We start from the raw sequence: 112,361 nt of genomic DNA, 5'->3' as shown, positions 1-112,361 counted from the left end.
CGCAGCAGGGCTCAAGCGAAAGCTGACACCCATGCGGTTGAACGCGTTCATGGCTGCGATCGCCGCCGTAAGGTCGACCAGGTCTTTCGGAGTGAACGCGGACGATGTCGCGGCATAAGCTTCATCGGAAACATGCCTTTCACCAACCAGGGTCACTTCTTCCGTCCAGGCCAGGGCGGAACGTTCCTGGTCGGAGAACAGATGCGCGGCCTCATGCCAGACGGGCACCAGAACGAGCTTTTCTACTGACATACCTCCCTTGATCAGATCTCGTGAATGGATATCGATGCAGTGCGCGCATCCATTGATTTGCGATGCCCGCAAGAACACGAGATGTATGAGCTGAGGTGGCAGGTTCGTTCCGGTGGTGACGAAATGGTGCAGACCACCCAGTGCTTTGGCTGCACCGGGTGAAGCCTCAAACCAATCAAGACGAGTCATAGAGCAGTACCCTTTGTGGATGGGGGATCAGTAAGGTCTGCTCAATTAAGACAACTAAGAGGATCAGGGTATTGATCCAATTAAGGGCTTAATGAGTGGTCCACTTTGCGGCGTGGCCGTTGTGGCTTTTGATGCGGTGGGTGTGGAGTGGCTGATCTGCTGTTCAGCGTCCATCGCTCAGGCTTTAGCCTGAAGAGCGTTGCGATGCTCGGGTTTCTGGCTATATGAAAGCCTTGCAAACTGGTTCGTGGCCGCTCAGCTCTGTGAACGGCGCCCGCAAAAAATACGATGGCTCCCGCGCTCCGGCGTGGTAACGATCATGAAACGACTGCTTTTGGCCGATTGCAGCCAGCCACGACGGGCCGCTCTCGGCCAAGAGCGGAAGATCCGTCCTGTAAACCAATCTGTCCCTTTTCTCTTTTCTGCCTAAGTGTGAAAATCTGGCCGTTCCCCCTCGACTTTACGTTGCAACAGCGTGCTGATCGAGCGGCATCGCTCTAATTTCTGCTGCTTGCTTTCAGTCTCTATTCTGTCTTCACCGCTACTGGATAATTTCATGGCCGAGCAAAAAATTATTTCCTTCGGTTAATCTAAGTTTCGCATTTCAGTATCTAATATTTTAAGGGTGTGATATGCATGTAGATATCGGAGATGTCGGCGAAGATGTGTTCCAGAAATGGTGTAGTTCTGTAGGTCTAAATGCACACAAGGCTCAGCGCGATAGATATGGGTGGGACTATTACGTAGAAATGGCGGTATCTCGAACTACCGGTAGCGCATATGATCTCCACAAAGGAAATGGCGCATTTAAGGTTCAGGTAAAATCCACGAAGAGTCGATCCACTTCAGTTCAGGTTGAGCTGTCCAACCTGTTGGCGCTGGCTACTGATCCTTTGCCAACATTCTATTTACTTCTCCAATTTGACTCGGCCTTAGAGAATGAACCGCATTCCGCCTACTTGGTGTGCTTGGACAATCGCTGGGTAGAGAAAATCCTCAGGCGGGTACGAGAGGTCACAATTCAAGATGCTGATGCGAAACTCAATAGAAAGAAAATTTCCGTTTCTTTTGGGAAGTGTGACCTAATTTCACCAGTAAATGCTCATGGTTTCATGGCGAAGATTTTAGAGCTGGTTGATGGGGATTTCTCTGCTTTCTCTAAGCAGAAGCAAGGCTATTTGTCGGAGGTTGGTTTTGAAGATGGCGCAGCAGAAATTCGCATACAACTTGAAACAAAAGAGCAGCAGGAGCAGTTTATTCTTGGCACCCTTGGGTACCGTGAACCAATAAGCGTGGCTTCTTTCCAAGCATGGGAAAAAAGATTCGGTATACGTGACCTACTGCCTACTATAGATTCTACTCAAGGGACGATTGAACTGATCGTTGGTGATCAGCGGGCGGTGCGTATAATGCTGGCTGGTCAGGGTATGGAGCCGCTATTTTTTAATATGCAGTTATACATCTCCCCGATACCCAGTGCGGGTCAGTATCTGCCATTTCGTCTTCGTGGGCGTTATTTTGATGTATTAATTGATCCTGCTAAGAAGAATATCAAAGTAACCCCTGAAATTGAGCCATGACGAAATGTACTCTATTCAGGAATTTCATTCGGCGGTTTGCTTCTTGAATCACATGAGCACCTCTGGGGATAAGGTTGAATTAGCAGTTGAGCATGGCAATGATTTCTTACCCATGGTCTCTCTGAATTGCATGTCAATAGAAAAGATTTTTACTTGGGAGGAAGAGGCTCTTACGAGACTGTGTGCGATTTTAAAGGCTAGCAGTACTGACCCTAATATAAAAATCACCCATCGCTGGCTTCATCAGAACAGAGAACGTATAAAAGAGTCTGCAATGTTGGTGGGCGGAGGAGTCGTATTAAGATCTGAAGGTGCTGGGTTTTCTAAGTTTTTAGATTTTTCAGTTGTTAAGTGCGTGTTCGCAATGGCTCTGGCCTTCCCCGATCAATGTTTAGTTCTTTTTTTCTCAGCAGATGGCGAGTTTAGACTTGAAGAGAAGGAGTACTTCTACAGTAATAATGTCCAGCTGGATCGCGCCGCATTAGGACCACGCTCCGATACTTGGTATAAAATGATTGTAGATAGCCAGCGAGATGTCTATGAAGACTTGGGTGGTGATGTTCTTATTATAGATAATTTGCCGAGCTGGAATAGTCCTGTTTGATGTTGTTCACCTCGACCATAAAGTAATCGCACATCAAATACTTTGGGCGTGATGCTATAGTTATGAGCGTCGTAAACTAGAAGCCCCCGCGTCGCAGGGCTTTGTGATTCTGAAGCTGGCTAGCGTCAGGACTTACGCCACTTTTTGAAGCCGCCGTATCCGAGCAGACTTCAGCTCCTACGGCAACAGGTCCTCCGCCCCCATCTCACCACGAGGCAAGAGGCAGATTTATTTAGTGGCCAGACCGCCCGCCTTGGCCGAAAGCAGCCGCTCCCTTACGCCTTAATTCCGCGCTCTTCCGCTACGGGATAGCCTGCCCGCCACAGAGCGTAATCTGCGACAATCCCGCCTTTGCCCTGATTGCCCCGATCCAGATGACTGACCTCGCCACGCTGCAGAAGAAACTCGACCACGTCATGATCGCCGAGCGCCATCGCTTGCGCCGGCAGTTGCATGAGCTGCAGAAGCAGCCCGACGAGGCGAAGCTGGCGCAGTGGCTGGAGCGTTTTCAGGCGTCCAGCGACAAGGTGGCGGCGCGGCGCAGCAGCATCCCGGCGATGCGCTACGACGATGCGCTGCCGATTGCCGCCAAGCGCGACGAGATCAAGGCCGCGCTGGAAAAGAGCCAGGTGGTGGTGATTGCCGGTGAGACGGGGTCGGGCAAGACCACGCAGTTGCCGAAGATCTGCCTGGAGATTGGCCGGGGTGTGCATGGGCTGATCGGCCATACCCAGCCGCGCCGCTTGGCGGCGCGCAGTGTGGCGACTCGGGTAGCGGAAGAGATCGGCACACCGTTGGGCGAGCTGGTCGGCTATCAGGTGCGTTTCGAGGATCAGAGCAAGGACGGCACACTGATCAAGCTGATGACCGATGGCATCCTGCTCGCCGAAACCCAGCACGACCGCTTTCTGGAAAAGTACGACACCATCATCGTCGACGAGGCGCACGAACGCAGCCTCAATATCGACTTCCTGCTCGGCTACCTGAAGACCCTGCTGCCGCGTCGCCCGGATCTGAAGCTGATCATCACGTCGGCGACCATCGATCTGGAGCGTTTCTCCAAGCACTTCAATGACGCGCCGATCATCGAGGTGTCCGGCCGCACCTACCCGGTGGAAACCTGGTACCGCCCGCTGGCGGCCGAGGTGGACGAGGAGGGCGAGCGCCTGCTCGATGACCTGTCCATCGACCAGGGCATTCTCGCTGCGCTGGACGAGATCACCGAGCACGAGCGCAGCGTGGGCAAGCGCCCCGGCGATGTGCTGGTGTTCCTGCCCGGTGAGCGCGAGATTCGTGAGGCGGCCGAGGTGCTGCGCAAGGCCAACCTGCGCCACACCGAGGTGCTGCCGCTGTATGCGCGGTTGACGCCGGCCGAGCAGCAGAAGATTTTCGCGCCCATGCCGGGGCGCAAGATCGTGCTGGCCACCAACGTCGCCGAAACCTCGCTGACCGTGCCGGGCATCCGCTACGTGATCGACAGCGGCACCGCGCGCATCAGCCGCTACAGCTACCGCGCCAAGGTGCAGCGGCTGCCCATCGAGCCGGTGTCGCAGGCCAGCGCCAACCAGCGCAAGGGCCGATGCGGGCGGGTCGAGCCGGGCATCTGCATTCGTTTGTACAGCGAGGAGGATTTTCTCGGTCGCCCTGAGTTCACCGACCCGGAGATTCTGCGTACCAATCTCGCGGCGGTGATCCTGCAGATGCTGCACCTGCGCCTGGGCAGCATCGAGGACTTCCCCTTTATCGAGCCGCCAGACGGCAAGGCCATCAGCGACGGCTTCAACCTGTTGCAGGAGCTGTCGGCGGTCAACCGCGAAAGCCAGCTTACGCCCATCGGCCGGCAACTGGCGCGCCTGCCTATCGACCCACGCCTGGGGCGCATGGTGCTGGAAGGCGCCAAGCAGGGCAGCCTGGAGGAGATCCTGATCGTCGCTGCCGCGCTGTCGGTGCAGGACCCGCGCGAGCGACCGATGGATCGCCAGCAGGCCGCCGACCAGGCGCATGCGCAGTGGAAGGATGTGGACTCGGACTTCGCCGCGCTGATCAACCTGTGGCGCGGCTTCGAGGAGAAACGCCAGGAGCTGGGCAGCAACCCGCTGCGTACCTGGTGCAAGAAGAACTTCCTCAACTACATGCGCCTGCGCGAATGGCGCGACGCGCACCGGCAACTGGTGCTGATCGCCCGTGAGCTGCAATTGCAGGGCGGGCGCGGCTCGGGTGGGGGCGATCAAGGTGCGCAGAAGGATCGCCGGCAAGCCGGCTCCTACGAGGCGGCGGTTGCTCCGACCAAGGACACCCGCGTCAACGCCATCGCCCGCCAGCAGGCCGAGGCCAGCGAGGCGGCGGTGCGGGCGAAGAACTATGCCGCCGTGCACAAGGCGATTCTTGCCGGCCTGCTCAGCCAGATCGGCCAGAAGACCGAGGAGGGCGACTACCTCGGCGCGCGCCAGCGGCGTTTCTGGATTCATCCATCGAGCGTGATCGGGCGCAAGAAGCCCAACTGGGTGATGGCCGCCGAGCTGGTGGAAACCACCAAGCTGTTCGCCCGTATGGTGGCCAAGATCGAGCCGGACTGGATCGAGCCGCTGGCGGCGCATCTGGTGAAGAAGAACCATCTGGAACCGCATTGGGAGAAGAAGCGCGGCCAGGTGGTGGCGTACGAGCAGGTCACCCTGTACGGCATGATCATCGTCGGCCGCCGCCCGGTGCATTACGGCCCCATCGACCCGCCGGTGGCGCGCGAGATGTTCATTCGCGAGGGGCTGGTGCGAGGCGAGATCAACAGCCGCGTGCGCTGCCTGACCGCCAACCGCCAGTTGCTCGAACGCCTCGACGAGCTGGAGGCCAAGTCGCGCCGCCGCGATATTCTCGCCGACGAGGAAACCCTGTTCGGCTACTACGAGGCGCGCATCCCGCAGGATATCTACCAGGCCGCGAGTTTCGAGAGCTGGTACAAGAAGGGCAGCGCGGCCGATCCGCAGCTGTTGATCATGCGCGAGGAGGATGCCCTGGCCCGCGATGCCAAGGAGGTCACCGCCGCGCAGTACCCGGACACCTTGCGCATCGGCGAGCTGCAACTGCCGCTGTCCTATCACTTCGAGCCCAACCACCCGCGTGACGGCGTGACCCTGCGTGTGCCGGCGCCGCTGTTGCCGCAACTGCAGCCCGAGCGCCTGGAGTGGTTGGTGCCGGGTCTGCTGGAGGCCAAGTGCGTGGCGCTGGTGCGCGGCCTGCCCAAGGCGCTGCGCAAGAACTTCGTGCCGGTGCCGGACTTCGTTGGCGCCGCGCTGGACAAGCTGGTGTTCGGCCAGGGCTCGCTGCCGCAGGCCCTTGGTGCCGAGCTGCTGCGCATGACCGGCGCGCGGGTGTCCGACGAGGCCTGGGCGGAAGCGGCTGAAAGCATCGAAAACCACCTGAAGATGAATATCGAGGTGGTGGACGCGCGTGGCAAGTTCCTCGGCGAAGGTCGCGACCTGGCCGAGCTGACCGCGCGTTTCGCCGAGGCCAGCCAGGCTGCCTTGGCCATCCCGCAGCAGAGTGACAAGCCGAAAGCGGTGGAGGCCAAGGCCTTTGCCGAAGTGGCCGAGAAGGCGCAGCAGAAGATTGCCGGGCTTTCCATGACCGTCTACCCGGCGCTGGTGGAAGAAGCGGGCGTGGTCAAGGAAGGGCGCTTCCCGACCCAGGCCGAGGCCGACTTCCAGCACCGTCGCGCCCTGCAACGCCTGCTGCTGCAGCAACTGGCTGATCAAGCGAAGTTCCTGCGCGGCAAGCTGCCGGGGCTGACCGAGCTGGGCCTGCTCTATCGCGATATCGGCCGCATCGAGGCGCTGGTCGAGGACATTCTGCTGGCCAGCCTGGATGCCTGCATCCTCGAAGGCGAAGCGACGCTGCCGCGTGATGGCGCGGCCCTGGCGCAACTGGCCGAGCGCAAGCGCGGTGACTGGACGGCGCATGCCGAGCGCGTCGCCCGCCAGGTGCTGGAAATCCTCAAGCTCAACCATGGCCTGCAGAAGCGCTTCAAGGGCAAGATCGATCTGGCCCAGGCCATGGCGCTTAACGACATCAAGCAGCAACTGGCCAATCTGGTGTATGCCGGCTTCGTGCGCGAGACGCCGGGCGAGTGGCTCAAGGAAATCCCGCGTTACCTCAAGGCCATCGAGCAGCGCCTGGACAAGGTCGGCGCGCAGGTGCAGCGCGACCGCGTCTGGGCCGGCGAGCTGACCGGCTATTGGGAGCAGTACCAGGCGCGCACGGCCAAGCATGCCCAGGAAGGCAAACGCGACCCGCAGCTGACTCTGTACCGCTGGATGCTGGAGGAATACCGCGTGTCACTGTTCGCCCAGCAACTGGGGACGAAGATGGCGGTATCGGACAAGCGCCTCGCCAAGCAGTGGAGCCTGGTGGAGGCCTGAGCCGCTTTGCGCTAGGGTCAGAAACAACCGCAACCAAGGAGGCGCCTCATGCGTTTACCGCGCATGCGCAACGTGATGGCCTGGACGCTTGTACTGCTGTTGCTGATCGCGGTGGCCCTGCTGGGCGTTCGCATTGCCGGGCTGTCTTCATTGCCCGATTTGCAGCCCTGGCACCGCCTGGTGCCGCAGGAACTGGAGGCGGATGAACTGGACCAGGCTGACTGGCAGGCCTATCTGGCAGCCGAGGCCGCGATACACCAGCGCCTGCAACGCGAGCTGATCGAGCCGGTGACGGCGGCCGGCGTGGCACCATTCAGCCGCTATTCCAGTGACAGCCCCGTCTACCCCGGCAAGCTGCCGCGGGACTGGAATCGCTCCTTCATCCTACCGCCAGTCGGTGCGCCACGCGGCGTGGTGGTGTTGCTGCACGGCCTGACCGATTCGCCCTATAGCCTGCGCCATATCGCCAGCCACCTGAGCGAGCAGGGCCTGCTCGCCGTGGTACCGCGCATGCCCGGCCACGGCACCGTGCCGGGTGCGCTGACCGCGGCACGCTGGGAGCAGTGGCTGGCCGCCACCCGCCTGGCGGTGCGCGAAGCCCGGCGCCAGGTGCCGGACGGGCCGCTGTACCTGATCGGCTATTCCAACGGCGGCGCCCTGGCGCTGCGCTACAGCCTGGCCGCGCTGGAGGACGAGCGCCTGGCCATGCCGCAGCGTCTGGTGCTGATTTCGCCGATGGTCGGGGTCACCCGCTATGCCCGTTATGCCGGCTTGGCAGCCTTGCCGGCAGTGTTGCCGGCGTTCGCCAAATCGGCCTGGATGAACGTGCTGCCGGAATTCAATCCGTTCAAGTACAACTCCTTTCCGGTGCATGCCGCGCGGCAGACCTACGAGCTGACGCATGAGGTGCAGCGCGCCTTCGATGCCGCCGAGGCCGATGGACGTTTGCAGCGGCTGCCGCCGGTGCTGGCCTTCCAGTCGCTGGCCGACAGCACGGTAAGCACGCCGGCAGTGGTGCGCGACCTGTTCGAACGCCTGCCGGCCAACGGCAGCGAACTGGTGGTCTTCGACATCAATCGTTCGCAGGCGGTCAGCTCGCTGCTGCGGGCCGACATGAGCAGCTTGCTGGAACAGTTGCTGCCGCCGGCCGAGCGCGACTACGACCTGACCGTGGTGGGCGTGGCACCCGAACGGGGGCGTGCGGTCGAGGCCCGGCGTACCGCGGCGGGCAGCTTGCAGGCGATCAGCCAGCCTCTGGGCGTGGACTACCCGAGCCAGCTGTTCTCGCTGTCGCACGTAGCACTGCCGTTTCCGCCCAGCGATCCCTTGTACGGCAGCGATCCGGCGCCTGGCGAAGACTACGGCGTGGCGCTGGGCACCCTGGCGCCGCGCGGTGAGCACGGCGTGCTGGTGGTGGGGCTGGGCAGCCTGCAGCGGGTGACGTCCAATCCCTTCTACGACTACCTGCGTGAGCGCATCGACGAAGACCTGTAGGTGGCTCGGTGCGCACGGCGCACCCCACGGTTGCCTTGTGTAGGGTGCGCCGTGCGCACCAGCCTGGTGGGAATTTCAGGTTACAACCGGAAACGCCCCACCAGTCCATCGAGCTGCGTCGAGAGCGCCTGCAGGTCGCTGCTGGCCTGGTTCAGCTGATCGGCGATATGGGTGGTACCGACGGTCAGTTCGTTGATGTCGACGATATTGCGGTTGATGTCCTCGACCACGCTGGACTGCTCCTCGGTGGCGGTGGCGATCTGAATGTTCTGATCGCTGATCTGGCCGATATGGCCGTTGATCTGCTCCAGCGCGGCTGAGGCCTTGCCGACGTACTCCACCACCAGCGCGCTTTGCCGTTGCTCCTTGGCCATGGCCCGCGCATTTCGCCGCAAGGTGGAGCTAGCCCCAGCGAATGGCTGCGTCAGATCGCTCAATAGGCGAAATGGGCGATGGCTTGCCTGACCTTGTCCAGCCCATCTTCCAGTTGCGCCAGGGTGACCGAGCCAAGGGCCAGGCGCAGCGCATGGGGCACCTGCTCCGAAGTGCTGAACGGCTCAGCGGTGGAGACCGCCACCTGCTCGCGCAGCAGGCGCGCCACGACCTGATCGGCGCGCACCTCGGCCGGTAATGGCAGCCAGAGGAAGTAGCCGGCCTCATGGCCGATCGGTTGCAGGCCGGCCAGCACGCGCCGAGCCAGCGCTTGCCGACAGCGGGCGTCCTCGCGCTTCTGCGCTTGCAGGCGTGCCAGTGTGCCGTCTTCGATCCAGGCGCAGACCAGCGCCGTCATGATGCCCGGGGTGTTCCAGGTGCTGGCGCGGATGCTGCGCTCCAGTGCGGCGACCCAGACGGCAGGCGCAGTCAGGTAGCCAACCCGCAAGCCGGTGGCGATGTTCTTCGAGAAGCCCGACACATGCACCGTGCGTTCGGGCGCCAGGGCGGCCAGTGGCGCTGGTGCCGAGCTGGCCAGGAAGGCGTAGGCGGCATCCTCGATGATCAGCAGGTCGTGCTCGCGGGCGATGTCGACCAGGCGCTCGCGCTGTCGCTGATCGAGTACCCAGCCCAGCGGGTTGTGCAGGGTCGGCATGCTGTAGATCGCCCGTACCCGGCGCGTTCTGCACAGTGCTGCCAGGGCAGCGAAATCGGGACCGCTGGCATCGCAAGGTATTGCCAGCAATTCCACGCCGCGCGCGGCGGCGGCCGCCTTGAAGCCGGGGTAGGTGAGGGTGTCGACCGCGACCACGTCACCGGGCTTGAGCAGGGTCTGCAGGGTCAGCGCCAGGCCGTGCTGGGCGCCATTGACGATCAGCACCTGTTGCGCCGTGACCGGGAGTCCCTGATCCGTCAGGTGCCTGGCCAGCAATGCCCGCTCATGGGGGCGCCCGGCATGGGGCTGGTAGCGCAGCAGCGCCTCCAGATCACCGGACAATGCCAGCTGGCGCAGGGCCTGGCGCAGCAGGTCGGCCTGGCCCGGCAACGTGGGGTAGTTGAAGTTGAGGTCGAGCATGCCGCCCTCTGTCGCCGGCTGGTCGATACCGTGGCCAGGCGCCAGGCTGGTCTCGCGCACGAAGGTGCCGCGCCCGGTTTCGCCACTGACCAGGCCCATGGCGTGCAGCTCGGCGTAGACCCGTGATGCGGTGACCAGGGCGATGCCGCGCTGCGCGGCCAGTTCGCGGTGCGTGGGCAGGCGTGTGCCGGGCGCGAGCGCGCCGCAGCGGATGTCGGCGGCCAACTGATCGACCAGTTGCTTGTAGCGCGCACGGGGCATGGGTTGTATCCATGACAATTATTTGATTGTCATGATCATTGCCCCGAAGCTGCGTGGCAACCCGTTTCATCACAGGAGCTGCCATGCACATCGCCATTCTGACCTTCGAGGGGTTCAACGAGCTCGACTCGCTGATCGCCTTCGCCATTCTCAGCCGCATTCGCCGGCCCGACTGGCGCGTCAGCATCGCCAGCCCAGCTGCGCGCGTGACATCCATGAACGGGTTGGTGATCGATAGCCAGATCGACCTGCAGCAGGCCTGCGCGGCCGATGCGGTGATCGTCGGCAGTGGCATGCGCACCCGTGAGGTGGTGGCGGATGCAGCGCTGATGGCGCAGCTGCGCCTCGACCCGGCGCGGCAACTGCTGGCGGCGCAGTGTTCCGGCACGCTGGTGCTGGCCCGGCTCGGCCTGCTCGACGGCGTCGCCGCCTGCACCGATCTGACCAGCAAACCCTGGGTGGAGGCAGCGGGCGTGGCAGTGCTCGATCAGCCACTGTTCGCCCGTGGCAATGTCGCCACGGCAGGCGGCTGCCTGGCGTCGATCTATCTCGCCGCCTGGGTCATTGCCCGTCTGGTCGGCCTCGACGAGGCGCGCCAGGCGCTGCACTACGTGGCGCCAGTGGGTGAGAAGGCGCAGTACCTGGCGGCGGCGATGGCGGCGATCGGTCCTTATCTTCAGGGCCGTACAGAGGCGTGACGGGTTCGTGCATCGCGGCAAGCTGTCGTACCATCGCCGACTGACTCCGCCACGAGCCTTCGCGCATGTTCGAAATCCAGCCCATCGACCCCGCTTTCTATCGCCAGCAGACGCGCCGCAGCACGGCGGTGATTGCCGCCATCTTCGTGGCGCTGGCCATGCTCTGCGCCACGGCGAGCACGCAGGTGTTCGGCACGCCGGGTGGCGACAACTTCAAGTGGAATCTGCTGGGTGTGCTGGCCGGCCTGGCGTTGACCATCGCCCTGGTGCGCCTGCAGCTATGGCCGCGGCCGTTCATGGCGCCGGCCGTCTACGGCTGGCGCCTCAAGCGCAGCCTGATGCGCGTGACCAACGTGATGCATCACGTCAAGGCGGGCGTGGCTCAGGGCGATGAAACGGCGATGAAGCTGCTGCGCTTCTACCACCTGGGGGTGACCCAGATGCATCAGCTCGACGGCAACTCCAGCGAGCTGAGCCAGATGGTGCGCGAGATCGACGCGCACCGCGATGTCATGCAGCAGCAGGGGCTGGAGCTGGAGCAGACGCGTCTCGATCTGCAGTGGCTGGAGCGGGTCAAGGCGTTCAAGGCATAAGCCGTGGGCGGGCGCTGTGGTCTGATCAGCCCGCCCTGCAACTGATCGGGCCGCTCAGGGGCCTGCTTCGCGCGTAGGCAGCCGACTGCTGGCCAGCAGCCCTGCCAGGGCAAGGCTGGCCAGTACCATCAGCAAGGCCTCGGCGCTGAAGGCATCCAGGATCATCGCTGCGCCTATCGGTCCCGCTGCCTGCGCAACGAGCATGGGCCTGGCGAGCAGGCCCATGCGCGCGCCATAACCGGTGGGGCCGAACAGCACCAGCGGCAAGGTCCCGCGCGTGATGGTCAGGATGCCGTTGCCTGCGCCATACAGGGCGATGGCGACGAACGCCAGCCAGGCCTGAGCCGGTACCAGCAGCAGGATGCCAACCAGGCAGAGCAGAACACCCAGGCGCGTGGCCCAGGTTGGGTGAAGGCCCTGACCCCAGGTGAATTCCGCGATGCGCCCGGCAACCTGCGCCGGCCCCATGATCATTCCGATGGCCAGGGCTGAAGCAGTGGCCATGCCGAGCAACTTGAGCATATCCAGCAGATGCACCGACACGGTCGACGCCACCAATGATTGCAGGGTCAGCAGCAGCGCGAGCAGGAGGAATAGCTGGCGGTAGGCGAGCGGTTGGCCGGCTTCTGCGTTCGCCTGCGTGCGGCTGCTGGCTGGGGCAGGGGCGGTTGGAGCCTTCGGCACGAAAAGCAGGTAAATCGGCAGGCCCACTGCCAAATGGGCACCGGCCAGCACGAAGCATGCGTCTCGCCAGCCCAGTTGATGTTCCAGATAGGCGAGCAAGGGCCACCCCAGGGTGCTGGCGAACCCGCCCAGCAGCGTCAGGCCACTGATGGAGGAGCGTGCCGCGCTGCCCAGCAGGCTGCCCAGCGTGGCGAAGGCGGCGTCGTACAGGCCCGCCGCCATGGCCAGACCGATGATGGTCCAGGCCAGGTAGTACACCGGCAGATGCTGGGCCGCGCCCATGAGGGCGAGACCCAGAGCCATGAGAATCGAGCTTGCCGCCAGCGTCGAGCGGCCGCCGTGACGGTCGATCATGCGGCCGACCCGGGGCGAACAGGCTCCGGCAACCAGCAGGCCGAGGGAAAGCCCCATCACCACTCGGGTGATCGACCAGCCCGTTGCCTGCGTAATGGGGCTGGCCAGCACGGCAGGCAGGTAATAGGTCGAACTCCAGGCCAGTATCTGGCCAATCCCCATGGCGCCGACCAGGCGAAAGCGGCTGACCGAAGGCATTGGAGCGGTCTGTGGCATGGTCGCGGCATCCCGTTAGCGGTGGTTCGGCAGGGCGCAAAGCGCAGCAGGGGGAGTGGTGCGCTACGGCAACGCCCGTTCATACCAATGCCGGCTCTTGTTGACCAGGCGCACCAGCCAGAGCATCACCGGCACCTCGATCAGCACGCCGACGACCGTGGCCAGCGCCGCGCCGGAATCGAAACCATAAAGCACGATGGCCACCGCCACGGCCAGCTCGAAGAAGTTGGAGGCGCCAATCATGGTCGACGGGCCTGCCACGTCATGACGTACTTTCAGCGAGCGATTTAGGGCGTAACCCAGGGCTGCGATGAACAGCGTCTGCAGCAGGATCGGCAGGGCGAGGATGCCGATGACCAGCGGTTGCGCGACGATGGCCTGGCCCTGAAAGGAGAACAGCAGTACCAAGGTGCCGAGCAGGGCGAGGATGGAGAAGGGGGCGATCCTGGCCAGGGCCGCCTCGAAGACATGCTTGCCGCGCTTGAGCAACTGCGCGCGCACCGCCTGGGCGATGGCCAGGGGGATGACGATGTACATCACCACCGACAGCAGCAGGGTGTCCCATGGCACCGGGATCGACGACACGCCGAGCAGCAAGGCGACGATGGGGGCGAAGGCGAACACCATCACCAGGTCGTTGAGGGCCACCTGGCTGAGGGTGAAGTTGGCGTTGCCGCCACACAGGTTGCTCCACACGAACACCATCGCCGTACAGGGTGCGGCACCGAGCAGGATCAGCCCGGCCATGTAGCTGTCGAGCTGATCGGCCGGCAGCCAGTCGGCGAACAGGATCTTGATGAACAGCCAGCCGATCAGGGCCATGGAGAAGGGCTTGACCACCCAGTTGACGAACAGGGTGACGCCGATACCGGCTTTCTGCCCGCGCACTTCATGCAGCGAGGCGAAATCGATCTTCATCAGCATGGGGATGATCATCACCCAGATCAGCACGCCGACCGGGATGTTCACCTGCGCCACTTCCAGCGCGCCGACCGCCTGTGCGGCTTGCGGGGCGACGAGACCCAGCGCGGTACCCGCGGCGATGCAGAGAAAGACCCACAGGCTCAGGTAACGCTCGAAGAAGCCCAGGGGCGCGCCCGTGGAACCTGCTGGGGTGTTGTCACACGCATTTGTCATCTTCGCTGTCCATTCTCGTCGTTGGCGAACGGCCTCAGCATATTCGCTTTACTGAATATATGGAAATCAATATATTCGCTCGTGTGCATCTTCGACGGATAACCGCATGAGCCAGAAAAAGCGTGTCCTGTTCCTCTGCGTGGCCAACTCGTCGCGTTCGCAGATGGCCGAGGCGTTGCTGCGCCACACCGACCCGGAACACTTCGAGGCATTCAGCGCAGGCACCGCGCCCACCGAGGTTGACCCGCGCACCCGTCATGCGCTGGAGCACCTCGGAGTATCCACCGAAGGGCTGTTCAGCAAGTCGGTCGAGCAGGTCGCCGGCGAGCCGTTCGACTATGTGATCACCCTGTGCGACAAGTCCGCGCTGGAGTGCCTGGCGCTGCCCGGCACCGGTGAATACATCGCCTGGAACTTCGAGGACCCGGCCACCAGCGCGCAAAAGGATGCCTACCGCAAGACGCTGCACGAGATCCACGAACGGATAAAGATGTTCGTGCTGATCAAGAGCAAGCCGGCCAGTGCCGACCCCGAGGCCATGACCCCCACCGACGTGTTCAAGTGCCTGGCCGACGAGACGCGTACGCGCATCGCCCTGCTGGTTACCCTGGAGCAGGAACTGTGCGTCTGCGAGCTGACCGCGGCGCTGCAGCTGGCGCAACCGAAGATCTCCCGACACCTGGCCCTGCTGCGCAGCTGCGGGCTGCTGGAGGACCGGCGCAACGGCCAATGGGTCTACTACCGCCTGCATCCGCAGTTGCCCGAGTGGGTCAGGGAGGTGCTCAAGCGCACCCTCGACAGCAATGCCGAATGGCTGCGCCCGGACGTGCAGCGTCTGTGGCAGATGCGTGACCGACCGGGGCGCAAGCCGCTCTGCGATTGAGCCATGCGGCACCTCATGGCCAGCGCCAGTGCGCCTCGACCCGCCCCGGGCGTGATGCCGACACTGCCGCCCGTTTAACCCCTTGCAGCGGATGGAAACCATGCACGACGACCTGCCCAACATCGACCGGCAACTACTCGATCTACCGAATTCGGACAAGCTCAGCGTCGAGTCGGCCTCGACCCATGCGCCGCGCATCCTGCTGCTGTACGGCTCCACCCGCGAGAAGTCCTTCAGCCGCCTGCTGACCGAGGAGGCCGCGCGCCTGTTGCAGCGCTTCGGCGCCGAGACGCGCATCTACGACCCGCGCGGCCTGCCGCTGCCGGACGATGCGCCGGACAGCCATGCCAAGGTGCAGGAGCTGCGCGAGCTGATGCAGTGGTCGGAGGGCCAGGTGTGGTGCTCGCCCGAACGCCACGGCGCGATGACTGCCGTGTTCAAGGCGCAGATCGACTGGGTGCCGCTGGCCATGGGCGCGGTCCGCCCGACCCAGGGCAAGACCCTGGCGGTGATGCAGGTCTGCGGCGGCTCGCAGTCGTTCAACGTGGTCAATCAGCTGCGCGTGCTGGGGCGCTGGATGCGCATGTTCACCATCCCCAACCAGTCCTCGGTGCCCAAGGCCTTCATGGAGTTCGACGCGGAGGGCCGGATGAAACCGTCCTCGTTCTACGACCGCCTGGTGGACGTGATGGAGGAACTGGTCAAGTTCACCCTGCTGCTGCGCGACCGCTCCGACTACCTGGTCGATCGCTACTCCGAGCGCAAGGAGTCGGCCGAAGAACTGTCCAAGCGCGTCAATCAGCGCGCCCTCTGAGCGAAGGAACTGCCCGCCATGACTCATCCCTACGATGTACTGCACGTGCCCGGCCTGGCCGGCGCGCTGATTTTCACGCCTTGCCCCGGCACCCGGGAAACCTCGCTGGAACAGGCGCTGCTGGCGCTCAAGCAGGCCGGTGCGGAAGGGCTGATCACCCTGATGCCGCGCAGCGAGCTGGCCGCCAATGGTGCCGAACGTATCGCCCAGCAGTGCCAGGCCCTGGACCTGGCCTGGTATCACCTGCCGGTGGCCGACGAACAGGTGCCGCTGGAGGATTTCGGCGAGGGCTGGCGGGCATCGCGCCAGGCGATTCTCGAACACCTGCGTGGCGGCCGCGCGCTGGCCATCCACTGCAAGGGCGGCTCCGGGCGCACCGGCCTGATCGCCGCACGCATCCTCATCGAGGCCGGCATCGCGCGCAGCCAGGCCATTGCCCTGGTGCAGGCATTGCGACCCAAGGCCATCCAGCATCCCGCGCATCTCAACTGGATCAACCAGTTCGACGCGACCCACTGATAGAGGCATCGACATGAGCATCAAAGTAGGCATCAACGGTTTTGGCCGCATCGGCCGTCTGGCCCTGCGCGCCGCCTGGAACTGGCCCGAGCTGGAGTTCGTGCAGATCAACGACCCGGCTGGCGACGCCGCCACCCATGCGCACCTGCTCAATTTCGACTCGGTGCACGGCCGCTGGCAGCATGAGGCGGGCAGCGAGGGCGATTGCCTGGTGATCGATGGCAAGCGCATCAAGGTGACCGCCAACAAGGCCATCGCCGACACCGACTGGAGCGGCTGCGACCTGGTGCTCGAGGCCAGCGGCAAGATGAAGACGGTCGCCGTGCTGCAGGACTATCTGCAGCAGGGCGTGGGGCGCGTGGTGGTCTGCGCGCCGGTCAAGGAGCAGGGCGCGCTGAACGTGGTGATGGGCGTCAACCAGCACCTGTTCGACCCGGCGCAGCACCGCATCGTCACCGCCGCGTCCTGCACCACCAACTGCCTGGCACCGGTGGTCAAGGTGATCCACGAGGCGTTGGGCATTCGTCACGGCTCGATCACCACCATCCACGACCTGACCAACACCCAGAGCATCCTCGATACGCCGCACAAGGATCTGCGCCGCGCCCGCGCCTCGGGTATGAGCCTGATTCCCACCACCACCGGTTCTGCCACGGCTATTGCCGAGATCTTCCCGGAGCTGCGCGGCAAGCTCAACGGCCATGCCGTGCGCGTGCCGCTGGCCAACGCCTCGCTGACCGACTGCGTGTTCGAGGTCGAGCGTGCCACCACCGCCGAGGAGGTCAACGCGCTGCTCAGGGCGGCCGCCGAAGGGCCGCTGCACGGCATCCTGGGTTATGAAGAGCGCCCGCTGGTGTCCATCGACTACCGCACCGATCCGCGCTCGTCCATCGTCGATGCCCTGTCGACCCTGGTGGTGGCCGGCACCCAGGTGAAGATCTACGCCTGGTACGACAACGAGTGGGGCTATGCCAACCGCGCGGTGGAGCTGGCGCGCCTGGTCGGCCAGGCCGGCTGATTCGTAGGGTACGCCGTGCGCACCAGCCAGCGCAGCGCATGGGAAGGACAGGCTTGTGAGGCGTCCTTCCTGCTGCCTGGGATGAATCATCGGCTTGCCCGCATGCTCGTTAGGAAGCGCCATGGTGCGCGCGGCGCACCCTACGCTTGAGGCCAGCCCTCCGGCCGCTATAACGCCCGATCAGGAAATTACGCCATGCACGCCCTCGCACGACTCTCTCCGGAGATCCGTCAGTACCTCTTGGTAACCGGCAACTACTGGGCCTTTACTCTTACCGACGGCGCCCTGCGCATGCTGGTGGTGCTGCACTTTCACAGCCTCGGCTACACGCCGCTGCAGATTGCCGCGCTGTTTCTGTTCTACGAGATATTCGGCGTGGTCACCAACCTGGTGGGCGGTTACCTGGGCGCGCGGCTGGGGCTCAATCGCACCATGAACATCGGCCTGGGCATGCAGGTGCTGGCGCTGCTGATGCTCACCGTGCCGGCCGCCTGGTTGACGGTGCCCTGGGTCATGGGGGCGCAGGCGCTGTCCGGTATCGCCAAGGATCTGAACAAGATGAGCGCCAAGAGCTCGATCAAGCTCCTGGTGCCGGACACTCAGCAGGGCACGCTGTACAAGTGGGTGGCCATCCTCACCGGCTCGAAGAATGCGCTCAAGGGCGTGGGCTTCTTCCTCGGTGGCGCGCTGCTCGCCGTGCTTGGCTTTACCGGTGCGGTGCTGGCCATGGCCGCCGCGCTGGCGCTGATCTGGCTGGCCAGCCTGGTGCTGCTGAAGAAGGATCTGGGCAAAGCCAAGGCCAAGCCGAAGTTTCGCGACATGCTCTCCAAAAGCCGGGCGATCAACATCCTCTCGGCTGCCCGGCTGTTTCTCTTCGGTGCGCGCGACGTCTGGTTCGTGGTGGCGCTGCCGGTGTACCTGAGCTCCGTATTCGGCTGGGACTTCTGGCTGGTCGGCGGCTTTCTCGCCAGCTGGGTGATCGGTTACGGCATCGTGCAATCGGTTGCCCCGCGTATCACCGGCAAGCGAAGCGGACATGTGCCGGACGGCCGCGCCGCGTTCCTCTGGGCGGCATCGCTGGCGGGGCTGCCGGCGCTGATCGCCCTGGGGCTGGGCGCCGGCTGGTCGGCGCAGGTGGTATTGCTAGGCGGCCTGCTGCTGTTCGGCGTGCTGTTCGCGGTGAATTCCTCGCTGCACAGCTACCTGATCGTCAGCTACGCCAAGGAAGACGGCGTATCGCTGGACGTAGGCTTCTACTACATGTCCAACGCGCTGGGGCGGCTGATCGGCACGCTGCTCTCGGGCTGGGTGTTCCAGGCCTATGGGCTGGCGGCCTGCTTGTGGGTCTCCAGCGCCTTCGTGCTCGCCGCCGCGCTGATCTCCATCGCCTTGCCCAGGCACGGCATGCAGCCGGCGCGCTGACCCGGGCTTTCACGAGATTGACGGCGTGCCAGCGCCGTCGAACTCAGAGCGCTTTGAGCGAAAGCGCTCCGGCGAACCGGCGGCTTCGCCCCTTTACCCAGCGGGCCGCATACAATGGTGGCTCGATTTTCCACGCCACCCGATGGCTGCAGCAGACAAGGGATTCGCCTCCATGGCCTCACTGGATAAACAGAAAAAGCGCGCTCAACGGGCCAAGACCAAGGCCAGGCAGAACCGCATGGGCAAACCCAAGGCCCATGCCGTGCATCCGGTTCTGGCCAACCCGCTGATCGACGAGCCCTTCGACGATGTGGCCATCGACCTCAGCACCTTCGATTTCCAGGACATCGCCGAGAACGGTTTCGACCCGGCGGATTTCGACGATCTGTTCCAGACCATGAAGTTCGCGGAAGGCATCAGTCTGCTGGCGCTGTGCGTGGTGTTCCTGCAGTACCCGGTGCTGGAGCTGGTGGTCTCCGAGGAGTCGGAGGACGCCGCCACCGATTTCATGATGGGCCTGCTGATCGTCTATCGCTCGATCTACCACGATGAGGACGAGGAAGCGGCCGTGGCCTGGGTGGGCAGCGACGCCTTCCAGCAGGCCTACAACGAGGCGTCGGTCATCCTGCAGAAGAAGAACGCCCGCGCTTAGCGTTTTTCCGCCCGACGTGCGCCGGGCGGTTTGCAAGCCTGATGCTGCATGCCCTTGAACGTCTGGGCAGGCTCCCGATCGAACGACATATCCCCTGACATTTCCTGTAGCTGCCGCACCCCGCTTAAAGGTTATTGAAAGGTTGGCGGCTTAGCCTCCGCGCGCGCCTTTCGTGCGATCTACAAGAAAAAAGAGGAGAAATCGGTTTGTTGACTCTGATCGGCCTGCTGACCATTTGCAGCCTGGTGGTGCTGCTGCTCATCGGGCGCATGTCGCCTGTTCTGCCGTTGATCGTGGTGCCGCTGCTCGGCGCCCTGGCCGCGGGTTTCGGCCCGGAGGCGATTTCCGGATTCTTCACCGATGGCATCGGCCGGGTAACCGCGATCGCCACCATGTTCGTCTTCGCCATCACCTTCTTCGGCGTGTTGCAGGACACCGGACTGTTCCGCCCGCTGATCGGCGGCATGGTGCGCCTGACCCGCGGCAACGTCATCGCCGTGACCGTGGCCACGGCCATCATCGGCATGCTGGCGCATCTCGACGGTGCCGGCGCCACCACCTTCCTGCTGACCATTCCTGCGCTGCTGCCGCTGTACAAGCAGCTGCGCATGAGCCCCTACCTGATGCTTCTGCTGCTGGCGCTCGGTGCCGGCATCTTCAACATGTTGCCCTGGGCCGGGCCCTTGGGCCGTGCTTCGGCGGTGACCGGCATCGAAGTCACCGAACTGTGGCGGCCGCTGATCACCATCCAGGGCGTCGGCGTGGTGCTGCTGATCGCCCTGGCGGCGCTGCTGGGGTGGCGCGAGCAGCGCCGTATCGCCGCAGGCAAGGCCGGCGACGAAGGCGTGCTGGTGGAAACCACCAGCGACCTGCACGAGCCGAGCGCCGAGGAGCGCGAGCTGGAGCGTCCGCGTTTGCTCTGGGCCAATGCCGCGTTGTTCCTCGCGGTGCTGGTGTCGCTGTTCTCCGGCGTGCTGCCGGCCGGCTACATCTTCATGATCGGCCTGTGCCTGGCGCTGCTGATCAACTATCCGGGCGGCAAGGCACAGATGCAGCGCATCTCGGCCCATGCACCGGCTGCCTTGAGCATGGGCATGATCATCCTGGCGGCGGGCTCGATGCTCGGCATCTTTACCGGCACCGGCATGCTCACCTCCATCGCCAAGGACCTGGCCGGTGTGCTGCCCGCGCCGCTGGTGGGGCAGATGCATATCGTGCTCGGCCTGTTCGGCCTGCCGATGGAGCTGATGCTGAGCACCGACGCCTACTACTTCGGCCTGCTGCCGGTGACGCTGGAAGTGGTCGGTGGCCAGGGCGTGGAGCCGGCCAGCGTGGTCTATGCGCTGACCATCGGCAACATCATCGGTACCTTCATCAGCCCCTTCTCGCCGGCGCTATGGCTGGCGCTGGGCCTGGCCGGGCTGGACCTGGGTCGGCACATCCGCTACTCGCTGTGGTGGATGTGGGGCTTCTCGCTGGTGCTGTTCGGCGCGGCCTGGGGGCTGGGTTTGTTCTAACCTGCATGCGCGCGAATAAACACGCCGCGCTCCTTTCGAGGGGCGCGGCGTTTTTTATGAGGGAGCACTGCCGGAGAGGGCTGGCCCCGGCCTCGGTTGGGGGTGGGCGTTACTTGGAGCAATTGCCCTTGCTGGCCATCTCCAGTTTCGATACGGCTTGCTTGCCTTCTTGCTCGTTGACCAGTTCCAGATTGGCACCGCCGACGAACACTCCCATTTTGATGTACTGCTTGACGAAGTAATTCTTGCCGCTTTCGGTCTTGACCAGCAGATCGTTCGGAGAGAACTCGGATTCGGTAGAAATCTTGTGTTCGACATCACCCTTGACCTGTTCGTAGAAGAACACGTTGGGTGCTGATTCGCCGATGCATTTATCGTTGAGCCAAATGTCCTTCTTCAGCGCAGTGCCTGCACCCGAGGTGCGGTAGATATAGAGTCCGGCGCTACCGGCCGGTGGCGTGGGGTACTGCTTGGCTGCGGCAGAAGCGTTCTTGTCTTCCATGGGGACCGATGCACAGCCGACGAGCAGCGAGGATGCGAAGGCAGCAAAGGCCAGTTTCTTCAACATGATGACTCCGGAGTCTGTGGAATGAGAACGGCACAGCAGGAAGGCTCGACGGCATGGGTTGTTGGGCGTCGAGATTCCGGTCACGGAAGAGGAGTGGCACGAGGAGAGGGGCTTGCCCGCATGCATCGCTGCGCATGATCGAATTCCGTTTCTTTGATGGCGTATTGCTATGCCGGCCGAGACAATATCCATTTGTTTCGCTTCGGGCAAGGATGCCTTGTCATTTCAGCCGATAGCGCGCCAGGTCGTCCCGGGTCAGCAGCTGCAGGCGGCCAGGCGCCACCTTGTAGATGTCCTCGGCCAGGGAGATATCGACGCCCATGTCGCGAAAGTACTTGGCCGGGCTGAAATGCTCGCGGCCGTGGGCGGCCTGCGCCTGGGCCGAGTCGCCGGCAGGGAAGGGCGGGCGGCGCAGGGCCACGTGGCCGTTGACGGTGCGCTTGGTGCCGGCGGCCAGCAGGTAGATGCAGCTGCCCTGGCAGATGCCACCGGAAGGCACCAGCGCCTCGAAGCCGGTTTCCCGCAGCAGGCGGCCCATGCGAATGGCCTCCGGCGCGCTGCCGCCGATGCTGTCGAGCAGCACGATCTTGCGCTTGTGCTTGCCGGGATGGGCGCGCAGGCCCTGCAGCAACTTTTCGTAGTCGCCGGGCACTATCTCTTCGGAAATCTTCGCCGCCAGCAGGCCGTCGTGAAACTCGACCTCAACCCTGGCCTGGGCATGGAGCGGGGCGAGCAGGGCAGTGCCGATCAGGGCGAAGCGCAGAAGCTGGGCAATCATCGAATGGGTTCATGACGGTGGCTCGGGAGGCAGAAGATACCTGTCGCAGCACCGTCATGCATCCCTCAGTTCCGCACGTTGCGCTGCTGCACCTTCCAGGCCCAGGCGAACAGCGCCAGGCCAGCGATGGCGGTGATGGCGCCGATATAGCCGGTGACGGTCCAGCTCATACCGGCGCTGATGGCCAGGCCGCCGAGCCAGGGACCGAGGGCATTGGCGAGGTTGAACGCGGCGTGGTTGGAGGCGGCCGCCAGCGTCTGCGCGCCGGTGGCGACGTCCATCAGGTGGGTCTGCAATGCGGGGCCGAGGGCGATCATGGTGCCGATGGCGAAGATCGCCGGCAGGATGGTCCAGAGGCTGTGCGCGGCGAAGGGGAAGACCAGCAGCACCAGGGTGCTCCACGCCAGGATCCAGGCCACGGCACGCAGGCGCAGGCGATCGAACAGCCAGCCGCCGGCGCTGTTGCCGACGATGCAGCCGGCACCGAACACGCCCATGGCCAGGGGAATCCAGCCGGGGCCGACCTGGGTGACGTGCAGCAGTGTGGGCGCCATGTAGCTGAACACGCAGAACATGCCGGCGAAACCGATGGCGCCGATGCCCAGGGCCAGCCAGATCGGCGCACGGTTGAAGGCGCGCAGCTCGCCCTTGGGGCTGCTGCGCTGCTCGTTGGGATCGGCCGGCAGGAAGATCGCCACCATGGCGATGGTGGTGATGGCGATGATGCCGACCAGGGCGAAGGCGTAGCGCCAGCTCATGAACTGGCCGAGCCAGGTGGCCAGCGGGTTGCCGATCAGGATGGCCACGGTCAGGCCGGCCAGCACCCGGCTCACCGCCTTGGCGCGTTTGTGCGGCGGCGCCATGGACGCGGCCACCAGCATGGCGATGCCGAAGTAGGCGCCGTGGGGCAGGCCGGCGATGAAGCGGAAGATCAGCAGCGGCTCGTAGCCCGGCGCCAGGGCGCTGGCGAAGTTGCCAAGGGCGAAGCAGCCCATCAGCAGCAGAAGCAGGACGCGCCTGGGCAGGCGTGCGCCGAGCAGGGCGAGGGTCGGTGCGCCGACCACCACGCCCAGGGCGTAGGCGCTGATCACATGGCCGACCTGCGGTTCGCTGACGCCAAGGTCGGCGGCGACGTTGGGCATCAGGCCCATGATGGCGAACTCGCCGGTGCCGATGGCGAAGCCGCCGAGGGCCAGGGCGAGCTGAATGAGGAGAATCGCGCCAGGCGACAGCGAGGTCGCGGCAGTGGCGGCAGGGTTGTTCATCGGGAGGACCTGGCAGGTAAAAGCAAGCGCGCGATTATAATCTCCGAGCGCATTGCCTGGATATTCGCGGCCGCTCTATTTCGGGCTTTGAGACGAATGGTCGGGTGTATTCAGGGCCTTCACGTAGTCGACGAAGGCGCGCAGCGGCGCCGGCACATGGCGCCTGCTGTGGTAGTACAGATAGGGCCCTTCGAAGTGCTGCCACCAGTCATGCAGGATGGGTTGCAGCTGACCGCTGGCGAGGTGCGCGGCGATGTATTCCTCGAAGGTGTAGAGGATGCCGTGGCCTGTGCAGGCCGCGGCGATCAGCAGGTCCTGCGATGAGCTGACCAACCTGCCCTCCGGGGCGATGCGCAAGGTGCGTCCATCCTGCTCGAACTCCCACACACCCAGCTTGCCGCTGGCGAAGCGGTAGCCGAGCAGGCGGTGCTCGCTCAGTTCGCCGGGATGCTGCGGCGTGCCGTGGCGCTGCAGATAGCTGGGCGCGGCAACCGCCATGAAACACTGCCGGCGCGGCCCGATGGGGATGGCGATCATGTCCTTGGCCAGGCTTTCCTCGTAGCGGATGCCGGCGTCGTAACCGGCGCCGATCACGTCGATGAAGGTGTTGTCCATGTTCACCTCCAGCGCGATGCCGGGGTAACGCGCGAGAAAACCGTCCAGCAGCGGCGGCAGGATGTGCCGCGCGATCACGCCCGGTACATGCAGGCGCAGCGAGCCGACCGGATGCTGCGGGTCTTCCTGCAGGTCGTTCAGCGCGGCGTTGATCTCGTCCAGCGCCGGGCGCAGGCGCTCCAGCAGACGCGCACCGATTTCCGTCGGCGTCAGGCCGCGGGTGGTGCGGTTGAGCAGGCGCACGCCCAGTTCCTGTTCCAGGCGGCGTACGCAGTCGCTGAGCGACGAGGCTGAGGTGCCGCGGCGCTGCGCCGCCGCACGAAAACCGCCTGCCTCGACCACGGCGGCGAACAGAGCGATGTCGGAGAGGTTCGGCTGGCGCATGGGCGTCGACTGGGCAATGACGAAGCGTCCGATGATGCGGCGCAGCGCCCGCTTTGCCAATCCTGGGCGCTGTAGCCCGGATGAAATCCGGGAATGCCTACCAACCGCCCCGGATTGCACCTGGGCTACGCAGCTGATCGATGCTGGCAATACCCGGTAACTGTACGCCTGGCCGTATACCGTGTTCGCTCGTGACCGGCTTATCGAACAGTGTTTCTACTCGCACCCTATGTCCTGCGCCGTTGCCTGGTTTGGCGCATCGAGCTAACGGATAGGAGGAAGCTGCAATGAGCAAGAGAAACGAAGCGGGGCTGGGCCATACGCGCCGTGATGCACTGAAGCTGTTCGGCATGGTGGGCGGCAGTCTTGCCTTGCAGGGGGTGCTGGGCGGCATACCGAGGTTCGCCTGGGCCGACACCGCAACGGGCTGGCAGGCGACGGACATGCCGCCTTTGACCGGCAAGCGCATGCTGGTCACCGGCGGCAGCAGCGGCATGGGCTTCGAGGATGCTCTGGCGCTCAGCCGCGCTGGCGCGCAGGTGATCATCGCCGCGCGCAACTCGCAGCGTGGCGCCGAGAGCATCGAACGCATTCGTGCCCAGGTGCCGCAGGCCCAGTTGCGTTTCGAACAGCTGGACCTGGCCGACCTGGCCTCGGTACGCAGCCTGGCTCAGCGCCTGAATGCCGAGGGTGAGGCACTGGACGTGCTGATCAACAATGCCGCGATCATGGCGCCGCCGCAGCGCGGCGTGTCTCGCGACGGTTTCGAGATGCAGCTGGCGACCAACTTCCTCGGCCATTTCGCCCTGACCGGTTTGCTCCTGTCGTCGCTGCGCAAGTCATCCGATCCGCGCGTGGTGACGCTGGCGAGCATCGCCGTCAATCGTGGCCGGATCGATTTCGACGACCTGCAGTCCGAGCGCAGCTACGACCCCTATGCGGCTTACGCCCAGTCGAAGCTGGCCTGTCTGATGATGGCTTTCGAGCTGCAGCGGCGCAGTCTGGCCAACAACTGGGGCGTGCGCAGCATCGCCGCGCATCCTGGCGTGGCCGTCACCGAGCTGGTCGAGCGCGGGCCGGGACTGGACAGCGAGTTCGCCCGCCAGTGGGCGAAGGATCGCGAGGTCTATCACTCGGCGGCGCAGGGCGCGCTGTCGTCACTGTTTGCGGCGACGGCGGCCGAGGCCGAGGGTGGCCGTTACTACGGGCCGACCGGCGAAGAGGAAAAGCGCGGCCCCCTGGGGCTGGCCAAGGTACCGGCTGCTGCGGCGGATGCCGCTGATGCGGCGCGCCTGTGGTCGGTGGCCGAGCGCCTAACGGGCGTGAAGTACGGCTGAATCATCTCGGCGCGCCGTGCAGGCGCGCCCCTTCGAGGAATTTGCCATGTCATCGTTAAGCATGTCGCAGCGCGTGGCCGTGGCCATCAACGCGCAGCGCAACGAGCTGTGGCCGGCGCTGGCCGGTTTCGCCCTGTTCTTCTGCCTGTTCTCGGGCTACTTCATGCTGCGGCCGATCCGCGAGGCCATGGGCATCGTCTCCGGCGTGGAGAACCTGCAGTGGCTGTTCACCGCCACCTTCGTGGTGATGCTGATCGCGGTGCCGCTGTTCGCCTGGCTGAGTTCGCGGGTGCCGCGGCTCCACTTCATCGACTGGGTGTATGGCTTCTTCACCCTGAACCTGGCGTTGTTCGCCCTGTTGTTCTTCGGTGCGGATGAAAGCGTGTGGCTGGCGCGCAGCTTCTACGTGTGGATTTCGGTCTACAACCTGTTCGTCGTCTCGGTGGCCTGGAGCCTGATGGCCGACGTGTTTGACAGCGAGCAGGCCAAGCGCCTGTTTGCCTTCATCGCCGCCGGTGCCAGTGTCGGCGGCCTGGTCGGCCCGGCGCTGAGTGCCTTGCTGGTGAGCACGCTGGGGCAGAGTGGCTTGATCCTGCTGGCCGCGGTGTTGCTGGCCGTAGCGCTGTCGCTGAAACAGGTGTTGATGCGCTGGCGCGAGCAGGGTGGCGCGGGACGGGCAGGCGCGGTGCAGGCGGAGAGCCCGCGGCGCCCGGTACCGGGCAACCCGTTCAGCGGTCTGATGCGCGTGCTGTCTTCGCCCTACCTGTTTGGTATCGCCGGTTTCGTCATCCTGCTGGCCACGGCCAGCACCTTTCTCTACTTCGAGCAGGCTCGCCTGGTGGCCGAGCTGTTTCCGGATCGCGCCGCGCAGGTGCGGGTGTTCGGGGTGATCGACTTCGTGGTGCAGGCCGGCGCGCTGATCGCCCAGCTGTTCATCACCGGGCGCATTGCGCGACGCCTGGGTGTGCGCGTGCTGCTGGCCTGCGTGCCGCTGCTGGTGTGTGTCGGCTTCATCGGCCTGGCCTTGATGCCGACCTTCGCCATGCTGGCAGCGCTGATGATCGTGCGGCGCATCGGTGAATACGCCTTCGTGCGGCCGGGGCGGGAGATGCTCTTCGCGCCGCTGGATGCCGAGAGCAAGTACAAGGCGAAGAACTTCATCGACACCGTGGTCTACCGCGCCGGCGATGCGATGAGTGGCTGGCTCAAGAGCCTGCTGGACATGCTCGCCCAGGGCGCCTGGCTGGTGGCGCTGGTGGGTGCGGCCAGCGCAGCGCTGTGGGGGTTGCTCGGCTGGTATCTGGGCGGGCAGGCCGATCAGCGCGGTGCCGAGCAGCAGGTGGCCAGGGCCAGCCAGGCCTAGCTCGACCCGGCGGGAAGGGCGCTGCGGGAGCCGGCATGCCGACTCCCGTGACACGATCAGCCGCGTGCCGGAATGGTCAGGCCGCGCTGTACCGCCGGGCGGGCGAGGAAGGCGTCGAGCACGCGGCGCACGTTGGCGAAGCGCTCGAACTGCACCAGCTCGGCGGCTTCGTAGAAGCCCACCAGGTTGCGAATCCAGGGGAACACGGCGATGTCGGCGATGCTGTACTCGCCGGCGATCCAGTCGCGGCCCTGCAGGTGCTGGTCGAGCACGCCGAGCAGGCGCGCCGATTCGGCCACGTAACGGTCGCGCGGACGCTTGTCTTCGTACTCGCTGCCGGCGAACTTGTGGAAGAAACCGAGCTGGCCGAACATCGGGCCGACACCGCCCATCTGCCACATCAGCCACTGGATGGTCTGGTAGCGCACCGCAGGCGACTGCGACAGCAACTTGCCGGTCTTTTCCGCGAGGTAGAGCAGAATCGCGCCGGACTCGAACAGCGCCAGCGGCTGTCCCTCGGGGCCATTGGGGTCGAGGATGGCGGGAATCTTGTTGTTGGGGCTCAGGGAGAGAAACTCCGGGCTGAACTGATCGTTGCTGTCGAAGCTGACCAGATGCGCCTCGTAGGGCAGGCCGATTTCCTCCAGCATGATCGAGACCTTGACGCCGTTGGGCGTGGGCAGCGAGTAGAGCTGCAGGTGCTCGGGATGCTGGGCGGGCCATTTGCGGGTGATGTCGAACGAGCTGAGGTCGGTCATGTGGGTTCCATATCGAATGGGCCTGAGAAAGGGCGATCAGAACACGAGCGTTCGCCGCGTGGAAAATCGATCCAGCTGCTATTAGTCATCGACTTGAACGATCCTGCCCGGTTCCCTGCGCGCCAGCGAGTCGGTATGGTGCAGGTTTCCTCCACCCGGCACGGAGCCCATCGGCATGAGCCTGCACGGTACCTACGATCCCCAGAACATCTTCGCTCAGATCATTCGTGGCGAAGCGCCTTGCTACAAGCTGTACGAGGACGACGATGTCTTGGCCTTCCTCGATCTTTTTCCGCAGTCCCACGGCCACAGCCTGGTGATCCCCAAGCGCGCCGCGGCGCGCAACATCCTGGAAATCGACGAAGCCAGCCTGGCCAAGGTCATGGCGGTGGTGCAGAAGCTCACGCGCGCCCTGGTCGACGAGCTGCAGCCGGCGGGTGTACAGGTCGCGCAGTTCAACGGCGCGCCTGCGGGGCAGACGGTCTTCCATATCCACATGCACGTGATCCCGCGCTTTCCCGGCGAGCAGCTGGGCATTCATGCCGCCAACAAGGCCGACCCGGCCGAGCTGGAGGCGCTGCAGGCGCGTCTGGTCAAGCGTCTGCAAGGCTGAAACGACAATGCCCCGGTCGCATGATGCGGCCGGGGCATTGCTCAGCGTGCGGCTCAACCGTTCTGGCTGCTCAGCCCGCCCCATTCCATGAAGCGTACGGCGTGCACTTCGCCCTGGCTGTCACGGTAGACCATGACGCTGGGCACCACGCCGCTCTTGCGGCTGTTGTCGGTGCGCTGCAGGACCTGGTCGATGTCCAGCTGCATGCCGTACTGGTATTCCTGAACTTCCACCTTGGAGTGGGCAGGCGCCTTTTCGCTGGCGAAGGCCAGGGGGGCGAATACGGCGAGAACGGTGGCGTTGAGGGCTGCGAATTTCATCTTGATAATCTCCGATCTGGGGCGCCTGGAAGGTTGGCGCTGGGGTCGAGAGAGATGAAAACATTCGTCGCTTCGCCGTAGAAATCGATGCTTGTGTTACCGAAGATCGCTGTCATCGATACCTTGCCCGAACGCCTGGCTGCACCAATACTCAGGCGGCATTCACCCGCCCATGGAGGGCTTCATGCGTTCGATCCTCATCGCGTTGCCGTTGTTGCTGTTGGCCGGTTGCTCCTCCTTTCGAGGTGATCCGGAGAACATTCGTCCCGTCCCGCAAGAGCGCCTGCTGGCGTTTCAGCAAACCCAGGCCAACGGCGCGCAGATCGTGGTCAATCGCGACTTCGGCATGATGGGCGGCGGCTGCTACGTGGCCATCGAAGTGGATCGCAAGGTCGCCGCGCGTATCGGCGTCGGTGAGGTCGCAACCTTCCAGGTACCGCCTGGCACCCGCGTGGTGGGCATCACCCCGGACCGCATGGACGACACCCTCTGCGGCATGGGCCGCCTGCTGCGCGAAGTGGCGGTGCCGGTGAAGGCCGGGGAAACCCATCACCTGCGTATCGTCAGCCAGAATCGTGGGGGCTTCGACATCCTGCCGGATGGGCGCTGACGGCTGACTTGCGCGGCGCATCAAGCAGTCTCGCAGGCGATGCGGGTAGTATCTGCCGCCTCGAGTCAGGGAGAGCAGTTTTGAACGGATTGCCGATAGCCATAGTGGGAGCCGGAACCGCCGGCCTGGCCGCTGCGATTTTCCTCGCCCGCCAGGGCCATGCGGTGCGCCTGCTGGAGCGCGTCGAACGGCTGCAGCCGGTGGGCGCCGGCATTCTCCTGCAACCCTCCGGTCTGGCCGTGCTGCAACGGCTGGGGCTGCTCGCCGAATGCACTGCCCTGGGCGCGCCGGTCAGCCGCCTGTATGGCACCAGCTGCCAGGGACGGGTGATCCTCGATACCCGTTATCACGACTGGCAGCCGGGCAGTTTCGGCCTGGGCATTCACCGCGGCGTGCTGATGACGGCGCTGCTCAATGCCGCGCAGCGTGCCGGTGTGCAGGTGGAAACCGGCGTCAACGTCAGCCGCTTCGAGCAGGCCAGCAGTCATATCCGCCTGCTGAGTCAGGACCAACCCCTGGGGGATTTCGCCGCATTGATCCTGGCCGATGGCACGCGTTCGGCATTGCGCGCGCAGATGCCGGTACGCCAGTGGTCGCGGCCCTATCCCTGGGGCGCGCTCTGGAGCATGCTGCCGACCGCGGCATCCACCGAGACCGGCGAATTGCGCCAGTGGTACCGCGGCTGCCGGGAAATGTTCGGGCTGATGCCCACCGGCAGTACCCACCAGGCTCGCGACCTGCCTCTGACCAGTCTGTTCTGGAGCCTGCCCTTGAGCGAGCACGAGGCCTGGCGCCAGGCCGGCCTGGATGCCTGGAAAACCCGCGTGCGCCGTCTGGCTGGCGAGGCGGCGGAGGCCTATCTGCAGCGCATCGATGACCCGCAACAGCTGACCCTGGCGGCCTATGCCGATGTGCGCATGCAGCGCTGGCACGCTGGCCGTGTGTTGGCCATCGGCGATTGCGCCCACGCCATGAGCCCGCAACTGGGGCAGGGTGCCAACATGGCCCTGGTGGATGCCGCCGCGCTGGCCGATGCCCTGGGCGAGGCCGCTGACGCCACGCAGCAGACACTGGACTGGAACGCCACCTTCACCCGCTACGGCGATGCCCGCCGCGATCACCTGCGGTACTACCGCCAGGCCAGCCGTTTGTTGACGCCGCTGTTCCAATCCCACAGCAACACCCTGGCGGTGCTACGCGATATCGCCCTGACACTTGCCCGCCACAACCGCTTCGGCCGCCAGCATGCGGTCAGCACCCTGGTTGGCGCGCGCAGCGGCTGGTTGTGGCCGGGTGCGCAGCAGCGCGAGCTGCATGCCTGGAAGGGGGAGCGGGAGGCGTGGGAGTAGCCTACCTGCCGCTGTCGCTGGCAAAGCGCTGTTCCAGAGCAGCGACGACTTGAGGTAGCGCATCGATCGGATCGACATCGTTTTGCCCGTAGATGCTGCATGAGGCCATATCGTCCGGGTAGCCGAACTCTGCATAGAGCTCCTGCAACCGTTCGATCTTGTCCTCATCGGCAAGCGAGGCATGTTGCAGATCCGAGAGCATGGCTAGCCGCCATTTCTCCAGAACATGCGACCGTTTTTCCTGAAGATCGATACCCTCTTTCTTGCACAGGGTTGCCAGCACGGCGACTACTTCATCATCGCTCAGGGCATCGCTGCCGGCCAGAACGGAAATATCACTGTCCTGCTGACCGGCAGACAGTAGCCTGAAGGCATGCTCGGAGACGGCGTCCTTGTTTATCCAGCCGTTATTCAAACCGATCGCCAGGGTCGGCCAGTCAACCAGGTTGCGCTTAGCAAGCTCGGGAAAATAATCGTTCATTACTAGATTTGCACCGGTGTTGCTCTATCAGCTGTGAAGAGCGTGCGCAGATATCATTGACCCGTGTTTATGGCGATCAGCGGCTGGTCACTCCAGGCAACCTGGTTTTCAGCAAACAGGCCGTGGAGCGCTGCGGCAAGCCCCTGACTTAGCTCCCCTTGAGGGAGATCACGAACTCCATACTTCTCGATAAGGCTATGGCATCTGTCAGTGGCACTGATATCCCAGAGGTACCAATGTGAGGTTTCCTCGATGTCCGAGCTGAAAGGGTCATGGCGGGCAAGTGATTTTATGTAATCGAGTGCAGCGGATTTTTGCGTTGATGAGTCGTCAGCTTTCAACGCAGGGATATAGAGGAGGTCGCTGGCGAGGAGGCGATAGAGGGTGTCTACGGCTAGCTGCCAACGCAAAGTAGTGCCCTTGCTGCTTGTCAGCCCGCTGGTCATGGCATCCGCGCAATAACTGTCGTAGCAGAACACGCGTAGCCAGTCTTGAACTTTAAGCTCAGGGTGTTCAGCTGTGCTCATTAAGCATTTCCAGTTTTGAGAATTTAAGCTTTAGCGGCTTGCTATTGTTTATCTGAATTCCGCCCTCTTTGAGGTTTTTCAACCATTTCGGCTGCCAGCATGCGGTCAGCAATTTTGGCGGCGCGCAACGGTTGGATATAGGTGGGCGCACTGAAGCGAGAGCCCGAGCGAGCTCATCATCCAATTTGCGTTCTAGAGGGATTGCTTCGTGATAGTGATGAATACTTCGCCGCTATCCGGATCGGCAATATATCGGGCCTCTCCGCATGAGCTTTCATGTCCGGCAAGCAGGGTTCTGTTCCAGCATGCTGCAATAATCTTGGCCAGTTCTGTCGCTTGCTCGGTCGTCAACTCATCGAACAGGCCCGTTATTTCCAAAAGGTTCATCCAGTACTGGGCATGATCAGCATCCTGAGTGGCTGCCATGAGTTCCTGATGGCGTTCACTGTCGAAGAGCTCAAGGATGAACGCCCTGCCGTCGACCACCTTTATCTCGGGCGAGAATAGCCGCGCGTAGCTGATCAGAAAGTCGAAGTGCAAGGGGGTCGTTGCGTAAACAGCTTGCACGTAATCCATTTCGGAGAGCTTCTTATTGCCATTGGCCCGTTGAAAGTCTGCAAGGCTGAAAGGCTTGTGGTCATGCATGGCTAACCTCGTGGGATTTCATCTGGGCGAGCAGGGCGCACTCTGCCCTTGTCGATTATTTCGCGCCCGTCCGGCGTCGTGTTTTTCCCGGCCTCCTTTACGTTGGGGCGGGGTATTCCACCGTGGTCCTGTCCAGATCCACGGTATTGCTTCCAGGTTCCATCACCGTTATGAGTCGTGTATTGGCCGTCCCTGCCCGGTCTCTCAATGATCGAATGCGGCCTTCCTTCAGCTTCGGGTAGTGGCTCGGGAGGCTTGTTCCTGCCCTTCCTCGGGGAGCCTCTAATGTCGGAGCCATCCATAGGGGCAAGCGTGCCCGGTAGCACGTCCCTCGGCCTTTCCACCTCAACCGTTCGTGCCCCAGTCCCGCTACCTCTCGCCCTGCCACCTCGTCTGATCCTTGCCCGTTTCAGCGCCGCGCCCAGGCGTCTGAAGGCATTGCCCAGACGTGCAAGCTTGTCCAGATAGCTTACCGATGCCGCACCACGCGCGGCCAGGCCGATGCCGCCGGTAAAGACGATCAGCAGGGCGGCAAGCACGATTTCGAACAGTGCGCCGCCGCTGAACTCGGCGACCTCCTCGACGTTCTGTGCCTTGGCATAGTCGACGGCGAAGCGGCCGAGCATGGCCTTGCTGGGGCCGTCTTCGTAGTGAAACAGGCCAGTTCGTAGGTTTCGGCCAGTTGCTCACGGGTGATGCTGCTCGGGTCGAAGCCCAGTGCCTCCACCAGCTCCCGATGTTGCTCGGCGCTGAACTGGCGATTGTACGCGGCCAGCCAGGTTTCTCCCTCGCTGGCGCGCGCCTGCCAGGCGCTGCGCAGGGCATTGGAGAAGGTGGTGAAGGGATTGACCAGATCGGAGAATTCCTTGGCGGTCCTGAGCAGACCCCAGGCGCCGAGTAAGAAGCCATTGCCTACGGCCAGTTGTCGATGCAGGTAATTGGAGAGGGCGCTGCGCTGATCCTGAATGGCCTGCAACCGAGCTGCTTCTGCGCGTTCCGCGGCAAGGATTTCATCCAGCGCTGCCTGCAGTTCGGCGCGCGCTGGCGATGTCGCTGTTCACATCGGTATCGGCGAGTAGTTGCGCCTCGTATTCTCTGCCCTGAATGGTCTGAATCAGGCTGCTTCGGGCGTCCAGGCTGCCGCGCACGGGGCTGCCGCCGGCCGGGGTGAGGCTGTAGGGCAGGTTGGCGCCAAGGCATTCGCCGTTGTCCCAGACGAAGCGCAGCCCGACCAGGCAACTGCTGCTCTGGGCGGCGGTGCCTTCCAGCGGGCGCGGTGCTTGTCTGTGGAAGTCGCCGTTGTAGGGCGCCGGCGTCGGTGCGGGGCGTTCGTTGCGATTGTTGGGGACGTAGCCGCTCATCGTCGTGCATCCATGCTGCAGCCAGCGATATGCCGGCAGGGTCGATCGTCAACGGCCGATGCTAACCAAGGACCCATGCGCAAAGTCTTGCGCAGTGGCGGGCCGGCTTTGCTTTTTGTGATACATGCACGCAAAAAATGGCGTGGCGGTTCAGCCGCGCTGCAGCTCGAGCAGCGCTTTCTGGCTGAGGTCCAGCCACTCCTTGTGTAGAACTCGATAGTGCCGGGCGGAGCGGCGGGCGTGGGTGTGGATCTGCTGCAGCAGATCCACGGCCTCGCGCTGGCGTCCCATCCGGCGCAGCAGCAGGGCATAGCGGTAATTGGCCTCGGGGCTGGCGCAGTAGCTGCCGAGGGCGCGGTATTCCTCTTCGGCCTTGAGCTCGTTGCCCTGGCCTTCTAGCGCGCGGGCATACAGCAGGTGGCCGTCGCTGGAGCGGAAGTCGGGGTTGTGGGCGATCAGTTGATCGAGGCTCGCCTGACAGCCGGCAAAATCGCCCAGGGCGAAGCGTGCTCGGGCCAGGCCGAGGAGGATGTCGGGTGCGTCGCTGTGAATTCCGCGCAGGGCGATTTGATAGTGCTTGGCGGCCTCTTCGGCCTGGCCCATGCGCAGCAGCTCATCGGCCAGGTTGACGCGGGTATCGCGTGTGTCGCGGATTTCCAGTTCGTCGCGCAGGGCGCGCAGATGACGCTCGGGGTCGATGCTGTCGTGCAGTCGGTTCAATGCCTTTCGGCCGCGCCGGCTGCCAAGCAGGTCGGGCAGCATGATGCCGAGGAAGTAGATCAGGCAACCGAGACCAGGCAGTGCGATGATCAGGTATAGCCAGTAGCGTTCCTGACCACTGCGCACCACGTGGAGGCCACAGGTGACTTGGCAGGCGATGACCAGCAGGGCGAGCAGGGGCATGGTGCGGTCCAGTCCTTTGGAGTGCAATGGGGCACCTATCAGAGCATGGATCGCGCGCCCTTGTCAGGTGATGCGTGCACGGCTGTGGCGCACATCACGTGATAGGCTGCGCGGCGGATTCCATGTTCATAAGGATGCGTGCATGCCGTCGTCGCTGGAGATTTTCGCCAACCTCTTCTACCTGGTTTCGGTGCTGCTGGCGGCGCGCAACTCCGTGCATACCTGGGCGGTCGGGCTGGTCGGTTGTGCGCTGTTCGGCTGGCTGTTTTTCAGCGTGCAGCTGTATGCGGACGTGACCTTGCAGGGCTTTTTCATCGCCACCAGTCTGCTGGGCTGGTGGAGCTGGTTGCGTGGACGCGACGGTGACCCCATGCCGATCAGCCGTACGGCCTGGCGGGGGCTGGCCCTGGCGCTTGGTTTGGCGGTGCTGGTGGCGCTGGCCTACGGGGCCTTGCTGCTTCATTTCACCGACGCCTACGCGCCCTTTATCGATTCCCTGGTGCTGACCTTCAGCGTGCTGGCGCAATTGCTGCTGATGCGCCGCAAGCTGGAGACCTGGTACGGCTGGCTACTGGTCAACACCCTGGCAGTGCCATTGTTCGCCTCGCGTGAGCTGTACCTGACCGCCTTCATCTACCTGCTGTTCTGGTGCAATGCCTGGTACGGCCTGTATCGCTGGCGCCGTGAACTGAACGCGCAGGCGGCCTGAGATGAGCAAGCGATTCGCCCGTGGGCTGGTGGTGGGCAAGTTCGCGCCGCTGCATCTGGGGCACGAATGGCTGATCCGCCAGGCGCAGGCGCAGTGCGAGCAGCTGTTTCTGCTCAGCTGGGCGCGGCCGGAGCTGCCGGGCTGCGAACCCGAGCGACGTGCAGCCTGGTTGCGGCTGCGTTTTCCCGAACTGGCCAGTTGGGTGGTCACGCCTGAATGGGTCGAGCAGCGGCGCGCTCAGGGCCTGCAGTTACCGGACCTACCTGATGAGCAGGAGCCCGACGCCGTACAGCGCCAGTTCGTCGCCGCGTTCTGCCTGGCCGAGTTGGGCCAGCCGGTGGATGCAGTCTTTACCAGCGAGGCCTATGGCGATGGTTTCGCTGCGCATTTGGCGCGCTGTTTCGGGCGGCCGGTGCAGCATGTCGAGATCGACCGCGCGCGCATTCAGGTGCCGGTGTCCGGTACGCGACTGCGCGCCGACATCCACGGCCTGCGCCAGTATCTGGCACCGCAGGTCTACGGCGATTTCGTCGAGCGCATCGCTCTGCTTGGTGGTGAGTCCACTGGCAAGAGCAGCCTCGCCCTGGCGTTGGCCGAGACGCTGGGGACGCGGCATGCCGCCGAATATGGCCGAGAACTGTGGGAAGAGCAGGGCGGTGTGCTGGCCTATGAGGATCTGCTGCGCATCGGCCGCACCCAGGTCAACCGGGAGCAGAGCCTGGCCGGGCAGTGCCGGCGTTATCTGGTATGCGACACCACGCCGCTGACCACGCTGTTCTACTGCCGCGAGCTGTTCGGCCGTGCCGAGCCCGAGCTGGAGCGCCTGGCCGAGCGGCATTACCAGCATCTGTTCCTGTGCGCCGACGACTTTCCCTTCGTGCAGGACGGTACGCGGCGCGACGAGACGTTCCGCCGTCGGCAGAACCAGTGGTACGAACAGGAGCTGCAGCGGCGCGGATGGCCTTTCACGCGCCTGACGGGGTCGCCGATGCAGCGCCTCGAACAGGTGCTGCGGCACCTGGGCAGGAGCCCGGCGAGCTAGTCCCGTGTTTCAGCGATAACGGGAGAGAATGGCGTCGAGCTCGCCATCCTCCTTCATCTGTACCAGGGCTCGCAGCAGCGCCTGGGTGGGCACGTCCGGCGCATCGCGCACGAGGCAGGAAAGCGCATCGGCGCTGAGCTCGGCCAGTGCACGCAGGCGTTTTTCCTCCGGCAGGTCGCGGTTGAACCAGGCCAGGGTCAGCTCGTTGCTGACCGCGTAGCGATAGCGCCCGGCCTCCAGCTTCTCCAGTACCAGCTCCTGCGTGCGGGCATCTTCGCGCTGCACCTGGCCGCTGGCGAACAGGGCGTCCAGGTGCGGGTAGCTGAACCCCAGCACGGTACCCAGGCGCTCGCCGGGCAGCTGCGCCAGGCTGATGTCGGCTTCGTCGTGGCGCCCGACGATCAGGTCGCGCTGCACCATGAACGGCTGGCTCCAGGTGTACTGATGGTGCGGTTCGCTGAGCCAGCTCGGGTTGACGTAGCAGCGCACGTCGATTTCGCCCCTGGCCAGCAGACGCTGTACGCGCAGGCGCGGCATCACCAGCAGTTCGGCGCGGCGGCCGACCTTTTCCGCCAGACGCGTCTGCAGGTCGTAGAGAATGCCGGACGTGGCGCGGCCATCTTCGATGCGGATCATCGGCATGGCCCAGCCCTCGGTTACCGAGAAGCGCAGCGGGCGTTGTTCCTGCGCGGTGGCCGCCAGGCTGAGCAAGCACAGTACCGCGAACGGCAGCAGGCGCATGCGCATCAGGCCGGCGCCGGCTCGAAACTGTCGGCGCGGGCCATGCGCCACATGCGCTCGTAGAACTCGCCCTCGATCTGGCCGCCGAGCAGTTCGCCCGGTGCGAGGAACACGTGCTGCTGGGCGAACAGCTTGATCTCGGTGGCCGACAGGCGCTGCACCAGGTGCTTGGCATCGATCTGCGAGGGGTGGTCCAAGCCGGCAGCGGCGAGCATCTCGGCCAGCGCCTTGAGTGTGTTGCGGTGGAAGTTGTAGACGCGCTGGGCCTTGTCCTCGACCACCAGAGCGCGCTGGCGCAATGGGTCCTGTGTCGCCACGCCGGTGGGGCACTTGTTGGTGTGGCAGCTTTGGCTCTGGATGCAGCCGATGGCGAACATGAAGCCGCGTGCCGAGTTGGCCCAGTCGGCGCCGATGGCCAGCACGCGGGCGATGTCGAAGGCGCTGACGATCTTGCCGCTGGCGCCGAGCTTGATCTTGTCGCGCAGGTTGCTGCCGACCAGGGTGTTGTGCACGAACAGCAAACCTTCGCGCAGCGGCACGCCGAGGTGATCGGTGAATTCCAGCGGCGCTGCACCGGTGCCGCCCTCCTTGCCGTCGACGACGATGAAGTCGGGCAGGATGCCGGTCTCCAGCATGGCCTTGACGATGCCCATGAACTCCCAGGGATGGCCCAGGCAGAACTTGAAGCCCACCGGCTTGCCGCCGGACAGCTCGCGCAGCTGGGCGATGAACTGCAGCAGCTCGATGGGAGTGGAGAAGGCGCTATGGCGCGAGGGCGAGATGCAATCCTCACCCATGGGCACGCCACGGGTGCTGGCGATTTCCTCGGTGACCTTGTGCCTGGGCAGGATGCCGCCATGGCCCGGTTTGGCACCCTGGCTGAGCTTGATCTCGATCATCTTCACTTGCGGGCTGGCCGCCTGGCCGGCGAAGCGCTCGGGGTCGAAGCGGCCGTCCGAGGCGCGGCAGCCGAAATAGCCGCTGCCCAGTTCCCACACCAGATCGCCGCCGTGCTCGCGGTGGTAGGGGCTGATGCTGCCCTCGCCGGTGTCGTGATAGAACTCGCCTAGCTTGGCGCCCTGGTTCAGGGCGCGGATGGCGTTGGCGCTGAGCGAGCCGAAGCTCATCGCCGAAATGTTGAACAGCGATGCCGAGTACGGCTGGCTGCACTGCGGCCCGCCGATCTCCACGCGAAAGCTGCACGGGTCGCTCAGCGGCGCCGGACGCATGGAGTGGCTGATGAATTCGAAGCCGTTCTGGTACACGTCGCTGAGGGTGCCGAAGGGCTTGTCGGCGCCCTCGTTCTTGGCGCGGGCGTAGACCAGCGAGCGCTGGGCGCGGGAGAAGGGCAGCTGCTCGGCGTCGCCTTCGAGCAGATACTGGCGAATCTCCGGGCGGATGCCTTCGACCAGGTAACGGATATTGCCCAGGATCGGGTAGTTGCGCCTGACCGCCTGACGTTTCTGCAGCAGGTCGCCGATACCGATCAGGCTGAGCGCGCCAGTGAGCAAGGCGAACGGCCACAGCCATTGATGATGGAGAAAGGGCAGGCTGACCAGGGTGAACAGCACACAGAAGACGAAGAACGCGTAGCGGCTGAGTAGCGAGAGGTTCATACGGGCTCCTGAATGCGGATCAGAATAGCACTTTAGACCAAACGGCTATATGTGGTCAGGTTATGTCCAGTCAGACACTATTAAGGGCTGAGGACGAACCGCTGCGCCCTGTGGCACACTCAGTGGCCCGGAGCCAACCATCGTAAGAGCTTGGCCCAAGTCCCCCGATTTTCGGCCTGCGCGATTGTCGCCGGCCTACTGCCTGAGGCCGCCAGCGGCCAAGAAGAGGAATGAGCGTGCATAACGTCGTGATCAGTGGTACCGGCCTCTACACTCCGGCCAACAGCATTTCCAACGACGAGCTGGTGGCGTCCTTCAATGCCTACGTGCAGCAGTTCAACGCCGACAACGCCGAGGCCATCGCCCGCGGCGAGGTCGAGGCGCTGAGCGAATCCAGCACGGGCTTCATCGAAAAGGCGTCGGGCATCAAGAGCCGCTTCGTCATCGACAAGGACGGCATTCTCGACCCGCAGCGCATGGTGCCGCGTATCCCCGAGCGTTCCAACGACGAGTGGGGCATCCTCTGTGAAATGGCCGTGGGCGCCGCCAAGGAAGCGCTGCAGCGCGCCGGCAAGACCGTCGCCGACATCGATGGGGTGATCGTCGCCTGCTCGAACCTGCAGCGCGCCTATCCGGCGGTGGCCATCGAAGTGCAGGCCGCACTGGGCATCGACGGCTGGGGCTACGACATGAACGTGGCCTGCTCCTCGGCCACCTTCGGCATCCAGGCCGCGGCCAACGCCATCGCCACCGGGCAGGCCCGCGCCATCCTCATGGTCAACCCGGAAATCTGCACCGGCCACCTCAACTTCCGCGACCGCGACAGCCACTTCATCTTCGGCGACGCCGCCACCGCAGTGATCATCGAGCGTGCCGACCTGGCTAGCTCCAAGCACCAGTTCGACGTGGTCGGCACCAAGCTGCTGACCCAGTTCTCCAACAACATCCGCAACAACTTCGGCTTCCTCAACCGCGCCGCGGAAGAGGGCATTGGCGCGCGCGACAAGCTGTTCGTGCAGGAAGGCCGCAAGGTGTTCAAGGACGTCTGCCCGATGGTCGCCGAGCTGATCGCCGCGCACCTGGCGGAAAACCAGCTCAACGTGGCAGATGTGAAGCGCTTCTGGCTGCACCAGGCCAACCTCAACATGAACCTGCTGATCGCCCGCAAACTGCTCGGTCGCGACGCCGAGCCGCACGAGGCGCCGGTGATTCTCGACACCTACGCCAACACCAGTTCGGCCGGCTCGGTGATCGCCCTGCACAAGCATCAGGACGACCTGCCCGCCGGCAGCCTGGGTGTTCTAAGCTCCTTCGGTGCCGGTTATTCCATCGGCAGTGTAATTTTGCGCAAGCGTTGAACTCTCTGTAGGAATGCCTGACGTGCACGGGGCGTTCGGCTTCGTGCGCAGGCCTGACCTACGGGAGTTCCATGTCCGATTCCGATCTCTTGGGGCGCCTGCTCGCCGGCGAGCAGAAGGCCTATCGCGAGCTGGTGGCTCGCTATCAGGGTGCGATGCGGGCGGTGGCCTACGCCATCGTCGGCAGCCGCCATGCCGATGAGGTGGTGCAGGATGCCTGGTTCGCCGTGGTGCGCAACCTGGCAGGTTTTCAAGGCCGCGCCAGCCTCAAGACCTGGCTGCTGACCATCACCGCCAACACCGCCAAGACCCGACTCAAGCACAACCGCCGCGAGGTACTGCTCGACGACCTGGCTGCGCCGCATGGGACGGTCGGCGACGAGCGTTTCGCCGATGACGGTCACTGGCTGTTGGCGCCACATGCCTGGCATCAGGACAGCCCCGAAGCCCTGCTCACCGAGGACGAACTGCGCCAGTGCCTTGAACACACCCTGGCCAGCCTGTCCGAGTTGCAGGCCAGCGTGCTGGTGCTGCGTGAGCGTCAGGGGCTGGAGTTGGAGGCGATCTGTAATCTTCTCGACATCTCCCTCTCCAATGCCCGTGTGCTGCTGCACCGTGCACGCCTGAAAGTCTTCGCCACCCTGGAACATTTCGAGGAGACAGGCCAATGCTGACCTGCAAGGAACTGGTCGCTCACTCCAGCGATTATCTCGACGGCCAACTGACGCTGCGTCAACGTCTGGCCGTACGCGCCCACCTGGCCATGTGCGGCAACTGCCGGCGTTTCATCCGCCAGATGAAACTGACCCAGGCGGTGATCCGGCAGATGCCGGAGGAGGAGTTACCCGAACTCGACGCCCTGGCCGAGCGACTGGCGCAGAACCGGCGTGATCAGGGGTGAACTGCGTCCAGGTTGGACGGTTGTTCGGGCTACTTGCTGCACAAAAACACAGCCAGAGAGTCGGCCATGGAAACCTCCGGCAAACCTCCCTCGCAAGAGCAGCACCGTAGGATGGGTAGAGCAACGCGAAACCCATCGAATCTCCCCGGTTTCGCTGTGCTCTACCCAGGCTACTTGCTAGCCCTGTGGCCGATCATCCATAGTGGATGGCGCACTAACCACGACACAACCGTTAATGCCGTCTATCTTCAACACCCCTTCCTTGAACTTAGCGTGCTCTTGCGTCGCGCGCGTGCAATCCCATAGGAAACTGACGATATGCGCATCCTCGTATTTCGCGTCGGCGCGATAAAGCGAGGCGTCTTCGGCAATCTCACCGATAAGCGTCGGGAAAGATTTCTTCGCATCCTTACGGTACTTAACCTCGATTATCGTGTGCAGCGACGGGAGATATAGATCAATGCGCGGATTCTTCTGTCCAACGGGCTGGAGATTCACTTCATCTGCGATGTCGTTGAAGATCGGCCCGAGCAGGACATAAAGTAGGTTCTGAACGTGATATTCGTTCTCTACCAGCCACTTAACGGGGTCCGCGCCTCGCGTGCGGCCCGTATCCTCCCAGGTCCACCGCTTGAGGCCGACGGGGATGTGCTCCAGAAATCCCAGAAGATCGTCAAGGCTCCAGCCCTTCGGCGGCACGACAGCCATGTCCTGATTGACTTGATCAAAAACGTAGACCATCAGGGACAAGAGCGCCGTCGAAGCGTCCCCCTGCGTCTGCGCCCGGAACTCACCCATGAAACGGTCGATCAGAGCCATGCGGCTCCGGTGATCGTCGATCCGCTGAATGTCGTGGTAGTGAAGAAATAGCGGCACGCACGCGCTGGCGTAGATGGCGGATTCCCCGCTGCGGACGTACGCTGCGATATCTTTCTCGAAGAGATTGAGATGGTCGCCGCCCGCCTGCTGCGCAAGGAAACCGGATGTCCAGTTCTCGAACTCACAGGCGATGCGGCTATTGTTCAGTTGTCCAGCCAACCATTTCACGGCCATGACGCCAAACATATCGGAGACCCACGGGCGCGGCGTCGAGTCGATTTTGGCGGCCTGACCGAGCAGGCGCGAGACATCCTGGCTGGAAACGGTTTCCTCCAGAACGCCAAGACCCGCAATCGCGCAGCGCTGGTACAAGGAAAGCGTCGCAAAATCGAAGGCCGGAGCGCCGTCCTTCGACAAGCCGAGAAAATGCAGGAAGATGGATTTGAAGGGGTCGGCGTGCGCGCTCTCGATCACCTTGCGGTGCAGATACTCGCGTAACTGGTACGCGTTCTCCCTCTCTACAGAAACCATTGGGATTGCCCAATCTTTCCGATCATCACCGAGTCATTCCATCCCGGAAGCTGATTTAGCCAACCGAGGTTCCGTGCGATCAGGTCGGAATAGCTGATTGTCACCGGCATGGGATTGGGGAAGTAGCTGCGCCAAGAGTGCGAGGCGAAACTATAGAGCTGAGCGCTCAGATACCTAACGTCCTTGAAGGTCGAATCCTTATGAATATCGAGGATTACACCGCGCGGATGTCCGTCTGTATCCTGCCGCAACTCTCGCTGACCGATTAGATAGACGAGCATTTCATGCTTGGAGAGCTTGAAGGTCTTTCCGCGCGGTGGCGCTAGCTTTCCTTTCTGCACACCTGCCGTCGCGGAGTCGAACATATGTAGTCCGTGATCTTCCGAGATTTTCAGGAATGCATACTCGATCTGATATTCCCGGTACTTGTCGATCACAGTGCGAACGGCTTCGATCTCTTCCTTGTTGAACTTCTTGACCTGCGCATGAAAGATCAGACGGATCGTGTCGCCTTTCTGCCAGTTCATGCGCTTTTGAATTTTCTCGATAGTTTCAGCGAGAACTGAGGTAAGAGCCTCACAGTAGGCTTCCGGCACGACGGCTTTCGAGGTATTCGAGACGATATAGCTGCCGTCCCCGGAGAATACCGTGGTGATGCCCATAATCCGCTGAATATCCGCTCCGCGCTCTTGTCCGATGTTGGCGCTGCCGATGCCAATCACGAGTTCATGCGAGAGTGTCGGAGAGGATTTTAGCAGCCAAGGAACGCCGCCCATCTTGGCGTAGCAGGCCAGCGCCATATTGTTGAGCGAATAACCGAGTGAATAGTCGGATTGTGCCAACAGCTCTATCGTGAAATCCTGAACGGGAACCTGATGCAGGAAGAACAGGCTCTTGCCGAGATAGTACGGATTCTCTGTGACTTTGAGTTTCTTGAAAGATTGCCGAACCTGCACGAGGGCCAAGTCCCATCGTCCACCGTCATCCGCCTTCTTCCGGATCGCCGCCTCAATGGCGTTCTTGTATGCCTCCACGCTGTCGGTAGCCGTTGCGAACACCTCCACGCGGCTAGTTCCCAAGGCGAACTTGCCTTCAAGGCCATTGCTGAAATACTTGCTGCTTGAAACTCCTTTTAAAAGCTTGCGGACGAACTGTTCGACGCGGCCCTTATCATGCTGAGCGCAGATGACACAGATTGACGGATCGTTGCGGTCGAATGTGCGCTTCGTATAGGGACCGCTCTGCGTAAGCCCTTTCTCGGCCCAATCCGCCTCACCGTTGTCGTTGAAGACGAATACGGGTTTCTGCATCTGCCCACAATCCTTCTGGATATCGGGCGCATCCTCAATCTCGATGCGTGTTCCATCAATCAGTGGAATAGCCTTCGTCTGGATGTAATTCTTGAGCGCGTCTATGCGGGCCTTCTTGTTCTCGCCTCCATTGAAGATGGAAACTGACTGCCGGATACGCTCGACGATGGCGTCCTTCTGAGCACCGTGCGTATGCAGAATATAGTCGTCGAAGTTTGTCCGGCTGGCTTCAAGGTAAACATCCTTTGCATCTGCCAGCACGACCTGACCGTCAGGCTGCGTGACCTGTAACTTCTCGCCTTTGATCGCGCTCACCGACCCCACGAGCTTTCTGTACCCATCCTCTTGTTCTGTGACGACGTAGCGGCCCATGAGATCGAACCCGCTATTTAGAAAAAACAGGCCGTTTTCTTTGAGAACCCGGCGTGTAGTGCAGTCAATAACAAGGCATGGATGGTCATGCACATAGCGAGTGTTGATTGAATACTTGGCACAGACCTTAAACGGATAGGCATCGCCGAGAATCGGAGCGAGGAGATTATCTTCCGGCTTGGTACTTATCAGCTCGATAGGGTTGAAGCCTAGAGGATTACGTCCGAGCCCTGCAAGGTGACGGGACAACCCGTCCTTGACCAGCGAGCAGAAGATACCGAAGTTTTCATTGAGAGGAATGGTGATAGGCGTACCGGAAACGGGGAACGTGCCGTCTGATGAAAAGATCAGAATATTGTCGCCCTGCCGACGGAAAGAATGCGTCGATCCGTGTTTCACGCGAAAACCATCCAGCGTCTCCTTATCGTAAGGGACTTGGCGGGCCTCAAGCTCCGTATCGGGGATTTTGAGTGGAAATGCGCTCAGGAATACTGGCAAAACTTGATCCTTTCTTTGGTCAATGCGCGTTCTTAGGCGTCTAACAGTAGTTATATAGATGACGATACTAATCCGATAGTAGAGCCTTCCATCCAACTCCGCACCATCCCGCTTCGCTTCGTACGAAAAAGTCCTCCCGATCATAGCCTTACCGCTATGCCCTTGTAGTCGGCTGCATTCGCTTGACCTCCTCTTTTGGCTCCAGCACTACGTCTCGGTACACCGCGCGTAGGTTGGATGACGCTTTTTCATCCACCGTTTGCGCTGGCTGTTCGCGCTACTGGCTATCAAAAGCCTCGCCGCTGAAGCGCCTCCCACGGCGCGGTGAATGTTCCTGTGCCTGTGGGAGGGGCTTTCGGCTCTGGCATCCTGCTTCGCTCTACCTCCTGCATCCATGCAGTCGTAGCCGCGACTGGTAGCGGGCAAAGCGCCCCCGGATTTCATCCGGGCTACGAAAAATTCCAACCTGCCCTGTAACGCCCGCATCTCTGCCTCGTCCATTGCTGCGAGGGCGCCAATCCGGCCCCGCATTCGAAACCGATGGAGAGATGCCATGAAACAACTCAATACCCTGACTGCCACCCTGGGCGCTGCGCTGCTGACTTCCGTGGCCTTCACTGCCCACGCCGCCAGCAACCCCTTCGCTGCGCAGGAGCTGGCCAGCGGCTACAGCCTGGCCGCTGCCGAGAAGGCGCAGGAAGGTTCCTGTGGCGAAGGCAAATGCGGTGGCGAGATGAAAGGCGACGCAGAGGGCAAGTGCGGCGAGGGCAAGTGTGGCGGCGAGAAGAAGGCCGACGCCGAGGGTAAATGCGGCGAAGGCAAGTGCGGCGGCGAGAAGAGCGAGTAAGGGCAAGGGGAGGACGGATCATGCACCTCGCACACCTCACCGGCGCCGGTCTCGGCCTGCGTCGCGGGCTGCTCGCCGAGCTGATCGGCGATGACGCCAGCGGCGCCGACTTTCTCGAAGTGGCGCCGGAGAACTGGATCGGTGTCGGGGGGCGGCTGGGCAAGCAGTTGCGCGCCCTGAGCGAGCGCCGGCCGTTGCTGTGCCATGGTCTGTCCCTCAACCTCGGCGGCTTCGCGCCGCTGAATCTGGAACTACTGCACGCCATCAAGGGCTTTCTCGACGAGCACGGCGTGCTGGCGTACAGCGAACATTTGTCGGCCTGCGCCGACGATGGCCAGCTATATGACCTGATGCCGCTACCGTTTTCCGAGGAATCGGTGGCGCGCATCGCCGAACGCGTGCGCATCGCGCAGGACGTGCTGGAGCGGCCGCTGATCATCGAGAACGTCTCGGCCTATGCGCGCCTGCCCGGTGAGCTGGACGAAGCGGATTTTGTTCGAGCGGTGCTGGAACGTGCCGACTGCCAGTTGTTGCTGGACGTCAACAACGTCTACGTCAACAGCCTGAACTTCGGCTTCGATGCCGAAGCCTACATCGCTGCGATGCCGAGTGAGCGCATCGCCTATCTGCATGTCGCCGGTCATTACGACCAGGCGGCAGACCTGAAGATCGACACCCACGGTGCGCCGGTGATCGACCCGGTGTGGGCACTGCTGAGCAGCGCCTACGCGCAGCATGGCGTGCGCCCGACGCTACTGGAGCGCGACTTCAACTTCCCGCCGCTGGCCGAGCTGTATGCCGAGCTGGCGCATATCCGCGGCCTGCAACAGGCCGTGCGACCGCTGAGCAGGTACGGCACATGAGCGGCGTTCAGCAACAGCGCGACTTCGCTGCACGTATTCGCCAGCCTGAGGCGCAGTCTTTGCTGCCGGGCATCACCGCCGAGCGTATGGCGGTCTACGAGGAGCTGTTTTTCAACAATGTCGCGAGCTTGGTGGGCGGCGCCTTTCCGGTGCTGCGCGGGGTTCTCGGCGTCGAGCGCTGGCAGGGGTTGCTGCGCGCGTTCTTCGCCGAGCATCGGGCGAGCACGCCGTACTTTCTCGAGATCAGTCAGGAGTTCATTGCCTGGCTGCAGCAGGGCTATCGCGCCGAGCCTGACGACCCTGCGTTCATGCTGGAGCTGGCCCATTACGAGTGGGTCGAGCTGGCGCTGGATGTCAGCGATGCGCAGTTGCCCGAGCGCGGCTGGTCGCCATTGGCCTGGCCGCTGGCCTATCGCTGGCCGGTGCAGAGGGTCGGTGCCGATCACTGCCCCACTCAGGCGCCAGACGAGCCGACCTGCCTGCTGGTCTGGCGTGATCGCCAAGATCAGGTGCGCTTCATGCAGCTGGCGCCGTTCGCCTATCAGCTGGCGTTGCGTCTGCAGGCCGGCGAGCCGCCTGGGCAGGCGCTACAGGCGCTGGCCACCGAGCACGGCCTGGCTGCCGACCAGCATTACTTCACCAACGCCCGCGCGCTGCTGGATGACTGGCAGGCGCGCGATATCTGGTTTCCCCATTCCGAGGACTGACCGCCATGACCGCTCTGCTCAATCGCTTCCAGGACGCGCTGGAGGCTACCCGGCGCCTGGATTTGCTCGGCCCGCTGCTGCTGCGCCTGTATCTGGTGCCGGTGTTCTGGATGGCCGGCACGCAGAAGCTCAAGGACATCGACGCCACTGCCGCCTGGTTCGGCAATCCGGATTGGGGGCTCGGCCTGCCGTTTCCCGAGCTGCTGGCCTGGGCGGCGGCGCTGACCGAGGCCGGTGGCGCCATTCTGCTGCTGTTCGGCCTGGCGGTGCGCTGGATCAGCATCCCGCTGATCGTCACCATGCTGGTGGCGATCTTCGCCGTGCACTGGCCCTATGGCTGGCAGGCGATTGCCGACCCGTCCGCGCCGTTTGCCAACGAGCGCGTGCTGGCGGCGGCGGAGAAACTCGAGCGGGCGCGCAGCATCCTGCGTGAGCACGGCAATTACGACTGGCTGACCGCCAGTGGCAGGTTCGTAGTGCTGAACAACGGCATCGAGTTCGCCGCCACCTACCTGGTGATGCTGGTGGCGTTGTTCTTCAGCGGGGCAGGGCGCTGGTTGAGCATCGATTACTGGCTCGCGCGACGTTTCCGAACTCCGCGCTAAGCAGGCCACTGAAAAACTACCGGCGTTGGCAATACTGCGTTAAAAACGACCTCGCGTGCGAGCCCAGTCAAAATGCTCATTTACAGCACGTAAACCCGAGTGCGGGCCCAGTGTTTTTTTGGTCGTTTTTGCGGGGCCGCCATCGGTATTGTCTTGCCTGCCTCGCCTACGTTTTTCAGCGGCCTGTTAGCCCAGCGGATTGTCGCGGCGCCGGCTCTCACGAAATTCGCCCGGCGTCTGCCCGGTCCAGCCCTTGAAGCTGCGGTGGAAGGAGCGTGCCTCGGTGAAACCGAGGTAGCAGGCGATGTCCTGGATCGCCAGGTCGCTGCGCAGCAGGTAGTGCTCGGCCAGTTCCTGGCGCAGCTCGTCGAGGATCTGCTGGTAGCTGGTGCCGGCCTGCTGCAGGTGGCGCTGCAGGGTGCGCACGGTCATGTCGAATTTCTCCGCCACCCGTTCCTTGCGCGGCAGGCCGTCCTTGAGCAGCAGACGCAGGGCGTTCTTCACCCGCCGCGGCAGCGGCTCGTCCTCATCCAGCCCGGCCATCAGCGCCAGGGCGTGTTCCTCCAGGGTGCGCAGCAGGTTGGCGTCGGCCTGGCGCAGCGGCACGCCGAGGTAGTCCAGCGGCACCAGCAGGGCGTTGCAGGGTTGCTCGAACAATACCGGGCAGCCGAACAGCGCCTGGTATTCCTCCAGCTCGGTGCCGGCCGGTTGCGCGTGCTCGAACCAGACTTCGCGCGGCGAATGCTCGGAGTCGGCGATCCAGCGTGCGTACAGCAGCCAGGAGGCGAGCACGTTCTCCACCATGTGCCGGCGCACCTGCGGCGCCTGATGGCGACAACTCCAGATCAGCCGCACGTGATCCTCGGCGGCTTCGAGACGGCTGGTGCCCATGTCGCCCACCAGTTTCTCGTACGGCACGATGCGGCCCATGGCCTCACCCAAGGTGGCGCAGTTCATGGCGATGTAACCGAGCACGCTCCACGAACCGGGCTGCACGAAACGTGCTGAGTGCAGGCCGAACAGCGGGTCGCCGGACACCTCCAGCAGATGCGCCAGCAGGCGTTCGTGCACCTCGCTGGGAATCCGCTTGCCGTTGTCGGCCAGATCCTGCGCCTGAACGCCGGCGGCCGCCAGCGCACGGTCGATATCCAGACCGAGCTGTTCGGCCTGGCGCAGGTACTTGAGCAGGGCGGGAACCGAGGTGTAGCCGAGGTTTTCCATGGATTCTTCTTGTTCTGCGAGGCCTGTCTTGATTGGCGATATGGCCTGTCCCGATTCGACAGTGACGGAAATCGGCGGCTGGCTAGTATAGGCAGCCATAAGTGCTGATCGGAATGGGGGATGCGATGCGACGCTGGAACGGATGGGGAGACGAAGCGACCGAGGTGGAACTGCCGGCCCATGGCGAGGCCTTTCTCGCCGAGCTGATCGGGCCGGGGCAGCGCCTGGCCGACGCCAGCCTGCAGGACGTGCTGGCGCGTGTGCCGGCCTCGCGTCTGGCCCCCAACCCGCTGATCTGCGTTGATGCCGAGGTGCGCGTGCGCCATGCCCGCGGTCAGAGCCTGCCGGACTGGCTGGCCATGCGCTCCGGCGAGTTCGGCCTGTTTCCCGATGGCGTCGCCTGCCCGGAAAGCGCCGAGCAGATCCGCGAGCTGCTGGTCTGGGCGCAGAAGCATGACGTCACCCTGATCCCCTATGGCGGCGGCACCTCGGTGGCCGGCCACATCAACCCGCAGGCCGGCCAGCGCCCGGTGCTGACCCTGTCGCTGGAGCGCATGACGCGCCTGCTGGATATCGACGAGGACAGCCTGATCGCCACCTTCGGCCCTGGCGCCAACGGCCCGCAGGTGGAAAGCCAGCTGCGTGCGCGCGGCTATACGCTGGGCCACTTCCCGCAATCCTGGGAACTGTCGACCCTCGGCGGCTGGGTCGCCAGCCGCTCCAGCGGTCAGCAGTCGCTGCGCTACGGGCGCATCGAGCAACTGTTCGCCGGCGGCAAGCTGGAAACCTTCGCCGGCACTCTGGAGATTCCCACCTTCCCGGCGTCGGCCGCCGGCCCCGATCTGCGCGAGCTGGTGCTGGGTTCGGAAGGGCGCTTCGGGGTGATCTCCGAGGTGCGCGTGCGCATCAGTCGCCTGGCCGAGCAGGAGCGCTTCTATGCGGTATTCCTGCCCAACTGGCAACAGGCGCTGAGCGCCATTCGCAGTCTGGCTCAGGCGCGTGTGCCGCTGTCCATGCTGCGCCTGTCCAACGCCATCGAAACCCGTACCCAGCTGGCCCTGGCCGGCCACCCGCAGCAGATCGCGCTGCTGGAGAAGTACCTGGCGCTGCGCGGCGCCCGTGACGAGAAATGCATGCTGACCTTCGGCGTCACCGGCAGCCGGGTGCAGAACGCCGCCTCGCTGAAACAGGCGCGGCGCCTGCTGAAAGGTTTTGGCGGCGTGTTCACCGGCACCCTGCTGGGCAAGAAATGGGAGCACAACCGCTTCCGCTTCCCTTATCTGCGCCACGGCCTGTGGGAGCGCGGCTACCTGGTGGACACCCTGGAAACCGCCACCGACTGGTCCAACGTCGACAACCTGTTGAACAAGGTCGAGGCCAGCCTGCGTGACGAGCTGGCCGGCGAGGGCGAGCGGGTACACGTGTTTACCCACCTGTCGCACGTCTACGGCGAGGGTTCGAGCATCTACACCACCTACGTGTTCCGCCCCGGCAGCGACTACGCCACCGCCATGGCGCGCTGGCAGCGGCTCAAGACAGCGGCCAGCCGCACCATCGCCGAGAATCGCGGCACCATCAGCCATCAGCACGGCGTCGGTCGCGACCACGCGCCTTATCTGGCGGCAGAGAAGGGCGAGCTGGGCATGGCCACGCTGCGCAGCCTGGCCACGCATTTCGACCCGGAGCAGCGCCTGGCTCCGGGCGTGCTGTTGCAGGACTGAGCATGGAACTGTGGAACGCCCGCTGGCGCGAGCGTGCGCTGCCCGAGCTGGCCGCGCATGACTGGGACTTGCTGGTGATCGGCGGCGGCATCTGCGGCGCCGGCATCCTGCGGGAGGCGGCGCGACGCGGCTGGCGCTGCCTGCTGCTGGAGCAGCGCGACTTTGCCTGGGGTACCTCCAGTCGCTCGTCGAAGATGGTCCACGGTGGCCTACGCTACGTCGCCAAGGGCCAGCTGGGGCTGACTCGCGACTCGGTGCGCGAGCGCCAGCGCCTGCTCGGTGAGGCGCCGGGGCTGGTGGAGCCGCTGAGTTTCGTCATGCCGCATTACCGCGGCGGCTTCCCTGGGCCCAAGGTATTCGGCGGCCTGCTGAGCCTGTACGACGCCCTGGCCGGCAAGCGCAACCATCTGTTCTACCCGCTGCAGCAGCTGCGTTACCTGGCGCCGGGCATTAGTGAAGATGGTCTGCTCGGTGGCACGCGCTTCTTCGACGCGGTGACCGACGATGCCCGCCTGGTGCAGCGCGTGCTGGGCGAAGCGCGCGCCGAAGGTGCAGAGGCGCTCAATGGCATGCGCGTGGTCGAGCTGCTGCGCGAGGCAGGGCAGGTGGTCGGCGTGCTGGCCGAGGATATCGAGACGGGCAACCGCTACCGCCTGCGCAGCCGCGCCGTGGCCCAGGCCACCGGCGCCTGGGCCGATCGCCTGCGCCAGCCCGGCAATGGCCGCATCCGCCCGCTGCGCGGCAGCCACCTGCTGCTGCCGGGCTGGCGCCTGCCGGTGGCGCATGCCTTCAGCTTTATGCATGCGGCCGATGGCCGGCCGGTATTCGTCTTCCCCTGGGAGGGCGCGACGGTGATCGGCACCACCGATCTGGATCATGCGGACGATCTGGACACCGAGGCGGTGATCAGTAACGAGGAGGTCGACTATCTGCTGGCCGCCTGTGCCCAGCAATTTCCGTGCGCCGAAGTGACACGCGGCGATGTGCTGTCGACCTGGGCCGGCGTGCGCCCGGTGGTGGGCGATGGCAGCGCCGGGCTGAAACCCTCGGACGAGAAGCGCGAACACGCGCTATGGATCGAGCCGTGCAGCGTGACCCTGGCCGGCGGCAAGCTGACCACTTTTCGCCTGCTGGCGCTGGAGGTACTGCGCGCCTGTGCGGGCTTCGTCGGCAAAGCGGTGGACGATCAGGGCGGCGCGGTCTTCGCTTCGAGTACGCCGACGCCGATGCCGGCATTGAACCCGGCGCAGCAACGCCGTCTGGCCGGCCGCCATGGCCGCCAGCTGGGCGAGGTATTGCGCCTGATCGACGAGGTGGGCGGCGATTGCGTCGCGGGTACGAACACCCTGTGGGCCGAACTGGCCTGGGCCGCCGAGGGCGAGCTGGTGCTGCACCTGGACGACCTGCTGCTGCGCCGCACCCGCCTGGGCCTGCTCTTGGCAGGCGGCGGTCGCGCCGAGCTGCCGCGCATCCGCGCGCTGTGCCAGCCGCGCCTGGGCTGGAGCGATGCGCGCTGGCAGCAGGAAGAAACCAACTACCTGGCGCTATGGCAACGCTGTTACAGCCTGCCGTAGGGTGCGCCGTGCGCACCAACGAACGACCACGATAAGGACCACACCTTGAGCGAACCAAGCTACCTGCTGAGCATCGACAACGGCACCCAGAGCGTGCGTGCGCTGCTGTTCGATACCCAGGGCAATCTGCTGGCCAAGGGCAAGGTGGAGCTGGACCCCTATTTCTCCAGCCAGCCGGGCTGGGCCGAGCAGGACCCGGAGTACTACTGGGCCAGCCTCGGCGAGGCCTGCCGGCTGCTGTGGCAGCAGGTGGACATCGACCGCAGACTGATCCGCGGCGTCGCCGTCACCACCCAGCGTGGCAGCATCATCCATGTCGATGAGCAGGGTGCGCCGCTGCGCCCGGCGATTCTCTGGCTCGACCAGCGTCGTGCTGATGTGGCTGGGCGTATCAAGGGGATGTGGGGCTGGCTGTTCAAGCTGGCGCGGGCCGAGGAGGCGGTGGATCACTTCCGCGCCCAGGCCGAGGTCAACTGGGTGGCTCAGCATCAGCCGGACATCGCGGATCGCACGCACAAGGTACTGCTGCTGTCCGGGTTTCTCACCCAGCGCCTGTGTGGCCGTTTCGTCGATTCCACCAGCAGCTGCGTGGCCTACCTGCCGTTCGACTACAAGCGCCTGCGCTGGGCGGCGCCGGGCGACTGGAAATGGCAGGCGCTGAAGGTGCGCCCCGAGCAGCTGCCCGAGCTGTTCAAGCCGGGCGAGCGACTGGGCAGCATCACGGCCTCCGCCAGCCGTCATACCGGTATTCCCGAGGGCCTGCCGCTGATCGCCGCCGGCGCCGACAAGGCCTGCGAGGTATTGGGTTCCGGCGCCCTGGACGCCGGCACCGCGTGCCTGTCCTACGGCACCACCGCGACCATCAACACCATACGCAGCCGTTATCTGGAAACCATCCCGCTGATTCCGCCGTACCCGGCGGCGCTGCCGGATCACTTCAATACCGAGGTGATGATCTACCGCGGTTTCTGGATGGTCAGCTGGTTCAAGCGCGAATTCGGCCTGCGCGAGATGCAACGTGCCGAGGCGCTCGGCGTGCCGCCCGAGGCGCTGTTCGACGAGCTGGTTAATGCCGTGCCGCCCGGCTCCATGGGCCTGATGTTGCAGCCGTACTGGACGCCGGGCATCCGCGAGCCGGGCCTGGAGGCCAAGGGCTCGATCATCGGCTTTGGCGATGTGCATACCCGCGCGCATTTGTATCGGGCGATTCTGGAGGGATTGGCCTATGCCCTGCGTCAGGGCAAGGAGCGCATCGAGAAACGCGCCGGCACCCGTATCGAGCGCCTGCGTGTGTCCGGTGGCGGTTCGCAGAGCGATGCGGCGATGCAGCTGACCGCCGACATCTTCGGCCTGCCGGCCGAACGCCCGCACCTGTACGAGACCAGCGGCCTGGGCGCGGCGATCAACTGTGCGGTCGGCCTGGGGCTGCACGCCGATTACCCGAGCGCCATCGCCGCCATGACCCGCGTCGGTCAGGTATTCCAGCCGAACCCGGAGGCCCAGCGCGTTTACCAGCAGCTCTACGGGCAGGTCTATCAGCGCATGTATCGTCAGCTCAAGCCGCTGTACCAGCGCATTCGCAAGATCACCGGCTATCCGGCGTGAGCGTGCGGAAGGTGTCGTAGCAGCCGGCTTGCTGGCGATGCCGTTAATCGATGATCGCCAGCAAGCTGGCTCCTACAAAAAAGATCGCCCTCCTAAGCGGAGGGCGATTGGTTTGGCATCAGGCGACATCCACCAGCACGATTTCGCTGTCTTCCTGGGCCTCGATGCGGATCAGCGTTTCATCGGCGATGGCCACGCCGTCGCGTGCCTTGGCCGCTACGCCGTTGACCGTGAAGGCGCCGGTGGCGCCCACCAGATAGGCCTTGCGACCCGGCTGCAGCACGTACTCGGCGCTTTGCCCGGCCTTGACCGTGGCCGCTACCAGGCGCGCATCGGTGCGGATGCGCAGGGCGTCGACGTCTTCCTCGTAGCCGCTGGCCAGGGTGACGAAGGCTCCGGAGCGATCGCCTTTGGGGAACGGCTTGGCGCCCCAGGACGGCGGCAACCCGGCCTGGTTCGGCTGGATCCAGATCTGGAAGATCTTGGTGGTCTCGTCCTCCAGGTTGTACTCGCTGTGGGCGATGCCGGTGCCGGCGCTCATCACCTGCACGTCGCCCGCTTCGGTACGGCCCTTGTTGCCCAGGTTGTCCTGATGGCTGATCGCCCCTTCGCGAACGTAGGTGATGATCTCCATGTCGCGGTGCGGATGAGGCGGGAAGCCCGAGTGCGGCGCGATCTCATCGTCGTTCCAGACGCGCAGGCGGCCCCAGTTCATCCGCTCGGCATCGTAGTATTCGGCGAAGGAAAAGTGATGGCGGGCATTCAGCCAACCGTGGTGAGCGCCACCGAGTTGTTCGAACGGACGTACATCGATCATGGTCAATCCTCCAGTCATGCACGGGTTCAGTCCCGTGCGATGTCGATGGCGCTCATGATCTGTTTGATTCAATCGATTTAAAAGCGCAAATATTTAAGTGTAATGATCTGCAAATTGGATAAATTGCCTGGGCGAGTTCCGGCTGTCCCAGGCCCACGAGGAGCACTGCGATGCGCGAGCGCAAGGCCTGGCTGATCCTGCATGGCAAGCAGGCACTGAACGAAGAGGTGCGGGCGGCAGTGCACAACCTGCGCGAGCAGGGCTGGGAGCTGGCGGTACGCCTGACCTGGGAAGCCGGCGACGCCGAGCGTCTGGTGCGGGAGGGGCTGGCCGGCGGCTACCCGACTCTGATCGCGGGCGGCGGCGACGGCACCTTGCGCGATGTGGCCGAGGCCATGCTGGAGGCCGGCGCCGAGGCCAGCCTGGCCATGCTGCCGCTGGGCACGGCCAACGACTTCGCCCGCGCTGCCGGGGTGCCGCTGGCACCGATGGAAGCCCTGCAGCTGCTTGAGGTCGAGCCGCGACCGGTGGATCTGGGCCTGGCGGACGGGCGGGTGTTCCTCAACATGGCCACTGGCGGCTTTGGCTCCACCGTGACCGCGCATACCTCCGAGGAGATGAAGAAGGTCTTCGGCGGGGCTGCCTATCTGCTTACCGGCCTCAGCCGATTTGCCGAACTGCGCTCGGCATTCGGCCGTTTCCATGGGCCCGGTTTCGAGTGGGAGGGGGACTTTCTCGCCATGGGCATCGGCAACGGCCGTCAGGCCGGGGGCGGCCACGTGCTGTGCCCGGAAGCGCTGGCCGACGACGGCATGCTCGACCTGTGCATCGTGCCGGCGCCGCAGGACATTCCGGCGACCCTCGGCACCCTGCTGTCGGGTGGCATGCTCGGTCTGGAGACGGTGTCGATCCGTGCACGGCTGCCTCAGGTCGAGCTGGAGGCGCCGGAAGGCCTGGCCCTGAATCTCGATGGCGAGCCGACGCAAAGCAATCGGTTGCGCTTCGAGACCTGCCCGGCAGCGCTGCGCATGCACCTGCCGCCGGGGTGCGCGCTGCTCGGCGGTGCAGGCTAGGCCGGCGCTCAGTCGTCCGGGCTGATGATGCCTTCGCGCACGGCGTAGAGCACCAGGCTCGGCACGTCATGAATCTGCAGGCGCTTCATGATCTGCGCGCGGTGCGCCTCCACGGTCTTCACGCTCAGGCCCAGGCCATTGGCGATGGAACGGGTCGATTCGCCGCGGGTGATCAGGCGCAGTATCTCCAGCTGGCGTTGGGTCAGGCCATGCTCGGCGTGGGCATTGACCTTGGAGACCGCCTGTTCGATCACCGGTTGCACGATGGCCGAGCTCAGGTAGCGGTCGCCGCGGCGTACCGCCTCCAGCGCCAGGCGTAGCTCGAAGGCGGCGGCGTCCTTGAGCAGGTAGCCGTGGGCACCTTTTTGCAGGGCTTCGAGTACCACTTCCGGGCCGGTGTGCATGGACAGGATCAGCACCTTGCAGTCCGGCGAGTGACGGTTCAGTACCTGCAGGGCTTCCAGGCCGCTGACCCGCTTCATGGAGATGTCCAGCAGGATGATGTCCGGCTCCAGCTCGCGGGCCAGCTCCACGGTTTCCTTACCGTCCTCGGCCTCGCCGACGATGGTGTAGTCCTCGATGTCCTGGATCATCGCGCGTACGCCGGCGCGAATCACCGCGTGGTCGTCGGCCAGCAATACCCGGCAGGTCATGGCTGCACCGCCTTGACGGTTCGGAGATGGGGGCGGAAACAAGAACTGTGCATGAGGGACGCTCCCTATTAGTCCGGACGGAAGTCCGGAAATCCATGGCTAGCGGCCGACCGGCGGGTGACGCGGAATATGTTGCGAGTCCGATTGATCGAGCATGCGGCGCCGCACCGACTTGAGCATAGCCCATGCTGCCGAGATGTCAGGTCAAGGTTGACGGATCGGTCAATGCCAGGCGGCTCAGCCACGCCCGTACTGCTCGATCAAGCGCGGTATGCCCTGCAAGGATTCGGTGCCTTGCGCCGCACCCAGGCGCAGGGCCTCCTTGGGCATGCCGAAGACCACGCAGCTGGCCTCGTCCTGGGCCACGGTGCGTGCGCCGGCTTCGCGCATGCTGAGCAGGCCGCGGGCGCCATCGTCGCCCATGCCGGTCATGATCACCCCCAGCGCATTGTGCCCGGCATGCCGGGCCACCGAGCGGAACAGCACGTCCACCGACGGACGGTGACGGTTGACCGGCGGGCCGTCGAGCACTTCGACGAAGTATTGCGCGCCGCTGCGCTTGAGCTGCATGTGGCGGCCGCCCGGCGCCACCAGTGCCAGGCCGGGGCGCACGCGGTCCATATGCCGCGCCTCGCGCACTTCGATGGCGCAGACGCTGTCCAGGCGCTGGGCGAAGGCGGCGGTGAACTTCTCCGGCATGTGCTGGACGATGACGATGCCGGGGCAATCCACCGGCAGTTGGCGCAGCACCACCTCCAGGGCCTGGGTGCCGCCGGTGGAGGTGCCCAGCGCCACCACGCGGTCGGTGGTGGTCAGGTGCACCGCCGGCGCGCGCTCGCTTTTTGCCGGCGCGACGGGTGCCGTTTCCACGGCCTTGCGCGGCATGGCCCGCGGCTGGCTGCGGGCGGCGATCTCGATCTGGCGGATCAGATCGCCGGACATCTGCTGCAGGCTTTCGCGCAGGCCCAGCCTGGCCTTGGTGAACACGCCCACCGCGCCGGCGGCCAGTGCATCCAGGGTCACCGCGGCGCCGGCCTCGGTGAGGGTGGAGCAGATGATCGCCGGCGTCGGCCGTTCGGCCATGATCTTGCGCAGGAAGGTGATGCCGTCCATGCGCGGCATTTCCACGTCCAGCACCAGCACGTCGGGCCATTGCCTGTGCATCTTTTCCAGGGCGAACAGCGGGTCGGCGGCCTGGCCGATCACCTCGATGCCCGGATGGCTTTCCAGGCAGGCCGTCAGCACCTGACGCACCAGTGCCGAGTCGTCGACGATGAATACCTTGATCTGTGCGGCGCTGGGCATGGTGGCACTCCAGGCAGTGGCGTCATTGGCGCTCGAAGACCGACGGGCGCAGGGTGCGTAGCGGCAGGCCGAAACCGTGTAGGCTTTCGGCGTGGCCGATGAATAGCAGACCGCCCGGGCGCAGGCGCTCGAGCAGGCGGTTGACGATCTCGCGTTTCTGCTCGGCGGCGAAGTAGATCAGCACGTTGCGCAGGAAGATCACGTCGAACGGGCCGATGCCCTGAGGCAGCGGGCGCATCAGGTTGACCTCGGCGAAGGTCACGCGGTGACGCAGCGGCTGGCTGATGCGCAGCAACCCCTCGCTTTCCTCCACGCCGCGCAGGCAATGACGCTTGAGCCAGCCGGCGGGGAACTGCCCGGCCTGGTCGATGGAGTAGGTGGCACTGCGCGCGCGCTCCAGCACGCGGCGGCTGATATCGCTGGCGAATACCGACCAGTCCTGGGTGCGGGCGTGCTCGGCCACGGTCATCGCCATGCTGAAGGCCTCCTCGCCGGAGGAGCTGGCGGCGCTCCACAGGTGCAGTGGCCGGCGCTGGCGTGCGACCCATTCGCCGAGCACGGTGAAGTGCTGCGGCTCGCGGAAGAAGTAGGTTTCGTTGGTGGTCAGCAGATCGATCACGGTACGCCGCTCGTCCACCGACTCCGGCCGGTTGAGCAGTTGCAGATACTGGCTGTAGTCCTGCAACTGCAGCGAGCGCAGGCGGCCCATCAGGCGCCCTGCGACCAGGGTGCGTTTCTGTTCGGCCATGCGAATGCCCGATTCCTCCAGCATCAGGCGCTGGAGGAAGCGGAAGTCTTGATCGTTGAGCTTGGGTAGGTGACCGGTTGGCATCAACTGGCCTGCTGGGCGAGGCTCAACTGGCGGATATCGTCGAGCGACAGCACCCGCCGCACGTCGATGATGATGGTGAAACCACCGTTGTCCCGGGCCATGCCGGCGATGAAGTCGGTACGGATGCCGGCGCCGAACGGTGGCGCCTGCTCGACTTCTCCCGGTTCGATGTCGAGCACCGCGTCGACCGCATCGACCACCAGGCCGATGCGTTGCTGCTGCTCGTCCAGGTTCAGCTCGATGATCACGATGCAGGTGCGCTTGCCCGGCTGGGTCAGCTCGAAGCCGAAGCGGGCGGCCAGATCCAGCACCGGCACCACGTTGCCGCGCAGGTTGATCACGCCGTGGATGAAGCTCGGCATCATCGGCACCGTGGTCACCTGGCCGTACTCGATGATTTCCCGCACCAGCTCGATGGGCAGGGCGTAGCGCGCGTCGCGCACGCGAAACGACAGGTGCTGCACGCTGTCCGGCGGGGCCACCTGATGGCTGGCGGATAGACCGTTCATGCCAGGGCCCTCAGTTGAAGTTGACGAACTGGCCTTCATCGGCCGGGGCCGCAGGCGCCTTGCGTTCGCTGTTGCGGCGCAGTTCGCGCACGTTGCTCGGGCTGCGCTCGTCGCGCCGTGGCGCCTTGGCGGGGCTGCTGGTGCCCAGGCGGAAATAGCTGATCAGCTCCTGCAACTGGCTGGCCTGGGCGTTCATCTCCTCGGCGGTGGCGGCCAGCTCCTCGGAGGCCGAAGCGTTCTGCTGGGTGATCTGGTTCATCTGACCCATGGCGATGTTGATCTGCCCGGCGCCGGTGCTCTGCTCCTGCGAGGCAGCGGTGATCTCCTGCACCAGGTCCGAGGTCTTCTGGATGTTCGGCACGATCTGGTCGAGCAGGGCGCCGGCCTGTTCGGCCAGGTGCACGCTGTTGCTGGCCACGCCACCGATCTCCTGGGCGGCCACCTGGCTGCGTTCGGCAAGCTTGCGCACCTCGGCCGCGACCACCGCGAAGCCCTTGCCGTGGTCACCGGCGCGCGCCGCTTCGATGGCTGCGTTGAGGGCCAGCAGGTTGGTCTGATAGGCGATGTCGTCGATGATGCCGATCTTGTCGGCGATCTGCTTCATGGCCAGCACCATGTCGCGTACCGCCTGGCCACCTTGCACCGCATCGTTGGCGGCCTTGCCGGCGATGCCGTCGGTGATCTGCGCGCTCTCGGTGTTCTGCGCGATGGAGGCGGACATCTGCTCCACCGAGGCGGTGGTTTCCTCGACGCTGGCGGCCTGTTCGGTGGCGGCCTGGCTCAGCGACTGCGAGGTGGCGCTGACCTCCTCGGACGCCGAGGACAGCGAGTCGGCAGCGCTGCGCACGTCGGCCATGACGGTGCGCAGGCGCTCGGTCATATGCTGCATCGAAGCGAGCAGGCGGCCGGTCTCGTCGCGGCTGTCGGCCTCGACGCTGACCGTCAGGTCGCCCTCTGCGAGGCTGTTGGCCACGCCCACTGCACGGTTCAGTGGTCGTGAGATGGAGCGGGTGATGAAGATGCCGATGGCGAAGCCGAGCACTGCGGCGATCAGGATCAGGACGATCATCTGGGTACGCGAACTGGTGTAGATCTGGTTGATCTGCTGGTTGGCTTCCTGGGCCCGGTCACGCTTGTGGCTGACCACCTCGCTGAGCAGGTTGTCGATGATCTCGCCGCGGCGGGACAGCTCCGGCATCTGCGCGCTGATGCCGGTTTCCGTGGCCAGGGTACCGGAAGCCAGGTAGGACCTGAGCAGCTGTTCCAGCAGCACGGCGTAATCGTTCAGCGGTTGATCCAGGCGATTGACGAAGGCCTTGCCCTCGTCGGTGATGAAGGAGTTCTTCGATTGCTCCACCAGCGCCTTGGTATCGCCCAGCGCCTTGAAGGCCCTGTTGGCGGCCGTGTCGCGAGCCGCTTCGTCACTGGCCAGCAGCGCGGCGCGCAGCGAGCGGCCGGCGACGATCAGCTGGGTGTTTGCTTCCTGCAGCGCGTTCAGGCCGAGCATGTCGTTCTCGTACATGCGATCGGACAGATGGCTGACCTCGGCCAGGTTGCGGATGCCCAGCGCACCGATGGCGACCGTGAGGATCACCACCAGGGTAAAGCCGGCGATCAGCCTGACACCGATCTTGAGATTGCGGATGAATTGCATGGTGGGTTACTCCTCAGGAGCCACTGATGTGCGGATGCGACTGGCGACGATCGCCGCCGTTGGCTTCCACATGGTTTTGCAGATGACGGAAAAGACTGGGTATATCCAGGATCAGCGCGACCTGCCCGCTGCCCAGGATGGTCGAGCCGCCGATGCCTTGCAGATGCTGGAACAGCAGGCCGAGCGGCTTGATCACGGTTTGCAGTTCGCCGTGCAGATGGTCGACCACCAGCCCGGCCTGTTGCCGGCCGAGGTTGACCACCACGATGTTGCGGCGCTTGCTGCGGCTGGCCGGCAGATCGAAGTGCGCCGCCAGGGAGATGCACGGCAGCGGTTTGCCACGCAGGGTCAGATAGCCGTAGGTGCTGTCGCCAAGCTGCTCGGCGTCCATTTCCAGGCACTCGGTGACCATGTCCAGGGGCACCACGAAATATTCGTCGCCGAGGCTGATCAGGAAGCCGTCGATGATCGCCAGGGTCAGCGGCAGGCGGATGCGGAAGGTGCAGCCGGCGCCGAGCACCGAGTCGATCTCGATGCTGCCGCGCAGGCCATCGATGACGCTGCGTACCACGTCCATGCCGACTCCGCGGCCGGAGAGGTCGGAGACGCTGTCGGCGGTGGAGAAGCCGGCGGCGAACACCAGGGCGTGGATGTCCGGTTCGGCCAGGTTGGCCTGGGCGTCGATCAGGCCGCGATCGATGGCCTTCTGGCGGATGCGCTCGGTATTCAGCCCGCGGCCGTCGTCGGCCACTTCGATGACGATCATTCCCGATTCGTGGTAGGCGTTGAGCTGCAGCTGGCCTTCGGCCGGCTTGCCGGCGGCCAGACGCTGCTCGGCGGACTCGATGCCGTGGTCGATGGCGTTGCGCACTAGGTGGGTGAGCGGGTCAGCGAGCTTGTCGATCACCGACTTGTCCAGCTCGGTATCGGCGCCGCGGATCTGCAGGCGAATGTCCTTGCCCAGCTGTTGGCTGACATCGCGCACCACCCGGTGGAAGCGGTTGAAGGTGTCGCCGATCTCGATCATGCGCAGTTTCAGCGCCGCCTCGCGGATCTGCTCGACGTGCTGGTTGACGGTCTGGGTGCTTTCCACGCAGCCGGCATCGCCGTGGGCCTGGGCGCGCAGCTGGGCGCCGGCGGCGCTGATCACCAGCTCACCGACCAGGTTGATCAGCTCGTCGAGCTTGTGCGCGGCGACGCGGATCTGCGTGCTTTCCTGGCTGCGTTTTTCGCGGACCGACTGTTGTTTGGCCAGGGCGGCATTGACCACCTGCGGCGCAACCATGCCTTCTTCCACCAGCACGCTGCCCAGTGGCGCCTTTTCCGGCTCTGCCTGTGCCTGCAGGGCCAGGCCCTGGTTGAGCTCGTGCTCGGTGAGCAGGCCGCTGGCGATCAGCATGCTGCCGATGCGCTGGTCGGTTTCCGGCAGCTCCTGAATCAGTCGCAGATAGTCCTCCTGGGCGCTGTGCGGCGGCAGGATGCGCAGGGTGCAGAAGTCGTGGATGAATTCGAAGACTTCCTCTATCTCGGCCTTGCTGGCCTCGCTGCACAGGTCGATCTCCAGACCGATGTAGCAGCTTTCCGGGTCCATCTCGGCCAGCGAGGGCAGGGCCTCGTCGATCACTTCGAGGCGAAGGATGTCGCCCAGACGCGTCAGGTAGCGGACGAAGGACGCCGGATCGAAGCCGTTGCGCAGCAGGTCCGCTTCGAATCGCAGGGAAATGTGCCAGGCGCCATCCGCGTCGCAGCCGGCGCAGCGCTCGAAGGCGCCACGTTGCGCACAGGGGCGTGGAGAAGCGGCGGCTGGTGCGGCGGCAGGCTCGACGCTTGCGGGCGCGCCGTAGGCGGCGAGGGCGGCGAGCAGTTCGTTCTGGTGCGTCTCGTCTACCGGCAGCTCGCCGGAGTCGACATCGATCAGCGCCACCATGGTGGCGATTTCATCCAGGCAGCGCAGCATCAGCGAGACCAGGGCCGGCTCCAGCTTGCGCTGGCTGTCGCGCACCGACATCAGCAGGCTTTCCAGGTGATGGGTGAAGCTGACCAGTGGCGTCAGGGAGAACAGTCCGGCCGAGCCCTTGAGGGTGTGCATGGCGCGAAACAGGCCGTTGACGGCATCCTCGTCCTCGGGCGTCTGGTCCAGCTGCAGCAGGTACTCCTCGGCCTGTTTGATCAGGTCGCCGGCTTCGTCGATGAAACCGCGGAGCAGCTGGCTCCATTGTTCTCCATTGAGCATCTGCGTCTCCGGCTCAGGCCTGCGCCGTTGGGGTGGTGGGGAGCAGCGACTGCAGGCGCAGCACCTCCAGCAGCTCGCGCGGAGCGTCGGCGGCGCTGACGACTTCCAGGCGCGTCTGTTGTTGCGTCAGCTGACGCTGCAGGGCCAGCAGCAGCTGGGCGCCGGCACTGTCCAGTTCTTCCAGCTGGCCGAGGTCGAGCTGCCAGTGGCCGCCTGCGGCACTGCCGGTCAGCGCGGCCAGCAGCGCTTCGTGGGCCTGGCGCACCTCGTAGATGGTCAGGCTGCCGAGCAGCGCCAGGCGCTCGGGCTGCTGCCGTGGGTCATGGATCAGCTCGAACATTTCAGCTGGCCAGCTTGTCGACGGCCGCCAGCAGTTGCTGCGGCTGGAACGGCTTGACGATCCAGGCCTTGGCACCGGCGGCCTGGCCTTCGGCTTTCTTGCCCTGTTCGCTCTCGGTGGTGAGCATGACGATGGGGGTGAAGCGGTATTCGTTGCGCGCCTTCACTTCCTTGACCAGGCCGATGCCGTCGAGGTTGGGCATGTTCACGTCGCTGATGATCAGGTTGATCTTCTGTCCGTTGAGCTTGCTCAGGGCGTCGCGCCCGTCCACCGCCTCGATGACGGTGTGGCCGGCGCCGGAAAGGGTCATCTTCACCAGCTGGCGCATGGAGAGGGAGTCGTCGACTATCAGAATGGTCTTGGCCATGCCGGGTTGCTCCTTGGCTGATCAGAAAAAGGTCACGTCGTCGTGCTGTTTGGCGCTGCGTCTACCACCGTGGCGTTCTTCGTCGGTGGTGAAGCGGTCGCGCAGTTCCTTGAGCCAGCGTGTCGGGTTGGCGAGGATGCCGTCCTGCTCGCGTACGGCCTGCTGCAGGCGACCCAGGTCGATCTGCAGGTGGTCGAGCATCTGGTCGGTGCGGTCCTGGAACTGCAGGCTGACGATGATTTCCTGGATGTCTGCCTGGGTGGTGCGAGCGTCCTGCTGCAGCTGCAGGGAGCTGCTGGAGAGTTCGTCGAGGTTGGTGCTCAGGCGCTGCATCACTTCGCCGGCGACCTGGTCGAGGTAGTCGAGATTGCTCTTCTCGCTGCCGGAGAGTTCCTCGGCGGCGATTACCGTGGCGCGGATCGCCTGGTTGATTTCGCCGACCTTCTCGCCCATGCGCTGGCCGGTCTCGGCGGACAGGCTGGAGAGCTTGCGCACCTCGTCGGCGACCACCGAGAAGCCGCGGCCATGCTCGCCGGCGCGGGCCGCCTCAATGGCGGCGTTGAGGGCGAGCAGGTTGGTCTGGCTGGCGATGTCCTGCACCAGTTTCGACATCTTCTGCAGCTCGCTGGCGTAGCTGTCGAGGTGGGCGATGGTGCCGAGCAGCTCGTTCTTGCGCGCACTGGCGCCATGGAAGGAGGCGATGACTTCGTCCAGGCGCTGATGCGCCTCGCGCAGGCTGTCGGCTACGCCGCCACCGCCGATGGCCTGTTCCGAACTGCTCAGGGTCTGCTCCAGGCGGCCGCTGAGCCCGGCAAAGCGTTCGAACAGGCGCTGGATGTTTTCCTGTACCAGCTGGCGCACCTGACCGAGGTTCTGGCTCCAGGCCGGCAGCACTTCGAGCAGCAGCGGCTCGACACGCGGCTGCGGCGTCGTGTCGACGGGGGCTTCATCCAGGCTTGCAGCGAGAGGCAGGGATGCACGCGGGGGGCGCTGAAAAAGCGCAGCCAGCGCACTGATGGCGCAGCCTGCGCCGATCAGCCAGGGCATGCCGGCGGCAAGCCCGGCGAGGCTGATGGCGATACCTGTCCAGAGAGCGGAGTAGGCGAGCACGGGAGCTGATCTCTATCGGAGGGGGAATGCCTCAACGATAGAGACTGGTACGTCGGTGCGATATCGGGGACTCCCCTAGGGGCCCCTAGGGGCGCCCCGATGACGATTGCCCGAGGCAGGGCAGGCTGGTATCTGTAAAGGGCAGCGAGTATGGTGGCAGAAAGCCAAGCTGCGGCTTTTTCAGGGCCTGCCGATAACCTGGTACCAGGGCTTCGCGCCTGGTCCGCATCCGTTCATATTTCAGCAGGAGCAGGCGATGGCCGGCATTCTCGACTCCGTGGATCAACGTACACAGCTGGTCGGCGAGAACCGTCTGGAAATTCTCATGTTTCGCCTGGCTGGTCGGCAGTTGTTCGCGATCAACGTGTTCAAGGTGCAGGAAGTCCTGCAGATGCCCAAGCTGACGCTGATGCCGCAGCGTCATCGCTATGTCTGCGGCGTGGTCAACCTGCGCGGTCAGACCCTGCCGGTGATCGATCTGTCGCAGGCCATCGGCATGCGTCCGCTGGTGCCGGATGAGCGCAGCACCATCATCGTCACCGAGTACAACCGCTCGGTGCAGGCCTTTCTGGTGGGCAGCGTCGACCGCATCCTCAACCTCAACTGGGAGTCGATCCTGCCGCCCCCGGGTGGCGCCGGACGCCAGCATTACCTGACCGCCATCACCAAGGTCGAGGACCAGATCGTCGAAGTGATCGATGTGGAGAAGGTACTCGCCGAGATCGTGCCGATGAGCACCAAGGTTTCCGCGGAAAAACTCGCCGATCCGCTGCTGGAGAAGGCGCGCGGACGCGAAGTGCTGCTGGTGGACGATTCCAGCGTGGCGCTCAGCCAGCTGCGCGATACCCTGACGCAGCTGGGCATCCGCCTGCACATGGCCAGCGATGGCCTCAAGGCCCTAAATCTGCTGAAGAAGTGGGCCGATGGCGGCGAGGTGATGACCGACAAGCTGCTGATGATCTTCACCGATGCCGAAATGCCCGAGATGGACGGCTATCGTCTGACCAGCGAGATCCGCAACGACCCTCGCCTGAAGGATCTCTACGTGGTGCTGCACACCTCGCTGTCGGGCAGCTTCAACGAGGCGATGGTGAAGAAGGTCGGCTGCGACAACTTCCTCTCCAAATTCCAGCCGGACAAGCTGGTGGACGTGATTCGCCAGCGCCTGGAGCTGGACGAACCCCGCTGATACTTCGTTTCCGCATGAACGCCGATGCAGGCGGGTGCAACCCGCCTGATCGCGGTCGCACGGCCCTTGCTAGACAGCCCGCTTGCCGAACCCTGGTCTTGTGAGCCGCGCCGCCAGCTCGTATAACGGCATTTTGCCGACAGGGAGCTGACCCATGCCGAGTCTCTCGGGGTTGTACCGTTACCCGCTCAAGTCCGGTCGCGGTGAAGCGCTGCAGCGCAGTGCGGTCGATGGTCTGGGCCTGCATGGCGATCGCCGCTGGATGGTGGTCGATGCCGATAGCGGACGTTTCATCACCCAGCGCCTGCTACCGCAGATGAGTCAGCTGAGCGCCCGCTACGATGCGCGCGGCGGCCTGACCCTGAGCGCTCCTGGCCAGGCCGATCTGACCGTTGCCTTGCCCGATCCCGAGCAGGATCTGCGCGGCGTCGTCGTCTGGCGTGACAGCTTGCGCGTGCCGGATGCCGGTGACGAGGCCGCCGAATGGCTCAGCACGATGCTCGGCAAACCGTGCCGCCTGGTGCATGTGCCGGAGGGGCGTGCGCGCCAGGTCGATACCGCTTATGCCCAGCCGGGTGATCGGGTGGCGTTTGCCGATGGTTTTCCGCTGCTGCTGATTGGCCAGGCCTCGCTGGACGACCTCTCGCAACGTGTCGGGCAACCCCTGTCCATGCAGCGTTTTCGTCCCAACCTGGTGGTCACCGGCAGCGAGGCGTATGCCGAGGATGGCTGGAAGCGCATCCGTATCGGCGATGTCGAGTTCGAGGTGGTCAAGGGGTGCTCACGCTGCATCCTGACCACCATCGACCCGCAGACCGGCGAGCGCAACGCTCAGCGTGAGCCGCTGGCCACGCTCAAGACCTACCGGGAAAAGGATGGGGACGTGTTCTTCGGGCAGAACCTGTTGCCGCGCGGCGTCGGCGAGCTGCAGCTGGGGATGATGGTTGAGATATTGCAGTAGTGGATCGTCTACGAACCTGCGGGGGAGCCATCCTTGGCTTGGTTCGTATCGCTATCCAACTGGTTCGGAAATGGGCGCGCCGAACGGTGCAGGTATTTGCACGGCCAGCGCTATCCTATCTAAACCATTTCGATTCCATCTTCCTCGTTCGGCTGCTGCCGCTGGCGCTGACGTAGCTCATTGACTTGTCCCATCAGCTGTCGAGTTATCGCATCCGTATCGATGCCGCCCACCATGGATGAAGCGGTATTCAAGGTTTGTCGCCCGGTGGCAAGTGCCGAGTCGATCCCATTACGGGCGGATTCCATCGCTTGGTTTGCGCCATTACGTGTGGCTTCTATGGCGTGGTTTACCCCGTTACGTGTGGCCTCGATGGCATGGTTTGCCCCATTACGCGTGGATTCCATCGCCTGGCGTGCGGCCGCTTTGGGCGCCGCATGGTTGTCTTTGTCATACCACTCCGAGGCTTTGTCGGCCACTTTCTGACCCACGGCGTTCATGGCGCCATACACCCCGAACGCCGCGGCCGAACCGACAAGGTTGATCGCATTAGAAACACCTGCCTTGACGAGTGGATTGCTGATCGAAGCCGTAGCCGCTTGTTGAATTGCGCTGACTCCACTGAAAGTAGCGGCAAAGCCCCCATTGGCCAGAACGCTACGTGCCGTGCCGAGGCTACGTACGCCCTCCAGGGTGCTGCTCAAGGTACCTATCGTGGCATTACCCACGCGGCTGGCGGCATGACCGGCCATGGTCCTGAAGCTTGTGTCTTTGGCCGCCTTGTAGGTTTCGTACCAGTCCCTTTCATCAGCGAGATTTTCCTTGGGCTCGGCATCTTTGCGCGCGAAGATTTGCGCTGCATCGCGTAGGCCGCTCTTCTCTTCTCGCATGCGTGCAAGGTGCGATGTCGCCATCGTCGCAAGCACGCCCCCTGCACTGGTGATTGCCGTTCTGGAATTGGCTGCGTTGGTGGTCGCTGTTGCTTGTGCCTCCGGGCGAAGGCCAGGCTGATTCGCTTTGGAGGACAGATGTGTGTCTAGGCCATTACGCAATACATTTCGCGCAGTGAACGTCTGCATTTCCGCAGCGCCATCACCGGCTTGCCGCAACAGCGTCGGCTCCTTGTCCTTTAACGCGTCCACCATGACGTCATGCAGCTTGTCCTCAGGTGCCTTGAGAAAGAGCAAGTCCTTGTTCATTTCGTTTTGAGCGGCGGTGGATATCTGGTCGGTCACGACCGCTTCTAGAGCCCCGACCAGACCTTGAGCTGCCGCTTCTGCAACGGGGGAGGTAGTGCCGGCAAGGGTGGTCAGCATCTTCGCGGGAACCTCCACCATGCTGGGGTAAAGATGCTGGGCCCCCGCAACCAGGGCGAACGGCAACCCCGCGACAAAAGAGGAGCCGGACGTCGACTTTTTGTCGAGGCTATGGGCGTTATCCCACGTTCTACGAACTGAATCGAGATCTTCGCCTTCGCTCGCCAGGAGCTCGGCTCGGGAGCTCACCAGAGCGTCGATCTTCCTGTTGTGTTCGGCGACTTTGGCATGATCTTCTGCGCTGGCGTCGGGCGGCAGCGTAGTGGGCTTGCGATACTTCTGGAACATGGTGTCCAGGTGTTCATGTATCTCGCGCTGGTTGTGTTCTCGGCGTTGTGCCGCAGTTATCTCGGTTGCCCGGCGGCCCTCGGTACGGGTGTCATTCTCGACTTGAGTGTGCGATACAACGGGGGTCGGGGTACCGCGCGAAACTCCATCCATAAAAAATCCTCTTTTCTCTGTGAATTACAAGGCATCAGGCTGCGTGTCGCGGGCAGTCAGTGACGTTGCCGTTTCGTCGCTGTCATGCCCGTTACGAGGCGAGGCCTTGGGGCTATGGGACTGGAATGGCCTAGCTTTGCGGACTGTTCGAGGCTTGGAGCGATAGCCGCTGCCTCTCACTTGCCATCGAGCCATGTCGTTGTGTGGTTTGGGCGGCGGACTGGGTTCCATCCGCGACTCGATGGCTGTTTCCCAGAAGTGTCAGAGCGGAAAGGCGCGGAGCAGCCCGAATGGGCAGAGGATGTGTTTCGCGTGGAGGCGGCGGTCAGCCAAGCCTGTGAGAAGGGATTGGGACAAGCCAGGCAGGACTATGCTCGGTCCGCTGCAGGCTTGCCCTGCAGCGGTTGTTCATGGCCTCGGTCAGGCGGCAGGGTGGCGCTGGAGCTCAGCGTTTGGCCGAGGTTATTGGGCGTCGAAGTAACGCTCGTTCCAGGCCACCAGCGGGTGGGGGGCGCCCAGTTTCTGCCCGTAGATCACCGAGTAGGACAGCACGTTCTGCACGTACTGACGGGTTTCGTCGAACGGAATGTTCTCCACCCAGACGTCATAGCTCAGGTGATCGGCGCCGCGCAGCCACTGGCGCACGCGCCCCGGGCCGGCGTTGTAGGCGGCCGAGGCGAGAATACGGTTGCCGTTGAACTGCCCATACACCTGGCTCAGGTAGGCCGCGCCCAGCTGGATGTTGGTGTCCGGGTTGAGCACGTGCTGCGGTGAGGCCAGAGGAATGCCGAACTTGCGTGCGGTTTCCTTGGCGGTGGCCGGCATCAGCTGCATCAGACCCATGGCGCCGGCGTGGGAGCGGGCATCGGCCATGAAGGCGCTTTCCTGGCGGGTGATGGCGAACACCCAGCTCGAGTGCAGGTCGCGACGCTTGGCTTCGCGAACCAGCTGGTCGCGGTGGGCCATCGGGAAGCGCACTTCCAGATCATCCCAGTATTGCGCCTGGCTGATGGTGCGGATGGCCGGGAAATACCATTCCATCTCGTAGGCCAGGCGGGCCTGGGCCACCAGCTCGTCACGGCTGAACAGGCGGCTGACGTGATACCACTCACGGCGCCCGTCGACGATCTGCCCGCGCGCATGGAACTCCATGGCTCGGCGAATGCCGGCGGTGTTGCGCACCTTCTGCACCACCTTGGGGTCCAGCGCCAGCGGCTGGTTGTTGAGCTGGTAGGGCGCCTTGACCTGATCGGCGGCCATGAAGCCGTAGAAGTCGCGCTCCTTGGCCAGGGACTGGTAAAGGGCGATCGGCTGCTGGCTGTTGGGCTGCGCCAGTTGCAGGCTGCGCGCATTCCAATAGCGCCAGCGGTTGCTGCTGGCGAGATCGGCCGGCATGCGCTGGGTCAGCTGGTAGGCCTCGTCCCAGCGGCCATGGCGCAACAGCAGGCGAGCGCGCCATTCGCTGACGGTATTGTCGCGCAGCTCGGGGTCATACTTGGCCATGACCTGCAGGCCGCGCATGTCGAAACGTTTGGCCAGGGTCAGGCCGATCTGCCGGGCGATGGCCACCTGTTCGTCCTGGGAGAACCTCATGCGCTGGGCATAGGTGTCGAGCAGGCCCAGGGCATCCTCCGGGCTCTGCCGCGCCAGGCGACGCAGGCCGAGGCCGACCACGTCACCCATGGCTTCGTCAGTGGCTGTGAAACGTGCGGTCTGCTTGAGCAGCTGGGGCTTTTGCGCCACTTCCACCAGCAATTTGCCGCGCTCGCCGAGGGTCGGCATGTTCTTGATCAGGTGATTAGCCAGGCCATAGTTGCCGGCCTCCACGGCCAGCTTGGCGCGTTGCCAGCGCCGTTGTTCGGTGAGCTGGCCGCTGGCGGCCCAGCGCGCGAACAGCGGGTCGCAGGCGTTGGGCTGCGACTTGCCCACCAGCCAGAGCTTTTCCGCCGTGGCATTGCCCTCGGCGGTCAGGCCGTGGCTCAGCTGGTACTGCCCATAGAGGCAGTCCAGCTCGGTGAAGTTGAGGGCGGGGTCGTAATGGTCGAGGAACGGCTTCCAGTCACCGCGCTCGGCCAGCCAGCGCAGCCAGCGCAGTTTCATCCAGCTGGCCTGGGGCAGGTCGCCATGTTCGGCGAGGAACTTCTCGATCTCGGCATTGCTCGCCGACTTGAGTCGGTTGGTCAGCTCGTCGTAAGCCAGGTAGGGCGTCAGCGGATAGTCGCGCAATGCCGTCTGATAACGGCGATAGGGGCCACTGTCGCCCTTGGCCAGCGCGCTCTTGGCTTCGTCGTAATACTGGCGCTGTTGCGTGAGGCTGGCCGCTTCGGCGCTGGCTTGGCCAGCGGTGGTGAGAATCAGGCAGGAAACTACAGAAAGAAGACGACTGCGCATGGCATTTCCAGGGGCAAGCAGAGATAAGGGGCAACACGTTCCGTGTCGTTGCATGGCTCTAGCTTAGCCTTTCGCAGGCGTGCGGTGAATGGCGCCATGCCGGACGGACATATGCGGCAAAAAAACGCCTGGCCGCGAGCAGGCCCCGGCTTCGAGCGCAGGGCAGGGGCAAAATCTTGCCGGCAGAGCGCGGCGGGCGGTGCGCCACCGACTAGCGCACAGGCGCTGAAACGGCAACAGGCTCGGTACAACTCGGGTAGAATGCGCCCCCTGTTTCTGGAGATGCCCATGACTCTGCTCAAGTTTGCCGACGTATCCCTCGCCTATGGCGCCATGCCCCTGCTCGATGGAGTGTCCTGGCAGATCGCGCGGGGTGAGCGGGTGTGCATCATCGGCCGCAACGGCACCGGCAAGTCGAGCATGCTGCGTCTGGTCAAGGGCGACCAGATGCCGGACGACGGCGAGATCTGGCGTGCCCCAGGGCTGAAGATCGGCGAGCTGCCGCAGGAGCTGCCGCGCGCCGACGAGCGCACGGTGTTCGACGTGGTCGCCGAAGGCCTGGCCGGCGTTGGCGAGCTGCTGGCGCGCTATCACCATCTGGCACAGAACATCCACGGCGATGACGATCTCGAGCAGTTGATGCACGTGCAGCAGGAGTTGGAGGCCAAAGATGGCTGGCGCCTGCAGCAACTGGTCGACAGCACCCTGAGCCGCCTGCAGCTGCCGGCTGACAAGACCCTGGCCGAACTCTCCGGTGGCTGGCGCCGCCGCGTGTTGCTGGCCCAGGCACTGGTCTCCGAGCCGGATCTGCTGCTGCTCGACGAGCCGACCAACCACCTCGACATCGGCGCCATCGCCTGGCTGGAAGAGGCGCTGAAGGATTTCGGCGGCGCCGTGCTGTTCATCACCCACGACCGTTCCTTCCTGCAGAACCTGGCCACGCGCATCCTCGAACTGGACCGTGGCGGCCTGATCGACTGGAACGGCGACTACGCCAGCTTCCTGGTGCACAAGGAGCAGCAACTCGCCGCCGAAGAAACCGCCAATGCGCTGTTCGACAAGCGTCTGGCCCAGGAAGAAGTGTGGATTCGTCAGGGCATCAAGGCCCGTCGCACCCGTAACGAAGGTCGCGTGCGTGCGCTCAAGGCGATGCGTGCCGAGCGTGCCGAGCGCCGTGAGCGCCAGGGCAAGGCGACCATCGCCCTGGAAACGGCGGACAAGTCCGGCAAGCAGGTGATGGTGGCGGAGAACGTCAGCTTCGCCCATGCCAGCGGACCATTCCTGGTCAAGGATTTTTCCATGGTGCTGCAGCGCGGCGACCGCATCGGTCTGCTCGGTGCCAACGGTACCGGCAAGACCACGTTGCTCAAGCTGCTGCTGGGGGATTTGCAGCCCACCAGCGGCAGCATCGAAATCGGCACCAAGCTGGAAGTGGCGTATTTCGACCAATTGCGTCACCAGCTCGAGCCGGAGAAGACGGTGATCGATAACGTCGCCGAAGGCCGCGATTTCATCAGCATCGATGGCCAGAACCGCCACGTGCTGAGCTACCTGGGCGATTTCCTGTTCAGCCCGCAGCGCGCGCGTACGCCGGTCAAGGCGCTTTCCGGCGGCGAGCGGGCACGACTGTTGCTGGCCAAGCTGTTCAGCAAGCCGGCCAACCTGCTGGTGCTGGACGAACCGACCAACGATCTGGACGTGGAAACCCTGGAACTGCTCGAAGAAGTACTGCTTAACTTCCCTGGTACGGTGTTGATGGTCAGCCACGACCGTGCTTTCCTCGACAACGTGGTCACCAGCACCTTGGTGTTCGAGGGCGAAGGCAAGGTGCGCGAATACGTTGGCGGTTATCAGGACTGGCTGCGTCAGGGCGGCTCGCCACGCCTGCTCGGCGTGGGTGAAAGCAAATCCGGCAAGGCCGAGCTGGCCACGGCCATCGTCGAAGCGCCGGCCCCAGCCGCAGTGACTCCCGTTCAGGAGAGCGCCGAGCCTGCGAAGAAGAAACTAAGCTACAAGCTGCAGCGCGAGCTGGAAGCGATTCCCGGGCAGATCGACGCCCTGGAGCAGGAAATGGCCGCGGTACAGGCGCAGGTATCCGATCCTGCCTTCTATCAGCAGCCGGTGCAGATCACCACGGAAGTATTGGCGCGTCTCGACAGCTTGCAGAAGGAAATGGACGAGTTGCTCGAGCGCTGGGCAGAGCTGGAAGGCTGACGAAGGAACGAACGGGCAATGGCCATCGAGTACCGCATTACTCTCGACGACAATCATCAGTTCAGCTATCGGATCGAGCTGAATCGCGAATATGACCCCGCGCAGGCGCAGCAGGCACCCGCCTGGACCCGCCTCGGGCATCAGCAGTGCAGCAATTGCCCGCTCAGTCGCGAGCAGTTCAGCCATTGCCCGGCTGCAGTCGATCTGCATCGGGTGATCGAAGACTTTCGCGGTCTGCCGGCATTCAAGAAGGCCAGTGTCTGGGTACGCACGCCGGAGCGTGAATACACCAAGCATGTCGGCCTGGAGGAGGGCCTGCGGGCATTGCTCGGGGTGATCATGGCTACCAGCGCCTGCCCGGTGCTGGCGCGTCTGAAACCCATGGCGCAGCACCATCTGCCCTTTGCCAACAACCAGGAGTTCATTCTGCGGGCGGTATCGCTGTATCTGACGCGGCAATACTTCAACATGCGCGAAGGGCGTCTGGCCGACTGGGAACTAAAAGGCCTGGTGCGTCTGTTCCAGCAGCTCAAGTTGGTCAACCAGGCCTTCTGGCAGCGCATTCACGACACCTGTGAAGGCGACTCCAATCTCAAGGCTTTTCTCACCTTCTTCTCGATGTCGTCGAGCATGACGGTGTCGCTGGAGACCCAGCTGCAGAAAATTCGCCCGCTGGTGATGAGCGCGGGCGAGTCGTTCGAATAAGCCATCCTCGGCCTAGGTAGGGTGCGCCGCGCGCACCGTTTCTACGAAGGCCCCGACGGTACTGTGTCCGGTGCGCATGGCGCACCCCACGTTCAAGCGCCTTTTTCGCCTTTCTTCAGACGCACGGCGAGCACATCGCAGGGCGCGCCATGCAGCACGTCATTGGCGGTGGAGCCCAGCAGCAGCGCGAGACCGTGCCGGCCATGGCTGCCGACCACGATCAGATCGCAGCCCTGTTCTTCGGCGAGGCGGTGGATTTCCTGACGTGGCTGCCCATAGGCCAGATGGCGCTGGTCCGCGCTGAGTTCCTGGTACTTGCCGGTAAAGCTGTCCAGGCGTTCCCGCGCCTGTTCGAACTGCTGTTGCTGCAACATCGACAGGTCCATCGGTACGTCGCCACCAAAGGCCATGGCCATGGGTTCGACGATATGCACCAGGGACATCTTGGCACCGCTGGCCTTGGCCAGCTTCTGTGCGCGAACCACTACGGGGTCGCATTCATCGGTGAGGTCGACAGCGACCAGAATGTGCTGGTAGGGCATGGTGGAGTCCTCCTCAAGGGGGCAAATGGCTCTGCAGCAAGTATGGCCTCGTTGTGCACGATCAGGGGCAACTTGTCATCATCCGCGCAAAGAAAAGCCCGGTGCGAGCACCGGGCGGTAACAGGGCCAGGCAGGCCGGAAACATGTGGCATCACTGTTGGTTGGCGGCGTACTGGGCAGACACGCCTTCCAGGCCTTCGATGATGCTGTCGGAATACTTGCTTACCAAAAAGGGTACGGTGTTCTCGTTGTAATTGCGCAGCGACTTCTCGATGTAGCGCCACTTGGTCTCGATGGAGCCCAGGGCAGCTGTGATCTGCGGCGTGTTCTGCTGGGCTGCACTGAGGCTGTCGAGCTTGCTGGCGAACTCACCGACCAGTTCGTCCATGGCGCGCTCTTCACCGCCACCGAAGAAGCTGGTGCCGACCGAGGCACTGCGCGAAGCATAGTCCACTGAGATGCTCTGCATCAGCAGGCTCTGCTCACGGCTCTTCTGCGTCAAGGGCGGGACGCTCTGACCGCTTTCCTGCTGAATCTTCTGATACAGCTCCTGACTAATAGCCATGAGGCGCTGATTGTTGTCCGCAAGGTCGGCCACCGGCTGCAAGTCGGTGAAGCCCTGGCTGCGCATAGCGTCCATCAGGCCCTGGAGCCCGTCGCGATAGCTCTGCCAGGTGCTTCGCAGTTGCCCCTGCAGCGCACGGCTGGCATCGCCGGGCATCTGCTCGAGTGCATCGAGGTGACCTTGGGCTCGCTGCATGGATTCCCCGATCATCCGCGCATAGCGCTGATCGCCCTCCATGCCGTTGTACATATAGAAGTCACCCAGGCTTTTCTGAGCCGCCAGGCGCAGTTGATGCAGGCGCAGCAGGTCATCGGCCGGCGCGGCGCGGAGCAAGGGAGAGGAAAGCAAAGTGAAGAGGAAAGCGAGCAGGGCGCTCAGGGGCAATGCAAGCGAACGGCGGCTCGGCATCTGTGACTCCGTATGGCCCGTCGAGGGCTCGATTTGTTGTTGTGCTGCATTCGGATGGCGCTATGCCAGCCAAAAGTGAGACGACTGTACCCGGAGCACGGGCGTTTGGCTAGGCGCTCCAGGGCCCCTGCGGCAGGGCTGAAGCACTCTGCAATGGCGCGATATTGACGCGGTTTATTGAAGTCGGCTGCAGGCCACGGATGACCAGGCTTGTAGAAATCGTCGGGAAATCGACGAAAAGAGGCCAATTGACAAGTGCAGGCTTTTCCCTGAAGGTGTGCATACCCAAATCAAACGGGCGTATGAATTGAGCGTTTGCCTGGTCAGGCGCGCCATGACAGCCCGAATATCGCGTCGGCGGGTGTGTCGTACCGATTGGGGCTATGCTCGACGGCTGTGCCGCGAGCTGGCCTGCCGGTTGGCTCCGATGTGTACTGTTCAGCTTCCATACCGTGGAGATCAGTTGATGATTTACGAAGGTAAAGCCATCACGGTTAAGGCTCTTGAGAGCGGCATCGTCGAATTGAATTTCGACCTCAAGGGTGAGTCCGTCAACAAATTCAACCGTCTTACCCTCAACGAGCTGCGCGCCTCCGTCGACGCGATCAAGGCCGACGGTTCGATCAAGGGCGTGATTGTCACCAGTGGCAAGGACGTGTTCATCGTCGGTGCCGATATCACCGAATTCGTCGACAACTTCAAACTGCCCGACGAAGAGCTGGTGGCTGGCAACCTGGAAGCCAACAAGATCTTCAGTGATTTCGAAGACCTCGCCGTGCCCACCGTCGTCGCCATCAACGGCATCGCCCTGGGTGGCGGTTTCGAGATGTGCCTGGCCGGTGACTACCGCGTAATGAGCGAGACCGCCAAGATCGGTCTGCCGGAAGTCAAACTGGGCATCTACCCGGGCTTCGGCGGCACCGTGCGCTTGCCTCGCGTGATCGGCACCGACAACGCTGTCGAGTGGATCGCCTCCGGTAAGGAAAACAAGGCTGCCGACGCCCTCAAGGTAGGCGCCGTCGATGCCGTCGTCGCCCCCGCCAAGCTCAAGGAAGCCGCGCTGGATCTGGTCAAGCGCGCCATCTCCGGCGAGCTGGACTACAAGGCCAAGCGTCAGCCCAAGCTGGAAAAGCTCAAGCTCAATGCCATTGAGCAGATGATGTGCTTCGAGACCGCCAAGGGCTTCGTTGCTGGCCAGGCCGGCCCGAACTACCCGGCTCCGGTCGAGGCGATCAAGACCATTCAGAAAGCCGCCAACTTCGGCCGCGACAAGGCGCTGGAAGTCGAGGCCGCCGGCTTCGTCAAACTGGCCAAGACCTCGGTCGCCGAGAGCCTGATCGGCCTGTTCCTCAACGATCAGGAACTGAAGAAGAAGGCCAAGCACCACGACGAAATCGCCCGTGACGTGAAACTGGCTGCCGTGCTCGGTGCCGGCATCATGGGCGGCGGCATCGCCTACCAGTCGGCCTCCAAGGGCACCCCGATCCTGATGAAGGATATCCGCGAAGAGGGTATCCAGATGGGCCTGACCGAGGCCTCCAAGCTGCTCGGCAAGCGCGTCGAGAAAGGTCGCATGACCCCGGCGAAGATGGCTGAAGCCCTCAACGCCATCCGTCCGACCATGTCCTACGGTGATTTCGGCAACGTCGACATCGTCGTCGAAGCCGTGGTCGAGAACCCCAAGGTCAAGCAGATCGTGCTGGCCGAAGTGGAAGACGTGGTGCGCGAAGACGCCATCCTGGCCTCCAACACCTCGACCATCTCCATCTCCTTGCTGGCCCAGGCGCTCAAGCGTCCGGAAAACTTTGTCGGCATGCACTTCTTCAACCCGGTGCATATGATGCCGCTGGTGGAAGTCATTCGTGGCGAGAAGTCCAGCGAAGTGGCCGTGGCCACCACCGTTGCCTACGCCAAGAAGATGGGCAAGAACCCGATCGTGGTCAACGACTGCCCCGGCTTCCTGGTCAACCGCGTGCTGTTCCCGTACTTCGGTGGCTTCTCCAAGCTGCTGGGCTTCGGTGTCGACTTCGTGCGCATCGACAAGGTCATGGAGAAGTTCGGCTGGCCCATGGGCCCGGCCTACCTCTCCGACGTGGTCGGCATCGACACCGGCCACCACGGCCGTGACGTGATGGCTGAAGGCTTCCCGGACCGCATGGCGGTGGAAGGCAAGACCGCTGTCGACGTGATGTACGAAGCCAATCGCCTTGGCCAGAAGAACGGCAAGGGCTTCTACGCTTACGAGACCGACAAGCGCGGCAAGCCGAAGAAGGTCTCCGACCCTGAAGCTTACGAGCTGCTCAAGTCCATCGTGGTCGAAGAGCGTGAAGTCACCGACGAGGACATCATCAACTTCATGATGATCCCGCTGTGCCTGGAAACCGTTCGTTGCCTGGAAGACGGCATCGTCGATACCGCAGCCGAGGCCGATATGGGCCTGATCTACGGCATCGGCTTCCCTCCCTTCCGTGGCGGTGCGCTGCGCTACATCGATTCCATCGGTGTCGCCGAGTTCGTCGCCCTGGCCGACAAGTACGCCGACCTGGGCGCGCTGTACCACCCGACCGCCAAGCTTCGCGAAATGGCCGCCAAGGGCCAGAAGTTCTTCGGTTAAGCGCGCAACGACTAGAGCGAGAGTGAATTTATGAGCCTGAATCCTAGAGATGCAGTGATCGTCGACTTCGGTCGTACCCCGATGGGTCGTTCCAAGGGCGGCATGCACCGCAACACCCGTGCCGAGACCATGTCCGCGCACCTGATCAGCAAAGTGCTGGAGCGCAACGCCAAGATCGACCCGGCAGAAGTCGAGGACGTGATCTGGGGCTGCGTCAACCAGACCCTGGAGCAGGGCTGGAACATCGCGCGCATGGCGTCGCTGATGACCCAGATCCCGCACACCAGCGCCGGCCAGACCGTCAGCCGCCTGTGCGGTTCGTCCATGAGCGCCCTGCACACCGCCGTGCAGGCGATCCAGACCGGCAACGGCGACGTGTTCGTCGTCGGCGGTGTGGAGCACATGGGGCACGTCGGCATGATGCACGGCGTCGACCCGAACCCGCACCTGTCCCTGTACGCCGCCAAGGCGTCCGGCATGATGGGCCTGACCGCCGAAATGCTGGGCAAGATGCATGGCATCAGCCGCGAGGCGCAGGACGCCTTCGGTGAGCGTTCTCACCGTCTGGCGCACAAGGCCACCGTCGAAGGCAAGTTCAAGGATGAAATCATCCCGATGCAGGGCTACGACGAGAATGGTTTCCTGAAGGTCTTCGACTACGACGAGACCATTCGCCCGGAGACCACTCTGGAGAGCCTGGCTACCCTGAAGCCGGCGTTCAACCCGAAAGGCGGCACCGTGACCGCGGGTACTTCCTCGCAGATCACCGACGGCGCTTCCTGCATGATCGTCATGAGCGCCCAGCGCGCTCAGGATCTGGGCATCCAGCCGATGGCCGTGGTTCGCGCCATGGCCGTTGCCGGTGTGGATCCGGCGATCATGGGCTACGGCCCGGTGCCGTCCACTCAGAAGGCGCTCAAGCGCGCCGGTCTGACCATGGCCGACATCGACTTCGTCGAGCTCAACGAAGCCTTCGCCGCTCAGGCCCTGCCTGTGCTGAAGGATCTGAAGCTGCTCGACAAGATGGAAGAGAAGGTCAACCTGCACGGCGGCGCCATCGCCCTGGGTCACCCCTTCGGTTGTTCCGGTGCCCGTATCTCCGGTACCCTGCTCAACGTCATGAAGCAGAACGGTGGCACCCTCGGTGTCTCCACCATGTGCGTGGGCCTTGGCCAAGGCATCACCACCGTCTTCGAGCGCGTTTAAGCGCAAGCGGACAGAAACCGGGGCCCAGTGCCCCGGTTTTGCTTTTTAAGGCTTTTTTATCGGGAACCTCTCAATGCAGTTGCAGCCAGGACTCTATCGCCACTACAAAGGCCCGCAGTACCGCGTATTCGGCGTGGCACGCCATTCCGAGACTGAGGAAGAAGTGGTGGTCTATCAGGCCCTGTACGGCGAGTTCGGCCTGTGGGTGCGGCCGCTGAGCATGTTCCGCGAAGAGATCGAAGTGGACGGCAAGCGCGTTCCACGCTTTGCTTTGATTCAGGCCGAAGTCAGCCCTATCGGCAGTTCGGAAGCCTGACTGCGCAGTCCCTGCGCTTGACCTTCGCTTGGTCACCACTATATATAGCGGGGCCTCAAGGCTCCCTGCCTTCTATATTTCGCAATTCAGGAATTTTCTGATCCATGGGCAAATCGCTGGTCATCGTGGAATCCCCGGCCAAGGCCAAGACCATCAACAAGTATCTGGGCAGCCAGTACGTGGTGAAGTCGAGCATCGGCCACATCCGTGACCTGCCTACCAGCGGCTCGGCAAGCGCCACCAAGGAGCCGGCCAAGCGCGGCAAGGCCGCCGCCGAGGCGCCTGCGCTGTCGCCCAAGGAAAAGGCCAAACGTCAGCTGTTCGCGCGCATGGGCGTCGACCCCGAGCACGGCTGGAAGGCCAAGTACGAGATCCTGCCCGGCAAGGAAAAGGTGATCGAAGAACTGCGCCGCCTGGCCAAGGATGCCGACACCATCTATCTCGCAACCGACTTGGACCGCGAGGGGGAGGCCATTGCCTGGCACCTGCGCGAATCCATCGGTGGCGATGACGCCCGCTACAAGCGTGTGGTGTTCAACGAGATCACCAAGAAGGCGATCCAGGAAGCCTTCTCCAAGCCCAGCGAGCTGGATATCAACCGCGTCAACGCCCAGCAGGCGCGGCGCTTCCTCGACCGCGTGGTGGGCTACATGGTCTCGCCGCTGCTGTGGGCCAAGATCGCCCGCGGCCTGTCCGCCGGCCGCGTGCAGTCGGTGGCGGTGAAGCTGGTGGTGGAGCGCGAGAAGGAAATCCGCGCCTTCGTCCCGGAAGAATACTGGGAAGTGCACGCCGATCTCGGCACGGCGAAGAACGCCAAGGTGCGTTTCGAGGTGGTCCGCGAGGGCGGTGCGGCGTTCAAACCGGTCAATGAAGCACAGGCCATGGCCGCACTGGAGAAGCTCAAGGCCTCCAGCTACAGCGTGGTCAAGCGTGAAGACCGCCCGACCAGCAGCAAGCCGTCGGCTCCCTTCATTACCTCCACCCTGCAGCAGGCGGCGAGCAACCGCCTGGGCTTCGGGGTGAAGAAGACCATGATGATGGCCCAGCGTCTCTACGAGGCCGGTTACATCACCTATATGCGTACCGACTCGACCAACCTGTCGGCCGACGCGATTGAAATGGTCAGAGGCTTTATCGGCAGCGAGTACGGCGACAAGTATCTGCCGGGCAAGCCCAATCTGTATTCGAGCAAGGAAGGCGCTCAGGAGGCGCACGAAGCGATTCGTCCGTCCGACGTCAACCTGCGTCCGACCCAGCTGTCGGGCATGGAGCGTGACGCCGAGCGTCTGTACGACCTGATCTGGCGCCAGTTCGTGGCCTGCCAGATGCCGCCGGCCGAGTACCTGTCCACCAGCGTCACCGTGGCCGCCGGCGCCTTCGAGCTGCGTGCCAAGGGCCGCATCCTCAAGTTCGACGGTTACACCCGCGTGCTGCCGCAGCAGAGCAAACCGGGCGAGGACGATGTCCTGCCGGAAATGAAGGAAGGCGAGGGCCTCAAGCTGATCCAGCTCGACCCCAGCCAGCACTTCACCAAGCCGCCGGCGCGCTACTCCGAAGCCAGTCTGGTCAAGGAGCTGGAAAAGCGCGGCATCGGCCGCCCGTCCACTTATGCGGCGATCATTTCCACCATTCAGGATCGTGGCTATGTGACGGTGCATAACCGCCGCTTCTACGCCGAGAAGATGGGCGATATCGTCACCGAGCGTCTCGACGAGAGCTTCGCCAACCTGATGGATTACGGCTTCACCGCCACCATGGAAGAGCATCTCGACGACGTGGCCCAGGGCGAGCGCGAGTGGAAGCATCTGCTCGACGAGTTCTACGGCGACTTCAAGAAGAAGCTCGAAGCGGCCGAAGCGGGCGAGGGCGGCATGCGTGCCAACCAGCCGACCCTGACCGATATTCCCTGCCGCGAATGCGGGCGGCCGATGATGATTCGTACCGCTTCCACCGGTGTGTTCCTCGGCTGTTCCGGCTATGCGCTGCCGCCGAAGGAGCGCTGCAAGGCCACCATCAACCTGGTGCCGGGCGACGAGATCGCCGCGGACGACGAGGGTGAGTCCGAGTCCCTGGTGCTGTTGGGCAAGCATCGCTGCCCGATCTGCGCAACCGCCATGGATGCCTACCTGCTGGATGAGAGCCGCAAGCTGCACATCTGCGGCAACAACCCCGATTGCAGTGGCTACGAGATCGAGCAGGGCCAGTACCGCATCAAGGGTTACGAAGGCCCGAGCCTGGAATGCGACAAGTGCGGCAGCGAGATGCAGCTCAAGACCGGTCGCTTCGGCAAGTTCTTCGGTTGCACCAATCCCAGCTGCAAGAACACCCGCAAGCTGCTGAAGAATGGCGAGGCTGCACCACCGAAGATGGACCCGGTGAAGATGCCCGAACTCAAGTGCGAGAAGGTGGACGACACCTATGTGCTGCGTGACGGCGCTTCCGGCCTGTTCCTGGCCGCCAGCGGTTTTCCGAAGAACCGCGAAACTCGTGCGCCGCTGGTGCTGGAGCTGATTCCGCACAAGCACGAGATCGACCCCAAGTACCACTTCCTGCTCGAAGCGCCGCAGAAGGATCCGGACGGTCGTCCGGCGGTAATCCGCTACAGCCGCAAGACCAAGGAGCAGTACGTGCAGTCGGAGGTGGACGGCAAGCCGACTGGCTGGCGCGCCTTCTACGATGGCGGCAAGTGGAAGGTCGAGGACAAGCGCTAGGGGCTGTCCACGTTCTGCTGCGCGTCGGCCGGGTGTCGTCAGCCAGGCTCGGCTCTGTCGCTGGATCATTAAAAGGCCAGGAAAGGCTGACGAGATGCGCGTCTGGCTATAGCCCGACGCGCGTATCATGACCCGATCTGCTGTGGAGGTCGCCGCAATGGCCAAAGAAATCTATACCCGCACCAATCAGAAGATCTTCTTCGCCGGCATTGCCCTGGATAACTGGCGCAAGGCCGAGGCGTCCTCCGCATTCAACGTTCAGGCGCTGGTGCAGGCCGAGCGCGAGGCCGCACTGTTTCACCTGTACGGCGGCCTGCTCGGGTTGTGTCACGAGATCGCCGGCTACTACCGCATGAGCGACGCTGCGCCCTCGCGTGTCGAGGCTTTCGTTCAGCAGGCAGTGCTCGAGGGCGCGCCCAGCCCCGAGCTGGCTGAACTGGTGGAACTGGCGCAGCAGCGCGAAACCTGGCTGGCCGAGTTGCTGGCTGCCTATGCCGAGCTGTTTCAGCCGCCGCGCGAGGAGCGCAAGGCCAAGGTCGACCCATCCATGCCGCTGATCACGGCCGTCAGCGTTGGTGAAGAGCCGGCCGAACTGAGCCTCGATGATGTCGATGCCTGGCGGCAGCAGCTCAAGACCCTGGTGCTGCGTTTCCGCGAAGGTCTCAGCGAGTGCTGATTGCGTTTAACTGGACCAGTGGGCTGGGGATGACTCCGGCTGACTGTTACAATGTCGTGTTTTTGCACAGAGACTGAGCCATGCCTACATCCTTTCTGGAAATCGTCGAACTGCCCGATGGGCGTATTGCCCTGCGCCGCGCAGAGGATGAAGAGGCGCTGGTGACTCTGGACTTCTCTGCCGATGCCAAGGCTTTCCTGCAGGGGCAGCACATCGAGGTGGCCAAGGCCATGCTCAACGTCGGGGTGCAGATGGCCGGTCGAATGGCCGAGGGTGATTTCAGTAGCGAGGAAGAAGGGCCGCGCGTCCTGCACTGAAGTCGCTGCGCTACAACGCAAACGGGGCTCCATTGGAGCCCCGTTTTCATGTGTGAAGATGCATTTCAGCCTAGGCTGATATTCAGGCTTTGTGCGCCGCCGGCACTGGCGGCCTGTGCCAGCCGCTGACGAGTGCTGCGCTCGACCGGATGCAGCCAGCTGATCACGGTATGGCTGCGACCCAGCTTGAGCGCTTCCTCTGCCAGCTGCAGAGCACTTTGCCCTTGTCGCGGGTGCAGTAGCAGGATGCGTTCGCGGTTCAGGCCTGCATCGCGTAGCCAGGCCTGGGTCAGGCTTGCAGGCGGTGCCACCAGGGTCAGCCAGCGCGCATCCTGATTCTGGCTCAGCTCACGCAGAATCGGAGCCAGCAAGTGCAGGCAATGGCCGGCTGCGCCGCGCAGAGCCAGTTCGCTGAATGCCTGATCATCCTCGCTGCGAGAGAAGTCATCGGTAGCCAGTGGCTCGCTCGACGCACGGGCGAGGAAGGCGTCGAAAAGGGGAAGTTGTGGGCGCTCGAACGACTGCTGCACTTGCATGGCGTTTCCTCAGCGGCGAATTACACCGACACTCAAACCTTCGATGACCAGATCCTGCTGCTCCAGATCCACTTCGATCGGGGCGAACTCGGGGTTTTCGGCGATCAGCCAGACTTTGTTGCCCTCGCGCTTGAAGCGCTTGACCGTGACCTCGTCGTCGAGGCGGGCGACCACGATCTGGCCGTTGCGCGCTTCGCGCGTGGTGTGCACGGCCAGCAGGTCGCCGTCGAAGATGCCGATGTCCTTCATGCTCATGCCGCGCACGCGCAGCAGATAGTCGGCTTTGGGGTGAAAGAACGCAGGATTGATCTGGCAGGATTCCTCGACATGCTGCTGGGCGAGAATGGGAGCCCCTGCGGCCACGCGGCCGATGACGGGAAGGCCTTCGTCCTCGTTGGCTGCACCTGGCTCGAAGCCTGGTATGCGAATGCCGCGCGAGGCGCCGGGCGTCATTTCGATGGCCCCTTTGCGCGCCAGAGCCTTGAGGTGCTCCTCCGCCGCGTTGGGTGACTTGAAGCCCAGCTCCTGGGCGATTTCCGCCCGAGTGGGCGGATAGCCGTTGTCTTCCAGGCAGCGTTTGATGAAGGCGAGAATCTCGGCTTGGCGTGGCGTCAGTTTCAGCATGGCTGGGCTCTGTCTTTTTATACAGTGGCTGGGATTATATACAGTAAGCGAGCCTTGGCAACGCCCAATTTGCCGGTGCCTGCCGCCTGGCTTGTAACCTGCTTGCGGCAAAGTACGTCTTCGCTTGTTGTAAGCTGTGACCAGCCGGCCAAAAGACGGCTCGTGCGGCTTGACAATTCGATGGGCTGAAACGTATGTTTCAAACAAGTGTTTGTCAGGTGATAACTCATGGCTCAGTCGGAAACCGTTGAACGCATTCTCGATGCTGCGGAACAGCTGTTCGCGGAAAAAGGCTTCGCCGAAACCTCGTTGCGGCTGATCACCAGCAAGGCCGGCGTCAATCTGGCTGCGGTCAACTATCACTTCGGCTCGAAGAAGGCGCTGATCCAGGCGGTCTTCTCGCGCTTCCTCGGGCCCTTCTGCGCCAGTCTGGAAAAGGAACTCGACCGTCGTCAGGCCAAGGCCGACACGCAGGCCACCCTCGAGGAACTCCTCGAACTGCTGGTCGAGCAGGCGCTGGCGGTCAAGCCGCGTAGCGGCAACGACCTGTCCATCTTCATGCGTCTGCTCGGCCTGGCTTTCAGTCAGAGCCAGGGGCACCTGCGCAAGTATCTGGAAGAGGTGTACGGCAAGGTGTTCCGCCGCTACATGCTCCTCGTGCACGATGCCGCCCCGCGCATTCCGCCGCTGGAACTGTTCTGGCGTGTGCATTTCATGCTCGGCGCCGCGGCGTTCAGCATGTCCGGCATCAAGGCGCTGCGCGCCATGGCCGAGACCGATTTCGGCGTCAACACTTCGATCGAGCAGGTGATGCGCATGATGGTGCCTTTCCTGGCCGCCGGCATGCGCGCCGAAACCGGTGTCAACGATCCCTCGCTGGCGGCCGCGCAGCTCAAACCGCGCAGCAAGTCGCCAAGCGCTCCGGCCAAGGTCTGATCCCTGCGGGTGGGCGTGGCTCGGCCGTTCGGCTAAGCTAGCGGCCCATGTCCGAACTCGATTTGCTGCATATCTCCATTGCCGATCAGGCCCTGTACGGTTTTCGTGCGGGGCGGCTGGTGCTGCGTCTGCCGGTCTCCACCGCACTCAATGGCCCTGGAGAACGCAACGGTTCAGGCTGCACCCCGCGCGGTCTGCATCAGGTGCGCGCCAGGATCGGCGCCGGCCTGCCGCTGGCTGCGGTGCTCAGGGCAAGGCGCTGGACCGGGGAGATCTGGTCACCCCAGCTGCATGAGCAGTTCCCTGGCCGCGACTGGATACTCACCCGCATCCTCTGGCTCAGTGGCCTGGAGCCCGGGCGCAATCGAGGCGCTCAGGTCGACAGTTTTCGCCGCTATATTTACCTGCATGGCACGCCTGATTGCGAACCCATGGGCGTGCCGCTTTCGCATGGCTGCGTGCGCTTGCGCAACGCAGACATGCTGACTCTGTTCGATCGGGTGGCACTGCACTGCCCGGTCAGGATCGACGAGGCGCCCTGTCCGCAGTGGGCAGAGGCGGAACTCCTCTAAGGAATTTTTTGTGACGACACCTATTCAAGGCTCTTTGATGCTGGACATCGCCGGTACCTGGTTGACCGCCGAAGACCGCCAGCTGCTGCGCCAGCCCGAAGTGGGCGGCCTGATCATCTTCGCTCGCAATATCGAATCGCCGCGCCAGGTGCGCGAGCTGTGTCAGAGCATCCGCGCGCTGCGTCCAGACCTGCTGCTGGCGGTGGATCAGGAAGGCGGGCGGGTGCAGCGTCTGCGTCAGGGTTTCCTGCGATTGCCGGCGATGCGCGCCATTGCCGATAACGACAATGCCGAGGAGCTGGCCGAACATTGCGGTTGGCTGATGGCCACCGAGGTAATGGCGGTGGGCCTGGACCTGAGTTTCGCGCCAGTGCTGGATCTCGACCACCAGCGCAGTGCGGTGGTCGGCAGTCGCGCCTTCGAGGGCGATCCGCAGCGCGCCGCCGCGCTGGCGGCGGCCTTCATTCGCGGTATGCATCAGGCGGGCATGGCTGCCACCGGCAAGCATTTTCCCGGTCACGGTTGGGCCGAGGCCGACTCGCACGTGGCCATCCCGCTGGACGGGCGCAGCCTGGATGAGATCCGTGCCTGCGACATGCAGCCGTTCCAGCGTCTGGTCGGTGAGCTGGATGCGGTGATGCCTGCCCATGTCATCTATCCGCAGGTGGATGAGCACCCGGCCGGCTTTTCGCGGCGCTGGCTGCAGGACATCCTGCGCGGCGAACTGGGCTTCGACGGCGTGATCTTCAGCGATGACCTGTCCATGGCCGGTGCCCATGTGGTCGGCGATGCCGGCAAGCGTATCCAGGCCGCACTGACTGCAGGCTGCGATATGGGGCTGGTGTGCAACGACCGCGCTTCGGCCGAGCTGGCGCTCAGTGCCTTGCAGCGTCTGCGCGTGACACCGCCGGTGCGCCTCGAGCGGATGCGTGGCCGCGGTCACGCCACTACCGAATACCGCCAGGCGCCACGCTGGCTTACCGCTGTGGCGGCCCTGAGAGCTGCCCAGTTGCTCGACTGAGGACCTGCCTATGACTGTCTACGCCATTATCGGCGGCACCGGCCTGACCCAGCTGGAAGGGTTGACGATTCACGAAGCGCTGCCGCTGGATACGCCTTACGGGGCGCCCTCCGCCGATATCCTGCGGGGCAGTTACGCCGGGCGCGAGGTGCTGTTTCTCGCCCGCCACGGCCAGCCGCACCGGATTCCGCCGCACCAGGTGAACTACCGCGCCAACCTCTGGGCGCTGAAGCAGGCCGGCGCCAAGGCGATAGTCGCGGTCAACGCGGTCGGTGGTATCCACGCCGCCATGGGTACCGGGCATTTCTGCGTGCCGCACCAGATCATCGACTACACCGCCGGACGTGCGCATACCTTCTATGAGGGTGAGCTGGAGCATGTCACCCATGTCGATTTCAGCCAGCCGTACGACGGGCAGTTGCGCCAGCGACTGGTGGCAGCGCTGCGCGCCGAGAATGCCGCGTTCAGTGATCATGGGGTTTACGGCTGCACCCAGGGGCCGCGGCTGGAAACGGCTGCGGAAATCGCCCGCATGGACCGCGATGGCTGCGATCTGGTGGGTATGACCGGCATGCCGGAGGCTGTGCTAGCGCGCGAGTTGGCGCTGCCTTACGCCTGTCTGGCGCTGGTGGTGAACCCGGCGGCGGGCAAGTCCAGCACGCTGATCACCATGGCCGAGATCGAGCGGGTGCTGGAGCAGGGCATGGGCACGGTCAAGTCGGTGCTGGCACGGGTGCTGGCGGGTTGAGCATTCGACAGTAACGAAAAGGGCCGCTTAGCGGCCCTTTTGCTTTAGCGACTCAGAGGGGGGTGATGCGCACCAGAGCGCCCAGACCGCCGTGGTCCAGATAGGTCAGGCTGTTGTCCTTCAGACGCTGGGTGACCTTCATGTGCTCGCTGCTCTCCAGCAGGCCGTCGGCGCTGAAGCGGTTGATCCACAGTTCCAGATCCAGGTCGGCGAAGCGCTCCTGGATGAAGCTCAGGGTGCCTTCTACCGCGTGGTGGCCGAAGTGCTCTTCACCGCTGCTGACGGCCACGCGACTCGGCGAGTTGCCAATGGTCTGGCTCCACGCCTTGTGCAGCAGCAACTGATAGCCGTTGCCGGGATTGAGCTTGGCGGCCTCCCCATCGAGCGCGGTAGGGCGTTCGTTGCCGGTGATGGGCAATGCCGTGCCTGCCCAGTCGTCCGGTGCCACCTTGGGCGCGACGACCGGCTCGCCTGCCTGGCGGAACACCAGCAGTTCGACCTGATACAGGCGTTCGGCGAAGGCGCTCGGTGTCAGCAGGCAGAGCAGCAGGGCGATCAGGTGCAGTGGGCGCATGTGTGAGTCCTTCAGGTGGTGGGCGCGAGGCGCTCGAACAGGGCTTCCAGGGTGTTGAAGCGTTCTTCCGCGCGCTCCATCGGCACCTGGATCTTGAAGACGGTGGCGCCTTCGAACTTGTAGCGTTTCGGTTGGGCCTGGATCAGCCTGATCAGGGTCAGCGGGTCGACGCAGGTTTCCGCGGCGAACTCGATACGGCCGCCCTGCGGGCCGGCGTCGACCTTGGTGATGCCCAGCTTGTCGGCCTGCAGCTTGAGCAGGGTCAGGCGCATCAGGTGCTTGGTCGGCTCCGGTAGCAGGCCGAAGCGGTCGATCATCTCCACCTGCAGCTCTTTCAGGCCGTCCTCGTCGGTGGCCGAGGCGATGCGCTTGTAGAGGATCAGACGCGCATGCACATCAGGCAGGTAGTCCTCGGGGATCAGCGCCGGCACGCGCAGGTTGATCTCCGGGCCGCCGCCCAGCGGCTGGTCGAGGTTGGGCTGCTCGCCTTTCTGGATGGCCTTCACGGCCCTTTCCAGCATTTCCATGTAGAGGGTGAAGCCGACGGCCTGGATCTGCCCGCTCTGACCATCGCCGAGCAGCTCGCCGGCGCCGCGGATTTCCAGGTCGTGGGTGGCGAGGATAAAGCCGGCGCCGAGGTCCTGCGCGCCGGCGATGGCCTCCAGGCGCTTCTGCGCATCGTCGGTCATGCTCTTGCGTGGTGGCGTGAGCAGGTAGGCGTAGGCCTGGTGGTGGCTGCGACCGACACGGCCGCGCAGCTGGTGCAGCTGGGCCAGGCCGAACTTGTCGGCCCGCTCGATGATGATGGTGTTGGCGCTGGGCACGTCGATGCCGGTTTCGATGATGGTCGAGGCCACCAGCACGTTGAAGCGCTTGTGGTAGAAGTCGCTCATCACCTGTTCCAGCTCGCGCTCGCGCATCTGACCGTGGCCGACGCCGATGCGCGCCTCGGGCACCAGTTCGGCCAGCTCACTGGCACATTTGTCGATGGTCTTCACATCGTTGTGCAGGTAGTACACCTGGCCGCCGCGCAGCAATTCGCGCAGCAGCGCTTCCTTGATGGTCGGCTTGTTCTCCTCCATGACGAAGGTGCGTACCGACAGGCGCCGCGCCGGTGGCGTGGCGATGATCGACAGGTCGCGCATGCCGGCCACGGCCATGTTCAGGGTGCGCGGAATCGGGGTGGCGGTGAGGGTGAGGATGTCGACCTCGCTGCGCAGCGCCTTGAGCTGCTCCTTCTGGCGCACGCCGAAACGGTGCTCCTCGTCGATGATCACCAGGCCGAGATTGTGGAACTTGACGTCGTCCTGCAGCAGCTTGTGGGTGCCGATGACGATGTCCACCTTGCCTTCGGCCAATTGCTGCACAGCGCCTTCGACTTCCTTGGCGCTCTTGAAGCGGCTCATCACCTCGACCTTCACCGGCCAGTCGGCGAAGCGGTCGCGGAAGCTGTTGTAGTGCTGCTGGGCGAGCAGGGTGGTGGGCACCAGCACGGCTACCTGCTTGCCGCTGTGCACGGCGATGAAGGCGGCGCGCATGGCCACCTCGGTCTTGCCGAAGCCGACGTCGCCGCAGACCAGGCGATCCATCGGCTTGCCGGCCAGCATGTCGGCGCGCACGGCGTCGATGGCGGCCTGCTGATCCGGGGTTTCCTCGAAGGGGAAGCCGGCGCTGAAGGTGGCGTAGTCCAGGGCCGGGTCCTGAAAGGCGAAACCCTCGCGGGCGGCGCGGCGGGCGTAGATGTCGAGCAGTTCGGCGGCTACGTCGCGCACCTGTTCGGCGGCCTTGCGCTTGGCTTTCTGCCAGGTTTCCGAACCCAGGCGGTGCAGCGGCGCCAGGGCATCGTCGCTGCCGCTGTAGCGGGCGATCAGGTGCAGGCTGGCCACCGGTACGTAGAGCTTGGCCTCGTCGGCGTACTGCAGGGCAAGGAATTCGGCGGCCTGGCCGTCGAACTCCATGGTCACCAGGCCCAGGTAGCGACCGACGCCGTGATCGATGTGCACCACCGGCGCGCCTTCGCGCAGTTCGGTGAGGTTCTTGATCACGTTGTCGCCAGTGTCGCGACCCTTCTCGCGGCGACGACGCTGCATGACGCGCTGGCCGAACAGCGGGCTTTCGGCGATCAGCGCCAGATCATCGAGCAGCAGGCCCTCGTCCAGCGGCGCGATGCAGATGTTCAGGCGTTCGCCGCTTTCGACGAACGCCGGCCAGCCATCGACTTCCTTGGGCTTGAGCTTGAGACGGGCAAGCAGCTCCAGCAGCACCTCGCGGCGCCCGGCCGACTCGGCGCAGAACAGCACGCGGCCTTGATATTCCTCGATGAAGCGGCGCAGCGCCGCCAGCGGCTCGCCGGCCTTGGCCTGGATCGCCAGGTCGGGCAGGGCGCGTGCCTCGAAGCGGGTCTGGCCGACGCCGGGTTCGATGTCGTCCTGATTGACCACCACGCGCGGCCAGTTCTTCAGGCGGGCGAAGCAGTCTTCCACCGGCAGGAAGATATCGGCCGGCGGCAGCAGTGGGCGCTCGGGGTCGACGCGGCGGTCCTCGTAGCGGTTGCGTGCGTCGGTCCAGAAGTGCTCGGCGGCCTTCTCGATGCCGGGCAGGGAGAACACCTGGGTGTCGCCCGGCAGGTAGTCGAACAGGGTGCCGGTTTCCTCGAAGAACAGCGGCAGGTAGTACTCGATACCGGCCGGGGTGATGCCGCTGGACAGGTCCTGATAGATCGGACAGCGGCGGAAATCCACGTCGAAACGCTCGCGAAAGCGCCCGCGGAAATCGCTGACGGCCTTCTTCTCCAGCGGGAATTCGCGCGCCGGCAGCAGGCGGATCGACTCCACCTTGTCCACCGAGCGCTGGTTTTCCGGGTCGAAGGTGCGCAGGGTTTCGATTTCGTCGTCGAACAGGTCGATGCGGTAGGGCACCTCGCTGCCCATGGGGAACAGGTCGATCAGCGCGCCGCGCACGGCGAACTCGCCGTGCTCGTACACGGTGTCGACGCAGCGGTAGCCGGCGGCCTCCAGGCGCGTACGCATCTGCTCGACGTCGAGCTTCTGGCCCACGTCCAGCACCAGACTGCTGCCGAGCAGAAAGCGCTTGGGCGCCAGGCGGTGTAGGGCGGTGGCGATCGGCACTACGAGGATGCCGCGGCTCAGCTGCGGCAGTCGGTAGAGCGTGGCGATACGCTGGGAAATGATGTCCTGGTGCGGCGAAAAGACGTCATAGGGCAGCGTTTCCCAGTCCGGAAAGTGCAGCACGGGCAGGTCCGGCGCGAAGAATGCCAGCTCTTCCTGCAGGCGCTCGGCGCTCTGGCTGCCTTCGGTGAGCACCAGAGTGAAGCGTCCGGCATTGCTGGCCGCTTCGGCGATGGCTAGGGACATGGCGGCACCAGGCAGATTGCCCCATTGCTGTTTGCCGGCGCTGGCCGGTAGAGACGGAAGACGCAGTACGGACACGGGCGGCTCACGGTCGTGACAAAAGGCCGGGAATTGTAGCGGGGCTTGGTGGTCAATGTCAGTCGCGACAGGCGCGCATTGCTCATGCCCGCGCGCGCCGTCATAATGTAGCCCCTTTTTTCAGCCCCTACATGTGGAAGGTACTGCCCGTGACTCAGAAGCCCGACCAGTGTCTCGGTGAATGGATCGATCGTGAAGCCCTCGCGGAAGCGATGATTCCGCTGATTGGTCAGCTCTATCGCAACAACAATGTGGTGACCTCGATCTACGGCCGTGGCCTGATCAACCGTTCGGTCATCGACATCCTCAAGGCTCACCGTTTCGCTCGCCATCGCCTGGCCGATGAGGCCGAACTGTCGGTCCACGACACCTTCCCCATGCTCAAGGCGATGAGCGAGCTCAAGCTGGGCGCCGCTTCCGTCGACCTGGGCAAGCTGGTTGCCAAGTTCAAGGCCGAAGGCGCTGGCCGTGCCGTCGAGCAGTTCGTCAAGGACGAGCTGGCCGAGGTGGTTGGCAAGCAGAACGGCGCTGCTCGCGAAGGCACCGACGTGGTGCTCTACGGTTTCGGTCGTATCGGCCGTCTGCTGGCGCGCATCCTGATCGAGAAGACCGGTGGCGGCGACGGCCTGCGTCTGCGTGCCATCGTCGTGCGCAAGGGTGCCAGCAACGATCTGGTCAAGCGTGCCAGCCTGCTGCGTCGTGACTCGGTGCACGGCAAGTTCAACGGCACCATCACCATCGATGAAGAGAACAACACCCTGACGGCCAACGGCAACCTGATCCAGGTGATCTACGCCAAGGATCCGAAGGAAGTCGACTACACCCAGTACGGCATCAAGAACGCGCTGCTGGTGGACAACACCGGCGTATGGCGTGATGCCGAGGGTCTGGGTCAGCACCTGGCCTGCCCGGGCGTCGATCGCGTGGTGCTCACTGCGCCTGGCAAGGGCGCGCTGAAGAACATCGTGCACGGCATCAACCACAGCGAAATCACCGCTGAGGACAAGATCATCTCCGCGGCTTCCTGCACCACCAATGCCATCGTGCCGGTGCTCAAGGCGGTCAACGACAAGTACGGCATCGTCAACGGTCATGTCGAGACCGTTCACTCCTACACCAACGACCAGAACCTGATCGACAACTTCCACAAGGGCAGTCGTCGTGGTCGCAGTGCCGCGCTGAACATGGTCATCACCGAAACCGGCGCGGCTACCGCTGCGGCCAAGGCGCTGCCGGTGCTCAAGGGCAAGCTGACCGGCAACGCCATTCGTGTGCCGACGCCGAACGTGTCCATGGCCATTCTCAACCTGAACCTGGAGAAGGCCACCACTCGCGAAGAGATCAACGAGTACCTGCGCCAGATGGCCATGCACTCGGATCTGCAGAAGCAGATCGATTTCGTCAGCTCGCAGGAAGTGGTGTCCACCGACTTCGTCGGTTCGCGTCACGCCGGTGTGGTCGATGCCGAAGCCACCATCGCCAACGACAATCGCGTCGTTCTCTATGTCTGGTACGACAACGAGTTCGGCTACAGCTGCCAGGTGGTGCGTGTGATGGAAGACATGGCCGGGGTGAACCCGCCTGCCTTCCCGCGCTAAGTAGCGCAAACGAAAAACGGGAGCTTCGGCTCCCGTTTTTCGTTGTGCCGGGAAGTTTTCGGGGTGCGGGGCGAGGGGAGGGGATTGTTGATGCCGATCAAGACGCAATCTGTTGCGCCCTGTTACCGAAAAGCCAAAAAAAGCAAGCGCTTGGGTGGTCAGCCCTGGGGGGCATCTTTATAATCAAGCGGATTTTTTACCCAGGTTTGGCGCCTTGATCCACGCCCATACTGCATCGGCGTGGTTGGGTCTATTAGACCTTCGGTTGCCCTTCCTGTCCTATAAAAAGCTTTCTAAATCAGTGGTTAGGCAAACCTATGATCAAACTAAAGCATGGGCTCGATTTGCCCATAACGGGTGCGCCGGCACAGCGTATCGAGGCCGCCAGGCCCGTGCGCAGTGTCGCCGTCATCGGCTTCGACTATCACGGGATGAAGCCGACGATGGAAGTGCAGGTCGGTGACCGGGTCAAGCTCGGTCAATTGCTGTTCACCGACAAGAAGACACCCGGCGTGCGCTACACCGCCCCCGCTGCTGGCGTGATCAGCGCCATTCATCGTGGTGAGAAGCGCGTCCTGCAATCCGTGGTCATCGACATCGAAGGCGACGAGCAGGAAACCTTCAGCCAGTACGCTGCCGACCAGCTCGACTCGCTGAGCGATGCTCAGGTTCGCGAGAACCTGCAGCAGTCCGGCCTTTGGACCGCGCTGCGCACCCGTCCGTTCAGCAAGGTGCCGGCGCTCGACGCCGTACCGAGTTCGATCTTCGTCACTGCCATCGATACTCACCCGCTCGCCGCCGATCCGGCGGTGATCATCGGTGAACATGCCGCTGACTTCGAAAATGGTTTGAAGGTGTTGGGCAACCTGGCCAAGGTCTTCCTGTGCAAGGCCGAAGGTGTCAGCCTGCCGGGCGAGAATGTCGCCAAGGTGCACAGCGAAGCCTTTGCCGGCCCGCACCCGGCAGGTCTGCCGGGCACCCATATTCACTTCCTCGATCCGGTCAGCGTCAGCAAGAGCGTATGGCAGATCGGCTATCAGGACGTGATCGCCGTGGGCAAGCTGTTCACCACGGGCCAGCTGTTCGTCGAACGCGTGGTTGCGCTGGGTGGTCCGGTCGTGGAGCAGCCGCGTCTGCTGCGTACCCGTCTGGGCGCCAGCCTGGAAGAACTCACCGCCGGTGAGCTCAAGCCTGGCTTCAACCGCGTGGTTTCCGGTTCGGTGTTCGGCGGTCGTACCGCTCAGGGCGCCTTCGCCTTCCTCGGTCGCTACCACAACCAGGTGTCCTGCCTGAGCGAGGGTAACGAGCGCGAGATGATGCATTACCTGCGTGCCGGCGTTAACAAGCACTCGGTACTGAACATCTTCGTCTCCAAGCTGGCCGGCTCCAAGCTGTTCAACTTCACCACCACCACCAACGGCAGCCCGCGCGCCATGGTGCCGGTGGGCAACTACGAAGCAGTGATGCCACTGGACATCCTGCCGACTCAACTCTTGCGCTACCTGATCGTCGGTGACACCGAGATGGCCCAGAAGCTGGGTTGCCTGGAACTCGACGAAGAAGACCTGGCGCTGTGCACCTACGTGTGTGCCGGCAAATATGAATACGGCCCGATCCTGCGGGACAACCTCACCCGCATCGAGAAGGAGGGTTAATCCGTGGGCATTCGTGCATTCCTCGACAAGATCGAGCACAACTTCGAAAAGGGCGGCAAGTACGAGAAGTGGTACGCCCTCTACGAAGCCATCGACACCTTCTTCTATCGTCCTGGCAGCGTGACCAAGACCACCGCTCACGTGCGTGATGGCATCGACCTCAAGCGCATGATGATCACCGTGTGGCTGTGCACCTTCCCGGCCATGTTCTTCGGCATGTGGAACACCGGCTACCAGGCCAACCTGATCTTCGCCCAGAGCCCCGAGCTGCTGGCGAGCCAGGAAGGCTGGCGTTTCGCGCTGATCGGCTCGCTGGCCGGTTTCGACCCGAACAGCCTGTGGGACAACTTCATCCAGGGGGCTGCCTACTTCCTGCCTGTCTACGCGGTGACCTTCATCGTCGGCGGCTTCTGGGAAGTGCTGTTCGCCTCGATCCGCAAGCATGAGGTCAACGAAGGCTTCTTCGTCACCTCCGTGCTGTTCGCCCTGATCCTGCCGCCGAGCATTCCGCTGTGGCAGGTGGCGCTGGGTATCAGCTTCGGCGTGGTGATCGGCAAGGAAGTGTTCGGTGGTACCGGCAAGAACTTCCTCAACCCGGCACTGACCGGCCGTGCCTTCCTGTTCTTCGCCTACCCGGCGCAGATGTCGGGTGATGCGGTCTGGACGGCGGTGGACGGCTTCGCTGGCGCCACTTCGCTGAGCCTGGCGGCTTCCGGCGGCATCGAGAACGTGATCAACAACGGCATCACCTGGATGGACGCCTTCATCGGCACCATTCACGGCTCGCTCGGCGAAACCAGCACCCTGGCCATCGCCATCGGCGGCCTGGTGCTCTTGATCACCAAGATCGCTTCCTGGCGCATCGTCGCCGGCGTGATGCTGGGCATGATCGGCCTGTCGCTGCTGCTCAATCTGATCGGCTCCAACACCAATCCGATGTTCGCCATGCCCTGGTACTGGCATCTGGTGGTGGGCGGCTTCGCCTTCGGCATGTTCTTCATGGCCACCGACCCGGTATCGGCGTCCATGACCAACACCGGCAAGTGGATTTTCGGCGCCCTGATCGGCGTGATGGTGGTGCTGATCCGTGTGGTCAACCCGGCCTTCCCCGAGGGCATGATGCTGGCGATCCTGTTCGCCAACCTGTTTGCACCGCTGATCGACCACTTCGTCGTTCAGGCCAATATCAAGCGGAGGCTGGCACGCAATGTCTAGTCAAAAAGAATCCACCGTCCGTACGCTGACGGTGGCCCTGCTGGTGTGTCTGGTGTGCTCGGTGTTCGTCGCCGGCGCTGCCATCGCACTGAAGCCGACCCAGGTGGAGAACCGCCTGCTGGACAAGCAGCGCAGCATTCTGGCCATCGCTGGCCTGGGTGAGGCGGGCATGTCGGGCAACCGGGTCAAGGAACTGTTCAACAGCACCATCACCGCCAAGCTGGTGGATCTGGAGAGCGGCAAGTTCTCCGATGCGCATGATCCGATCACCTTCGATCCGCTCAAGGCGTCGAAGGATCCGAAGACCTCCAGCGCGCTCAAGGGCAGCGAGGACATCGCCGGGATCAAGCGCCAGGAGCGCTACACCACCGTTTATATGGTGGAGAAGGATGGCGAGGTCGAAACGCTGATCCTGCCGGTGCGCGGTTACGGCCTGTGGTCGACCCTGCACGGCTTCATCGCGGTCAAGGGCGACCTCAACACCGTGGTCGGCATGGGCTTCTATCAGCACGGCGAGACCCCGGGTCTCGGCGGCGAAGTGGATAACCCGAAGTGGAAAGGCCAATGGCCGGGCAAGACCCTGTTCGACGATAACGGCAAGCTGGCCGTACAGATCGTCAAGGGCGGTGTCGATCCGCAGAGCCCGCAAGCCACTCACCAGGTCGATGGCCTGGCTGGTGCCACTCTGACCAGCGTCGGTGTGGACAACCTGCTGAAGTTCTGGCTCGGCCAGAACGGCTTCGGTCCGTTTATCGCTAACCTGCGTGCAGGGGAGGCCTGATCATGTCGCAACCGACTATCAAAGAAGTCCTGCTCAACCCGGTCTTCAACAACAACCCCATCGGCCTGCAGATCCTCGGGATCTGCTCGGCCCTGGCGGTAACCTCGAACCTGCAGACCGCGCTGGTGATGTCCGCCGCGCTGACCCTGGTGTGCGGTTTCTCCAACCTGTTCATCTCCATGATCCGCAGCCAGATCCCCGGCTCGATCCGCATGATCGTGCAGATGGTGATCATCGCGTCCCTGGTGATCGTGGTGGACCAGGTGCTCAAGGCCTATGCCTTCAGTCTGTCCAAGCAGCTGTCGGTGTTCGTCGGTCTGATCATCACCAACTGCATCGTGATGGGCCGTGCCGAGGCGTTCGCCATGCAGAACCCGCCGGTGCTGTCGTTCTTCGACGGTATCGGTAACGGTCTGGGCTATAGCGCCATGCTGGTGGCTCTGGGCGTGATCCGCGAGCTGTTCGGCGCGGGCAAGCTGATGGGCTACGAGATTTTCTCGGTGGTCAACGACGGTGGCTGGTACCAGCCCAACGGCATGCTGCTGCTGCCGCCTTCGGCCTTCTTCCTGATCGGTCTGTTCATCTGGGGCATCCGTAGCTGGAAGAAAGACCAGATCGAGAAGAACGCCTACAAGATGGCGCCTCAGGTATCCAGCAAGGAGGCCTATTAATGGAACATTACATCAGCCTGTTCGTCCGTGCGGTGTTCGTCGAGAACATGGCGCTGGCGTTCTTCCTCGGCATGTGTACCTTCATCGCCATCTCCAAGAAGGTGGAAACCGCCATCGGCCTCGGTATCGCCGTGGTCGTGGTGCTGGGTATCACCATGCCGGTGAACAACCTGATCTACGCCAACATCCTCAAGGATGGCGCGCTGGCCTGGGCCGGCCTGCCTGAAGTGGACCTGTCGTTCCTCGGCCTGCTGACCTTCATCGGCGTGATCGCGGCACTGGTGCAGATCCTCGAGATGACCCTGGATAAGTACGTGCCTGCGCTGTACAACGCCCTCGGCGTGTTCCTGCCGCTGATCACCGTGAACTGCGCCATCATGGGTGGCTCGCTGTTCATGGTCGAGCGTGATTACAACCTGGCCGAAAGCACCGTTTACGGTATCGGCGCGGGTGTGTCCTGGGCACTGGCCATCGCCGCGCTGGCGGGTATTCGCGAGAAGCTCAAGTACAGCGACGTACCGGCTGGCCTGCAGGGTCTGGGCATCACCTTCATCACCATCGGTCTGATGTCGCTGGGCTTCATGTCCTTCTCCGGCGTGCAGCTGTAAGGAAAGGATGAACAGATGAATTACGAAATCTTCCTCGCCATCGGCATGTTCACCGCCATCGTTCTGGCGCTGGTGCTGATCATCCTCGCGGCGCGCGCCAAGCTGGTGTCCAGCGGTGACGTGAGCATCGAGATCAACGGCGAAAAAACCATCGTGGTACCGGCTGGCGGCAAGCTGCTGCAGACCCTGGCCGACAACAACATCTTCCTGTCCTCCGCCTGCGGCGGCGGCGGTACCTGCGCCCAGTGCAAGTGCATCGTCGAAAGCGGCGGCGGCGAGATGCTGTCCACCGAAGAGTCGCACTTCACCAAGCGCGAGGCCCGCGAAGGCTGGCGCCTGTCCTGCCAGACCCCGGTCAAGCAGGACATGAAGATCGAAGTCCCGGAAGAGGTCTTCGGCGTCAAGAAGTGGGAGTGCACCGTCCAGTCCAACCCCAACGTCGCCACCTTCATCAAGGAGCTGACGCTGAAGCTGCCGGAAGGCGAGAACGTCGACTTCCGCGCCGGTGGTTACGTACAGCTGGAGTGCCCGCCGCACACCGTGTACTACAAGGACTTCGACATCCAGGAGGAGTATCGCGGCGACTGGGACAAGTTCAACCAGTGGAAGTACGTGTCCAAGGTCGACGAGACCGTGATTCGTGCCTATTCCATGGCCAACTACCCGGAAGAGCGCGGTCTGGTGAAGTTCAACATCCGTATCGCCTCGCCGCCCCCCGGCAAGGACGATCTGCCGCCGGGCAAGATGTCGTCCTACGTGTTCAGCCTGAAGCCGGGCGACAAGATCACCGTGTACGGACCCTTCGGTGAGTTCTTCGCCAAGGACACCGACGCCGAGATGGTCTTCATCGGTGGTGGTGCCGGCATGGCGCCGATGCGTTCGCACATCTTCGATCAGCTCAAGCGTCTGAAGTCCAAGCGCAAGATCAGCTTCTGGTACGGCGCGCGCTCCATGCGCGAGTCGTTCTACAACGAAGAGTACGATCAGCTGGCCGCGGAAAACCCGAACTTCGAATGGCACCTGGCGCTGTCCGATCCGCAGCCGGAAGACAACTGGACCGGTCTCAAGGGCTTCATCCACAACGTGCTGTACGAGAACTACCTGAAGGACCACCCGGCTCCGGAAGATTGCGAGTTCTACATGTGCGGCCCACCCATGATGAACGCCGCCGTGATCAAGATGCTCACCGACCTGGGCGTCGAGCCGGAGAACATCCTCCTCGACGACTTCGGCGGCTAACGCATGAGGTCTGCTGTACTCCAGCCCGTTATCGCTGTCGCCCTGGCGGCAGCCCTAACGGGCTGCTTGCATTCTGAGCGGATCGAAGAGTTCGGCGGCCCGACCATGGGCAGCACCTATTCGATCAAATACGTCCGCAGTGAAGGCGTCGCGCCGCAAGCCGAACTCAAGGCCGCGACCGAGGCGATCCTCGCCGAGATCGATCTGCAGATGTCCACCTATCGCGACGACTCGCTGATCGAGCAGTTCAACCGTGCGCCAGCGGGTACCTGCCAGGCCATGCCCAGGGGCGTGCTGGATCTCGTGCGTGCCGGCAATCGCCTGCACGAAGAGAGCCAGGGTCACTTCGACCTGACACTGGAGCCGTTGCTCGACCTCTGGGGCTTCGGGCCCAAGGGGCAGGGCGAGGCGGTGCCGGATGCCGAGCGCCTGGCTGAAGTGCGTCAGCGGGTCGGTCAGCAGCATCTGCGTATCGAGGGCGAGCAGCTGTGCAAGGATGTCGACGTTCAGGTCGACTTCAACAGCATCGCCGCCGGCTATGCCGTCGACCTGATCGTGGCGCGTCTGGGTGAGCTGGGTGTCACCAGTTATCTGGTGGAGGCCACGGGCGAGCTCAAGGCGGCTGGCTTCAAGCCCGACGGCAGCCACTGGCGCATCGGCCTGGAAGCGCCGCGCGACGATCAGCGAGTCGCCCAGCGCATCCTGCAACTCGATGGCTACGGCATCTCCACCTCGGGGGATTACCGCAACTATTTCGAGGAAAACGGCCAGCGCTATTCGCATACGCTCGACCCGCTGAGCGGCACGCCGGTCAACCACAAGCTGGCGGCGGTGACCGTGGCCGATCCATCGACCTTACGTGCCGATGGCTTGTCTACCCTATTGATGGTGCTCGGGCCGGAAGCCGGCATGGCCTTCGCCGAGCGCAATGGTATCGCGGCGTTTTTCGTGACGCGTGAGGGCGAGGGTTTCGTCACACAGGGCACGACCGCATTCGAGCAGCTATTCGCTGCAGGAGATGAGCAATGACGTTCCTGGTAGTTTTTCTGGCCATGGTACTGGTCGTCGGCATGATGGCCGTCGGCGTGATCATGGGCCGCAAGCCGATCGCAGGTTCCTGTGGCGGCATCGCCAACCTGGGTATCGAGAAGGAATGCTCGATCTGCGGCGGTAGCCGCGAGAAGTGCGAAGAGGTCAATCGCGACAAGGCCGATGCGCCGCGCACCGACCTGGCCTACGACGCAAGCAAGCGCTGAAGCACGTATGACTGATTGCCGGCCCCGCCCGCGCGGTGCCGGCCCCGCCGAGGGTGCGGCACAAGTGCCCCGGCCTGATGCGAAGGAGTAAACATGGCGGTCTACAACTACGATGTGGTGGTGTTGGGCTCCGGCCCGGCGGGCGAGGGCGCGGCGATGAACGCGGCCAAGGCCGGGCGCAAGGTGGCGGTGGTGGACAACCGGCCGCTGGTCGGCGGCAACTGCACCCACCTGGGTACCATTCCGTCCAAGGCGCTGCGCCACTCGGTGCGGCAGATCATGCAGTTCAACACCAATCCGATGTTCCGCCAGATTGGCGAGCCGCGCTGGTTCTCCTTCCCCGATGTGCTGAAAAGCGCCGAGAAGGTGATCGCCAAGCAGGTCACCTCGCGCACCGGCTACTACGCGCGCAACCGTATCGACACCTACTTCGGTACCGCCAGCTTCGCTGACGAGCAGACCGTGGAAGTGGTCTGCCTCAACGGCGTGGTGGAGAAGCTGGTGGCCAAGCAGGTCGTCGTCGCCACCGGCTCGCGTCCCTATCGTCCGGCCGATGTCGATTTCCGCCACCCGCGTATCTACGACAGCGACACCATTCTCAGCCTGGGCCACACGCCGCGCCGCCTGATCATCTACGGCGCCGGGGTGATCGGCTGCGAATACGCCTCGATCTTCAGTGGTCTGGGCGTGCTGGTAGACCTGATCGACAACCGCGACCAGCTGCTCAGCTTCCTCGACTCGGAAATCTCCGACGCGCTCTCCTATCACCTGCGCAACAACAACGTGCTGATTCGCCACAACGAAGAGTACGAGCGCATCGAGGGGGTGGAGAACGGGGTGATCCTGCACCTGAAGTCGGGCAAGAAGATCAAGGCCGACGCGCTGCTGTGGTGCAACGGCCGTACCGGCAATACCGATCAGCTGGGCCTGGAGAACATCGGCATTTCGGTCAACAGCCGTGGCCAGATCCAGGTGGACGAGCACTACCGTACCGAGGTGAGCAACATCTACGCCGCCGGTGACGTGATCGGCTGGCCGAGCCTGGCCAGCGCCGCATCCGACCAGGGCCGTTCGGCCGCCGGCAGCATCGTCGACAACGGCAGCTGGCGTTTCGTCGACGATGTGCCGACCGGTATCTACACCATTCCGGAGATCAGCTCGATCGGCAAGACCGAGCGTGAACTGACTCAGGCCAAGGTGCCTTACGAAGTGGGCAAGGCCTTCTTCAAGGGCATGGCCCGTGCGCAGATCTCGGTCGAACCGGTGGGCATGCTGAAGATTCTCTTCCACCGTGAAACCCTGGAAGTGCTGGGGGTGCACTGCTTCGGCTATCAAGCCTCGGAGATCGTGCATATCGGCCAGGCGATCATGAATCAGAAGGGCGAAGCCAACAGCATCAAGTACTTCATCAACACCACCTTCAACTACCCGACCATGGCCGAGGCCTATCGGGTTGCCGCGTTCGACGGTCTCAACCGGCTTTTTTGAGCGGCTCCGGCCGGCGGCCTGAGCCGGTCGGGGAGACAGGCTGGGTAGTGGCTTCCGAGTGGCGCTGGCCGAATCGGGAGAGCTTCTAGCGTCTCAGGCGGCAGCAAAGGACAAAACCGGCCATTGGCCGGTTTTGTCGTTGTTGGGTGCTGTGTTCGTAGCCCGGATGCAATCCGGGGATATCCTCGCTCCAGCTCCCGGATACGCGGCGGGCTGCTCTGGCTTGCTCCCCTCTCCCGCTTGCGGGAGAGGGGCTGGGGGAGAGGGTGTTAAGGCTCAGCCGCGTAGCGTCTGCACCGCTATGCCGGGGAAGTCGGTGATGATGCTGTCGACACCGAAGTCGGCCAGGCGACGCATTAGCGCCGGCTCGTTGACCGTCCACACCGACACGTGCAGCCCCTGTTTCTGCGCCTTGAGCAGGCGCTCCGGGGTGCACAGCGTCCAGTTCAGGGCGAGCAGGTGGCAGTCGTAATGGGCGGCCACCTTCAGCGGGTCGAGCCAGGCGTATTCGGCCACCAGGCCCAGCTGCAGTTGCGGGGTCAGCTCGCGCGCGGCCTTGAGTACTTCGCGCGAACTGGAGGTGATGGTGACCTGCTCACGCAGGCTGAAGCGTTCGGCCAGTTCGGCGATGGCCAGCACGGTACGCGCGGCGCGCACCTTGGAGGCGCTCTTGACCTCCAGCTGCCAGTGCTCGAAGCGGCATTGCTCGAACAGCTCCTCCAGGCGCGGGATGGGGCAGGGGCGCACCCAGCCGGGGCCGCCCTTGCGCGCATCGTACTTCACCAGTTCGGCGGCCTCGTGCTCGACCACCTTGCCGCGCAGGCCGGTGGTGCGCTTGAGCGTCGGGTCGTGGATCACCATCAGTTCGCCGTCGCGCGACAGATGCAGATCCAGCTCGCAGCGATTGACGCCGTGTTCCAGGCAGCGCTGGAAGCTGGCCAGGGTGTTTTCCGGGGCTTCGCCCTTGGCGCCGCGATGGCCGTAGATGAGGGTCACTGTTGCTCCTTGACGGGGTCGAGGTGGCGTGGCCGGTGATGGCGCACGCTGTTGATCACGTGATCGTATTCGAAATAGACGCTGAACTCGCGGTAGTCCCAGCGCGTGATCGGTGGCTGACCGACTGGCTTGTGCTCCTCGTCGGCCAGGCCGAAGCGCTCGAGTACCGAACGCTTGGACTCGCCCTTGTGCGGCAGGTTGCGGCTATCGAGATCGGCCCCCTGGCTGCCCAGGGGAATGGTCAGGGTGTCGGCGAGCACTGAGGCAGGGGCGAGCAGGGCGAGTAGCAGGGCGAGACGATACATGGCGATTCCTTGGCAACTGTCATGCGCGGGCCTGGCGACGCTCCAGAGCCTGCTTCTGCAGGATATGCCGAGCCAGCAACTGGCGCTGTGCGTCGGTCAACGCTTCGAACTCGGTGCCGATCTCGAACTGGCCGTCGGCGCGCTGGCTGCAATGCACCACCTGGGCACGCAGCAGCAGGCCGAGGGCCTGCGGCATCAGCACCATCTTGATCGCCAGGTGGCTGCCGGGCGCCACGGCCTGGCCGTGGTTGAAGCTGATGCCGCCCTCGGACAGCGACACCTGGCGCGGCGCGCCGATGTCGCGCAGCAGGCTCTGCGCCACGGCCTGGCCGAGCAGATCGATGCGCTTGTTGATCACCTTCAGGTAGTTGGCCAGCGTACGGTCGCGTTCACTGATATGGCGCAGCAGATGCTGCGACTCGAAGTCCATCAGGTGCAGGTCGCTGAGCAAGTTGAACAGCGGCGAAGGGTCGTGAAGCGCGTCGCTGGCATGGGCTTCGGCGCCCGCTAGCAGGCTGAATTCCAGTGCTATCGTATCGTCGATACGATAGTATTCGCGGCGATCATCTACATCGTGTGTCGACATGGCGAACCCATGGCAGCAGTGTTGGTCAGAGTGTAAGGCTGCCGGCCGGGCCCCGCCACAAGGACGTTCCTCTTTCTCCGAATCCTCCCCGACATGTTCAGACCTCTGTTCGTATTCATCGGCACGCGCTACACGCGGGCCAAGCGCCGAAACCACTTCGTTTCCTTCATTTCCCTGACTTCCATGCTCGGCCTCACCCTGGGGGTGATGGTGATGATTCTGGTGCTGTCGGTCATGAACGGTTTCGACCACGAGATGCGTACCCGCGTGCTGGGGATGATTCCTCACGCCACCGTCGAGTCGCCCACCCCGGTCAGCGACTGGCCCGCCCTGGCGCGTCAGGTCGAGCGCCATCCTCGCGTCGAGGCGCTGGCGCCTTTCACCCAGATGCAGGGGCTGCTGACCCATGAAGGCAAGGTGCAGAAGGTACTGATCAACGCCATCGATCCCGAGCAGGAGCGCAAGGTATCGATCATCGACGGCTTCTTTCAGGAAGGCAGCCTCGACAGCCTGCAGCCTGGCGATTTCGCCATGGTCATCGGCGACAAGGCGGCGGCCAAGCTGGGCCTGAAGCTGGGCGACAAGGTCACCTTCGTCGCCCCGGAAGTCACGGTGACGCCGGCCGGCATGTTCCCGCGCCTGAAGCGCTTTACCGTCACCGGCATCTTCCATGTCGGTGCCGGCGAGATCGACGGCGCCCTGGCCCTGGCCAACATCAGCGATCTGGCCCGGCTGCAGCGCTGGCGGCCGGATCAGGTGCAGGGCCTGCGCCTGAAGTTCGACGACCTGTTCCAGGCGCCGCGCAGCGCCTGGGAAATCGCCCAGACCCTTGATGGCGACTTCTATGCCCGTGACTGGACGCGCAGCCACGGCAACCTCTATCAGGCCATTCGCATGGAGAAGACCATGATCGGTCTGCTGCTGCTGCTGATCGTCGCCGTCGCCGCCTTCAACATCATCTCCACCCTGGTGATGGTGGTCACTGACAAGAAGGGCGACATCGCCATCCTGCGCACGCTCGGCGCCACGCCGCGACAGATCATGGCCATCTTCATGGTGCAGGGCACCGTGATCGGCGTGGTCGGCACCTTCATCGGCGCCGTGCTGGGAATTCTCGCCGCGCTGAACATCAGCGGCCTGATCGCCGGTATCGAGCGCCTTTTGGGCATCAAGTTTCTCAATGCCGATGTGTACTTCATCGATTACCTGCCTTCGCAACTGCAGAGCGCCGACGTGGTGATGGTCTGTACCGCGGCGCTGCTGCTGAGTTTCTTCGCCACCCTGTATCCGGCCTGGCGCGCCGCGCGCACCCAGCCAGCCGAGGCCCTGCGCTATGAGTGAGTCCATGAACCAGAACGCCATGAAACAGCACAATGCCGTGCTCAGTTGCCGCAACCTGAGCAAGCGTTACGACGAGGGCCCCGAGTCGGTGGTGGTGCTCGATGGTCTGGAACTGGAGCTGTTCGCCGGCGAGCGAGTGGCCATCGTCGGCAGCTCCGGTTCCGGCAAGAGCACCCTTTTGAACATGCTAGGCGGCCTGGATACGCCCAGCGAGGGCAGCGTCTGGCTGGCCGGCGAGCAGCTGTCGGCGCTGAGCGAGAGCGCCCGTGGCCTGCTGCGCAACCGTGCGCTGGGCTTCGTCTACCAGTTCCACCACCTGCTGGCCGAATTCACCGCGCTGGAGAACGCCTGCATGCCGCTGCTGATCGGCAAGACGCCGATTGCCGAGGCGCGCGAGCGGGCCACTGCGCTGTTGCAGCGGGTGGGCCTGGGCCATCGCCTCAATCACAAGCCGGCCGAGCTCTCCGGTGGCGAGCGTCAGCGCGTGGCCATCGCCCGCGCCCTGGTCAACCGTCCCGGTCTGGTGCTGCTCGACGAGCCCACCGGTAACCTCGATCAACACACCGCCGAGGGCATCCAGGAACTGATGCGCGAACTCAGTGAGGGCTCCAACACCGCCTTCCTGGTGGTGACCCATGACCTGCAGCTGGCACGGCAGATGGATCGCATGCTCAGTCTGCAGGACGGCAAGCTGGTGGCCATCTGATGTTCCGTCCGCTGAGTGTCTTCATTGGCGCCCGCTATACCCGGGCCAAGCGCCGCAACCATTTCATCTCCTTCATCTCGCTGACTTCGATGATCGGCCTGGCGCTCGGCGTGCTGGCAATGATCGTGGTGCTGTCGGTGATGAACGGCTTCCAGAAGGAAATGAGCTCGCGGATTCTCGGCATGGTGCCGCACGCCATGCTCTACGGTGCCGAGCCGGTCGCCGACTGGCGCGCCCTGGCGGACAAGGCTCTGGCCAATCCGCAGGTGCACGCCGCGGCGCCCTACGCCGAGCTGGAGGGCATGCTCTCGCACCGCGGGCTGATGCAGCCGATCCAGATCCACGGCATCGATCCGGCGGAGGAGGGCAAGGTGTCAATCCTGCCCGAGCACATCCACCAGGGCAGCCTGAACAACCTGCTGCCCGGCGAGTATGGCGTGGTGATCGGCGACATCACCGCACGCCGCTTCGGCCTGCAGGTGGGCGACAAGCTGACGCTGATCATCCCCGAGCTGAGCAATGCGCCTGGCGGCGTCACCCCGCGCATGCAGCGCCTGAACGTGGCGGCGGTATTCAAGGTGGGCGCCGAACTGGACAGCTCGCTGGCGCTGATCAACGTCGTCGACGCCGCCGCCATGCAGCGTCTGCCGGAAGGCACGGTGCCGGGCATTCGCCTGGCGCTCAAAGACTTGTACCAGGCGCCGCAGGTGTCCAAGGCGCTGCTGGCTCAGCTGGGTGCCGATTATCGCGCCGATGACTGGACCCACACCCAGGGCAGCCTGTTCAGCGCGATGAAGATGGAAAAGACCATGATCGGTCTGCTGCTGCTGCTGATCGTCGCCGTGGCGGCGTTCAACATCATCGCCACGCTGATCATGGTAGTGGCCGACAAGGGCGGCGATATCGCCATCCTGCGCACCCTCGGCGCCACGCCGCGGCAGATCATGGCCATCTTCATGGTGCAGGGCACGGTGATCGGCGTGGTCGGTACGCTTATCGGCACCTTGCTGGGCGTGCTCGCCGCGCTCAACGTCAGCGCGCTGGTGGCCTGGCTGGAGTCCTTCGCCGGCCAGCAGGTGCTGAGCTCCGACGTCTACTTCATCAGCAGCCTGCCGTCGGACCTGCAATGGCTCGACGTGGCGCTGATCTGCTCGGCGGCGTTGATCCTGAGTTTCCTCGCCACGCTGTACCCCTCCTGGCGGGCGGCACAGGTGCAGCCCGCCGAGGCGCTGCGTTACGAGTAGAAAGAAAAAGCCGTCGAATCCGACGGCTTTTTTGTTTCAGTGACCAACCTGGCGGCGCCGCTCCTGGCGTCTGCGCCAGCTGCGCTGTACCCACCAGCGCCAGTACAGCATGGTCAGCACGTAGCCGAGAATGGCCAGCACCACGCCGGCGACGAACGAGCCGAGCAGCAGCGGCTTCCACAGCACGGCGAGTTCGGCCGTGATCCATTCCAGGCTCAGATGCCCCGGCATGCGCATCGGTGGCGTATTGCTCAGCCAGGCGCCGAGCTTGTAGGTGCAGTAGAAGATCGGCGGCATGGTGATGGGGTTGGTCAGCCATACCAGGCCGATGGAAATCGGCAGATTGGCGCGCAGCGGAATGGCGACCGCGGCGGCGGCCAGCATCTGCATGGGCATGGGAATCATCGCCCAGAACAGGCCGATGGCCATGCCGCGGGCTACCGAGTGGCGATTGAGGTGCCAGAGATTGGGATCGTGGATCAGTTTGCCGAGAAAGCGCAGGGACTTGTTACCCTTGATGCTGTCGGGATTGGGCATGTAGCGCTTAAATAAACGACGCGGCATGAAGAGTCTCTGGGCAGGCAAAAAGCGCCCGTATTATGCACGGATTCATGACAGCCGGCCTTTTCATATTGTGACTGGAGGTGAGCGCCGGATGCGTTCACCGTGACCACCAAGCGAGGGAGTGACGATGCGCACAGGGATGTTGGCGCTGGCCTTGGGCCTGTTGACGCTGCGCTTTCTGCCCGGTTTGCCAGCGGGCTGGATGCTGGCCGTGGCGGCCATTCTCGGCCTGTCGCTGCTGTTCTCGCGGCTGTACCCCGTCGGTCTGTTTCTGCTCGGCCTGGCCTGGGCCTGCTGCTCCGCGCAATGGGCGCTGGATGATCGTCTTGACGAAGAGCTGGACGGCCGCACCCTGTGGCTGGAAGGGCGCGTCGTCGGCTTGCCGGAGGTCTCCGCAGGGGTGGTGCGTTTCCAGCTGGAGGAGGCCCATTCGCGTCGCGCCGAGCTGCCTGGGCGGCTGCGTCTGGCCTGGTATGGCGGACCGGAAGTGCGCGGCGGCGAGCGCTGGCGTCTGGCAGTCAATCTCAAGCGTCCGCACGGGCTGGTCAATCCACAGAGCTTCGACTACGAGGCCTGGTTGCTGGCGCGGCGAATCGGCGCCACCGGTACCATCAAGGCCGGTGAACGCTTGGCGCCCGCCAGTGGCCTGGGCAGTTGGCGCGACGGCCTGCGCCAACGGCTGCTGGCGGCACCTGCCTTCGGCCGCGAGGGTGGGCTGGCGGCGCTCGTGCTGGGCGACGGCTCCGGCTTGAGCACGGCCGACTGGCGCCTGCTGCAGCACACCGGCACGGTGCATCTGATGGTCATCTCCGGTCAGCATATCGCCCTGCTGGCGGGCTTTCTCTATGGTCTGGTGGCCCTGCTGGCGAAGTTGGGGGCCTGGCCGCGGCGCTGGCCCTGGTTGCCTGTCGCCTGCGCCCTGGCGCTTGCTGGCGCGCTGGCCTACGGCATGCTGGCCGGCTTCGAGGTGCCGGTACGCCGGGCCTGCGTGATGGTCGCGCTGGTGCTGCTCTGGCGCCTGCGCTTTCGTCATCTCGGCGCCTGGTGGCCGCTGTTGCTGGCCTTGCTGGTCGTCCTGCTGCTGGAACCATTGGCTTCGCTACAGCCCGGCTTCTGGCTGTCGTTCTCGGCGGTGGCGGTGCTGATCCTGGTGTTCGGCGGTCGGCTCGGCGTGTGGAACTGGTGGCGCGGTCTGACGCGTGCGCAATGGACCATGGCTATCGGTCTGCTGCCGATGATGCTGATCCTCGGCTTGCCGGTGAGCAGCAGCGGGCCGCTGGCCAATCTGCTTGCCGTGCCCTGGGTGGGCTTCGTGACGGTGCCCCTGGCCTTGCTCGGTACCCTGCTGTTGCCCGTGCCGGGTGTGGGCGAGGGCCTGCTGTGGTTGGCGGGTGGCTCGCTGCATGTGCTGTTCGAATTGCTCGGGCGCATCGCCGATTGGCTGCCGGCCTGGTTGCCCAGCCGTCTGCCGCTGTGGGCTTGGCTGCTGGCCTTGGCTGGCGCGTTGCTGCTGCTCCTGCCCGCCGGCATCGCATTGCGTTTGCCGGGTGTGGCGCTGCTGCTGCCGGCCCTGTTTCTCCCGTCGACGGCACCGCAGGAGGGGCACGCCGAGGTCTGGCTGCTGGACGTGGGGCAGGGCCTGTCGGTGCTGGTGCGTACCCGCGAGCACGCCCTGCTGTACGATGCCGGCCCGCGTTTCGGCGACTTCGACAGCGGCGAGCGCATCGTTCTACCGTCGCTCCGGGCATTGAATCTGCCGCGCCTCGACATACTTCTACTCAGTCACGCCGATAACGATCATGCCGGTGGCGCGGCCGCCATCCTCGCCGGCATGCCGGTCGCGCGAGTGGTCAGTGGCGAGCCGCAGCGCCTGGCGCATCGCGTGCAGTCGGAGCCTTGCGACTCGGGCCAGAGCTGGCAGTGGAACGGCGTCGACTTCAGAACCTGGCAGTGGGAACGGGCCGTCTCGGGCAATCAGGCCTCCTGTGTCTTGCTGGTCGAGGCCGGGGGCGAGCGCCTGCTGCTGACCGGCGATATCGACGCTCGCGCCGAGCAGGCCCTGCTGCAGACGGATTTCCCCCTGGCGGCGCGCTGGTTGCTGGCGCCGCACCATGGCAGTCGCAGCTCATCCAGCCAGCGCTTCATCGAGGCGGTGGCGCCCGAGCATGTGCTGATCGCCCGTGGTCGCCATAACAATTTCGGTCATCCGCACCCCCAGGTGCTGCAGCGTTATCAGGCCGCCGGTGTCCAGGTGCACGACAGTTCGGCGACCGGCGCCCTGCGTGTGCTGCTGGGCGCCCAGGGACAAGCGCAGGGGTTGCGAAGCCAGGCACGTTTCTGGCGGGAAAAATGAGAACGGCGGCGGTCGGCGAGGGCGGCACCCTATGCTAGAGTGGCGCCACTTTTTCGAGGGGGATTCTCTACCGTGTGGGAACTGGTCAAAGCTGGCGGCTGGATGATGCTGCCGATCATTCTCTGTTCCATCGCTGCTGCCGGCATCGTCGCCGAGCGCCTGTGGACCCTGCGGCCCGCCCGCGTCACCCCGGCCAATCTGCTGGCCCAGGTGTGGCGCTGGATCAAGGACAAGAAACTCAACAACCAGAAGCTCAAGGAGCTGCGCGAGCATTCGCCGCTGGGGCAGATTCTCGCCGCCGGCCTGGCCAACTCCAAGCATGGTCGCGAGATCATGAAGGAGTGCATCGAGGAGGCCGCCGCGCGCGTCATCCATGAGCTGGAACGCTACCTCAATGCCCTCGGCACCATCGCCGGTATCGCCCCGCTGCTCGGCCTGCTCGGCACCGTGCTGGGCATGATCGAGATCTTCAGCTCCTTCATGGGCTCGGGCATGGCCAACGCGCCAATGCTCGCCGGCGGTATCTCCAAGGCTCTGATCACCACCGCGGCCGGTCTGATGGTGGCGATCCCGGCGCTGTTCTTCCATCGCTACCTGCAGCGCCGTGTCGACGAGCTGGTGGTGGGCATGGAGCAGGAAGCGATCAAGCTGGTGGAAATGGTCCAGGGTGATCGCGACGTCGACCTGGGCGAGGGCAAGGCGTGAAATTCCGGCGCAAACCGCGGGAGAACGTCGAGATCAACCTGGCCTCGTTGATCGACGTGGTATTCATCCTGCTGCTGTTCTTCGTGGTCACCACCACCTTCACCCGCGAGACTCAGCTCAAGGTCGACCTGCCCGAGGCGGCCAGCGGCACGCCGCCGGAGCAGACCGAGCTCAAGCAGGTGGAGGTGCTGATCGGTGCCGATGGCGCGTTTTCGGTCAACGGCAAGGCGCTGCTGGAGAGCAACCTGAGCAACCTCATGGCTGCCCTGCAGAAGGAGTCCGACGGCGACAACAGCCTGCCGCTGATCATCAGCGCCGACGGCAAGACGCCGCACCAGGCGGTGATCACCGCCATGGACGCCGCCGGCAAGCTGGGCTTCTCGCACCTGCGCATCACCACGGTGGAAGCACAGGAAAATCCTTAAGTGAGCGCCGCCGATCGCCTGCTCGAGGCCTGGTACCGCGGCCACCCGGCGCTGGCGCTGCTGCACCCGCTGGAGTGGCTGTACCGCCGCGTGGTGCAGGGCAAGCGCGCGCGTTTTCTCGCCGGCGAGGGCGACATCTACAGGGCGCCGGTACCGGTACTGGTGGTGGGCAACATCACCGTCGGCGGCACCGGCAAGACGCCGCTGATCCTCTTTCTGATCCAGCACTGCCGCGCTCGTGGCCTCAAGGTCGGCGTGGTCAGCCGCGGCTATGGCGCCACGCCGCCGAGCCTGCCGTGGCGCGTGCGTGCCGATCAATCGGCCGCACAGGCCGGTGACGAGCCGCTGCTGATCGTCCAGCGGACGGGCGTGCCCCTGATGATCGACCCGGACCGCAGCCGCGCCGTGCGCGCACTGCTGGCCGAAGAACCACTGGACCTGATCCTCTGCGACGATGGCCTGCAGCACTACCGTTTGGCGCGCGATCTGGAGCTGGTGCTGATCGACGCCGCCCGCGGCCTGGGCAATCGCCGCTGCCTGCCGGCCGGGCCGCTGCGCGAGCCGGCCGAGCGTCTGGCTGAGGTGGACGCCGTGCTGTTCAACGGCGCCGACACCGATAGTGCCGAGGGTTACGCCTTTCGCCTGCAACCGTCCGCGTTGGTCAACCTGGCCAGTGGCGAGCGTCTCGGCCTCGAGCACTTCCCGCCCGGCCAGGCCGTGCATGCGGTGGCCGGCATCGGCAACCCGCAGCGTTTCTTCAATACCCTCGAAGCGCTAAACTGGCGGCCGGTTCCGCACCCCTTTGCCGACCATGCCCAGTACGATGCCGCCCAGCTCAGCTTCGAGCCGCCGCTGCCCCTGCTGATGACGGAAAAGGATGCGGTGAAATGCCGGGCCTTCGCCGCCGCCGACTGGTGGTACCTGGCCGTCGATGCCGTGCCCACGCCGGCTTTCGTCGACTGGCTGGACAAGGAGCT

The 112,361-nt window shown here is 63.9% G+C and carries 106 protein-coding genes (2 of these 106 running past the window's edge); 62 read left to right on the top strand and 44 right to left on the bottom strand.

Features of this window, described 5'->3' with window-relative positions:
• A protein-coding gene (locus L1F06_RS16870; protein WP_129481502.1) for a carboxymuconolactone decarboxylase family protein crosses the window boundary here: on the bottom strand, positions 1–441 show its 5' portion. It extends 9 nt beyond the left edge of the window; the window shows 441 of its 450 coding nt (coding positions 1–441); it begins with the start codon at positions 439–441; its stop codon lies off the left edge, out of view.
• 632 nt (positions 442–1,073) lie between these two features.
• Here L1F06_RS16870 and L1F06_RS16865 point away from each other — a divergent pair.
• The 4 genes from L1F06_RS16865 to L1F06_RS16850 all read left to right on the top strand — a co-directional run bounded on the left by L1F06_RS16865 (position 1,074) and on the right by L1F06_RS16850 (position 8,531).
• Positions 1,074–2,021, top strand: a complete 948-nt coding sequence (locus tag L1F06_RS16865) for a DUF4365 domain-containing protein (RefSeq protein WP_129481501.1) — start codon at positions 1,074–1,076, stop codon at positions 2,019–2,021.
• A 4-nt stretch (positions 2,022–2,025) separates the two neighbouring features.
• The gene (locus L1F06_RS16860) at positions 2,026–2,625 is read left to right on the top strand and encodes a hypothetical protein (protein WP_129481500.1); all 600 of its coding nucleotides are present in this window, start codon (positions 2,026–2,028) and stop codon (positions 2,623–2,625) included.
• A gap of 374 nt (positions 2,626–2,999) precedes the next feature.
• Positions 3,000–7,037: an ATP-dependent RNA helicase HrpA gene (gene hrpA / locus L1F06_RS16855; protein ID WP_129481499.1), complete on the top strand. Its 4,038-nt coding sequence runs from the start codon at positions 3,000–3,002 to the stop codon at positions 7,035–7,037.
• 48 nt (positions 7,038–7,085) lie between these two features.
• Positions 7,086–8,531 (top strand): alpha/beta hydrolase, encoded by a 1,446-nt coding sequence (locus tag L1F06_RS16850; RefSeq protein WP_129481498.1) that lies wholly within the window; start codon positions 7,086–7,088, stop codon positions 8,529–8,531.
• Between the two features lie 80 nt (positions 8,532–8,611).
• Here the strand turns inward: L1F06_RS16850 and L1F06_RS16845 are convergent, their stop codons facing one another.
• Positions 8,612–8,905 (bottom strand): hemolysin activation protein, encoded by a 294-nt coding sequence (locus tag L1F06_RS16845; RefSeq protein WP_252576681.1) that lies wholly within the window; start codon positions 8,903–8,905, stop codon positions 8,612–8,614.
• Between the two features lie 59 nt (positions 8,906–8,964).
• Positions 8,965–10,299, bottom strand: a complete 1,335-nt coding sequence (locus tag L1F06_RS16840; protein ID WP_129481496.1) for an aminotransferase-like domain-containing protein — start codon at positions 10,297–10,299, stop codon at positions 8,965–8,967.
• A gap of 83 nt (positions 10,300–10,382) precedes the next feature.
• On the opposite strand from L1F06_RS16840, the gene L1F06_RS16835 reads away from it, so the two are divergent.
• Positions 10,383–10,997 (top strand): DJ-1/PfpI family protein, encoded by a 615-nt coding sequence (locus tag L1F06_RS16835; protein WP_129481495.1) that lies wholly within the window; start codon positions 10,383–10,385, stop codon positions 10,995–10,997.
• A gap of 65 nt (positions 10,998–11,062) precedes the next feature.
• Positions 11,063–11,590 (top strand): DUF3087 domain-containing protein, encoded by a 528-nt coding sequence (locus L1F06_RS16830; protein WP_129481494.1) that lies wholly within the window; start codon positions 11,063–11,065, stop codon positions 11,588–11,590.
• A 54-nt stretch (positions 11,591–11,644) separates the two neighbouring features.
• Here L1F06_RS16830 and L1F06_RS16825 read toward each other — a convergent pair whose 3' ends face one another.
• On the bottom strand, positions 11,645–12,844 hold the full coding sequence (locus L1F06_RS16825) for an MFS transporter (protein WP_129481493.1): 1,200 nt from the start codon (positions 12,842–12,844) through the stop codon (positions 11,645–11,647).
• A gap of 63 nt (positions 12,845–12,907) precedes the next feature.
• Complete coding sequence (arsB, locus tag L1F06_RS16820; protein WP_129481492.1) at positions 12,908–13,981, bottom strand: ACR3 family arsenite efflux transporter; 1,074 nt, start codon at positions 13,979–13,981, stop codon at positions 12,908–12,910.
• A 106-nt stretch (positions 13,982–14,087) separates the two neighbouring features.
• Here arsB and L1F06_RS16815 point away from each other — a divergent pair, with 106 nt between their 5' ends.
• The 7 genes from L1F06_RS16815 to L1F06_RS16785 all read left to right on the top strand — a co-directional run bounded on the left by L1F06_RS16815 (position 14,088) and on the right by L1F06_RS16785 (position 20,806).
• On the top strand, positions 14,088–14,864 hold the full coding sequence (locus L1F06_RS16815; protein ID WP_129481491.1) for a metalloregulator ArsR/SmtB family transcription factor: 777 nt from the start codon (positions 14,088–14,090) through the stop codon (positions 14,862–14,864).
• Positions 14,865–14,964: 100 nt separating this feature from the next.
• Positions 14,965–15,678 (top strand): arsenical resistance protein ArsH, encoded by a 714-nt coding sequence (arsH, locus tag L1F06_RS16810; protein ID WP_129481490.1) that lies wholly within the window; start codon positions 14,965–14,967, stop codon positions 15,676–15,678.
• Positions 15,679–15,696: 18 nt separating this feature from the next.
• The gene (locus tag L1F06_RS16805; RefSeq protein ID WP_129481489.1) at positions 15,697–16,197 is read left to right on the top strand and encodes a cyclin-dependent kinase inhibitor 3 family protein; all 501 of its coding nucleotides are present in this window, start codon (positions 15,697–15,699) and stop codon (positions 16,195–16,197) included.
• Positions 16,198–16,210: 13 nt separating this feature from the next.
• Complete coding sequence (locus L1F06_RS16800; RefSeq protein WP_129481488.1) at positions 16,211–17,215, top strand: ArsJ-associated glyceraldehyde-3-phosphate dehydrogenase; 1,005 nt, start codon at positions 16,211–16,213, stop codon at positions 17,213–17,215.
• A gap of 195 nt (positions 17,216–17,410) precedes the next feature.
• Positions 17,411–18,637, top strand: a complete 1,227-nt coding sequence (gene arsJ, locus L1F06_RS16795; RefSeq protein ID WP_129481487.1) for an organoarsenical effux MFS transporter ArsJ — start codon at positions 17,411–17,413, stop codon at positions 18,635–18,637.
• 172 nt (positions 18,638–18,809) lie between these two features.
• On the top strand, positions 18,810–19,289 hold the full coding sequence (locus tag L1F06_RS16790) for a hypothetical protein (protein ID WP_129481486.1): 480 nt from the start codon (positions 18,810–18,812) through the stop codon (positions 19,287–19,289).
• 206 nt (positions 19,290–19,495) lie between these two features.
• Positions 19,496–20,806: a CitMHS family transporter gene (locus L1F06_RS16785; protein ID WP_003245367.1), complete on the top strand. Its 1,311-nt coding sequence runs from the start codon at positions 19,496–19,498 to the stop codon at positions 20,804–20,806.
• Positions 20,807–20,915: 109 nt separating this feature from the next.
• Here L1F06_RS16785 and L1F06_RS16780 read toward each other — a convergent pair whose 3' ends face one another.
• From L1F06_RS16780 to L1F06_RS16765, 4 genes are all read right to left on the bottom strand, one after another.
• Positions 20,916–21,374: a DUF2846 domain-containing protein gene (locus L1F06_RS16780; protein WP_129481485.1), complete on the bottom strand. Its 459-nt coding sequence runs from the start codon at positions 21,372–21,374 to the stop codon at positions 20,916–20,918.
• A 220-nt stretch (positions 21,375–21,594) separates the two neighbouring features.
• Positions 21,595–22,152, bottom strand: a complete 558-nt coding sequence (locus tag L1F06_RS16775; protein WP_129481484.1) for a COG3904 family protein — start codon at positions 22,150–22,152, stop codon at positions 21,595–21,597.
• 65 nt (positions 22,153–22,217) lie between these two features.
• Positions 22,218–23,417, bottom strand: a complete 1,200-nt coding sequence (locus L1F06_RS16770; protein ID WP_096826069.1) for an MFS transporter — start codon at positions 23,415–23,417, stop codon at positions 22,218–22,220.
• A gap of 75 nt (positions 23,418–23,492) precedes the next feature.
• Positions 23,493–24,416: a LysR family transcriptional regulator gene (locus L1F06_RS16765; protein ID WP_129481817.1), complete on the bottom strand. Its 924-nt coding sequence runs from the start codon at positions 24,414–24,416 to the stop codon at positions 23,493–23,495.
• A 287-nt stretch (positions 24,417–24,703) separates the two neighbouring features.
• On the opposite strand from L1F06_RS16765, the gene L1F06_RS16760 reads away from it, so the two are divergent.
• Both L1F06_RS16760 and L1F06_RS16755 read left to right on the top strand, forming a co-directional pair.
• Complete coding sequence (locus L1F06_RS16760; protein ID WP_129481483.1) at positions 24,704–25,753, top strand: SDR family oxidoreductase; 1,050 nt, start codon at positions 24,704–24,706, stop codon at positions 25,751–25,753.
• A gap of 46 nt (positions 25,754–25,799) precedes the next feature.
• Positions 25,800–27,116, top strand: coding sequence for an NTP/NDP exchange transporter (locus tag L1F06_RS16755; RefSeq protein WP_129481482.1), 1,317 nt, complete (start codon positions 25,800–25,802; stop codon positions 27,114–27,116).
• 56 nt (positions 27,117–27,172) lie between these two features.
• Here L1F06_RS16755 and L1F06_RS16750 read toward each other — a convergent pair whose 3' ends face one another.
• On the bottom strand, positions 27,173–27,874 hold the full coding sequence (locus L1F06_RS16750) for a glutathione S-transferase N-terminal domain-containing protein (RefSeq protein ID WP_012018088.1): 702 nt from the start codon (positions 27,872–27,874) through the stop codon (positions 27,173–27,175).
• 175 nt (positions 27,875–28,049) lie between these two features.
• On the opposite strand from L1F06_RS16750, the gene L1F06_RS16745 reads away from it, so the two are divergent.
• Positions 28,050–28,487, top strand: coding sequence for an HIT family protein (locus L1F06_RS16745; RefSeq protein WP_003245352.1), 438 nt, complete (start codon positions 28,050–28,052; stop codon positions 28,485–28,487).
• A gap of 53 nt (positions 28,488–28,540) precedes the next feature.
• Here L1F06_RS16745 and L1F06_RS16740 read toward each other — a convergent pair whose 3' ends face one another.
• Positions 28,541–28,807: a DUF2790 domain-containing protein gene (locus L1F06_RS16740; RefSeq protein WP_003245351.1), complete on the bottom strand. Its 267-nt coding sequence runs from the start codon at positions 28,805–28,807 to the stop codon at positions 28,541–28,543.
• Positions 28,808–28,991: 184 nt separating this feature from the next.
• Here L1F06_RS16740 and L1F06_RS16735 point away from each other — a divergent pair, with 184 nt between their 5' ends.
• Positions 28,992–29,417 (top strand): hypothetical protein, encoded by a 426-nt coding sequence (locus L1F06_RS16735; RefSeq protein ID WP_003245349.1) that lies wholly within the window; start codon positions 28,992–28,994, stop codon positions 29,415–29,417.
• A gap of 104 nt (positions 29,418–29,521) precedes the next feature.
• Positions 29,522–30,766: an FAD-dependent oxidoreductase gene (locus L1F06_RS16730; RefSeq protein WP_252576678.1), complete on the top strand. Its 1,245-nt coding sequence runs from the start codon at positions 29,522–29,524 to the stop codon at positions 30,764–30,766.
• A gap of 1 nt (position 30,767) precedes the next feature.
• Here L1F06_RS16730 and L1F06_RS16725 read toward each other — a convergent pair whose 3' ends face one another.
• From L1F06_RS16725 to L1F06_RS16695, 6 genes are all read right to left on the bottom strand, one after another.
• On the bottom strand, positions 30,768–31,247 hold the full coding sequence (locus L1F06_RS16725) for a DUF2247 family protein (RefSeq protein WP_129481480.1): 480 nt from the start codon (positions 31,245–31,247) through the stop codon (positions 30,768–30,770).
• 53 nt (positions 31,248–31,300) lie between these two features.
• Positions 31,301–31,774 carry a hypothetical protein gene (locus tag L1F06_RS16720; protein WP_129481479.1) on the bottom strand — a complete coding sequence of 158 codons (474 nt, stop codon included), beginning with the start codon at positions 31,772–31,774 and terminating at the stop codon, positions 31,301–31,303.
• Between the two features lie 192 nt (positions 31,775–31,966).
• Entirely contained in the window at positions 31,967–32,419 is a 453-nt protein-coding gene (locus tag L1F06_RS16715) for a hypothetical protein (protein ID WP_003245341.1), read from the bottom strand.
• Positions 32,420–32,939: 520 nt separating this feature from the next.
• Positions 32,940–33,395: a hypothetical protein gene (locus tag L1F06_RS16705; RefSeq protein ID WP_252576677.1), complete on the bottom strand. Its 456-nt coding sequence runs from the start codon at positions 33,393–33,395 to the stop codon at positions 32,940–32,942.
• Positions 33,396–33,429: 34 nt separating this feature from the next.
• Positions 33,430–33,780 carry a hypothetical protein gene (locus tag L1F06_RS16700; RefSeq protein ID WP_252576675.1) on the bottom strand — a complete coding sequence of 117 codons (351 nt, stop codon included), beginning with the start codon at positions 33,778–33,780 and terminating at the stop codon, positions 33,430–33,432.
• A 150-nt stretch (positions 33,781–33,930) separates the two neighbouring features.
• Positions 33,931–34,683, bottom strand: a complete 753-nt coding sequence (locus tag L1F06_RS16695; RefSeq protein ID WP_003245337.1) for a tetratricopeptide repeat protein — start codon at positions 34,681–34,683, stop codon at positions 33,931–33,933.
• 142 nt (positions 34,684–34,825) lie between these two features.
• On the opposite strand from L1F06_RS16695, the gene pnuC reads away from it, so the two are divergent.
• Complete coding sequence (pnuC, locus tag L1F06_RS16690; RefSeq protein ID WP_129481478.1) at positions 34,826–35,392, top strand: nicotinamide riboside transporter PnuC; 567 nt, start codon at positions 34,826–34,828, stop codon at positions 35,390–35,392.
• A gap of 1 nt (position 35,393) precedes the next feature.
• A complete protein-coding gene (locus L1F06_RS16685; protein WP_129481477.1) occupies positions 35,394–36,434 on the top strand; it encodes an AAA family ATPase in 1,041 nt (346 codons plus the stop codon).
• A gap of 9 nt (positions 36,435–36,443) precedes the next feature.
• Here L1F06_RS16685 and L1F06_RS16680 read toward each other — a convergent pair whose 3' ends face one another.
• Positions 36,444–37,181: a substrate-binding periplasmic protein gene (locus L1F06_RS16680; protein ID WP_012018099.1), complete on the bottom strand. Its 738-nt coding sequence runs from the start codon at positions 37,179–37,181 to the stop codon at positions 36,444–36,446.
• A complete protein-coding gene (locus L1F06_RS16675) occupies positions 37,181–38,791 on the bottom strand; it encodes an FMN-binding glutamate synthase family protein (protein ID WP_129481475.1) in 1,611 nt (536 codons plus the stop codon). The genes L1F06_RS16680 and L1F06_RS16675 overlap by 1 nt, the downstream gene beginning before the upstream one ends.
• Positions 38,792–39,027: 236 nt before the next feature.
• Here L1F06_RS16675 and L1F06_RS16670 point away from each other — a divergent pair, with 236 nt between their 5' ends.
• The 3 genes from L1F06_RS16670 (at position 39,028) to L1F06_RS16660 (ending at position 41,050) form a co-directional block, all read left to right on the top strand.
• A complete protein-coding gene (locus L1F06_RS16670) occupies positions 39,028–40,149 on the top strand; it encodes a beta-ketoacyl-ACP synthase III (RefSeq protein WP_129481474.1) in 1,122 nt (373 codons plus the stop codon).
• A gap of 71 nt (positions 40,150–40,220) precedes the next feature.
• Entirely contained in the window at positions 40,221–40,823 is a 603-nt protein-coding gene (locus L1F06_RS16665) for an RNA polymerase sigma factor (RefSeq protein WP_129481473.1), read from the top strand.
• Complete coding sequence (locus tag L1F06_RS16660; protein ID WP_129481472.1) at positions 40,817–41,050, top strand: anti-sigma factor family protein; 234 nt, start codon at positions 40,817–40,819, stop codon at positions 41,048–41,050. Before L1F06_RS16665 ends, L1F06_RS16660 begins: the two co-directional genes overlap by 7 nt.
• Positions 41,051–41,227: 177 nt before the next feature.
• Here L1F06_RS16660 and L1F06_RS16655 read toward each other — a convergent pair whose 3' ends face one another.
• Both L1F06_RS16655 and L1F06_RS16650 read right to left on the bottom strand, forming a co-directional pair.
• Positions 41,228–42,400: a PD-(D/E)XK nuclease domain-containing protein gene (locus L1F06_RS16655; protein WP_129481471.1), complete on the bottom strand. Its 1,173-nt coding sequence runs from the start codon at positions 42,398–42,400 to the stop codon at positions 41,228–41,230.
• Positions 42,388–44,580: an argonaute/piwi family protein gene (locus tag L1F06_RS16650; RefSeq protein WP_129481470.1), complete on the bottom strand. Its 2,193-nt coding sequence runs from the start codon at positions 44,578–44,580 to the stop codon at positions 42,388–42,390. Before L1F06_RS16650 ends, L1F06_RS16655 begins: the two co-directional genes overlap by 13 nt.
• A 553-nt stretch (positions 44,581–45,133) precedes the next feature.
• On the opposite strand from L1F06_RS16650, the gene L1F06_RS16645 reads away from it, so the two are divergent.
• Genes L1F06_RS16645 through L1F06_RS16630 form a run of 4 tightly spaced genes read left to right on the top strand, consistent with a single transcriptional unit; the run spans position 45,134 to position 47,602 of the window.
• A complete protein-coding gene (locus L1F06_RS16645) occupies positions 45,134–45,427 on the top strand; it encodes an HvfA family oxazolone/thioamide-modified RiPP metallophore (RefSeq protein ID WP_129481469.1) in 294 nt (97 codons plus the stop codon).
• 20 nt (positions 45,428–45,447) lie between these two features.
• A complete protein-coding gene (locus L1F06_RS16640; protein ID WP_129481468.1) occupies positions 45,448–46,290 on the top strand; it encodes an HvfB family MNIO-type RiPP peptide maturase in 843 nt (280 codons plus the stop codon).
• A complete protein-coding gene (locus tag L1F06_RS16635; protein ID WP_129481467.1) occupies positions 46,287–46,997 on the top strand; it encodes an HvfC family RiPP maturation protein in 711 nt (236 codons plus the stop codon). Before L1F06_RS16640 ends, L1F06_RS16635 begins: the two co-directional genes overlap by 4 nt.
• Before the next feature lie 5 nt (positions 46,998–47,002).
• Positions 47,003–47,602, top strand: a complete 600-nt coding sequence (locus L1F06_RS16630; protein WP_129481466.1) for an HvfX family Cu-binding RiPP maturation protein — start codon at positions 47,003–47,005, stop codon at positions 47,600–47,602.
• A gap of 186 nt (positions 47,603–47,788) precedes the next feature.
• Here the strand turns inward: L1F06_RS16630 and gliR are convergent, their stop codons facing one another.
• Positions 47,789–48,823: an AraC family transcriptional regulator GliR gene (gliR, locus tag L1F06_RS16625; RefSeq protein ID WP_129481465.1), complete on the bottom strand. Its 1,035-nt coding sequence runs from the start codon at positions 48,821–48,823 to the stop codon at positions 47,789–47,791.
• Positions 48,824–48,948: 125 nt separating this feature from the next.
• On the opposite strand from gliR, the gene L1F06_RS16620 reads away from it, so the two are divergent.
• Genes L1F06_RS16620 through L1F06_RS16610 form a run of 3 tightly spaced genes read left to right on the top strand, consistent with a single transcriptional unit; the run spans position 48,949 to position 53,723 of the window.
• Positions 48,949–50,544, top strand: a complete 1,596-nt coding sequence (locus L1F06_RS16620) for an FAD-binding oxidoreductase (RefSeq protein WP_129481464.1) — start codon at positions 48,949–48,951, stop codon at positions 50,542–50,544.
• 2 nt (positions 50,545–50,546) lie between these two features.
• Positions 50,547–52,118 carry a glycerol-3-phosphate dehydrogenase/oxidase gene (locus L1F06_RS16615; RefSeq protein WP_129481463.1) on the top strand — a complete coding sequence of 524 codons (1,572 nt, stop codon included), beginning with the start codon at positions 50,547–50,549 and terminating at the stop codon, positions 52,116–52,118.
• 45 nt (positions 52,119–52,163) lie between these two features.
• Positions 52,164–53,723 carry an FGGY-family carbohydrate kinase gene (locus L1F06_RS16610; RefSeq protein WP_129481462.1) on the top strand — a complete coding sequence of 520 codons (1,560 nt, stop codon included), beginning with the start codon at positions 52,164–52,166 and terminating at the stop codon, positions 53,721–53,723.
• A gap of 118 nt (positions 53,724–53,841) precedes the next feature.
• On the opposite strand, the gene L1F06_RS16605 is transcribed toward L1F06_RS16610, so the two are convergent.
• The gene (locus tag L1F06_RS16605; RefSeq protein ID WP_024307522.1) at positions 53,842–54,540 is read right to left on the bottom strand and encodes a pirin family protein; all 699 of its coding nucleotides are present in this window, start codon (positions 54,538–54,540) and stop codon (positions 53,842–53,844) included.
• 170 nt (positions 54,541–54,710) lie between these two features.
• Between L1F06_RS16605 and yegS the strand changes: the two genes are divergently transcribed.
• Positions 54,711–55,613: a lipid kinase YegS gene (gene yegS / locus L1F06_RS16600; RefSeq protein ID WP_129481461.1), complete on the top strand. Its 903-nt coding sequence runs from the start codon at positions 54,711–54,713 to the stop codon at positions 55,611–55,613.
• A gap of 8 nt (positions 55,614–55,621) precedes the next feature.
• Here yegS and L1F06_RS16595 read toward each other — a convergent pair whose 3' ends face one another.
• From L1F06_RS16595 to L1F06_RS16555, 9 genes are all read right to left on the bottom strand, one after another.
• Positions 55,622–56,266 carry a response regulator gene (locus tag L1F06_RS16595; protein ID WP_003245302.1) on the bottom strand — a complete coding sequence of 215 codons (645 nt, stop codon included), beginning with the start codon at positions 56,264–56,266 and terminating at the stop codon, positions 55,622–55,624.
• Between the two features lie 237 nt (positions 56,267–56,503).
• Positions 56,504–57,571 carry a protein-glutamate methylesterase/protein-glutamine glutaminase gene (locus tag L1F06_RS16590; protein ID WP_003245300.1) on the bottom strand — a complete coding sequence of 356 codons (1,068 nt, stop codon included), beginning with the start codon at positions 57,569–57,571 and terminating at the stop codon, positions 56,504–56,506.
• A 22-nt stretch (positions 57,572–57,593) separates the two neighbouring features.
• Positions 57,594–58,403 carry a CheR family methyltransferase gene (locus L1F06_RS16585; protein WP_003245298.1) on the bottom strand — a complete coding sequence of 270 codons (810 nt, stop codon included), beginning with the start codon at positions 58,401–58,403 and terminating at the stop codon, positions 57,594–57,596.
• On the bottom strand, positions 58,403–58,912 hold the full coding sequence (locus tag L1F06_RS16580) for a chemotaxis protein CheW (RefSeq protein ID WP_003245296.1): 510 nt from the start codon (positions 58,910–58,912) through the stop codon (positions 58,403–58,405). Before L1F06_RS16580 ends, L1F06_RS16585 begins: the two co-directional genes overlap by 1 nt.
• A 10-nt stretch (positions 58,913–58,922) precedes the next feature.
• Positions 58,923–60,566, bottom strand: coding sequence for a methyl-accepting chemotaxis protein (locus L1F06_RS16575; RefSeq protein ID WP_003245295.1), 1,644 nt, complete (start codon positions 60,564–60,566; stop codon positions 58,923–58,925).
• Positions 60,567–60,579: 13 nt separating this feature from the next.
• Positions 60,580–62,799: a chemotaxis protein CheA gene (locus L1F06_RS16570; protein WP_129481460.1), complete on the bottom strand. Its 2,220-nt coding sequence runs from the start codon at positions 62,797–62,799 to the stop codon at positions 60,580–60,582.
• 13 nt (positions 62,800–62,812) lie between these two features.
• Positions 62,813–63,139 carry an STAS domain-containing protein gene (locus L1F06_RS16565; protein WP_003245289.1) on the bottom strand — a complete coding sequence of 109 codons (327 nt, stop codon included), beginning with the start codon at positions 63,137–63,139 and terminating at the stop codon, positions 62,813–62,815.
• A gap of 1 nt (position 63,140) precedes the next feature.
• Positions 63,141–63,506 carry a response regulator gene (locus L1F06_RS16560; protein ID WP_003245288.1) on the bottom strand — a complete coding sequence of 122 codons (366 nt, stop codon included), beginning with the start codon at positions 63,504–63,506 and terminating at the stop codon, positions 63,141–63,143.
• A 21-nt stretch (positions 63,507–63,527) separates the two neighbouring features.
• Positions 63,528–64,616 carry a methyl-accepting chemotaxis protein gene (locus L1F06_RS16555; protein ID WP_003245284.1) on the bottom strand — a complete coding sequence of 363 codons (1,089 nt, stop codon included), beginning with the start codon at positions 64,614–64,616 and terminating at the stop codon, positions 63,528–63,530.
• A 256-nt stretch (positions 64,617–64,872) separates the two neighbouring features.
• Between L1F06_RS16555 and L1F06_RS16550 the strand changes: the two genes are divergently transcribed.
• Together L1F06_RS16550 and L1F06_RS16545 are read left to right on the top strand one after the other, a co-directional pair.
• Positions 64,873–65,805 carry a chemotaxis protein CheV gene (locus L1F06_RS16550; RefSeq protein WP_003245282.1) on the top strand — a complete coding sequence of 311 codons (933 nt, stop codon included), beginning with the start codon at positions 64,873–64,875 and terminating at the stop codon, positions 65,803–65,805.
• Between the two features lie 154 nt (positions 65,806–65,959).
• The gene (locus L1F06_RS16545; protein ID WP_129481459.1) at positions 65,960–66,766 is read left to right on the top strand and encodes an MOSC domain-containing protein; all 807 of its coding nucleotides are present in this window, start codon (positions 65,960–65,962) and stop codon (positions 66,764–66,766) included.
• 119 nt (positions 66,767–66,885) lie between these two features.
• Here the strand turns inward: L1F06_RS16545 and L1F06_RS16540 are convergent, their stop codons facing one another.
• Both L1F06_RS16540 and L1F06_RS16535 read right to left on the bottom strand, forming a co-directional pair.
• Positions 66,886–68,523 carry a hypothetical protein gene (locus L1F06_RS16540; RefSeq protein ID WP_129481458.1) on the bottom strand — a complete coding sequence of 546 codons (1,638 nt, stop codon included), beginning with the start codon at positions 68,521–68,523 and terminating at the stop codon, positions 66,886–66,888.
• Between the two features lie 462 nt (positions 68,524–68,985).
• Complete coding sequence (locus tag L1F06_RS16535) at positions 68,986–70,914, bottom strand: transglycosylase SLT domain-containing protein (RefSeq protein WP_129481457.1); 1,929 nt, start codon at positions 70,912–70,914, stop codon at positions 68,986–68,988.
• A gap of 288 nt (positions 70,915–71,202) precedes the next feature.
• Here L1F06_RS16535 and L1F06_RS16530 point away from each other — a divergent pair, with 288 nt between their 5' ends.
• Together L1F06_RS16530 and L1F06_RS16525 are read left to right on the top strand one after the other, a co-directional pair.
• Positions 71,203–73,128: an ATP-binding cassette domain-containing protein gene (locus tag L1F06_RS16530; RefSeq protein ID WP_129481456.1), complete on the top strand. Its 1,926-nt coding sequence runs from the start codon at positions 71,203–71,205 to the stop codon at positions 73,126–73,128.
• Between the two features lie 18 nt (positions 73,129–73,146).
• Positions 73,147–73,833, top strand: a complete 687-nt coding sequence (locus L1F06_RS16525; RefSeq protein WP_024307536.1) for a DUF6901 family protein — start codon at positions 73,147–73,149, stop codon at positions 73,831–73,833.
• A 92-nt stretch (positions 73,834–73,925) separates the two neighbouring features.
• Here L1F06_RS16525 and L1F06_RS16520 read toward each other — a convergent pair whose 3' ends face one another.
• Together L1F06_RS16520 and L1F06_RS16515 are read right to left on the bottom strand one after the other, a co-directional pair.
• On the bottom strand, positions 73,926–74,375 hold the full coding sequence (locus L1F06_RS16520; protein WP_012018122.1) for a universal stress protein: 450 nt from the start codon (positions 74,373–74,375) through the stop codon (positions 73,926–73,928).
• Positions 74,376–74,526: 151 nt separating this feature from the next.
• Positions 74,527–75,348, bottom strand: coding sequence for a hypothetical protein (locus L1F06_RS16515; RefSeq protein WP_012018123.1), 822 nt, complete (start codon positions 75,346–75,348; stop codon positions 74,527–74,529).
• Between the two features lie 466 nt (positions 75,349–75,814).
• Here L1F06_RS16515 and fadB point away from each other — a divergent pair, with 466 nt between their 5' ends.
• From fadB to L1F06_RS16485, 6 genes are all read left to right on the top strand, one after another.
• Positions 75,815–77,962 carry a fatty acid oxidation complex subunit alpha FadB gene (gene fadB, locus L1F06_RS16510; RefSeq protein WP_003245268.1) on the top strand — a complete coding sequence of 716 codons (2,148 nt, stop codon included), beginning with the start codon at positions 75,815–75,817 and terminating at the stop codon, positions 77,960–77,962.
• A gap of 30 nt (positions 77,963–77,992) precedes the next feature.
• Positions 77,993–79,168, top strand: coding sequence for an acetyl-CoA C-acyltransferase FadA (gene fadA / locus L1F06_RS16505; protein ID WP_003245266.1), 1,176 nt, complete (start codon positions 77,993–77,995; stop codon positions 79,166–79,168).
• Positions 79,169–79,241: 73 nt separating this feature from the next.
• Positions 79,242–79,484 (top strand): DUF1653 domain-containing protein, encoded by a 243-nt coding sequence (locus tag L1F06_RS16500; RefSeq protein WP_012018124.1) that lies wholly within the window; start codon positions 79,242–79,244, stop codon positions 79,482–79,484.
• Positions 79,485–79,588: 104 nt separating this feature from the next.
• Positions 79,589–82,195 carry a type I DNA topoisomerase gene (gene topA / locus L1F06_RS16495; protein WP_129481455.1) on the top strand — a complete coding sequence of 869 codons (2,607 nt, stop codon included), beginning with the start codon at positions 79,589–79,591 and terminating at the stop codon, positions 82,193–82,195.
• A 157-nt stretch (positions 82,196–82,352) separates the two neighbouring features.
• Positions 82,353–82,871, top strand: coding sequence for a DUF6586 family protein (locus L1F06_RS16490; protein ID WP_129481454.1), 519 nt, complete (start codon positions 82,353–82,355; stop codon positions 82,869–82,871).
• A gap of 80 nt (positions 82,872–82,951) precedes the next feature.
• Positions 82,952–83,188, top strand: a complete 237-nt coding sequence (locus tag L1F06_RS16485) for a hypothetical protein (RefSeq protein WP_012018126.1) — start codon at positions 82,952–82,954, stop codon at positions 83,186–83,188.
• A 65-nt stretch (positions 83,189–83,253) separates the two neighbouring features.
• Here L1F06_RS16485 and sulA read toward each other — a convergent pair whose 3' ends face one another.
• Complete coding sequence (gene sulA, locus L1F06_RS16480) at positions 83,254–83,724, bottom strand: SOS-induced cell division inhibitor SulA (RefSeq protein WP_129481453.1); 471 nt, start codon at positions 83,722–83,724, stop codon at positions 83,254–83,256.
• Positions 83,725–83,733: 9 nt separating this feature from the next.
• Positions 83,734–84,348, bottom strand: coding sequence for a transcriptional repressor LexA (gene lexA / locus L1F06_RS16475; RefSeq protein WP_003245255.1), 615 nt, complete (start codon positions 84,346–84,348; stop codon positions 83,734–83,736).
• 228 nt (positions 84,349–84,576) lie between these two features.
• Here lexA and L1F06_RS16470 point away from each other — a divergent pair, with 228 nt between their 5' ends.
• Genes L1F06_RS16470 through L1F06_RS16455 form a run of 4 tightly spaced genes read left to right on the top strand, consistent with a single transcriptional unit; the run spans position 84,577 to position 87,625 of the window.
• Positions 84,577–85,284, top strand: a complete 708-nt coding sequence (locus tag L1F06_RS16470) for a TetR/AcrR family transcriptional regulator (RefSeq protein WP_129481452.1) — start codon at positions 84,577–84,579, stop codon at positions 85,282–85,284.
• 47 nt (positions 85,285–85,331) lie between these two features.
• The gene (locus L1F06_RS16465) at positions 85,332–85,856 is read left to right on the top strand and encodes a L,D-transpeptidase (protein ID WP_012018128.1); all 525 of its coding nucleotides are present in this window, start codon (positions 85,332–85,334) and stop codon (positions 85,854–85,856) included.
• 22 nt (positions 85,857–85,878) lie between these two features.
• Positions 85,879–86,877, top strand: a complete 999-nt coding sequence (gene nagZ, locus L1F06_RS16460) for a beta-N-acetylhexosaminidase (RefSeq protein WP_129481816.1) — start codon at positions 85,879–85,881, stop codon at positions 86,875–86,877.
• Positions 86,878–86,887: 10 nt separating this feature from the next.
• Positions 86,888–87,625, top strand: coding sequence for an S-methyl-5'-thioinosine phosphorylase (locus L1F06_RS16455; protein ID WP_129481451.1), 738 nt, complete (start codon positions 86,888–86,890; stop codon positions 87,623–87,625).
• 52 nt (positions 87,626–87,677) lie between these two features.
• On the opposite strand, the gene L1F06_RS16450 is transcribed toward L1F06_RS16455, so the two are convergent.
• Both L1F06_RS16450 and mfd read right to left on the bottom strand, forming a co-directional pair.
• The gene (locus tag L1F06_RS16450; protein WP_129481450.1) at positions 87,678–88,199 is read right to left on the bottom strand and encodes a peptidoglycan binding protein CsiV; all 522 of its coding nucleotides are present in this window, start codon (positions 88,197–88,199) and stop codon (positions 87,678–87,680) included.
• 11 nt (positions 88,200–88,210) lie between these two features.
• Positions 88,211–91,648 (bottom strand): transcription-repair coupling factor, encoded by a 3,438-nt coding sequence (mfd, locus tag L1F06_RS16445; RefSeq protein ID WP_129481449.1) that lies wholly within the window; start codon positions 91,646–91,648, stop codon positions 88,211–88,213.
• A 131-nt stretch (positions 91,649–91,779) separates the two neighbouring features.
• Here mfd and L1F06_RS16440 point away from each other — a divergent pair, with 131 nt between their 5' ends.
• The 10 genes from L1F06_RS16440 to sthA all read left to right on the top strand — a co-directional run bounded on the left by L1F06_RS16440 (position 91,780) and on the right by sthA (position 102,159).
• Positions 91,780–93,246 carry a glyceraldehyde-3-phosphate dehydrogenase gene (locus L1F06_RS16440; RefSeq protein ID WP_012018133.1) on the top strand — a complete coding sequence of 489 codons (1,467 nt, stop codon included), beginning with the start codon at positions 91,780–91,782 and terminating at the stop codon, positions 93,244–93,246.
• Between the two features lie 317 nt (positions 93,247–93,563).
• A complete protein-coding gene (locus L1F06_RS16435) occupies positions 93,564–94,901 on the top strand; it encodes a Na(+)-translocating NADH-quinone reductase subunit A (RefSeq protein ID WP_003245241.1) in 1,338 nt (445 codons plus the stop codon).
• A gap of 3 nt (positions 94,902–94,904) precedes the next feature.
• Positions 94,905–96,116, top strand: a complete 1,212-nt coding sequence (locus tag L1F06_RS16430) for an NADH:ubiquinone reductase (Na(+)-transporting) subunit B (protein WP_003245239.1) — start codon at positions 94,905–94,907, stop codon at positions 96,114–96,116.
• Entirely contained in the window at positions 96,109–96,897 is a 789-nt protein-coding gene (locus tag L1F06_RS16425) for a Na(+)-translocating NADH-quinone reductase subunit C (protein ID WP_003245237.1), read from the top strand. The genes L1F06_RS16430 and L1F06_RS16425 overlap by 8 nt, the downstream gene beginning before the upstream one ends.
• Complete coding sequence (locus L1F06_RS16420) at positions 96,894–97,568, top strand: NADH:ubiquinone reductase (Na(+)-transporting) subunit D (RefSeq protein ID WP_177491021.1); 675 nt, start codon at positions 96,894–96,896, stop codon at positions 97,566–97,568. Before L1F06_RS16425 ends, L1F06_RS16420 begins: the two co-directional genes overlap by 4 nt.
• On the top strand, positions 97,568–98,176 hold the full coding sequence (gene nqrE, locus L1F06_RS16415; protein WP_003245232.1) for an NADH:ubiquinone reductase (Na(+)-transporting) subunit E: 609 nt from the start codon (positions 97,568–97,570) through the stop codon (positions 98,174–98,176). Before L1F06_RS16420 ends, nqrE begins: the two co-directional genes overlap by 1 nt.
• A gap of 15 nt (positions 98,177–98,191) precedes the next feature.
• Positions 98,192–99,415, top strand: a complete 1,224-nt coding sequence (gene nqrF / locus L1F06_RS16410) for an NADH:ubiquinone reductase (Na(+)-transporting) subunit F (RefSeq protein WP_003245231.1) — start codon at positions 98,192–98,194, stop codon at positions 99,413–99,415.
• Positions 99,416–99,520: 105 nt separating this feature from the next.
• Positions 99,521–100,444: an FAD:protein FMN transferase gene (locus L1F06_RS16405; RefSeq protein ID WP_003245229.1), complete on the top strand. Its 924-nt coding sequence runs from the start codon at positions 99,521–99,523 to the stop codon at positions 100,442–100,444.
• Complete coding sequence (nqrM, locus tag L1F06_RS16400; protein WP_003245227.1) at positions 100,441–100,671, top strand: (Na+)-NQR maturation NqrM; 231 nt, start codon at positions 100,441–100,443, stop codon at positions 100,669–100,671. The genes L1F06_RS16405 and nqrM overlap by 4 nt, the downstream gene beginning before the upstream one ends.
• A 93-nt stretch (positions 100,672–100,764) precedes the next feature.
• On the top strand, positions 100,765–102,159 hold the full coding sequence (gene sthA / locus L1F06_RS16395; protein ID WP_003245225.1) for a Si-specific NAD(P)(+) transhydrogenase: 1,395 nt from the start codon (positions 100,765–100,767) through the stop codon (positions 102,157–102,159).
• A 276-nt stretch (positions 102,160–102,435) separates the two neighbouring features.
• On the opposite strand, the gene L1F06_RS16390 is transcribed toward sthA, so the two are convergent.
• From L1F06_RS16390 to L1F06_RS16380, 3 genes are read right to left on the bottom strand one after another with little or no spacing between them, the layout of a single operon-like run.
• Entirely contained in the window at positions 102,436–103,155 is a 720-nt protein-coding gene (locus L1F06_RS16390) for a glycerophosphodiester phosphodiesterase (protein ID WP_129481448.1), read from the bottom strand.
• Positions 103,152–103,460: a hypothetical protein gene (locus L1F06_RS16385; RefSeq protein ID WP_003245222.1), complete on the bottom strand. Its 309-nt coding sequence runs from the start codon at positions 103,458–103,460 to the stop codon at positions 103,152–103,154. The genes L1F06_RS16390 and L1F06_RS16385 overlap by 4 nt, the downstream gene beginning before the upstream one ends.
• A 19-nt stretch (positions 103,461–103,479) precedes the next feature.
• Complete coding sequence (locus L1F06_RS16380; RefSeq protein WP_129481447.1) at positions 103,480–104,046, bottom strand: PilZ domain-containing protein; 567 nt, start codon at positions 104,044–104,046, stop codon at positions 103,480–103,482.
• A gap of 93 nt (positions 104,047–104,139) precedes the next feature.
• On the opposite strand from L1F06_RS16380, the gene L1F06_RS16375 reads away from it, so the two are divergent.
• From L1F06_RS16375 to L1F06_RS16365, 3 genes are read left to right on the top strand one after another with little or no spacing between them, the layout of a single operon-like run.
• On the top strand, positions 104,140–105,387 hold the full coding sequence (locus L1F06_RS16375; protein ID WP_003245219.1) for a lipoprotein-releasing ABC transporter permease subunit: 1,248 nt from the start codon (positions 104,140–104,142) through the stop codon (positions 105,385–105,387).
• A gap of 4 nt (positions 105,388–105,391) precedes the next feature.
• Complete coding sequence (gene lolD / locus L1F06_RS16370) at positions 105,392–106,093, top strand: lipoprotein-releasing ABC transporter ATP-binding protein LolD (RefSeq protein WP_003245217.1); 702 nt, start codon at positions 105,392–105,394, stop codon at positions 106,091–106,093.
• On the top strand, positions 106,093–107,337 hold the full coding sequence (locus L1F06_RS16365; RefSeq protein WP_129481446.1) for a lipoprotein-releasing ABC transporter permease subunit: 1,245 nt from the start codon (positions 106,093–106,095) through the stop codon (positions 107,335–107,337). The genes lolD and L1F06_RS16365 overlap by 1 nt, the downstream gene beginning before the upstream one ends.
• Positions 107,338–107,373: 36 nt before the next feature.
• On the opposite strand, the gene L1F06_RS16360 is transcribed toward L1F06_RS16365, so the two are convergent.
• Positions 107,374–107,901: a DUF2062 domain-containing protein gene (locus tag L1F06_RS16360; protein ID WP_129481445.1), complete on the bottom strand. Its 528-nt coding sequence runs from the start codon at positions 107,899–107,901 to the stop codon at positions 107,374–107,376.
• A 139-nt stretch (positions 107,902–108,040) separates the two neighbouring features.
• On the opposite strand from L1F06_RS16360, the gene L1F06_RS16355 reads away from it, so the two are divergent.
• From L1F06_RS16355 to lpxK, 4 genes are all read left to right on the top strand, one after another.
• Positions 108,041–110,254: a DNA internalization-related competence protein ComEC/Rec2 gene (locus L1F06_RS16355; protein WP_129481815.1), complete on the top strand. Its 2,214-nt coding sequence runs from the start codon at positions 108,041–108,043 to the stop codon at positions 110,252–110,254.
• Between the two features lie 72 nt (positions 110,255–110,326).
• Entirely contained in the window at positions 110,327–110,959 is a 633-nt protein-coding gene (locus L1F06_RS16350; protein ID WP_003245211.1) for a MotA/TolQ/ExbB proton channel family protein, read from the top strand.
• Positions 110,956–111,384 carry an ExbD/TolR family protein gene (locus tag L1F06_RS16345; RefSeq protein WP_003245210.1) on the top strand — a complete coding sequence of 143 codons (429 nt, stop codon included), beginning with the start codon at positions 110,956–110,958 and terminating at the stop codon, positions 111,382–111,384. Before L1F06_RS16350 ends, L1F06_RS16345 begins: the two co-directional genes overlap by 4 nt.
• Positions 111,385–112,361 carry the 5' portion of a tetraacyldisaccharide 4'-kinase gene (lpxK, locus tag L1F06_RS16340; protein ID WP_129481444.1) on the top strand. The gene runs 25 nt beyond the window's last position, so only the first 977 of its 1,002 coding nucleotides appear in the window; it begins with the start codon at positions 111,385–111,387; its stop codon lies off the right edge, out of view. It begins immediately after the preceding gene.

Source organism: Pseudomonas hydrolytica, assembly GCF_021495345.1.
Lineage (GTDB): Bacteria > Pseudomonadota > Gammaproteobacteria > Pseudomonadales > Pseudomonadaceae > Aquipseudomonas > Aquipseudomonas hydrolytica.
This window is presented reverse-complemented; position numbering and strand designations above follow the sequence as displayed.

Bases quoted from the DNA above. Each gene is read 5' to 3' on its own strand.
- L1F06_RS16865 (WP_129481501.1), top strand. From the start codon at position 1,074: ATGCATGTAGATATCGGAGATGTCGGCGAAGATGTGTTCCAGAAATGG.
- L1F06_RS16860 (WP_129481500.1), top strand. From the start codon at position 2,026: ATGTACTCTATTCAGGAATTTCATTCGGCGGTTTGCTTCTTGAATCAC.
- hrpA (WP_129481499.1), top strand. From the start codon at position 3,000: ATGACTGACCTCGCCACGCTGCAGAAGAAACTCGACCACGTCATGATC.
- L1F06_RS16850 (WP_129481498.1), top strand. From the start codon at position 7,086: ATGCGTTTACCGCGCATGCGCAACGTGATGGCCTGGACGCTTGTACTG.
- L1F06_RS16845 (WP_252576681.1), bottom strand. From the start codon at position 8,905: ATGGCCAAGGAGCAACGGCAAAGCGCGCTGGTGGTGGAGTACGTCGGC.
- L1F06_RS16840 (WP_129481496.1), bottom strand. From the start codon at position 10,299: ATGCCCCGTGCGCGCTACAAGCAACTGGTCGATCAGTTGGCCGCCGAC.
- L1F06_RS16835 (WP_129481495.1), top strand. From the start codon at position 10,383: ATGCACATCGCCATTCTGACCTTCGAGGGGTTCAACGAGCTCGACTCG.
- L1F06_RS16830 (WP_129481494.1), top strand. From the start codon at position 11,063: ATGTTCGAAATCCAGCCCATCGACCCCGCTTTCTATCGCCAGCAGACG.
- L1F06_RS16825 (WP_129481493.1), bottom strand. From the start codon at position 12,844: ATGCCACAGACCGCTCCAATGCCTTCGGTCAGCCGCTTTCGCCTGGTC.
- arsB (WP_129481492.1), bottom strand. From the start codon at position 13,981: ATGACAAATGCGTGTGACAACACCCCAGCAGGTTCCACGGGCGCGCCC.
- L1F06_RS16815 (WP_129481491.1), top strand. From the start codon at position 14,088: ATGAGCCAGAAAAAGCGTGTCCTGTTCCTCTGCGTGGCCAACTCGTCG.
- arsH (WP_129481490.1), top strand. From the start codon at position 14,965: ATGCACGACGACCTGCCCAACATCGACCGGCAACTACTCGATCTACCG.
- L1F06_RS16805 (WP_129481489.1), top strand. From the start codon at position 15,697: ATGACTCATCCCTACGATGTACTGCACGTGCCCGGCCTGGCCGGCGCG.
- L1F06_RS16800 (WP_129481488.1), top strand. From the start codon at position 16,211: ATGAGCATCAAAGTAGGCATCAACGGTTTTGGCCGCATCGGCCGTCTG.
- arsJ (WP_129481487.1), top strand. From the start codon at position 17,411: ATGCACGCCCTCGCACGACTCTCTCCGGAGATCCGTCAGTACCTCTTG.
- L1F06_RS16790 (WP_129481486.1), top strand. From the start codon at position 18,810: ATGGCCTCACTGGATAAACAGAAAAAGCGCGCTCAACGGGCCAAGACC.
- L1F06_RS16780 (WP_129481485.1), bottom strand. From the start codon at position 21,374: ATGTTGAAGAAACTGGCCTTTGCTGCCTTCGCATCCTCGCTGCTCGTC.
- L1F06_RS16775 (WP_129481484.1), bottom strand. From the start codon at position 22,152: ATGATTGCCCAGCTTCTGCGCTTCGCCCTGATCGGCACTGCCCTGCTC.
- L1F06_RS16770 (WP_096826069.1), bottom strand. From the start codon at position 23,417: ATGAACAACCCTGCCGCCACTGCCGCGACCTCGCTGTCGCCTGGCGCG.
- L1F06_RS16765 (WP_129481817.1), bottom strand. From the start codon at position 24,416: ATGCGCCAGCCGAACCTCTCCGACATCGCTCTGTTCGCCGCCGTGGTC.
- L1F06_RS16760 (WP_129481483.1), top strand. From the start codon at position 24,704: ATGAGCAAGAGAAACGAAGCGGGGCTGGGCCATACGCGCCGTGATGCA.
- L1F06_RS16755 (WP_129481482.1), top strand. From the start codon at position 25,800: ATGTCATCGTTAAGCATGTCGCAGCGCGTGGCCGTGGCCATCAACGCG.
- L1F06_RS16750 (WP_012018088.1), bottom strand. From the start codon at position 27,874: ATGACCGACCTCAGCTCGTTCGACATCACCCGCAAATGGCCCGCCCAG.
- L1F06_RS16745 (WP_003245352.1), top strand. From the start codon at position 28,050: ATGAGCCTGCACGGTACCTACGATCCCCAGAACATCTTCGCTCAGATC.
- L1F06_RS16740 (WP_003245351.1), bottom strand. From the start codon at position 28,807: ATGAAATTCGCAGCCCTCAACGCCACCGTTCTCGCCGTATTCGCCCCC.
- L1F06_RS16735 (WP_003245349.1), top strand. From the start codon at position 28,992: ATGCGTTCGATCCTCATCGCGTTGCCGTTGTTGCTGTTGGCCGGTTGC.
- L1F06_RS16725 (WP_129481480.1), bottom strand. From the start codon at position 31,247: ATGAACGATTATTTTCCCGAGCTTGCTAAGCGCAACCTGGTTGACTGG.
- L1F06_RS16720 (WP_129481479.1), bottom strand. From the start codon at position 31,774: ATGAGCACAGCTGAACACCCTGAGCTTAAAGTTCAAGACTGGCTACGC.
- L1F06_RS16715 (WP_003245341.1), bottom strand. From the start codon at position 32,419: ATGCATGACCACAAGCCTTTCAGCCTTGCAGACTTTCAACGGGCCAAT.
- L1F06_RS16700 (WP_252576675.1), bottom strand. From the start codon at position 33,780: ATGAGCGGCTACGTCCCCAACAATCGCAACGAACGCCCCGCACCGACG.
- L1F06_RS16695 (WP_003245337.1), bottom strand. From the start codon at position 34,683: ATGCCCCTGCTCGCCCTGCTGGTCATCGCCTGCCAAGTCACCTGTGGC.
- pnuC (WP_129481478.1), top strand. From the start codon at position 34,826: ATGCCGTCGTCGCTGGAGATTTTCGCCAACCTCTTCTACCTGGTTTCG.
- L1F06_RS16685 (WP_129481477.1), top strand. From the start codon at position 35,394: ATGAGCAAGCGATTCGCCCGTGGGCTGGTGGTGGGCAAGTTCGCGCCG.
- L1F06_RS16680 (WP_012018099.1), bottom strand. From the start codon at position 37,181: ATGCGCATGCGCCTGCTGCCGTTCGCGGTACTGTGCTTGCTCAGCCTG.
- L1F06_RS16675 (WP_129481475.1), bottom strand. From the start codon at position 38,791: ATGAACCTCTCGCTACTCAGCCGCTACGCGTTCTTCGTCTTCTGTGTG.
- L1F06_RS16665 (WP_129481473.1), top strand. From the start codon at position 40,221: ATGTCCGATTCCGATCTCTTGGGGCGCCTGCTCGCCGGCGAGCAGAAG.
- L1F06_RS16660 (WP_129481472.1), top strand. From the start codon at position 40,817: ATGCTGACCTGCAAGGAACTGGTCGCTCACTCCAGCGATTATCTCGAC.
- L1F06_RS16655 (WP_129481471.1), bottom strand. From the start codon at position 42,400: ATGGTTTCTGTAGAGAGGGAGAACGCGTACCAGTTACGCGAGTATCTG.
- L1F06_RS16645 (WP_129481469.1), top strand. From the start codon at position 45,134: ATGAAACAACTCAATACCCTGACTGCCACCCTGGGCGCTGCGCTGCTG.
- L1F06_RS16640 (WP_129481468.1), top strand. From the start codon at position 45,448: ATGCACCTCGCACACCTCACCGGCGCCGGTCTCGGCCTGCGTCGCGGG.
- L1F06_RS16635 (WP_129481467.1), top strand. From the start codon at position 46,287: ATGAGCGGCGTTCAGCAACAGCGCGACTTCGCTGCACGTATTCGCCAG.
- L1F06_RS16630 (WP_129481466.1), top strand. From the start codon at position 47,003: ATGACCGCTCTGCTCAATCGCTTCCAGGACGCGCTGGAGGCTACCCGG.
- gliR (WP_129481465.1), bottom strand. From the start codon at position 48,823: ATGGAAAACCTCGGCTACACCTCGGTTCCCGCCCTGCTCAAGTACCTG.
- L1F06_RS16620 (WP_129481464.1), top strand. From the start codon at position 48,949: ATGCGACGCTGGAACGGATGGGGAGACGAAGCGACCGAGGTGGAACTG.
- L1F06_RS16615 (WP_129481463.1), top strand. From the start codon at position 50,547: ATGGAACTGTGGAACGCCCGCTGGCGCGAGCGTGCGCTGCCCGAGCTG.
- L1F06_RS16605 (WP_024307522.1), bottom strand. From the start codon at position 54,540: ATGATCGATGTACGTCCGTTCGAACAACTCGGTGGCGCTCACCACGGT.
- yegS (WP_129481461.1), top strand. From the start codon at position 54,711: ATGCGCGAGCGCAAGGCCTGGCTGATCCTGCATGGCAAGCAGGCACTG.
- L1F06_RS16595 (WP_003245302.1), bottom strand. From the start codon at position 56,266: ATGACCTGCCGGGTATTGCTGGCCGACGACCACGCGGTGATTCGCGCC.
- L1F06_RS16590 (WP_003245300.1), bottom strand. From the start codon at position 57,571: ATGCCCAGCGCCGCACAGATCAAGGTATTCATCGTCGACGACTCGGCA.
- L1F06_RS16585 (WP_003245298.1), bottom strand. From the start codon at position 58,403: ATGCCAACCGGTCACCTACCCAAGCTCAACGATCAAGACTTCCGCTTC.
- L1F06_RS16580 (WP_003245296.1), bottom strand. From the start codon at position 58,912: ATGAACGGTCTATCCGCCAGCCATCAGGTGGCCCCGCCGGACAGCGTG.
- L1F06_RS16575 (WP_003245295.1), bottom strand. From the start codon at position 60,566: ATGCAATTCATCCGCAATCTCAAGATCGGTGTCAGGCTGATCGCCGGC.
- L1F06_RS16570 (WP_129481460.1), bottom strand. From the start codon at position 62,799: ATGCTCAATGGAGAACAATGGAGCCAGCTGCTCCGCGGTTTCATCGAC.
- L1F06_RS16565 (WP_003245289.1), bottom strand. From the start codon at position 63,139: ATGTTCGAGCTGATCCATGACCCACGGCAGCAGCCCGAGCGCCTGGCG.
- L1F06_RS16560 (WP_003245288.1), bottom strand. From the start codon at position 63,506: ATGGCCAAGACCATTCTGATAGTCGACGACTCCCTCTCCATGCGCCAG.
- L1F06_RS16550 (WP_003245282.1), top strand. From the start codon at position 64,873: ATGGCCGGCATTCTCGACTCCGTGGATCAACGTACACAGCTGGTCGGC.
- L1F06_RS16545 (WP_129481459.1), top strand. From the start codon at position 65,960: ATGCCGAGTCTCTCGGGGTTGTACCGTTACCCGCTCAAGTCCGGTCGC.
- L1F06_RS16540 (WP_129481458.1), bottom strand. From the start codon at position 68,523: ATGGATGGAGTTTCGCGCGGTACCCCGACCCCCGTTGTATCGCACACT.
- L1F06_RS16535 (WP_129481457.1), bottom strand. From the start codon at position 70,914: ATGCGCAGTCGTCTTCTTTCTGTAGTTTCCTGCCTGATTCTCACCACC.
- L1F06_RS16530 (WP_129481456.1), top strand. From the start codon at position 71,203: ATGACTCTGCTCAAGTTTGCCGACGTATCCCTCGCCTATGGCGCCATG.
- L1F06_RS16525 (WP_024307536.1), top strand. From the start codon at position 73,147: ATGGCCATCGAGTACCGCATTACTCTCGACGACAATCATCAGTTCAGC.
- L1F06_RS16520 (WP_012018122.1), bottom strand. From the start codon at position 74,375: ATGCCCTACCAGCACATTCTGGTCGCTGTCGACCTCACCGATGAATGC.
- L1F06_RS16515 (WP_012018123.1), bottom strand. From the start codon at position 75,348: ATGCCGAGCCGCCGTTCGCTTGCATTGCCCCTGAGCGCCCTGCTCGCT.
- fadB (WP_003245268.1), top strand. From the start codon at position 75,815: ATGATTTACGAAGGTAAAGCCATCACGGTTAAGGCTCTTGAGAGCGGC.
- fadA (WP_003245266.1), top strand. From the start codon at position 77,993: ATGAGCCTGAATCCTAGAGATGCAGTGATCGTCGACTTCGGTCGTACC.
- L1F06_RS16500 (WP_012018124.1), top strand. From the start codon at position 79,242: ATGCAGTTGCAGCCAGGACTCTATCGCCACTACAAAGGCCCGCAGTAC.
- topA (WP_129481455.1), top strand. From the start codon at position 79,589: ATGGGCAAATCGCTGGTCATCGTGGAATCCCCGGCCAAGGCCAAGACC.
- L1F06_RS16490 (WP_129481454.1), top strand. From the start codon at position 82,353: ATGGCCAAAGAAATCTATACCCGCACCAATCAGAAGATCTTCTTCGCC.
- L1F06_RS16485 (WP_012018126.1), top strand. From the start codon at position 82,952: ATGCCTACATCCTTTCTGGAAATCGTCGAACTGCCCGATGGGCGTATT.
- sulA (WP_129481453.1), bottom strand. From the start codon at position 83,724: ATGCAAGTGCAGCAGTCGTTCGAGCGCCCACAACTTCCCCTTTTCGAC.
- lexA (WP_003245255.1), bottom strand. From the start codon at position 84,348: ATGCTGAAACTGACGCCACGCCAAGCCGAGATTCTCGCCTTCATCAAA.
- L1F06_RS16470 (WP_129481452.1), top strand. From the start codon at position 84,577: ATGGCTCAGTCGGAAACCGTTGAACGCATTCTCGATGCTGCGGAACAG.
- L1F06_RS16465 (WP_012018128.1), top strand. From the start codon at position 85,332: ATGTCCGAACTCGATTTGCTGCATATCTCCATTGCCGATCAGGCCCTG.
- L1F06_RS16455 (WP_129481451.1), top strand. From the start codon at position 86,888: ATGACTGTCTACGCCATTATCGGCGGCACCGGCCTGACCCAGCTGGAA.
- L1F06_RS16450 (WP_129481450.1), bottom strand. From the start codon at position 88,199: ATGCGCCCACTGCACCTGATCGCCCTGCTGCTCTGCCTGCTGACACCG.
- L1F06_RS16440 (WP_012018133.1), top strand. From the start codon at position 91,780: ATGTGGAAGGTACTGCCCGTGACTCAGAAGCCCGACCAGTGTCTCGGT.
- L1F06_RS16435 (WP_003245241.1), top strand. From the start codon at position 93,564: ATGATCAAACTAAAGCATGGGCTCGATTTGCCCATAACGGGTGCGCCG.
- L1F06_RS16425 (WP_003245237.1), top strand. From the start codon at position 96,109: ATGTCTAGTCAAAAAGAATCCACCGTCCGTACGCTGACGGTGGCCCTG.
- nqrE (WP_003245232.1), top strand. From the start codon at position 97,568: ATGGAACATTACATCAGCCTGTTCGTCCGTGCGGTGTTCGTCGAGAAC.
- nqrF (WP_003245231.1), top strand. From the start codon at position 98,192: ATGAATTACGAAATCTTCCTCGCCATCGGCATGTTCACCGCCATCGTT.
- L1F06_RS16405 (WP_003245229.1), top strand. From the start codon at position 99,521: ATGGGCAGCACCTATTCGATCAAATACGTCCGCAGTGAAGGCGTCGCG.
- nqrM (WP_003245227.1), top strand. From the start codon at position 100,441: ATGACGTTCCTGGTAGTTTTTCTGGCCATGGTACTGGTCGTCGGCATG.
- sthA (WP_003245225.1), top strand. From the start codon at position 100,765: ATGGCGGTCTACAACTACGATGTGGTGGTGTTGGGCTCCGGCCCGGCG.
- L1F06_RS16385 (WP_003245222.1), bottom strand. From the start codon at position 103,460: ATGTATCGTCTCGCCCTGCTACTCGCCCTGCTCGCCCCTGCCTCAGTG.
- L1F06_RS16380 (WP_129481447.1), bottom strand. From the start codon at position 104,046: ATGTCGACACACGATGTAGATGATCGCCGCGAATACTATCGTATCGAC.
- L1F06_RS16375 (WP_003245219.1), top strand. From the start codon at position 104,140: ATGTTCAGACCTCTGTTCGTATTCATCGGCACGCGCTACACGCGGGCC.
- lolD (WP_003245217.1), top strand. From the start codon at position 105,392: ATGAACCAGAACGCCATGAAACAGCACAATGCCGTGCTCAGTTGCCGC.
- L1F06_RS16365 (WP_129481446.1), top strand. From the start codon at position 106,093: ATGTTCCGTCCGCTGAGTGTCTTCATTGGCGCCCGCTATACCCGGGCC.
- L1F06_RS16360 (WP_129481445.1), bottom strand. From the start codon at position 107,901: ATGCCGCGTCGTTTATTTAAGCGCTACATGCCCAATCCCGACAGCATC.
- L1F06_RS16355 (WP_129481815.1), top strand. From the start codon at position 108,041: ATGTTGGCGCTGGCCTTGGGCCTGTTGACGCTGCGCTTTCTGCCCGGT.